We start from the raw sequence: 93,038 nt of genomic DNA on the forward strand, positions 1-93,038 counted from the left end.
GCATCCCGCCCGAGCGGGTGGTGACCGACGTCCTGCTGAAGGACTCGGCACTCAAGCGCCTCGTCGAGCCCGAGGAGGTCGCGGAGGCCGTCGCCTACCTCTGCTCGCCGCCCGCCTCGTTCATCACGGGCACCTCGCTCGTCCTCGACGGCGGCTGGACCGCCCACTGACCGGTCCGCGGTTTTCCACAGGGCTGGTGCGACCCCCCGTACGGCAGGTATCCCTGTGACCATGTCCGAAGAACCGCTCCGCGACCCGGAGCCCAGCGCCGATCCGGCCGCCTACCTGGGCCTTCTCGCGCGCGGGGCGCCCGCCGACGCGTACGACCGGCCCGTGCTGCTCGCCCGCGCGAGCGGTGCCGGACCCGCCGCGCTCACCGGGCTCGAACACGCCAAGCGGCTCGCCCTGCGCGTCCGCGCCGAACTGGAGGGGCGCCGGCGACGCGAGGCGGAGCTGTCCGCGCTCTTCGAGACCGCCCACGACCTCGCCGGGCTGCGGGACCTCGACGCGGTGCTGCGCGCCATCGTGCAGCGCGCGCGTTCCCTGCTGGGCACCGAGGTCGCCTACCTCAGCCTCAACGACCCGGTCGCCGGCGACACCTACATGCGGGTCACCGAGGGCTCCGTCTCGGCGCGCTTCCAGCAGCTCCGCCTGGGCATGGGGGAGGGTCTCGGCGGCCTGGTCGCCCAGACCGCCCGGCCCTACGTGACGGAGAGCTACTTCGACGACGAGCGGTTCCGGCACACCAGGACCATCGACTCCGGCGTCCGCGACGAGGGCCTGGTCGCGATCCTCGGGGTGCCGCTCACCCTCGGCAGCCAGGTGATCGGCGTGCTCTTCGCCGCCGACCGGCGGGCCCGCGTCTTCGAGCGCGAGCAGGTCGCGCTGCTCGGCTCGCTGGCCGCGCACGCCGCCGTCGCCATCGACACCGCCAACCTGCTGGCCGAGACCAGGTCCGCACTGGCCGAACTGGAGCGCGCCAACGGCATCATCCGCGCGCACAGCGGCGTCATCGAGCGGGCGTCGGAGGTGCACGACCGGCTGACCGAGCTGGTGCTGCGGGGCGGCGGCGTCCACGACGTGGCGGCGGCGCTCTCCGAGGTCCTGGACGGTTCGGTCCACTTCACCGAGGGGCCGTTGCCCGCCGAGTGCGCCGACGGGCACGCGACCCGGCGCGGCGACGAGTGGGTCGCGGCCGTGTCGGCCGGCGGCGAGGCGTTGGGCGCCCTGGTGCTGCGCGGCCAGCCGGACCTGGACCCGGTCGACCAGCGGACCCTGGAGCGGGCCGCGATGGTGACGTCCCTGCTGCTCCTGGCCCGCCGCTCCGCCGGGGAGGCCGAACAGCGGGTACGGGGCGAGCTGCTGGACGACCTGCTCGACGCGCCCGAGCGCGACCGGCGGCTGCTCCGGGAGCGGGCCGCCCGCCTCAGGACCGACTTCGACGCCCCGCACGTGGTGCTGGCGGCCCGCATCGACCGCCCCGATCCCCCCGCAGGAGACCGGGACGGGGCCGACCGGCAGCGCCTCTGGTCGGCGGCCTCGCACCTGGCGGCCACCCGCCACGGCCTCGCCTCCGCACGCGACGGCGGCACCGTGCTGCTGCTGCCGCTGGAGCGGGACGACACCGCGGCGGAGATCGCCCGGCAGGCCGCCAAGCACCTCGGCGGCGCCCTGCGCGAACCGGTCACCGTCGGCGCCTCCTCGCCGGTCGACGCGCCCGCCACCCGCCCGGGCGACATAGCCCCCGCGTACGGCGAGGCCCGCCGCTGCCTCGACGCCCTGCGCCTGCTCGGCCGCTCCGGCGAGGGCGCGGCCGCCTCGGACCTGGGTTTCCTCGGCCTGCTGCTCGCCGACGCACGGGACATCGCCGGCTTCGTGCGGCGCACCATCGGCGAGGTCGTCGCCTACGACCGCGCCCGCGGCACGGACCTGGTGCGCACGCTCGACGCGTACTTCGCGAGCGGGATGAGTCCGGTGCGCACGAAGGACGAACTCCACGTCCACGTCAACACGGTGGCGCAGCGCCTGGAGCGCATCGGCCGCCTGCTCGGGCCCGACTGGCAGTCCCCGCCCCGCGCGCTGGAGATCCAGCTCGCGCTGCGGCTGCACGCGATGTCCTCGGCGGTCGCGCGCTGAAAGGCCGGCCGCCCCGGTGGGGCGACCGGCCGTGCGCGCGGGCGGCCGGGCTCAGCGTCCCGCCATGACCCGCTCGTCCTCCACGTCGTCGGCCAGGTCCCGGTTGCGGGTCTCCTTGGCGCACCCGACGGCCACCACGGTGAGCAGTGCCGCGGCGATGACGTACAGGGCGATGGGGGTCGAGCTGCCGTGCTCGGCGAGCAGCGCGGTCGCGATCAGCGGCGCGGGGGCGCCGGCCGCGACGGACGAGAACTGCGCGCCGATGGAGGCGCCCGAGTAGCGCATCCGGGTCGCGAACATCTCGGAGAAGAACGCCGCCTGCGGCGCGTACATCGCGCCGTGCAGCACCAGCCCCACGGTCACGGCGAGCAGCAGGCTGCCGAAGCTCCTGGTGTCGATGAGCGCGAAGAACGGGAACATCCAGGCACCGACGCCGACCGCTCCGATCAGGTAGACGGGCCGGCGTCCGACGCGGTCCGAGAGCGCCCCCCAGGCCGGGATCACCGCGAAGTGCACGGCGGAGGCGAGGAGCACGGCGTTGAGCGCGGTCTGCTTGCTGAGCCCGGTCGACGTCGTGGCGTACACGAGGATGAACGCGGTGATGACGTAGTAGCTGATGTTCTCGGCCATTCGCGCGCCCATGGCGATGAGCACGTCGCGCCAGTGGTGCCGCAACACGGCGACCAGCGGCATCCTCTCCACCTGCGCGCTCTCTGCCTTCCGTGCCTCGGCGCGGGCCAGCGCGGCCTTGAAGACGGGCGACTCGTCGACGGAGAGGCGGATCCACAGCCCGACGACGACCAGCACGCCGGACAGCAGGAACGGGACGCGCCACCCCCATGAGGTGAACGCCGCGTCCGACAGCAGCGCGGTGAGCGCGGACAGCACCCCGGTCGCCAGCAACTGCCCCGCGGGCGCGCCGGTCTGCGGCCACGACGCCCAGAAGCCCCGCCGGCCCGCGTCCCCGTGCTCCGACACCAGCAGCACGGCGCCGCCCCACTCGCCGCCCAGCGCGAACCCCTGCACCAGCCGCAACACGGTGAGCAGCACGGGTGCCGCCGTCCCGATGGTCGCGTGGGTGGGCAGCAGCCCGATGGCGAAGGTCGCCCCGCCCATCAGCAGCAGGCTCAGCACCAGCAGCTTCTTCCGTCCCAGCCGGTCCCCGAAGTGCCCGAACACCAGGGCCCCGAGCGGCCTTGCCGCGAAGCCGACGGCGTACGTCAGGAAGGACAGCAGGGTGCCGACGAGCGGGTCGGAGCCGGGGAAGAACAGCTTGTTGAAGACCAGCGCGGCGGCGGAGCCGTACAGGAAGAAGTCGTACCACTCGATGGTCGTGCCGATGAGGCTCGCGGCGACGATGCGCTTGAGGCTGGACGGGGCTGGTGGAGCGGTCGCGGGGGTGGACATCGGCACCACTTCCTGGGTGTGACGGGGACGTTTGCGTGTCGCCACACCGTAGGAACGCGCAGGTCAGAGGCGTATATGGTGGGACACCATAGTTCCGGCCCCCGGTGTGATGCGCGCGGCCACCCTGGGGGCGCGCGGGCGGTGGCCGGCGCGATGATTGTGGCCCCCGCGGCTGTCGCGGCGCAGAGGGTGGGGAAGGCGTCGGGGCCGGGCCGCTGCCAGGAGGCCGCCGGGCAGGGCGCCGTGAGGCACCGGAGCAGGGCGGAAACGCGCCGCGAGGTAGCTGAACCGAGCGCGAGCGCCACAGCCGGCGCGATGGTGCACATCGCGCTGCCCGCCGCCCCCCTGCCGGCGGCACTGCGACGTCGGGACCTTCCGCGCGACGCCCTGACCTGATCGCCCGCCCACGGGGGCCGGAACCGCGGGCCGGGGGCGTCGGCGGGCGGCGGCCGAAACCCGTCCCGCCCTGGTGGGAGGGGTCGTAGCGTCGTGCCATGGAGCCGACAGCAGCCGGTACACCGAGACGGCCGACCCGTCGCCCGGTGCGACGGTGACGCTCAGCAGCCAGGCCGGGGACCCGTCGGGGGCCCCGGCCCGCTCGTACCACTCCACGCGCGCGTCCAGCAGCCGCTGGCCGTCCGCCCGCAGGGCGGCGTACCACGACCGGAAGGGCGAGGACCGCCACACCGTGAGCGGTACGGCCCGCTCGCCGCCGGTGCGGAGGGAACCGTCGCCCACGGCGCGCAGGGCCGCCTCCGCCGCCCCCGCGAGGGTGCGTTCCACCGGTACCGTGAACGCCTCGGCGAAGTGCAGGAGGTACGCCATGCGCTCGGCCTCCGGCGGCGCGCCGAGCACCGCCCGGCCCGAGTCGTACCAGACACCCCATTTGATGTTCGACACCAGCCCGGGCAGCCGGTCCATCTCCCGGGGGATCCAGAACAGGACGGCGTCCGAGCGGCGCATGGCCTCCTCCTCCCAGGAGATCTGGTCCGCGTACGCCGGGTAGGACCCACCGGCCACGGGCTCGGGCAGGAAGACCGCGAGCCGCCCCGGACCGCCCCAGCCCGCGCGCAGGGCCGCGACGGCGGCCGGCCGCCAGGAGGGCTCCGCCGGATCGGTGGGAGTGGGCCCGCACAGGTACACGGACGCGTCCCAGGACTCGGGCGGCTCCTGGCCCACGTACACCACCTCGACGGAGGCGGCGGTCCCGGCGCGGGACTCCGGGGACCCGGGGATCCCGGGGGACTTGATGGACTCGACGAACTCCGTGGACATGGCGGGCTCAGTGGGCATGGGACGCTCCGGGATCGGTCGTGGGGAGGGCGGGAAGGGTGGCGAGGAAGTCCAGCAGGACGGCGTTGAAGGCGTCGGGCCGTTCCAGGAAGCCGAGGTGGCCGGTGTCCGCCAGTTCCGTGTAACGGGCGCCGGGGACCATCGCCGCCACCTCGCGGCCCAGGTGGGCGGGGGCCAGTACGTCGTCCGCGAAGCCCACCACCAGCACGGGCGTGCGGATCCGGGCGTACGCGGCCGGGCGCCAGGGGGCGGGCGGGCTCGGGCGGTGCCCGGCGGCGGCACCGCCGAGTGCCGCGATCTCGAACAGGTCCAGCCACTCCGCGACCGCGTCCTCGTCCGCCAGGGTCCTGGGGGAGAGGTTCTGCACCAGCCGTACGAACGCCTCGTATTCCGGCGGGAGTCGGCACCCCGCCCCGGCGTACGCCTCCTCCGCGCGAGCCAGCGCGTCGCCGACCGCGTCGGGCCGGCCCCGCGTCGCGGCCAGCACCGCGCCGCTCGCCAGGTGCGGGTCGGTCAGGAGCAGCTCCTGCACCGCCCAGGCCCCCAGGGAGTGGCCGACCAGCGGGCAGGGCGGCAGCCCGAGACCGGTGAGGAGCCGGCGCACCTCACCGGCGAGTTCCCCGGCGGAGGAGACGCCCGCGCCGTGGTCGAAGGTGATCACTCGGTTGCCGGCCGCGGTGAGCGCGGGCACCTGGTGGTGCTCCCAGATCCGGCCGGCTCCTCCCGCGCCGGCGACCAGCACCACCGGCCGCCCCGCACCGTGGACCGTGTACGCCGGGAGGCCGCCGCTCACCGGGCGATCCTCCGCAGCGCGGTGTCCACCCACGCGCGGTTGCCGGTGTCCAGGCCCCGCAGCGCCACATGGACCCAGAGGAAGGACGCCCGGGCCACGATGTGCGCCCGCATGCCCCCGGGAACCGCGCCGCCCGCCGCCCGGTAGGCGTCCAGCAACCGGTCGAGGACGTCCGTGCCGCCGGCGTACAGCATGTCGACGAAGTCGGCCGCCGGATCGCCGACGCCCGCGTTCGCCCAGTCCAGCAGCCCCGTCAGCACCGGTGGACCGGACGGGAGGCGCTCCACCAGGGTGTGGCCCGGGTGGACGTCCCCGTGGACGAGCACCAGGCGGTCCGGCCACAGCCGGTCGTCGTCCAGCCAGTCCTGCCAGCGGCGCACCCGGTCGGCGGGCAGCGCCAGTTCGGCCCGGGCGCGGGCCAGCTTGTCCGCGATCCCGGAGCGCACCGCCCCGGGGCCCGCCGGGTGCGGACCGGGCAGGCCGGGGCTGCCGTCCAGAGGCGTGGCGTGCACCGCGACCAGGCAGCGGGCGAGCGGCTCCAGGTAGCGCTCCGGGTGGGCCAGCGGGTCCATCGTCCAGCCGTAGGTGAGGGTCACCGGGTCCTCGCTGCCCGCCGCCTCGCCGGGGAGACGGGGGTAGGCGACCAGATCCGGGGTGTCCAGCCGCCAGTCGGGCACCGGCACCGGGACCCGGTCGCGCACGGCGCGCAGCACGGCGCTCTCCACGGCCAGTTGGGCGGACGCCTCGGGGCGCCGGGGGCGCCGCAGGATCCAGTGCGTGCCGTCGGTGGCGCGGATGTGGGTGACGTGGAAGTCCCAGCCGCTGTCGTCGCTCCGCGCCGACTCCGGTACGAGGACCACGCCGAGCCCGCGCGAGGCGTACGCGGCGATCTCCGCGATCTCCGCGACCCGCGGGGCTGTCGGGGCCTGCGTGCCGGGGGTCCGCGGGGTGTGTGCGGCCTGCGCGTCCGGGGTCTGCGGGGCCCCCGCCTTCCGGGAGCCCGCGTCCGGGGTCGTGGCGGCGGCGCTCATCGGACGGCCTCCACGGCCCCCAGGTGGCGGTCGCGCGTCGCGTCGCGGTCCACCTTGCCGGTGTGGGTCCGCTCCAGCGCGCCCACGGGCACGATCAGGCTGGGCACCAGGTGCGGCGGCGCCGTCCGCCGCAGGTGGTCGCGGACGCCCGCGACGACCGTGTCCGGGTCGGCGTCCGGCAGCGGGACGAGGAACGCGGCGAGCGTCGAGTGCCCGGCCCGGTCCACCCGGGCGGCGGCGACCGACGACACCCCCGCGCACCGCCCGATCAGCGCCTCGACGTCGAGCAGGTCCACCCGGAAACCCCGGATCTTGACCTGATGGTCCGAGCGCCCCCGGAACACCAGGACCCCGCCGGCCGCCTCGCCGACCAGGTCGCCCGTGCGGTACCAGCGGGTGCCGTCCCGCTCCGGGAAGCGGGCGGCCGTCCCCTCCGGGTCGTCGTGGTAGCCGAGGGCCAGACCGGGCCCGGAGACGGACAACTGGCCCGCCGCGTCGATCCGCTGGCCGACGTGCGGCAGCGGGAGACCGATGGGCAGGTCCCCGCCGGTCTCCGGCAGCGCCGGGGCGCCCGGGCCGGCGAGCTGCACCGCGTGCGTGACGAGCGCGGTCTCCGTGGAGCCGTAGGTGTTGAGCAGCCGGACGTCCTCGGCACCGGCCAGCCGGCGCCAGCGCTCCAGCATGTCGGCGCGCACCGCCTCCCCGCCGATCACCACCGTGCGCAGGGACGCCGGGAGCGGGGCACCCCGGTGCAGAAGGTCGCCCGTCACACCGTCCCAGAAGCCGGTGGGCAGCACCGCGACCGAGACCTGCTGGTCCTCCACCACCCGCGCGAAGTCCTCCCGCGCCGCGTCGTCGATGACGAGAGTGGCACCGCCCGTCAGCGCCGGCAGGATCTCCTCCAGGCTCGTGTCGCCGCCCGCGCCGTGGAAGTGCAGCACGAACGCGCCCTCGCCGGTGCCGTACAGGCCGCGCAACGCCGGCACCACCGCGGCCGGCGCCCGGTGGGGGACCACCACCCCCTTCGGCTCGCCGGTGGAGCCCGAGGTGAACAGGACGTACGCCGGGTCCTCGGGCCGCCCGCCGGGGAGCGGCGCCCCGGTGGCCGCCGGAGCCGCCGGGGGCGCGGGTGCCCAGCGCGGCCGGATCACCGTCCCGACGGGCGGCTGCCAGCCGGTCTCCGCCGTCGCCACCGCCTCCCGGCAGCCGACCCGCGCCAGGACGGCCTCCAGCCTGGCCTCCGGGTGGTGCGCCTCCAGCGGCACGTACGCCCGTCCCGCCGCCAGCACGCCCAGGATCGCCGCCACGTCACGGGCCGAGTGGTGCACGACGATTCCCACGGGCGGCAGGGGCCCCGCCGTGCGCGGCGTCAGGGCGCCCGCCACCTCGCGCACCCAGGCGGCGAAGGTGCCGTAGGTGAGGACGAGCCCGTTGTCGACCACGGCCGGCCGGCCCGGATCGTCGCGCGCCGTCGCGAAGAACGGTTCCAGAAAAGGCACTTCGGAGGACTCCATTGTGAATTCCCGTGTTCTGTTGGAATATTGGCGGGTGCGTATTGTTGTGGATCACGACGTGGAAATACCCATGCGGGACGGCGTGTTATTGCGTGCCGACCTCTACCGCCCGGACACCGCCGAGGCGGTTCCGGTGCTCATCCGGCGGACGCCCTACGGCAGGGCGGGGAGCCCCGGCGGCGCCTCCGTCGACGGCCTGCGGCTGGTCCGCTCCGGCTACGCCCTGCTGGTGCAGGACGTCCGGGGCCGGTTCGCCTCCGGCGGTGCCTTCGAGCCGTACTGGCACGAGGCGGCCGACGGGGCGGACACCGTCGCGTGGGCGGCCGGACAGCCCTGGTGCGACGGCTCGGCGGGCCTGTTCGGCCGGTCGTACGAGGGCATGGCCGCCCTGCTCGCGGCGGGTGAGCGGCCGGCCGGCCTGCGCGCCGTGGCCCCGCACGCGGCCGGCTCCGGCTTCGACGAGGGCTGGACCCGCCAGGGCGGCGCCTTCCAGTTGGGCTTCGTCCTGTACTGGGTGCTGTACGACCTGCTGCTGAGCGGGGCGGGCCTGACGGGACCCGACCTCGCCGAGGTGACCGCCGCCGTGGACCGGATCGACGAGCTGTACGCGGACCCGGACGCCGTCGCGGACCTCCTCGACCGGCTCGCGCCCTATTACCGCGAATGGCTGCGGCATCCCACCGGACACCCCTACTGGAATCGTGCCGCGCCGCGCGACTCCTATCCGTCGATAAACGTCCCGGTGCTCAACCTGACGGGTTGGTACGACATATTCCTCGCCGGTGCCCTGGAGAATTACCGGGGAATTCGCCGACAGGGCGTGGAAACGCGTCTGGTGGTCGGACCGTGGTCCCACTGCGTCACCGGCGGGATCTTCCCCCAGCGCCGTTACGGGCTCGCCGCCGACGAGCGGGAGCTCGATGTCACCGGCCTGCACCTGGACCACTTCGACCGTCATCTGCGCGGCCGGCCGGCCGGCGCGGGGCCGGCCGACCCGGTGCGGCTCTTCCTCACCGGGGCCGACGAGTGGCGCGCGTTCCCCGACTGGCCCGTTCCCGGCACCGAGGAGCACGTGCTCCACCTCGACGGGCGGCGGCTCACCCCCGGCCCCGCGCCGTCGGCCCCCGGAAGCGATGTGATCCGCCACGACCCGGCCGACCCGGTCCCCACCACCGGCGGTGCCACCGCCCTGCCCGGTCAGTTCACCGGCGGTGACTGCGGACCCCTCGACCAACGCGCGGTGGAGGGGCGCGACGACGTCCTGTGCTTCACCGGCGCCCCGCTCACCGCCCCGCTCACGGTGGTCGGCGACACCGTCCTGACGGTGTACGTCACGCCCGACGCGGCGGGCGCCGACGTCACCGGCAAGCTCGTCGACGTCTGGCCGGACGGCCGGGCGGAGCTGCTGTGCGACGGGATCCACCGACTGGCACCGGGAGCGGCACCGGAACCGGAGGCGCCGGGGGCGGGCGGCACGCCCACCCCCGGCCGGCCGGTCGCCGTCACCGTCCGCCTCGGCGCGATCGGCCATGTGTTCCGCACCGGTCACCGCGTCCGCCTCGAGGTCGCGGCCGGCAACACACCGCGCTTCGACGTCCACCCCCGGGTGGTCGCGCACCACACGGTCCACCACGGCGGTGACCACCCCTCACGCCTGCTGCTGCCGCGCCTCGCCGGCGGCTGACGCGGCGGCGGCCGGGCCGGCGGCGCCGGGACGGAAGACCGACAGGTCGGTCACCCTCTCGATCCGCCGGCCCGCCTCCCAGTGCGCCCGCCGCAGCCGCCGCAGCTGGGCCTTGGTCAGGCGGGTGCTGTGCTGGGGGATGGACCGCACCATCCGGGCCCGCTTGGCCGAGGCCGGGTAGCGGTCGCGCACCCGGTAGGGGTCGTTGAGCAGGTGGTGGGCGGTGCCCGTGTGGAAGGCGACCTTCAGCAGCGCGTAGTACGCGGCGGCGCCCGCGCCCTTGTCACGGGCGCAGTGCGCCAGCGTCCTCGTCGCCTCGAACAACCGCCACAGCACCGGTACGGCCGGAGTGGTGAAGACGCCCGTCTCCTGCGCGATGCCCTCGCCGACCCCGTAGCGGAAGTAGCTGCGCATGTTCGCGAAGCCGTGCTGGGCGTCGTGGAAGATCCGGGCCTCCGGCAGGTACACCACCGGGATGCCGGCCAGCTGGAGCCGGAAGTCGAACTCCCGGTCCTCGCACCAGTGGATGAGCTCGTCGAAGTGGTACCCGCCGATGTGGTCGACGATCGCCCGGTTGTAGATCAGTGGCGGGGACAGGGCGCTGACGTAGTCGCCCTCGTCGAACTCCCGCACACGGGCGGTCAGCCTGCTGAGCAGACCGTCCGACTCCCCGTACACCACCTGTCCCTTCACCACCGGGTCGGTCAGCACCGCGCGGACCATGGCCCGCACCACGCCCGGGGCGAAGGTGCAGTCGGAGTCCATCAGCAGCAGGTACTGCCGGTCGGTGGCCGCGGCCCCGGCGTTGTACGCCGCGCCCAGGTTGCCGACGTCGGCGATCTCGGTGACGGTCAGCGGCCGCGGATGATCGGCGATCAGCTTCAGCACCGCGTCGCTGGGCCCGTTGAGCGCCAGGACGATCTCGACGTCCTCGTCGATCGACGCGATGCAGTCGGCGATCCGCAGGTCGTCGCGCAGGGCGATGACCACGGCGGTACGGGCGATCCCCTCGTCGACTGCTGCCTCGTCCACCGGGTCGGTGGCCATCCGGTTCTCCCTCGATTCGTTCGTGTACGTGCGGGTGCGCGCGCCCAGCGGTCCGCGCGCGGTCGTCGCCGGTGTCGTGGTCATCGCGCCGGCTCCTTGAAGCGCAGGGGCAGGGCGCGCAGCGTGCGTTCGGCGATCGCCTCGGCCTCGGCCGGCTCGTCGGCGTACGCGATCACGCCCGCCAGCACGTCGGCCCCGCCCCGGTAGGGCGGCACCACCGTGCCGGGCGCCAGGTCGATGCCCCAGAAGACGTCGTGCACCCCCGCCCGGCGGGCGACGTCCCGGGGGTTGCCGACCCACTCCACCACCCCGCCGTCCGCCGGCAGGAACCGCTGGACCGCCGCCCCGTCGCGGGTCGGGCGCAGCTCGGAGAGCTCCAGCGGCCGGCCCAGCGCCAGGCGCACCACGTTGGGCAGTGGGTCCACCCCGGTCGCCAGCCGCATCACCTCGGTGGCGATCCGCGCGCCGGTGAGCCGGCAGGTGATCTCCAGGAGCACCACCCGGCCGTCACGGGTGCGCAGGATGTCGGTGTTGATCACCGCCGGGTCCAGGCGCAGGGCGCGTGCCCCGCGCCGCACCGTGTCGGTGATCTCCTCGATCCGCTCCGCGTCCAGCCGGCTGGGCAGGGTGTCGCCGCCCTCGAAGAAGTACGGGGCGAACTCCTCCTTGCGCCCGTACTCCCGGTCGGCGAATCCGAACCGGTGCAGCTCGCCGTCGACCATGAAGGCGGCCAGCGTGTGCTCGGTGCCCTCCAGGAACTCCTCGACGACGATCCGGCCGACGGGGCTGAGCCGCAGCGCCTCGGCCGCCCGCTCCCGGACCGCCTCCGTCGAGTCCACCTTGATCACGCCCACCGAACCGGTCTGGTCGCTGGGTTTGATCACGGCCGGCAGACCGACCTCGGCGACCGCCCGCAGCGCCTCCTCCACGCTCTCCGCCGTCGCGAACCGGGGCAGGTCCAGTCCCGCGTCCCGCAGGATCGCCAGCCGCCGGTCCTTGAGCGTGCAGTCGAGCGCCGTCTCCAGGGGCAGCCCCGGGCAGCCGAACCGCCGCGCCAGCACGCTGATCACCGGGGGGTTGTCGGCGCCCAGCGAGAACACACCGTCCAGCCGGTCCACGCCGGCCGCCGACAGCTCGGCGAGGACCGCCGTACTGTCGCACGGGTCGCAGACCAGCAGCAGGTCCGCCGCCGCCCGCGCCAGGTCGGTCGGCGTGCCGGTGACCACCACCAGCTCCCGCCGGGCCGAACGCAGCCCGGCCAGCGAGTGGTCCATCCCCGAGCCCAGCCCGCAGACCAGGAGCCGCTCAGTCACGGCCGCCTCCCGGCCCCTCGCCCGGCGACCCGTCACCGGGTGGCCCCCCGGCCGGGTACGGGGAGCGCAGCGACAGCACCTGGAACACCTCCGCGTGGCCCGAGCCGGCCGACACCGCGCCCCGGTAGCGGGCCAGCCCGCGGATGCCCTCGTCCCAGGCGGCGTGGCGCAGCTGCGAGACGTACGCCCGCATCGCCTCGACCTTGGTCTCGATCTGCCCGCCGATGTCCTCCGCGTACTGGAAGCGGGCCATCGGCGCCCACACCTCGTACCCGAGCACCAGCCGGGGCGCCGGCATCGGCCGCTCGCCCGCCTCCTGGAAGAACTCCGACTGGGCCATCCACAGCGCCTCGATGGTCAGCTGGTGCACCATGCGGTGCTCGACGTCGTCGTCGTTGTCGTGGGGCAGGTACACCACCTGCGGCCGCACCTCCCGCAGCACCCGGACGAGGTCCAGGTGGACCCGGCGGGAGAGCGCGAAGTCCCGCGACGGTTCGTCGAAGCGGACGCAGCGGTGCACGCCCAGCGTCTTGGCGGCGGTCTCCGTCTCGGCGGCGAACTCGGCGTCGGTGACCGCGTCGTCGAGGGCGCTCCGCTCACGCCCGATGACGATCACCACCGTCACCCGGGCGCCGTCCCGGACGTGTTTGGCGATGGACCCGCCGCAGCCGATGACGTCGTCGTCGGGGTGCGGCGCGACCACCAGCACATCGGTGACCCCGGTCACGAGCGGGCCTCCGGCGCCTGCCGGGCCCAGCCCGCCCACTGCCCGGTCAGCCCGACGCCCTCGGCGAAGGGGGTGCGCGCGGTGAAGCCGAGCAGGCGCTCGGCCTTGTCGTAGCGGGCCCGCGCCGTCGAGCGGTACAGCTCCATCTCCCAGTCCGGTACCACGTCCCCGGTGGCCGGCGCCGCCGGCTCACCCAGGCCCCGCAGGGACCGGACCGCGTCGAAGAAGCGGCCCCAGCCGAGCGGTTCGCCGTTGCCGACCAGGAAGCGCTGACCGGCGGCGGCCTCCTTCACGACGGCCAGGAGCACCGCGTCCACCAGGTCGTCGACGTACACGGCGTTGCACACGCCGCTGTCCTCGCCCGTCGGGAGCGCGGCGAAGTCGCCCTCGTCGCGCCGCAGCTGGGCGGTGGTCCACTGGCCGCCCCACGGACCGTAGACCACACCGGGCTGGAGGACGACGGTCTCCAGGTCGGGGCCGTGCGCGTCGAGGACCAGCCGCTCCGCGGCCAGTTTCTGCTGCTCGTACTCGCGGTCCGCGGGGTCCGCCGGGCGGGCCGGGGACTCCTCGGTCAGCTCACCGGTGACCGCCGGGTCGTAGACGTCGACGGTGCTCAGGTGGACCACCCGCCGGACGCCGGCGGCACGGGCGGCGGCCAGGACGCGGGCGGTGCCGTCGACGGAGGCCGCCCAGCGGTCCGCCTCGTCCCCGGCGCTGCCGAAGGCGCAGTGCACCACGGTGTCGCAGCCCTCGAAGGCCGCCCGCAGCCCGTCGGCGTCCAGCAGGTCGGCCTGCCGGAACTCCAGCCGCTCCTGCGGCAGTACGGACAGTCGCGCGGCCCGGCCGAAGCCCCGTACCACGGGGCGGACGCGGGCCTGTCCGCCCAGCACCAGCCGCTCCACGACGCGACCGCCGATGAACCCGCTCGCGCCGGTGACCGCCACGGTGCGGCCCGCGAGGGCGGGATCGTCGTCCACCGGGGCGCCGCGGGTGGTCCAGGGCCGGGCGGCCTCCTCGCGGGCGTCGCCGTAGCACTCCTGGATCAGCTCGACGACGCGCCGGCCGTCCTCGGGACCGGAGTGCGCGGTGGCGGTCCCGCGCACGGCGGCGGCGAAGTTGGCCAGCTGCTCCGTGAACAGCAGCTCCCACTCGCCCTGGGCGGGCGCCACGGCCTCCACGTCACCGCGGTGCAGCTCGACGCCGTCCGAGGTGACGAGGGTGCATTCGCCGGCCGGGAAGTCGGTGCCGATGGTGACCGTCGCCTTGGTACCCGTCACCGTGCAGGAGATGCCGAGGTCACGCAGCCGGCTGAACGCGCAGTGCACATCGACCGCGCCGAAGCGCAGGTGGGCGGTGGCGTCGGTCTCCACCCCGCCCAGCGAGTCGTCCTCGTAGCGGACGATCTCGACGTCGGGGCCGAGCCACCACAGCAGCGTGTCGAAGACGTGCGAGCCGGTGTCGGTGAGCACACCGCCGCCCGCGAGCCGCCGGTCGAACATCGACCAGGTGACCGGCTCCCAGGCGTAGGGGTGGCCCTCCGCCCAGTCGACCCGCACCACGTCGCCCAGGTCGCCGCCCTCGATGAGCCGCTTGACCCAGGCGTACGCGGGGAAGAGCCGCCGCGGATGGGCCATCGCGAGCAGCGGGGCGGAGGTGTCGTCGGACAGGGCGGCCAGGCGCCGGGCGTCCTCCACCGAAGTGGTCATCGGCTTCTCCAGCAGCACGTGCTTCCCGGCCGCCAGCAGTGACTCCACCGTCCGCGCGTGCACGGTGTGCGGGACGACGACCACGGCGGCGTCGAAGGCGTCGGCGGCCTCGGCCGGGTCGGTGGCGATCACCACCTCGTCGGCGCCGGTGCCGCCGAGTTCGCGGTACAGCTCCAGCGCGGCGCGCGCCTGACGCGGGTCCCGGTCGATGAGCGCGGTCAGCTGCACGTCGCCCTTCAGCGGCGGCAGGGCGGGCACGTGGCAGCCGCGGGCGGCGGCACCGCACCCGACGATGGCGAGGCGTACGGGAGGCATGGGTTCTCCAGGGTGTCGTGATGCAGGAGTGTCGTGATGCAGGAGTGTGGTGAAGCAGGGCTCGTGAAGCGGGGTACGAAGGTGAAGCGCGGGTGGGTCCGGGGCGCCCCGCCCGGGCTCAGGGCGTGCCGGCCGGGTGGTGCACCCAGACGTTGGGCTCGGCGTACGTCCCGTGACCGTCGTCGGTGACCCGCAGCGGCACCAGGCCGCCGGGCAGCGGGTGGTCCCCGGGCCCCGGCAGGGCGTGGCCGAGGAACTCCTCCCACCGGGCCACCGGCTGACGGATCACCAGCGACCGGTGGGCGATGCCCAGCCGCCGGGCGCCCAGCTCCAGGTGGGTGCGCAGCCACGGGTCGAAGCAGCGCCCGTCGGGCCGGCGCCAGGCGGCGTACTCCTCGATCGGGATGAGCGGGTACCGCGGCTTGCGCGTGGGCCGGACCGGGATGACGACCCCGCGCGGGCACCGCTCCGCGGCCCTGGCGCGGACCTCGGTCAGCAGCCGCTCGGCGAGACCGGCCGCCCGGTGCGCGGGGTCGACGGACACCGACAGCATGCAGACGGCGTCCGGGTGGTCCGGGGGGCCGTGGTCGACGGCCTCCACCAGGACCTCGTCACTCCCGGAGGGCAGGGACGAGGCGGAGCCGTCCCACCGCACCGGCAGCCCGTTGGCCGCCGCGACCAGCTTCCCGTCACCGTCCACCAGGCAGAGCTGGTGCGCGGGGTGCAGCTCGTACATCTCGTGCCAGCGCCAGTTGCCGGGCGACTCCCAGCTCATGAACGCGGGCATGTTCGCCCCGATCAGGGCGTCCACCTCGGGCAGCAGCCAGGGGTCGCGGGACAGATCGGTGAGGGTGATGTCCACGGGGCGCGCTCAGCCCAGCAGCCGGGTCTCGGCCGTGGCCCGCATCGGCCGGGAGCGCCGCAGGTCGGCGGTGACGCAGACCCGCTTGAGCCAGCGGTCGGTGCCGTCGTAGCGCGCCCGGAACGGCAGGCGGCCGTGCACCGCCCGGTGGTTGTCGATGAACAGCACGTCGCCCTGGTCCGCGACCACCTCCCGCATCCCGGCGTCCACCACCTTGAACAGCGCGTCATAGGCACGCCGGGCGTCGGCGTCGTCCTCCGGTACGGAGGTGAAGTACGGGTCGAGGCGCATGTACGGGTCCTGCCGCGACCCGTACAGCAGCGGGCCGAGCGGCCGTTCGTCGATCATCCGCTGGATGGTGGCGAAGCGGGCGGCCTCCTCGTCGGAGGTGATGGTGTTGTTCTTCGGCAGGTGCGACTCGTCCGGGGCGATGTAGAAGCGGGGCTCGAAGAGGATGTCCACGTCCTCGTCCGACAGCGAGGACAGGTCCAGCTCGCCGACCGTGGTGGGTACGTGGTCGGGGTTGCGCAGCGCGCCCAGGATCAGGTAGTCGCTGCGGTAGGGGTGGAAGGCGTCCTCGGTGTGCCAGGTCAGCAGCTCCTTGCTGCCCATGCCGAGCTGGTCGTTCTCGTGCTGGCGGATCGGGAAGATGTCGTGCACGAGGTGGCCGTCCTGCTGCGTGGCCCACCCGAACGGCTCGCCCAGCAGCGCCGAGTACAGCATCAGCAGCAGCTCCTCGGGGAACTCCGGACCGGGCCGGCCGCGGCCGCGCCAGTGCTCGGGCGTGGGTCCGATGCGGCGCTGGTCGAAGTCGTGCCCCCGGACGACCACATGGCCGTGGCGGTCGCCGAGCTTGAAGTCGCGCAGGAAGTGCTGCACGCCCAGCGGCAGCCGCGCCGCCAGCCGCGGCAGGTCCCGCAGGAGGCCGGGGTCGCCGAAGGACGGGTAGTGGGCGGCCAGTTCGGCGGTGAGTCCCGCGGTGGCGGCGGCCTCGTCGGGGGTGAGGGTGTAGCTGCGTGTGGACTGGTCGGTGAGGTTCGACATTGCCAACTCTCGCTGAGTGGTCGGGGATGGTTACCGCCCGTGGCCGGCCTTGAGCCGGTCCGCGGGCCCTCGGGTGGTGCCGGGTGACGCGGATGGGTTCGTGAGGTCCGCGCCGAGGAGGTACGCGTGACAGGGCGTCCGGGCGGACGAGGCGCGTACGACAGGGCGTCCGGACGCGGGAGGTGCGCGCGGCGGGCCGCGCGGCGGTCGCTCAGGAGCGGCCGACCGGGCGGGGCCGGCCCGCCCCGCCCGCCCCGCTCGCCCCGAGCGACCCGGCCAGCAGCCGGGGCGTCGGACAGCGGAGCAGGGCGCTCGCCCGCAGTCCCGCCGCGGCGGGGAAGGACTCGCGGAGCCGCGCGAGGAGCCGCATGGCGAGCAGGGACTGCCCGCCGTGCTCGAAGAAGTCGTCGTCGGGCCCGAGCCCCGGCGCGCCCAGGACCTCGCGGAAGAGGTCCACGACGGTGGTCAGCGGTTCGTCACGGCCCCCGGGTCCGGCGGCCGGGCCCCCAGGTCCGGCCTGGCCCCCCGGCCCGGCAGCCCGGCCGGCCGTGGTCGCGCCGGACGGACCGGTCGCGCCGACGGAACCGGTGGACCCGGTCGCCGTCGCCGCCCCCGACGCCCAGTCGCTCAGCCGGCGCTTGTCGATCTTGCCGTGCGGGTTCTTCGGCAGGACGGCCACCCGGTACAGCACCCTGGGCACCGCCCAGTCGGGCAGCGCCGCCTCCAGCGGTGCCAGCAGCGCGTCCCTCTCCGCACCGGTCACCCGGACCGCCTCGCCGGGGAGCGGGGCGTGCCGGGGGTCGGCCGGGACGGTGAAACCCCACAGCGCGGTTCCCGTTCCCGGGTCGGGGAACACCACGGCCTGGTCCACGGCCGGGTCCTCGCACAGGGCGCGCTCCACCCGCGCCGGCTCCAGCCGGTGGCCGCGGATCTTCACCTGGTCGTCGAGCCGCCCGAGGAAGACCAGGTTCCCGTCGGGGTCGATCCGCCCCAGGTCGCCCGTCGTGTACACGCGGGCGCCGGGAACGGCGGCCCACGCGTCGGGTACGAACCGGCGGGCGGTGGCCGCCTCGTCACCGAGGAAGCCCCGGGCCAGGAGCGGACCGCCGATGTGGATCTCACCGGACTCGCCCGGCGGCACCGGCCGTCCGTCACGGCGGACGCTGATCTCGACGTCCCGCAGCGGCGTGCCGAGCGGGACCTCCTCGGCGCCGGCCGGGAGCAGCCCGGTGTAGAAGGTGGAGCTGACGGTGCACTCGGTCAGTCCGTAGACGTGGGCCAGCCGGGCCGGCTGGCGGGCCTGCCACTCCCGGTAGGGCCGCGGGTCCATGCGCTCGCCGCCCACCACCACGAGCCGCAGCTCCGCCGGGGTGGTCAGACCGCGCGCGTCGAGCCAGCGGGCGTACTCCAGCCAGTACTGGGTGGACAGTTCCACCACCGTGGTACCGGTGCCGGCCATCGTGGAGTGCAACTCCTCCGCGTCCAGGGCGTACGTGTCGGCCCTGCACACGACCGCCGCGCCCGCCATGAGCGCGGGGAACACCTCCTCGATCAGCACGTCGAAGCCGAGCGAGGCCACCTGCAGCCAGCGGTCCGCGGCGGTGAGCTCCAGCCGCTCGGCGACCGCGACGGCGAACCTGCGCAGCGCGTCCCGCTCGACGACCGTGCCCTTGGGCTGCCCGGTGGACCCGGAGGTGAAGAGGACGTATGCCGTGTCGCCGGGGGCCGCCGTCCGCGCCGGCCGCCGGAGCGCGGAGCCGGGGACGTCCACCGGTCCTGAGCGGGCCCCGGCGCCGGAGTCCGTACCGGTACCGGAGCCGCCACCGGTGGGCTCGGCCGGCACGTACGCGGACGCGGGGGCGTGGGCGCCGTCGCCGAGCCACACCGCCGCCTCCGTGCGCCGCACCAGCGAGGCCCGGGCGGCGGCGGGCAGCCGGTCGTCCAGGACGGTGAACCCCGACCCCGCCTTCAGCGCCGCGATCATGCCGAGCACCGTGCGGCCGGGGTCGGTGAACGCGAGGCCCACCAGCCGTCCGGGGCGCGCGCCGTGCCCGGCCAGGGAAGCGGCCCAGGCGTCGGTCAGCTGGTCCACCGACCGGTACGACAGCACCCGGCGCGGCGTCACCAGCGCGGGCGCGTCGGGATTTTCCCGCACCCGGAGGTCCCACAGGTCGAGCAGGTCGGTGCCGGCGTGGTCCATGGCGGTCACCGGGTGCCGCCCGCGCGGGTGCGGAGGAACTCCGACAGCCCCGCGAGCCCGGCCCGGAAGCCCTCCTCGGGGCCGCCGAAGCCGAGCCGGGCGCCGTGCGGCGCGCCGAAGGCCGTACCCGGCACCAGCAGCGTGCGGTGGCGGGACAGCAGTTCCAGACAGAACCGCTCCACCGCGGCCGGCCCGGCGGCCGTCTCCTCCAGTTCGCGGAAGACGGGCAGCGCGCACACCCCGCCCTCCGGCGGTGTCCAGCGCACCAGGTCCCGGTGCCCGGCCATCCACTCCGTGAGGTACGCGAGGTTGCGCCGTGCCTCGGCGGCCCGGGTGCCGATCAGCGCGTCGGCGTGGCGCATCGCCCGCTCGGCGATCAGCTCCACCAGCGGGGACAAGAAGAGCGTGGTCCGGTCGCGCAGCGGGAAGACGGCCTCGATCAGCTCCGGTGGCGCGATGGCCCAGCCCACCCGGAGCCCGGGCAGGCCGAAGGTCTTGGAGAAGGTGCCGTAGGAGATGGTGTCGCCAGGGGTGGCGGCGGGGTCCGGGAGGACGTCCCAGCGGTGCGCGATCTCCGCGGTGGCGGCGTCCCACACCAGGGTCGCGCCGGCGGCGGCGGTCCGCTCGGTCAGCGCCTTCAGGCCCTGCGGGGACAGCGTGGCCCCGGAGGGGTTGTGCGGGAAGTTGACGATGACGGCCGTGGTCCCCGGTGTGACCAGGCCCTCCAGCACGTCCTCGTCGATCCCGCCCTCGCGCACGGCCGCGGCCGGCAGCTCGGCGAGCTCGCAGCCCGCCGCCCTCGGGTAGTGGCCCAGCGAGTGGTAGATGCCCTCCTGGACGACCACCCGGTCCCCGGTGCCCAGCAGCGTGCCCAGGGTGAGCGCGATGGCCTCGCTGGAGCCGTGGGTGACCAGGACCCGGTCGGCGTCGCCGCCCGCGTACCGGTCGGCGATCGCCTGCCGGATGCCCGCCCCGCCCTGGGAGACGCTGTCGTCCATGACGACGGCGTCCAGCTCCCCGGCCGTGATGCCGCACCGCTCGCGTATCTCGGCGAAGGTGTACGGGTGGACGCCGCTGGAGCTGATGTCGTGGATGTCGGGGCCCAGGTGCCGGCGGTACCACTCCTCCAGCACCGGGGGGTCCTCACGCGGTGGACGCAGACTGCTCATGGTGGTGCGACTGTCCCTTCTACCCTTCACGGGTGGTCTCGGAGGTGCCTCGGTGGGAGTCGCCCCGCTGGGTCTCCCACCACCACCGCTGTCCGGCGAGCGGAAGCGTGTCGATGGGGTCGTAGTAGTGGTACGAACCGCCGCGGGCCTCCGGGTCCGCCGCCTCCAGCGGGGTCAGATAGCTCTTGCTCCAGTGCGAGATGCCGAGCTCGCGGTCGTAGGTGTCGCACTGGTCCACCCAGCGCTTGCCGGCCATCGGCACGTCGCACACGATGCGGGGCGTGGCGAAGCCGGGGAGGTAGCCCATGATCTGACGCTGGATCAGCTGGGCCCGGTGCAGCGGCACCCGCCAGTGCTCGGCGTTGGGGATCATGTCGCACATGTAGAAGTAGTACGGCGTGATGCCCGCGTGGTCGGTGAGCGCGAAGCACAGATCGAGCAGGTCGTGCGCGCTGTCGTTGACCCCGCGCATCAGCACGCCCTGGTTGCGCACGTCGTGCAGCCCCGCGCCCAGCAGGGCCCAGGAGGCCTCCGCCACCGCCGGGGTGATCTGCTGGGCGGCGTTGGCGTGGGTGTGCAGCGCGATCCGCACCCCTTGGGACCTGGCGCGTGCCGCGACCCGTGCGACGCCCTCCAGCACCGGGCCGGAGCGCCAGTGCTGCGGCAGGCCGACCAGTCCCTTGCTCGCCAGCCGGATGTCCCGGATCGACTCGATGTCCAGCAGGCCGCCGATGAACCGCTCCAGGCGCGGCCAGGGCATGTTGGCCAGGTCGCCGCCGGAGACCACCACGTCCCGGATGCCGGGGGAGACGCGCAGGTGTTCCAGGATGCGGTCGGCCCGGTCACCCGGTTTCAGCTGGAGCTTGTTCTTGACCACCTGGGGCGTGGAGTTGCCCACCAGGTCCATCCGTGTGCAGTGCCCGCAGTACTGCGGGCAGGTCGACAGCAACTCCGCCAGCACCTTGGTCGGGTACCGGTGCGTCAGCCCCTCCACCACCCACATGTCCTGCTCGTGCAGGGAGTCGCGGCTGGCCATCGGGTGCGAGGGCCAGCGCGGGTGCCGGTCGGAGAAGACCGGAAGCATGTAGCGGCGTACCGGGTCGTCGTAGAACGCCTTGGTCAGTTCGCCCGGCCGGGAGCCTGCCGCCTCCGGAGCCATGGTGTTGACCATGTGGGGCGGCAGCAGCACCGACATCGTCGCGCGGTGCAGCCGGTCCTGCTCCCAGTCCTCGTAGAAACCCTCGTCCAGCAGGTTGCCCATGACCGCGCGCAGCCCCTTGGCGTCCTTCACGCAGTGGGCGCGTTGCCACTGCGGGTCCGCCCACTCGGCGGCGGTGACGTCGCGCCACCCGGGCAGGCGCCGCCAGTCGGGCTCCACGAGCGGACGGCTGCGGTACTCGTAGACACCTTCCAGTGCTGCTGCTGATTCCGTCTGGCTGCGTGCTGTTTCCACCGACCCGTCACCCAATCCCATCGGTTTCGGCCGTATCGCCTGCCGTCGATCTTGCAGAGCGTGAGGGGTTGTACACGAGGGGAAGTTGTACGGGGCGCAAACCGCGAGTGCCCCTGTACAACTCGGAGCCGTGCGGCGGTAAGCGGAAGGGACGGGCCTGGGTAGGAGGAGGGGAGTGGGCAGCGCCCGCGGCCCGGGTGACCGGCTCGGTGGCTGGCCTGAATTATTAGTTGATGAGTTGATGTGTATGTCTCTGGCATGTACCAATGTCCGCAGATCCGGTGCGCCGGCCTCCTTCTCGGACGCCGGCGGTCTCCGGCTGATCGTGCCGTCGGGACCGGACGCCGCTGACCACGGTTGTCCGGCCCGCGGAGGACCGCGCTTCGTTGAGACAACCGAGTACCAGGGGGAAGTATGCCCAGGCCAGAGCGGTTACTGGACCCGACCGCAGGACCACTGGAGGCGTTCGCCCACGACTTGCGCACCTTACGGAAGCGGGCCGGGAACCCCTCGTACCGCACGATGGCCAAACGGGCGCACTACTCCGTGGCCACCCTCGCCGAGGCCGCGCGGGGACTGCACAAACCGTCGTTGAAGGTGACCCTCGCCTATGTGACCGCGTGCGGCGGTGACGTGGACGTGTGGTCGCGCCGCTGGCACTCCGTCAGCGGCGAACTGGAAGCGCTCGGCGCGCGGAGACCGGGCCGGCCGGGCGGAGCGGAGCGGGAGCCTCCTCGCTCCGCCCGTCCCCGGCCGGCCCACGGCCCCCGGCAATCCGCTCGGGAACGCCAGCACGACCACGACGGCGACCGGGTCGCCGATCCCGGGGACGGCCGCGCACAACGGCCCGGCCGGGCGACAGGACGCGGCCCCGCGCAACGGCCCGGCCGGGCGGAGGGAGCGGATCGCGGCCCCGACCGGACGCCGGATCACGCCCCCGCGCCGGACCGCGACCCCGGGTGGCACCGTGCCCAGGGCGGGGGCCGCGATCCCGGCCACGGCACGGCGGGGCCCGCCGACCCGGCGTCCCGCGCCTCCGCGCGTGACCCCGCGACGGACGAGCTGACCGGCGAGGAGCGGGCCGAACTGCGCAGGCTGCGCGGTGAGGTGGAGGAGCTGCGGCGCGCGAACGAGGTGCTCAAGGCGGCGTCCGCGATCTTCGCCGCGGATCTCCGCACAACGTCGAAGGTCGTGTACAACCCGGCGGATCGACAAGATCGGTCGGCGTGACCGGTGCACCCCGCGCCCACGAGGCGCGGGGTGCACCGGATGATCCCGACCGACCTTTGGGGACTGACCATGCGTGTGCTCGGAGTCAACGGCTGGCCCGGGGCCAGCCACGATGGTGCTGCCTGCCTCGTCGTGGACGGCGAAGTCATCGCCCTGGCCGAGGAGGAACGCTTCACCCGGAACAAGCACGCCTACGGAGAGGCGCCCCTCAACGCCGCCGCCCACTGCCTCGCGGAGGGCGGCCTCACCCTGGACGACATCGACGTCGTCGCCCACGGCTGGGACATGCCCAAGCTCTTCGCGGACCGGGGCCTGGACTGGTTCGCCGACGACGCCGAGACCCTGGAACACCTGCTGCCCAAGGCGCTGTTCCCGCGCACCCGCGACCCGCGGCTGACGTTCGTCGACCACCACGTCGCCCACGCCGCCAGCGCGTACTACCTCTCCGGGCGGGACCGGGGCGCGATCCTCGTCCTGGACGGCCAGGGCGAGGACGTGAGCACCACGCTCGCCGTCGGCATCGACGGCGAGATCAAGACCCTGCGCAGCTTCACGCCCGGCTGGTCGCTGGGCTACTTCTACGCCGCGGTGTGCGAGTACGCCGGCCTCGGGTCCGACGCGGCGGGCAAGATGATGGGCCTCGCCTCGTACGGCACCCCCCAGGACCTCTCCTTCGGCGGCGCCCTCGACTTCACGGACGACGGCTTCACCATCGGCGTCGTCCCGCCCGACCTGCGCTCCACCGGCAGCACCGACGAGGAGACGGCCACCATACGGCTCTGGCTGGAGCACCTCGAGAAGGCGCTGCCGGAGGCCCCCAACCGCTCCACGCGCCGCTTCGACCCCCGCGTGGGCCGCTACACCAGGGTCACCGACCGGGACCCGTTCGAGTACCGCGACATCGCCGCCACGGCCCAGGCGGCCCTGGAGCGCGCGGTCATGACCCTCGTACGCACCCTGCTCAAGGAGAGCGGCGAGACCACGCTCCTGGTCGCCGGCGGCGTCGGCTTCAACGCCACCCTCAACGGCAAGCTCATGCGGATGCCCGAGGTCCGGGACCTCTTCGTCCAGCCCCTCGCCGGCGACCAGGGCGTCTCCCTCGGCGCGGCGGTCCGGGTCGCGGCCGAGGAGGGGGACCGCATCCGGCCCATGCGGGGCTCGGTGGCCTGGGGCCCGCAGTGGACCCCGGACGAGATCCGGCGGGTCCTGGAGGCGTCCGGCACCGCCTACACCGAGCCCGCGGACATCGCCGCCGCGACCGCGGACGTCCTGGCCGGGGGCGGGGTCGCCGGCTGGTTCCAGGGGCGGGCCGAGGGCGGCCCCCGTGCCCTCGGCCACCGCAGCATGGTGGCCGTGCCGAACCCCGAGGGGACCCGCGACCGGGTCAACGTCCGCATCAAGGACCGCGAGGCGTGGCGGCCGTTCGCCCCGAGCATGCAGGAGGAGGCCGCCGAGACGCTGATCGGGACGACCACCCCGCTTCCGTACATGATCGTCACCACTCCGGTCACGGACGCGGGCGCCGCCGCCATGCCCGCCGTGGTCCACAGCGACCGCACCACCCGGCCGCAGACCGTCTCCGCCGAGGTCGACCCCCTCTACCACCGGCTGATCGGGCGGGTCGGCGAGCACACCGGCACCGCCGTGGTCCTGAACACGTCCTTCAACGGCCGTGACGAACCGGTCGTCTGCAGCCCGCGCGACGCCCTCGCCACCTTCCACCGGCTGCCGATGGACGCCCTGGCCCTCGGGCCGTTCCTGGTCCGCCGCCCCGGCGGCGCCGTGGGGGAGGCCGGCGCATGACCGCCCCGCCCCGCCCCCACTCCGCCCCCGGACCGGTCCCCGGTCCGGCCGCCGACGTCGGTACCCCGGCGGACCCGCCGTCCGGCCGGACGGGACACACCGGCCACGCCGGCCCGTCCGGCCGGACCGGCCCCGACGACCGGGCCGCGCGGACCGATCCGGCCGGTCGGACCGAAGCCGCGCACGACGACCGGGACGATCAGGCCGGTCCGGCCGTCGAGGAGGTGCGAGCCCGGCTGGACGTCTGGCTCGCCGACACCGTACTCGCGCCGGAGGCCGACCTGTCGGCCCCGCTGTCCGAACTCGGCGTCGACTCCCTCGACCTCATCCGCACCGCCCGCCGCGTCGAGGCCGCCTTCGGCGTCCGGGTGCAACTGCGTGAGCTGGCCGTCCCCGGGATGACAGCCGCCCGCCTGGCCGCGCTGGTCGCCGACCGGGCCGCCCGGCGCCGTACCGTCGACGCCGCACCGGCCGGCGCCGGCCACGACCCGGTCGTACTCACCCCTCCGCAGGAACAGGCGTGGGAGGAGCAGACCGGGCACCGCGGCCACTGGAACCAGGCGCTGCTGTTCCTCACCCGGCCGGGGATCGACGGCGGGCTGTTCGCCGAGGCCGTACGCCGCCTGGTCGCCGGCCACGCGTCGCTGCGCCTGGCCGTGGAGACGCGCCCGGCACGGCGGCCCCGGCAACTGGTGACGCCGATCTCCCCCGACGGCCCGCCCGACGAGGCCCTCGGCCCGGTGCTCGACACGGTGGACATCTCCGAACTGGCCGACGCCGACCTGTCGGAGGCGGTCACCCTGCGCTGCGCCGTCGAACAGCGCGCCCTCGACCCGCTGACCGGACCCGTCGCCCGGTTCGTCCGCTTCGACGCGGGCCCGGCCCGGCCGGGGCGGCTGCTGATCGTCCTCCACCAGCTCGCCTGCGACATGGTCTCGTGGTCCGTCCTCCTGGAGGACCTGGAGGAGTTGTACACGGCACTCGAGGCCGGCCGCCGCGACCTCTGGTGCGCCGAGGGCACCCCGTACCCCGTGTGGGCCCAGGCGCTCGCCGCCCACGCCCGCACCCCCGAGGCCGAGGCGGAGGCCGAGTGGTGGACGGACGTGGTCCGCACCCCCGCGACCGTCCCGCTGGACCACGCCGTCCCCGACCCGAGGGCCGTGAACACCGCCGCCACGGCCGCGACCCACCACGAGGAGTTCCCCCCGCGGCTCACCGCCCGCCTCCACGCGGCGGCCCGCGCCCACCGCGCCCACCCGGGCGACCTGGTCCTCCACGCCCTGGGCGAGGTGCTGGCCGGGTGGCTCGACGAGCCGGCGGTCCGGGTGGACGTGCTGCGGCACGGGCGCGAGGAGGCCGTCGGCGACTCCCATCTCGCCCGTACCACCGGCTGGTTCACCACCACCGTGCCCGTCCGCCTGGACCTGGCACCGGGCACCGCGGCCGAACGGCTCGCGCGGACCGTCGGGCACCTGGCGGCCCTGCCCGGCGGGGGAGTGGGGTTCGGCGCGCTCGGCCGCCACGGCCGTCCGCGCATCTCGGCCGCCCTGCGCGCCGCCCCGCCGAGCGACATCTCCTTCGACTTCGAGGGCGGCGACGGCGACGCCCTGCCGCTGCGCACCCTCCTGCCGGACGTGGCACCGGAGCCCGTGGGAGACATCACCGCCCCGCACTGGACGCGGCCCCACCTGATCGAGGTGATCGCCACCACCGACGACGAGGTGCTGCGGGCCGAGTGGTGGTACGCCGCGGCCCTGCACGACGAGGCCACCGTACGCGGCCTCGCCGCCCGCCACCGGGCCGCCCTCACCGCACTCCTGGACGCGCTGGGGCCGGACGGACCGCCGGACACCGGGGCCGCGGAGCCCGGCGTGGCCGGGGCACCGAGCAACTGAACACCTCACGGACGGACAGAGAAGACGCCCTGCCATGACCCTGCCCAGCGTGCTCGACCCCTTCTTCGCCGTCGCCCGCTCGCACCCGGAGCGGCCGGCGGTCATCGACAACGGAATGACCGTCGGATACGGCCAACTGGCGGCCTGGGCAGGGGTGGTGGCCGATCTGGTCACCACCCGCACACCGGGGCCGCACCCGCCCGTGGCCGTCGTCGCCCACCACAGCGTCCGCGACATCGCCGCGATCCTCGGCACCCTCGCGGCCGGCCGCGGCTATGTGGTGGTGCCCGGCGAGGCCGGCGACCGCGCGGACGCGGCCCTGCGTGCCCTTGGCTGCCGGGAGCTGATCGTCACCGCCGAGACCGACCGGCTGCCGGCCGTCGACCGCGTCCTGCGCCCCCACTGGGGTCCCTCCCGCGGCCCGGTCAGGGACGGCGGCCGGCCCGTCCGCGCGGGCGATCCCGCCTACGTGCTGTTCACCTCGGGTTCCACCGGCGCCCCCAAGGCCGTGGCGGTCCCGCACGGCGCGCTGCACGCCGTACTGCCCCCGCTGCGCGAGCTGTACGGGGTCGGCCCCGACACCGTGTCGCTGAACTTCACCCGCGTGGACGGCGACACCAGCCTGGAGGAGATCCTGCCACCACTGCTGGCGGGCGGGATGGTCGTCCTCGACGGGGACGCCGAGGCGGACCTGGACCGGGTCCTCACCGAGCACGAGGTCACCCTGGTCAACCTGCCCGTCGACTACTGGCACATCTACACCGGCCACCTGCTGGAGACCGGCCGGAAGCTCCCCGGCGACCTGGAGACCTTCGTCATCGGCGGGGAGGCCGTCCGCGCGGACATGCTGGAGCGCTGGCACCGGCTCGGCGCCGACGGCGTCCGGCTGCTCAACACGTACGGATCGACCGAGACCGCGCTCGTCACCCACAGCGCCGTGCTCGCCGGCCCGGGAGCCGAGGCCGCCGGCGCCGAACCCCCGGGCGCCGGCGGCCTCTTCCCCGAGGGCGTCCCGATCGGCCGGCCGCTGCCCTCGGTACGGCAGGCCGTGGTGCCCCGCCCGGAGGCGCCCGACGGCCCCGGCGAGCTGTTCGTGGCCGGCCCCCAGCTCGCCACCGGGTACCTCGACGACCCCGGGCGCACCGCCGCCCGCTTCGTCGAGGCGGACCTCGGCGGCGGCCCCGCCCGCTGGTACCGCACCGGTGACCTCGTCCACGAGGCCGCCGACGGCACCCTCGTCTTCCACGGCCGCGCCGACCACCAGGTCAAGATCCGCGGCCACCGGGTGGACCTGCTGGACGTCGAGGAGGCCATCGGCCGCCTCCCGGGCGTGACCGCGGTCGCCGCCGCGCCCCACGCCAAGGGCGAGCACACCGCCCTGGTCGCCTTCGTGGTCGTCGCCCCGGCCGGCACCGCCCCGGCGCCCGGCCCCGCCCCGGCGCCCGGCCCCGCCCCTGACGGCGGTGCCGTGGACGGGACGGGCGCGCTGCGGGCACGGTTGCGCGCGACGGTCCCGCCCCACCTCGTCCCCGACCGGATCGTCGCGGTCCCCGAGCTGGTGCACACCCGCACCGGCAAGGTCGACCGCGCCGCCACCCGGGACCGGTACCTGTGACCAACCGGCTCTTCGACCGCTCGGTCGCCCCCGCCGCCCTGCCCGAGGCGGACACCCGCGGCCCCTGGCGCTACCTGTGGTGGCTGGTACGGGTCCGGCCCTGGCCACTGGTCCTCGGCGCCGTGCTCGGCACCGCCTGGATGGTCCCGCTGGCGCTCGTCCCGCTCGTCATCGGACGGGCCATCGACGAGGCCGGCCGGCCCGGCGGCGACCAGGCCGGCCTCCTCCTCTGGTCGCTGCTCGCCCTCGGCCTCGGCGTCCTCCAGGCAGCCGCCGGCGCCGGCCTGATCCAGGCCGCCGTGGGCGCCGAGGCGCACGCCCTGTCGTACACCCACCGCGTCCTGATGCGGCACGTCGTCCGGCTGGGCGCCACCCTGCGCGACAAGGCCCGCTCCGGCGACGTGGCCGCCTCGGCCGCCGCCGACGTCGAGAGCATCGGCAACGCCTTCGAGGTCGTCGGCCGCACCGTCGGCGCGGTGGTCGCCGCCGTACTCGTGGCCGTCGCCCTCACCGCCACCTCGCCCGTCCTCGGACTCGCCGTGCTCATCGGTGTCCCGGCCGCGGTCCTCGGCATCGGGCCGCTGCTGCGGCCGTTGCAGGAACGCGACGAGGCCCAGCGCGAACACATGGGCGTCGCCACCTCCCAGGCGGGCGACATCGTCGCCGGGCTGCGCATCCTGCGCGGCATCGGTGGCGAGGCCGGCTTCGCCGAGCGCTTCCGCCGCACCAGCCAGGACGTGCGTCGCGCCGGCGAGTCGGCCGGCCGGATGGAGGCGTGGCTCCAGGCGGCGGGCGTCCTCCTCCCCGGCCTCGTCACCGTCGGCATCGTCTGGCTCGGCGCCCGCCTCGCCCTCCAGGGCACCATCACCGCCGGTGAACTGATCGCGTTCTACGGCGCGTCCGCCTTCCTCACCCTGCCGGTGAGCACCGCGACCGAGGCCGCGGAGACCCTGAGCCTGGCCAAGGTCGCCGCCGGCCGGGTCTGCGCCCTGCTGCGGCTCACGCCGGACGACACCCAGCCCGCGCACCCCCGGCCGCTGCCCCCGGGACCGCTGTCCCTGGCGGACCCGCACACCGGGGTCACCGCCGAGGCCGGGCGGCTCACCGTGGTCGTCACCCCCGCCGACCGCACCGGGGACCTCGCCGACCGGTTCACCCGCCCCGGCGGCCCCCGCGACGGCACCCCGGCCGTCCTGCTCGGCGGCGTCCCGCTGGACCGGGTCGACCTGGCCGAACTGCGGTCGCGGGTACTGCGGTCCGGGCCGGCCGACACCCTGTTCAGCGGGACGCTGCGGGAGGAGCTGGCCGCGCGCGCCGACCGCTCCCCGCGGGAGCTGGACCGCGCCCTGTTCGCCGCCGACGCCGCCGACGTGGTCGAGGCCCTGCCCGCCGGACTCGACACCCACGTGGACGAGGGCGGCCGGGCCCTGTCGGGCGGCCAGCGCCAGCGGCTCGTCCTCGCCCGGGCCCTGCTCGCGGCCCCCGACGTCCTGGTGCTGGAGGACCCGACCTCCTCCGTCGACGCCCACACCGAGGCCCGGGTGGTCGAACGGGTGGCCGCGTTGCGTGCCGGGCGGACCACCGTCGTGTTCAGCGACAGCCCGCTGTGGCGCGGCGTCGCCGACCGAGAGGCCCGCCCCGGCCCGGACCGCGTCCCCGGCAGCCCCGACCGCTCCGCAGGAGTGCCCTCGTGACGACGACCCCCACCCAGGACTCCACCACCACCGGGGCGGACCCGGCCCCGCCGGCCGCCCCCGCGCCCGGCGGCGCCCCCGGCCGGCCCGGGCGGCTGCCCCTGGCCGACCGGGCCGACGTCCGCGCCTGGACCGGTGCCTTCCTCCGGGGCGAGGCCCCCCGGCTGCTCCTCACGTTCACGCTGTTCGCCGCCGCCCTGGTGGCCGGCCTCGTCGGCCCCCGGCTCCTCGGCCACCTGGTCGAGTCCGTCAAGGCCGGCACCACCACCGGCCGGGTCGACCTGCTCGCCCTGGTCTTCGTCGCGATCCTGCTCGGCCACGCGCTCCTGGCCCGCGCGGCCCGCACCCAGGCCACCCTGCTCGGCGAACGCGTCCTGGCCCGTACCCGGGAGGACTTCGTCCGCCGGGTCCTCCGGCTGCCGCTGTCGGAGGTGGAGAGCGTCGGCACCGGCGACCTCCTCAGCCGCGCCACCACCGACGCCGACCGGCTCAACGAGAGCATCCGGCAGGCCGTCCCCCGCATCGCGCTGGCCGCCGTCACGCTGGTGTTCACCGTCGCGGCGATCCTGCTCACCTCACCCCTGCTCGCGCTCGGGCTGCTGGCCGGCGTACCGTTCGCCGCCCTGTCGACCTGGTGGTACCGGCCGCGCGCCACGCGCGCGTACGAGCGGCTGCTCGCCCAGGAGGCCGACGTCCTGGCCGTCACGCACGAGACGGCGCGCGGCGCCGCCACCGTCGAGGCCCTCGGGCTCGGCCCCCGCCAGGTGGAGCGCCACGGCGCGGCCGTCGACCAGGTCGTCCGCACCCGGCAGCGCACCACATGGCTCCAGACCGTCTGGTTCCCCAGCCTGGACCTCGCCACCATGGTGCCGATGGCGCTGACCCTGCTGATCGGCGGCCTCGCCTACCAGCGCGGGGAGGTGGGACTGGGCGAGCTGACCGCGGTGGTGCTGTACGTGCAGGCGCTCGGCGAACCCCTCAACGACCTGCTGACCTGGACCGACGAACTCCAGATCGGGAACGCCGCGCTGCGCCGGATCCTGGGTGTGGACCGGCTGCCGCGCGAGGAGCCGAGGCCGCCCGCGGCCACCGAGGGCCACGCCATCCGGCTGGAGGGCGTCGGCTTCGGCTACGGCCCCGGCCGCGAGGTCCTGTCCGGCGTCGACCTCGACATCGCCCCCGGCGAACGCCTGGTCGTGGTCGGCGCCTCCGGGGCGGGCAAGTCCACCCTCGGCAAACTGCTGGCCGGCGTGCACCACCCGACGCGGGGGACCGTGCGCATCGGCGGCGCCGAGATCGGCACCCTGCCGGTGGAACAACTGCGGCGCGAGATCGTGCTCGTGACCCAGGAGCAGCACGTGTTCACCGGCACGGTGCGGGACAACCTCACCCTGGCGCGCGACGAGACCCCGCCGGACGAGCGGCTGTGGGAGGCGCTGGACACCGTCCTGCTGACGGGCTGGGCGCGCGCCCTCCCCGACGGCCTCGACAGCGAGATCGGCCCGGGCGCCGCCTCGGTGTCGCCCTCGGAGGCCCAGCAGCTGGCGCTGGCCCGGCTGCTGCTGTCCGATCCGCACGCGCTGGTCCTGGACGAGGCCACGGCGCTGCTCGACTCCACCGCCTCGCGCCGGGTCGAGCGCTCGCTCGCGGCGCTGATCGAGGGCCGTACGGTCATCTCCATCGTCCACCGCCTGGACTCGGTACGGGACGCCGACCGCATCGCCGTCATGGACCGCGGCCGGATCGTCGAGCTCGGCGGCCACGAGGAACTCCTCGGGGCCGACGGCGCGTACGCCTCCCTGTGGCACTCCTGGCAGGCGGCCCGGGACCCGGGGGCGGCCGGGCTCACCGAACGCGGGGGCGGCGACGGAGCCAGGTGACACGCGGCGCTCCCGTGACGCCGGAGGGCGGCACCCCCGGGAACCCGGGGGTGCCGCCCTCCGTCTTGGGAGCGGCACGGTGACCGCCCCGGCGCCGCGTCACGCCCACCGCGCGGGCGGCCGGACGCGGTGCCGTCCGGCCGCCGCCGTCACGCGTAACGGCTGAGGTCGTGGAAGAAGTTGTCGACCGGGGTGGCCAGCCCGCGCCGCAGGGCCTCCTGGTACACCGTGACGCCGACCGCGAGGTCGAGCACTCCGAGACCGAACGGGGAGAAGATCACCGGCCGGTCGGCGGACGGCCGCACCTTGCCGTTCATCACGTCGTACAGCGTGCCGTCGATGAAGTCCCGGTGGCCGCAGAGCTGCTCGGCCAGGTGCGGGGAGGTGTCGGCCTTGAGGCAGTGCTCCACGTCGTCCACGACGTTGGTGGAGTTGAGGATGATCTCCGGCGACAGGTCGCGCAGCGAGACGTGCAGGACCGTCGGGTTGTGGGCGAACCAGTCGAGGTCGTGCACGTGCGGGGTGCCGGCCGTGGTCGCGAAGACGATCAGGTCGGAGGCGCGGACGGCCTCCTCGGCGCCCGGCGCCACCGTGATCCGCCCGGGGCGGCCCAGGCCGGTCAGGTAACCGCGGAAGGACTCGGCGTACTCGGCGCTGGTGTCGTGGATGGTGATCGTGTCGAACTCCCAGCCCGTCGCGGCCAGGTACTTCTCGATGTACCGGGCGATCAGGCCGGTGCCCACGAAGGACACGCTGCGGGGCCGGTCGCGGTCGGTGTGCAGCTGCGCGGCGGCGAACGCGGCGGAGGCGGCGGTCCGCGTGGCGCTGATGATCGAGCTCTCGAGGCAGGCGAAGGGGTAGCCGGTCTCGTGGTCGTTCAGGATCAGCACGGCGGAGGCGCGGGGCAGGCCGCTGGCGATGTTCGCCGGGAAGCTGGAGATCCACTTGATGCCGTCGACCCCGAACTCCCCGCCGAGCGCCGCCGGCAGGGCGATGATCCGGGAGTCGGGGCGGTCGGGGAAGCGCAGGAAGTAGCTGGGCGGGTTGACGGTCTGCTGCTCACCGTGGGTCAGGTAGGCGCGGCGTACGACGTCGACGACCGCCTGCGGGTCGCCGTCGAGGATCTCGTTCACCGTGGCTCCGCCGATGACGGAGAAACGGGGTGCTGCGGACATGGGAACTCCAGAAAAGGGTGATGGGGTGGGTCGGTGGTCCGGTGGTCGGTCGCTCAGCCCGCGCTCCGGTCCGCGAGGCGCCGCAGGAACAGCGCTTCGGCGGTGGCCATGCGGGCGAGCAGAGTGGGGTCGACGCTCTCGTCGACGGAGTGGATGCGCGAGGACGGGTCCTGCACGCCGAGCAGCAGGAACTCGGCGTCCGGATGGAGGTCCGCGAGGGTGACGCAGACGGGGATCGACCCGCCCTGCCCGGTGTACGCGGGCTCCGTCCCGAAGACGTCCCTCATGGCGGTGCGCATGGCGCGGTGGGCCGGCCCGCCGGTGGCCGCCTCGAACGGCTCCCAGGCGCCGAGCCGGTCGACGGTGACCTCCGCGCCGCAGGCGTCCGCCGCCTCCAGGTGGCGGGCCAGCGCCTCCCGGGCGTCGACGGCGGGCGTGCCGGGCGGCACCCGCAGACTCACCAGGGCGCGGGCCCGCGCCTGGACGGTGGAGGTGGCGCCGGACACGCCGGGGCAGTCGATGCCCAGGACGGTCGCGGCGGGCCGCGCCCACACCAGGTCGGCCGGCTCGCCGCCGCCGGTGAGCGGCACCGCCGGGAGCACCTCGGCGTCCTCGCGGAACCGGTCGGCCGGGTAGGGGGCTCCCGCCCACGTCCGGCCGGTGTCCAGACCGTCGACGACCGTGCCGCCGTCCTCGTCGTACAGGCTGTCGAGCACCCGGATCAGCGCGACGAGCGCGTCCGGGGCCGCCCCGCCGAAGCTGCCCGAGTGGACGTTCGCGGCGAGGGTGCGGGTGCGCACCTCCACCGTGACCATGCCGCGCAGCGACGTGGTGAGGGTCGGGGTGCCGACGGCCGTGTTGCCGGTGTCGGCGATCACGACGGCGTCCGCCGCCAGCAGCTCGGGGTGCCGCTCGGCGTAGCGTTCGAGGCCCCCGGTGCCCTGTTCCTCGGATCCCTCGGCGACGAACTTCACGTGCACCGGCGGCATGCCCCCGTGGACCTCCGCCAGCGCCCGCAGCGCCGTGAGGTGCATCAGGACGTTGCCCTTGCAGTCGGCGGCGCCGCGCCCGTACCAGCGTTCCCCGACCTCGGTGAGCCGGAACGGGTCCGTCGCCCAGGCGGCCTCGTCGATCGGCGGCTGTACGTCGTAGTGCGCGTACAGCAGCACGGTCGGCGACCCGGCCGGTGCGGGCAGCTCGCCCCACACGGCCTTGCTGCCGTCCGGGGTCTCCAGCAGGCGGACGCCGGTGAAGTCCAGGGCGGACAGCGCCCGCGCGATCCACCGGGCGGCGGCCTCGCACTCGCTCGCCGGGAAGAGCGAGGCGTCGGCCACCGAGCGGAACGCGACGAGTTCGGCCAGCTCCCGGCGGGCCAGGGGCATCAGGGCCTGTACGGCGTCGGCCAGGGCCCGCGGGCTCATGAGAAGCGGACGGCCGAGGCCGCCAGGGCGCGCAGTTCGGCCTCGTGCTCCGCCGAGTCGGCGGTGAAGATGACGTGTCCCAGGCGGCAGCGCAGGTCGCGGGCCTCCGGCACGGGGTCCCCCGGCCCGAGGTACATGCGCACCTCGGTCACCCGGGGGTGGCGCGCGAGCGCGTCCACCCCGTCGATCCGGCCGAGGGTGGTGAGGCCGGGCGCGGTGAAGAAGTGCACCGCGGCGTACGGCGCGACGGGCCGGGCCCGGGGCCAGACCGCCTCGGGGTCGAGCCCGACGTGCGAGGCGACCATGACGTGACGCAGCGAGACGCCCGTGGCGAGGTGGATCAGCTCGGCGATGCGGTCGCCCGCGAGGCGGGCACCCACCTCGATGAGCACGGGCCCCTCGTCGGTGAGGCGGAGCTCCGCGTGGAAGGGGCCCAGGGCGATGCCCAGGCACGTCACGACGGCCGAGGTGTACTCCTCGATCGCCTCCCGGACCTCCGGTGCGAGGTCGGCCCGCACCACGTGGCCCAGCTCCACGAAATACGGCTCGGCGCCCAGCAGTTTGCGGGTGACCGAGACGATGGTGACCCGGCCCCGGTCCACGTACCCCTCGACGGAGAACTCGGGCCCCACGAGGTACTGCTCCACCAGCGCGCGGCCGTCCTCCGGCTGGTCGAAGACGAAGTCGGCGTGGTCGGCGAGGACGCGGTAGGCGGACTCCAGCCCCGCGCGGTCCTCGACCCGGCTGACCTGGATGGACCCGGATCCGGCCGCCGGCTTCAGGACGCACGGGAAGCCGACGGCGCGGGCGGCGGCGTCGAGGTCGTCGACGCCGGCCACCTCGGCGTACCGGGGCACCCGGAGGCCCGCCTTGGCCAGCACCGCGCGCATCAGGGTCTTGTCCCGGACGGCTTCGGCGGTCTCGACGGGCTGGCCGGGGAGGCCCAGCAGGTGGGCCAGCCGGGCGGCGGCGTCCACGTAGAACTCGGAGCCCGACACCACGCCGTCCAGCGGGGTCCGCGCGTGGACCCCGGCGGCGGCCTCCGCCAGCGCGTCCGGGTCGTTGGTGTCCACGACCACGAAGGTGTCGATCTCGCCCCGGGCGGCGGCGGGCACCACGCGGTCGGCGGCGTCGTGGGAGAAGACCACGGTCTCCAGGCCGAGGTCGCGGGCGGCGCCGAGCAGGGTCAGCCCCGAGGACATGGGCTCGATCACCAGCAGCCGCTGGGGCGCGGCCGGTGGGGTGTGGGGCATGGGTGTCTCCTTGTGCTGGTCACGCATGAGGACGGTGAGCTGCCGGAAGCTCATCGGGTCTCCCGCTCGGGAAGATCCCGGGCGGAAGCACCCCGCGTGGGGGAGGAGGCCGCCAGGGGCGAGAGGCTGATGCCGCCCAGAACGTACTCCACGGCCTGGCCGATGGTGAGTTCGCGCTCCTCCATGCGGCTCTCGTGCCCTTCGTCGATGTGCGCCTGCCGGTGCCAGAACGCGTAGTGCCACGCGTGGTCGGCCGGGACGACGTGGTGCAGGTCGTGCGCCGGCAGGTCCGAGACCAGGACCCCGAACCGGGCGGGCGTCTGGACGCACACCATCCTGGCGAGCCACCGGCCCCACTGCAGCGCGCTCCGGGCGGCCGGCAGCCCGCGGGCGGGCAGCGGCTCCAGACAGAACCGGGCCCAGCAGCGCGCGACGTAGTCGGCGCGGCCGGCCGGGGCCCCGTCGAACGCCATCCACGGATGCTCCGAGATCGTCTGGAACAGGGCGGCCCAGTGGAACAGGACCAGCCACGGCACGAGGAACGCCACCGAGAACTCCACACCGTCCATCAGCAGTCCGAGCAGCACCAGGAAGGCCACCCAGACGGTCGAGGCGACGCGTCTGGTCCAGGTCGCGGTCAGGAAGTTGGTACGGATGCGGAAGGTGACGAAGGGCAGGTGCAGCCGGGGCGAGAACGGTGTGCGGTACAGCGTACGGCGCAACTCGGCCATGGGCCTGCCGGGCCGGAAGCCGAGGTACATCAGGAACCCCGAGTCCGGGTCCTTGATCGTGGTGAAGACCTTGCGGTTGTGGTGGTTGCGGATGTGGTCCTCGAAGATGTCCTCGTAGTTCGAGGTGAGGCTGATGGCGCTGGACACCACCTGGACCACCTTGTCGACGCGCCTGTTCCCCGACACCTCCTTGTGGACGGCGTGGTGGCTCCACGTCACCTGGAGCTTGCGGACGGCGTTGACCGTCACCAGCCAGGTGACCGGCAGGACGGCGGCGGCGTACCAGCCCAGGAGCCGTACGGCGTACACACTGCCGAGGACGGCCGCCACCAGCTGAAAAAGCGTCAGGAACCAGTTGACCAGCGGCGGTGTGATCCAGCCCGGAGCCTTCTGTCCGGGCGCGGCCTTGCCGGAGAAGAGCGTGATCAACTGCTGGGTCCAGTCCGGGAACCGCTCGGCGTACTCCCGTCTCAGCTGTTCCATGGAAGCCGATATGCCGACGGGGGTGGGGGTTTCCTGCGCCACGGATCTCCTCGGGAATCGATGCGTCTCGGGCCCGCGTCCGGCCGTCATGACCCGGCCACCCGCACGGCCAGCAGCCGTCCGGCCTCGTCCAGGCTCTTGAGCACGCTCTCCTGCGCGTCGCCCGCGGCGATCACGTGACCGAGCCGGTCGTAGGCGTTCCGCGGCGCCCGCACCGCACGGCCCGCCGCCGCGGTGATCCGGAGCTGCTCCACGCCGGGCACCCGCCGCGCCTCGTCCACGCCGTCGACCGAGGCGAGGACCCCGTCCCCGTCGGCGGCCAGGAACCGGATGCCGGCGGCGGCGTCCCGGACGGCGTCCAGCTCGGGAGCCAGCCCGCACGCCGCGCGCAACTGCTGCTCCAGCAGCTCCACGCCGGTCGCGAGCCGGATCAGCTCGGGAATCATGCCGCCGGCCAGGCGGGGGTTGACCTCCACGACGAGCGGCCCGCGCGCCGACAGCCGCACCTCGGTGTGGGTGGGACCGGTCTCGATGCCCAGCGCCGCGAGCGCGGCGGCGGTGGTCGCGCGCAGCGCGTCCGCGTCCGCCTCGGCGAGCGGGGCGGGGAAGACGTGCTGCCGCTCGACGAAGTGGGGACCCTCCGAGACCGTCTTGGCGGTGATGCCCACGCACACGTGCACCGCGCCGGTGCTGAACATCTCGACGCTGTACTCGGGGCCCTCGACGTACTCCTCCAGCAGGGCGGTACGCGCGGTCGGCAGGCCCCGGACGTTGACCTCGACGGCCAGGACGCGCTCCACGTGCGCGAGCACCTCGGCGCGGGACCGGCACAGCAGCACGTCGTTGGACCCGGAGTCGTCGGCCGGCTTGACCACGCAGGGCAGTCCGACCCGGTCGACCGCCTCCGCGACCTCGGCGGCGGAGCGGACGACGGCGTACCCGGGCTGTCCCACGCCCGCGGCCTCCAGCAGCCCCCGGGCCGTCGCCTTGTTGCGGGCCGCCGCCGTGGCCCGCGGCGGGTTGCCGGGCAGGCCCAGCCACTCGGCCAGACGGGACACCACCGGGACGTAGAAGTCGCTGGTCGTGGTGATGCCGGCGATCCGGTCGCGGGGGAAGCGCCCGCTGATCGCCTCCCGGAGCGCGCGCTCCGTGGACGTGTCACAGCGCACGATCTCGCACCCGGTCTCCGGCGCGCCCGCGTACCGCTCGGGCGCGTCCGTCAGCAGGACCGGCTCCAGGTCCAGCCGGCGGGCCAGTTCGAGGGCGAGGACCCCGGTGCCGGAGGTGTTGGCCTCCACGAACAGGAGGGTGCGCGGCCGCCGCGCGGCGGGCCGCTGGACGGCGTACGACCAGGTGGCGACCTCCGTGCCGGGGGAGACCTCGGCCGGTTCGGCCGCCGAGGGCAGTGCGGCCAGGGAGCGCTCGGCCCAGTACGCGTCGCTGTAGACGTTGTCGGCGTACCGGTCGCCCCGGTCGGGGAAGATGCCGACGATCCGCGTGCCGGGGGCCGCCCGGCGGGCCACGTCGTGCAGCACCCGGTACACCGAGCCGGAGGTGTTCCCGGCGAAGATCTGCTGTTCGCGGGCGAGGTCCCGGGTGGCCTCGAACGCCTCGCGGTCGTTGAGCCAGTGGATCTCGTCGACGAGGCCCCGGTCGAGGTTGGCCGGGATCAGGCTGTTGCCCAGACCGCCCTGGAGCCGGCCGGGGTTGTCCGGCTGGCCGAAGACCACGCTGCCGACGCAGTCGACGGCGACCACCCGCAGACCCGGCAGGGACCGGCGCAGGGCGCGCGCCGATCCGGACAGCGAACCCCCACTGCCGACGGACCCGACGAGCACGTCCACGGAGCCCAGGTCGGCGAGGATCTCGTCGGCCAGGAAGCGGTAGGCGCCCGGGTTGTCCGGGTTGCTGTACTGGCGGGGCCAGAACGCGCCGGGCAGCTCGCGGATCAGCTCCTCCAGCCGCTCCAGCCGCGCGCTCTGCCAGCCGGCGCCGGTCATGGCCCCGACCACGTGCACCCGGCAGCCCAGCGCCCGCAGTTTGGCGTGCGTGGTGGGGTCGATACGGGGGTCGGTGACGATGTGCACGGGGTGACCCAGGCGGGCGCCGACCAGGGCGACCCCCAGGGCCATCGTGCCCGACGAGCTCTCGATGATGGGAGCGCCCTCGGCGAGTTCGCCGGTCCTGCGGGCCTCCAGGATGGAGTGCCGGGCGACCCGGTCCTTCATCCCGTACAGGTTCTGCAGCTCCAGCTTGGCGTAGACCTCGACCGAGTCGGGGAGGCCGGGGTCCATGACGAGTCTGACCAGCGGGGTGTGGCCGATCGCGTCGACGATGCTCTGGTAGGGCATGTTCACATCCGTTGTGGGGAGGGTCAGGAGGCCGGCTGACGGCAGGAGTGGTAGAGCGTGGCGGCGCCGGCCAGCCGGGCGGCACGGTCACGCGCCTCGGACGCCTTGCGCGTGTACTCGGGGTCGGACCGCGCGATCAGCACCCCGAGGGCGGTGCCGCTGTGGGCGACCGCGACGCCGAGCGCGTCGACGTCGCGGGAGATGGCGATCATCTGCCGCAGCAGCCTCTTGGGCCGCAGCCGCTCGTTCATCACCGCGCTGCGGGTCGCCACCTCGCCCACCGCCCGGAGGTCCCCGCCGCGCACGGCGTGGGTGACGCGGGCGAGGAGGTCCTCGTACTCGAGGCGCTCGGCCCGGGAGAAGTCCTTGGGCCGCCGGTTGAACTCGATGGTGTCGACCACGCCTCCCTCCTCCACCCCGACGATGGTCAGCGGCGGCAGGGTGCCGATGCGCTCCCTCAGCCGCACCTCGCGGTGGTAGTAGGAGACGATCCCGGGATACATCACGCCGTCGGTCGGTTCGATCCGCCGCAGGAAGTGCTCGACGGTCTCGGGGCCGGCCTGGAGGCCCAGCGCGCGCGCCACGGCGCGGGCGGTGGCGGTGAGGTCGGCGGAGGAACTGGCCAGCCCCTTGCCCTCGGGGAGCTCCCCGCGCAGGTGCAGGTGCCCGCCGCCGCCGAACCCGTACTCGCTCAGCATCAGTTCGGCGAGGTGACGGGCCCGGTGCTTGTGCGCGGGGAAGACCGACACGCCGGCGCGTTCGGGGCCGGCGGTGAAGACCGCCGTGGCGCCGCGGTCGATCGGCAGCGTGACCAGGAAGTCGAGCTGTTCGTGGGCGGTGGCCCCCTGGAGCAGTTCGCCGAAGGTTCCCGGAGCGCTGCCGGTGCCGGTCGGGGACGGGCCGGCCTGTGGGCCGGCCTGCCGGGCGATCCGGGGGGCGGCCTGCGGCGCGGTCTGCGGGGCGGTCAGCGGGGCGGTCTGCGGGGCGATCACCCCCGCGCCGTCGGCGGGTCTCATGCGCCGGCCCCCCGTCCGCCGTCGGCACCGCCGTCCAGGCCGAGCAGCGCGTCGATCCGGCCCAGACCGGCTTCGGCGCGCTCCCGGCGTGCGGACCACTCGGCGCGCAGGTCCCGGTATTCGGCGCCCTGCTCGTCGAGCAGTTCGCGCACCCGGTCCGGGTGGGCCGAGCCGGCGGACCGCTTCTCGTACAGCTCGCCGGCGCCCCGGAAGGCGGTGGCGAGCGGGGTCTCCGGGTCCGCCAGGGTGACGCCGTGCTCGGCCGCGGCGGTACGCAGGAGGTCGGGCGCGATCCGGTGCGGCGGCAGGCCCGCGGCGTGGGCGGCGAGGATGTACCGCCCGGCGATGACCTGGGCCGTGCGCCAGGGCACCGACTCGCGCAGGGTCAGCTGGTTGGCGAGGGTGAACCCGCCGAGGAACTCCTGCTCGACGGCGCTCCGCATGCGGTCCTCGTCGAAGCCCAGGTTCTCGACCACCGCGGTGAACAGCCGCATGGTCGTGCCGAGGGTGGTGAACATCGGCAGCAGGTTCGCCCCGGCCTCCTTGGACACCTCCACCATGTTGGTGAAGGGCGTGGCCCGCTGGGCGAGGAGCATGTCGAGGTAGTAGGCGCTCAGGTGCGCCGACTTGCCCCGGATCCGTTCCAGCACCGGGTAGTTCTTCTTCTGCGGCATCGCGGAGGAGATGCCGGACAGCTCGTCGGGCAGGGCGAGGTATCCGTAGGGGCCGCTGCCCCAGGTCATCACGTCGCTGACGAACCGGCTCAGCGAGGAGCCCAGGAGCGACACCTCGGCGGCGATCTCCAGCACCCACGCCCGGGAGGCCACACCGGTGAGGGCGTGCGGCTGGGGGCCGCGGCAGCCCAGGAGCGCGGCCATGGCGTCGCGGTCCCAGGGCAGGTCCTGGCCGGTCATGGCGCCGGACCCCAGCGGGCTGAGGTTGATCCCGTCGTGGGTCGTCAGCAGGCGGCGCAGCGTGTGCGCCATCTGCTGGGAGACGGCCGCGAAGTAGTAGCCGGGGGTGATGGTCTGGGCGGCCTGCAGATGGGTCTGGCCCACCATGGGGAGGTCCGTGGTGAGGGTGGCCAGCCGGTGCGCGGCCAGCCCGAACTCCATGACCGACTCCGCGCCGTCGAGGAGAAGTTGGCGGCCGAAGAGGAGCTGGGCGGTCGACTGCATGTCGTTGCGGCTGCGGTCGACGTGCCAGGCGGCGACGGGCTCGCTCAGACCCCGTTCGACGTACTGCTCCAGCGCGAAGGCGATGTCGGACATGTTGGCCTGTGGATCGGCCGTGATGCCGTCCCGCGCCGCGCCGTGGAGCAGCCGTCCGATCTCCGCCGCCTGTGACGCGGTGATCAGACCCATCCGCCGGTACTCGAGGGCGAAGACCTTCTCGACGGCGGTGTACCACGGCAACAGGTACGCGGCCTCGTAGCGGAACTGGGGTTCCAGGACCTCGTCGTGCAGGAGGCGGCTGGGGGCGCTGCGGATTCTTCCCGTGAGGCGGCCGGCCTCTCCGACCGGCGACCGGTCTGGGGAAGGACTCATTTCTCACTCCGGTTTCTGGGAGGGGGATTTCCGCTCGGGGCGTGCACGGACGGGGACCGATGGGCGGGTACGGCGGAGAGGTGCGGCGGGCCGGTACGGGGACGGGTACGCCGGAGGGGTGCCGCGGGGCCGGGGGCGGGCCGCCGCGGGGCGGGGCGGGCGGCGGCCGGTGCGGCCGCCGCCCGCCGCTGCTCAGCCGGCGGTGTGCGCGGCGCCCAGGTCCTCGCGGACCGCCTCGGCCAGCAGCTCGGGCCGGGTGGTGTTGAGGTAGTGGCCGCCGTGGTCGGTGACCACCACACGGCACCGCGGCACGAACCGCTCCCAGTTGCCCACGCTGGCGGCGTGGTCGGTCATCAGCACGTCGTCGGTGGCGAGGACCACCGTGGCGGGCGTCCGCAGGGCGGCGCGGGCGGTGTCCGACAGCGCCAGGTGGAAGCCGTGCGTGGCCTCGACGGTGTCGTAGCGGAACGACCGCGCGAGGTCCTTGCGCTCGTCGGCGGTCAGCCGGTGCACCTCGTCCAGACCGGTGTTGTCGGCCATCCAGTCCATGATCTCCTGCTCGCTCATGTGCACGACCTCGTTGGCGGCGTGGTCGGCCGGGTCCATGGACTTGAGCAGCTTGGCCACGATCACCAGGCGTCCCACACTCTGCCCGCGCTGCTCCAGGGCGCGGACCACGTGGAGCGCGAGCGACGCCCCGGCGCAGTGACCGAGGACCACCACCCGGCGGCCCGCCGCCTCCCGGGCGACCTCGTCGGACAGCTGCTCCGCCAGGACGTCCACGGCCACCATCGGCCGGTCGTCCCGCAGCGTCCGGCCCGGCAGTTCCGTACCCATGACCCGCACCGCGGCACCCGCGTCCGCCAGCTGCCTCGCCAGCGGGACGTAGCTGACGGCGCTCCCGCCCGCGAAGGGGATGCACACGAGCAGGGTGTCGGGCTCGTCCACCCGCGCCCCGGACGCCGCGGTGAGGTCGACGAGCAGGTCGCGCCGGGCGCCGTCGCGCTCGGCGAAGCTCGCCGCGACGAGCCGCGCGGTCGGCCTGACCAGCAGGTCCCGCAGCATGATGCGGCCCTGCGAGGTGGCCGCGACCTTCATCGCCGCGATCGAGTGGCCGCCGATCTCGAAGAAGTTGTCGGTCACCCCGATCTCGGCGGGCGGCACGTCGAGCACGGCGGCGAACAGGTCGCGCACGAACTCCTCGTCCGGGGTGGCGGGCTGCTCGCGCTCGACGTCGTCGAGGGCTCGCAGGGGGTGGGCCGCGAGCACCTTGCGGTCGGTCTTGCCGTTGGAGTTGAGCGGGAAGGCGTCGAGGCGGACCAGGATCTCCGGGTGCATGTAGTCCGGGATGATCTCGGCGAGCTGCCGCTTGAACTCGTTGCGGTCGGGCTCCGCCGTGCCGGTGTAGAACGTCACCAGCCGCTTCTCGCCCGTCACGTCACGGGCCAGGGTCACCGCGGTCTCCACCCCGGCCAGCCGGTTGACCGCGCCGTCCACCTCCGACAGCTCGATGCGGTACCCGCGGATCTTGACCTGGCCGTCCCGGCGGCCCGCGCAGTCGAGCAGCCCGTCCGGCAGCCAGCGGCCGATGTCACCGGTGCGGTACAGCATCTCGGAGCGGTCGTCGAGGGAGTTGGGGGCGAACGCCGCGCTGGTGCGCTCCTCGTCGTTGATGTAGCCCAGCCCGACACCCGCACCGGTGACGCAGATCTCCCCGTAGCTGCCGATCGGGCGGGGCCGTCCGTCCGTACCGACCACGTGCAGGCTGGTGTTGACGATCGGGCGGCCGATCGGCACCCGGACGCCCTCGTGGGGGACGTCCATGAAGTGGTGCGTCACGTCGTCCGAGCACTCGGTGGGACCGTACGCGTTGATCACCGGGATGGCGGGGTAGGTGGCGAACCACCGGCGGGTCAGGGCCGGGGGCAGCGGCTCACCGTTGATCATGTTGTAGCGGAGGGCCGGCAGCGGTGCCGGACGCTGCTCGACCTCGGTCAGCAGCGCGTCGGTGTAGGAGGGGACCGTCTCCAGGATGGTGATGCCGTCCCGGTCCAGAGCCGCGAGGAAGGCGGGCAGGTCGACGACCGTGTCGTGGTCGTAGATGACGGTGCGCCCGCCGGCCAGCCAGGCCACCAGCAACTGCCAGACGGAGATGTCGAAGCACTGGGTGCTGATCTGGGCGACCCGGTCGTCGGACGTCAGCTTGAGGTCGACCACCTTGGAGAACAGGTGGTTGAGCATGCCCGAGTGGCGGACCGTGGCGCCCTTCGGGTCGCCGGTCGACCCCGAGGTGAAGATGATGTAGGCGGTGTCGGCCGGCCGCGGCCGGGCCGGCAGCTCCACGGGCGCCTGCGCGCCGTCGGCGCCGTCCGCGCCGGTCTCGCGCAGGGTCACCACGGTGAGGTCCGGCACGCGCTCGCGCAGGGCCGCCCCGCACAGCTCCGCGTCCTCCTTCTCGGCCACCAGGTGGCGCGAACCGCTGCGCCGCAGCACGGCCGCGATCCGCTCCACCGGGAAGCCCCGGTCCTGCGGCAGGTAGACCGCGCCGATCTTCAGCAGCGCCAGCATGGTCAGCGACCAGCGGACACCCCGGGGCAGCACCGTGGTCACGACGTCCCCGGCCGTGACGCCCGCCGCGAGCAGCTGCGCCGCGACGCGGTCCGAGGCGAGGTCGAGGGCGGCGTAGTCGAGCCGCTCGTCGCCGTGCTCCAGGGCCACCGCGCCGGGGGTGCGGCGCACCTGCTCGGCGAACAGGTCCAGGAAGGTGGCGTCGGGCAGCGGGTGGTCGGGCCCCGCGGACATCGACCGCAGCAGGTCGCGCTCCTCGTCACCGAGCAGCGGGGTGTCGGCGCGCTTCGCCGCCGGATCGGTGACGAGCGCCCGCAGGGCGGCGAGGTAGTAGCCGCCGACCCGCTCCACCTGGTCCAGCCCGTAGACGGAGTGGTGGAAGTGCAGGCTCAGCATCACCTCGTCGCTGACCGCGTCCTGCGAGAACTCGGCGCGGAACGGGAACTCGCTCTGCACGTTGACGATCGAGCGGATCAGCTCGAAGCCGTCACGGGCGGTGAGGTCCTTGAGGACGTGGAAGTGAGTGAAGTTGAAGACGGTCTCGAAGAGCGTCTCGCGGCTTCCCACGGCCCGCTTGATCTCCGCCATGGGGAACCGCCGGTGCGGCAGCAGGTCCACCTCGGCCCCGTACACGGCGTGCACCAGGTCCTCCCAGCTCTCACCGAGGTCCCGGACCCGGAACGGCAGGGTGTTGAGGAAGAGACCGGCGATGTCCTGCCCGCCCTCGATCTCCGGTCGCCCGGAGTGCTCGTAGCCGGTGATCACGTCCGTGGTGTCCGCCACGTGGGCCAGGGCGCCGACATGGGCGGCCAGCAGCACCGCCTTGACCGGCACCCGCAGCCGCCGGGCGGTCTCCAGGATGGCGGCGGACAGCCCCTCGGGGAAGACCACGTCGTGGATGCCCACGCCGGTGCGCTCCGGGTCGGGCTCGGTGTACGGGGTGATCCGGGTGCTCTCCGCCCCGTCCATCACCTCCAGCCAGTACGCGCGCTGCTCCGGCGAGGCCACGGCCGCCTGCTCCAGCGCCACGAACTGCCGGTGCGACATGACCTGCCGGGACCCGCCGTGCGGCTCGTTCCCGTCCAGGAGGGCGAAGTAGGCCGAGAAGATGTCACGGTGCAGGGTGTTGACGCTCCACCCGTCCAGCGCGGCGTCGTGGTAGCTCAGCGAGTACTGGTACTCCTCGTCGCCCAGCAGGTGCAGGTGGACGCGTACGAGGTCGGTGCTGCCGTAGCGGAAACCGCCGCGCAGCTCCAGCTCGGCGAACCGGCGCAGGTCCTCCTCCTGCTCCTCGGGCGTGCGGCCGCGCAGGTCGAAGATCCGCAGCGGCGAGGGGGCGCTCTCGTGGACCAGCTGGAGCGGCACGCTGAAGCCGTTGAGGTGGAACGACGTCCGCAGCAGCGCGTGCCGGTCCACCACCGAGGCCACCGCGCGCCCGAACAGCCCGGTGTCGACGGCGCTGTGGATGCGGTAGCTGAGGATGTCGTGGTACATGCCCTCGGTGCCGCCCCGCTGGGCCTCGTAGATCAGGCCCACCTGGAGCTGGGACATCGGGTAGGCGTCGGCGATCCCCGGCGGAAGCGCCGCCCGGTCCGCCTCGGTGATCAGCGCGAAGGGCTCGTCCTCGTCGCCGGGGACGTCCCGCTCCTCGGCGACCACGACGTGGGCGGCCAGTTCGGCGATGGTCGGGTGGCCGAACAGGTCCTGGAAGCTGAAGTCCAGGCCGGCGGCCCGGGAGCGGGCCAGCACGGTGATGAACTTTATGGAGTCGCCGCCGAGGGAGAAGAAGTTGTCGTCCACGCCGACGGACTCCAGGCCGAGGACCCCGGCCCAGATGTCGGCGAGCCGGCGCTCGACGGGTGTCCGCGGCTCCCGGTGGGCGGTGCGCGGGGCGGCGTCCTGGAGGGGCAGCGGCAGGGCGGAGACGTCCCGCTTGCCGTTGTGGCTGGTGGGTATCGCGGGCACGTCGATGATGTGCTGCGGCACCATGTACGAGGGGAGTTCGGCTTCGAGCGTGGCCCGCAGTTCCGCCGGGTCGTAGCCGTCCCCGGCCACCACGTAGGCCACCAGAGCGTTGTCGCCGGACTCGGTGGGCCGGGCGACGACGGCGCTCTGGCGGACTCCGGGGCTCCGCTGGGCGACGTGCTCGATCTCGCCGAGTTCGATGCGGTAGCCGCGGATCTTCACCTGGGTGTCCAGGCGGCCCAGGTACTCCACGGTGCCGTCGGGCAGCCAGCGCGCCAGGTCGCCCGTGCGGTAGCGGCGCTCGCCGTCCTCTCCCGTGACGAACCGCTCCTCGGTCAGCTCGGGGGCGTGCAGGTAGCCGCGCGCCAGGCCCGTGCCGGCGATGCACAGTTCACCGGGGGTGCCGATCGGCGCCAGCTCCCCGGAGCGGGTGCGGACGCTCAGCCGGATGTTGTGGATCGGGCGGCCGATCGGCACCGAGCGTGTCGCGTCCAGGCCCGCGCAGGGCTGGTGCGTGACGTCGACCGCGGCCTCGGTGGGGCCGTAGAGGTTGACGAGTTCGCGGCCGTCGCCCAGGAGGGCGTCGAACTGCCGCACCTGGTCGACGGCGAGGGCCTCGCCGCTCGCGAAGACCCGGCGGACGGTGGAGAGCCTGTCCCGCTCACCCGTGGCGTCGACGAAGCCGAGGAAGGCGTGCAGCATCGAGGGGACGAAGTGCAGGGTGGTCGCCCCGCTGTCCTCGATACGGCGGATGATCTTCTCGGGGTCGCGCTCCTCGCCGTTGGGAAGGGTGGCCACCGACGCCCCCGCGAGGGACCACCAGAAGATCTCCCACACCGACACGTCGAAGGTGAAGGGCGTCTTGTGCAGGATCACGTCGCCGGTGTGCAGCGGATAGGCGGCCTGCATCCACCACAGTCGGTTCACGATCGCCCGGTGCTCGACCATCACGCCCTTGGGGCGGCCCGTGGATCCCGAGGTGTAGATGATGTACGCGACGTCCGAGGGCCCGGTCACCGGCTCCAGGTCGCCGTCGGGCCGTGCGGCGACGTCCGGGTCGTCGAGCAGCAGGACACGGCGGTCCCCGGCGATGGCCGCGGTGGCGCCGGTGGCCACCACCGTGCTCGCGCCGCTGTGTTCCAGCAGGTACGTGATGCGGTTGGCGGGCAGCGTCGGGTCGATCGGCAGGTAGGCGCCGCCCGCCTTGAGGACGGCGTAGATGGCCACCAGCAGATCGGTGGAGCGCGGGACGCACACGGCGACCGGGTCGCCCGCGCCCACGCCGGACTCCCTCAGCGCGCGGGCCAGGCGGTTGGCCGCGGCGTTGAGCTCGCCGTAGGTGGTCCCCCCGTCGACGACGGCGACCCGGTCCGGCTCGGCCGCCGCGCGCTCCTCGAGGAAGCCGTGCAGCAGACGCTCCTCGGGGAAGGGCGCGTCGGTGTCGTTGAACGCCGCCAGGGCGGCCAGTTCGTCCCCGGCCGGGGCCAGCAGCGGGCCGACCGGGAGGGACGGGTCGGCGACCAGGCCGCCGAGGATGCGGGCGTAGGCGGTGGCGAGCTGCTGCGCGGTGGCGGGGTCGAACAGCGCCTCGGCGTATCCGAGCTCGAGCCGGGGCTCCGCGCCGTCGGCGAGCCGGAGGTCGAGGAGCAGCGTGCAGCCGGCCGCGCGGGCGTCGTCCTGGGTGAGCCCGCCGTCCAGCGAGAACATCAGGTCGCTGGGCCGGGCGTCCAGCTGGTCGAGCAGGTACCGGACCGGCACGTCGAGGTTGGCCGAGGCGTCCAGGCAGGCGGCGCGCACCGTGGTGAGCAGCTCGCGCCCGGACTCCTGGCCGCCGACCTCGACGGTCAGCGGGACGGCCCGGTCCCGGGCCCGCTCCTCGTCCCCGTTCCGGTCCTCGTCCTGGCCCTGGTCGACGGGCGCGAAGAGGGTGACCGCCGGAAGGTCGGTGCTGCGGACGGCGAGCAGCGCGAGGGCGGTGGTGCCGATGACGGTCCGCAGGAAGGCGTCGCCCCCGGCGATGCGGTCGACGTGCCGCACGGTGTCGGCGTCGAGGGGGACCGTCACGTGTCCGGTCGCGGCGTCCGGGTGGTGGGCGTGGTCGCGTATGAGCACGGTGGGCTCGCTCCACGCGCTCTGCTGTGCGTCCCAGAAGGACGCCTGGGCGGGGTGGGCCGCGCGGGCCTGCTGGAGGTGGAAGATGCTCATCTCGGGATTCCGGTCTGTCGGCGGGAGGGCATGGCGAAGCCGCCCGTCTGCCGCGGAGGGCGAGGTGGGTGGCTCGGTGGTGTGCTGGGCGGGAAGTTCAGGCGGAGGTGGTGGTGCTGTCCGTCCGTTCGTCGTCCTCGGACCGCTCGGTGTCCGGTGGCCGCTCGGCGGCGTTCGCCCTGCTCTCCTGGAACGCCGCGATCGAGGTGCCGACGAGGGTGGCGATGAACAGCCCGCTCTGGTACGGCAGATGGCTGAGGAGCAGGCCGCCCGCCCCGGTGATGAGCCCGATGGCCACGGCACGCCGGGTGGTGAAGGAGGAGACGACCAGCCCGATGTAGGAGGCGTAGACGGCGAAGTCGAGGCCCCAGGAACTGAGGTCGGCGAGCGTCTGGCCGAAGACCCAGCCGCCCAGCGTGCTGAGGTTCCAGGCGAGGTAGATCACGACCGCGTTGCTCAGCACGTACCAGCGCCGGTTGTCCTCCTCGGGCGCGGGCGCGTTGAACCGCTTGGCCGCCAGGGCGTAGACGGCGTCGGTCATCCCGAACGCGATCGCGGCGCGCCAGACGAAGGACATGGGCCGTACGTGGGGGGCGAGGGCGGCCGAGTAGAAGACGTGCCGCAGGTTGACCAGCAGGACCGTCATCACGGTCAGGGGCCAGACCGCCCCCGCTGTGATCATGCCCAGGCCGATCATCTGCGCGGACCCCGAGTTGACCAGCAGACTCAGCAGCATGGTGTTCATCAGGTCCAGGTGCTGCGTCTCGGCCAGCGCGCCGAACAGCAGACCGAAGGGGATCGCGCCGATGATGACGGGGACGGCGGCCAGGGCTCCCTGCAGTGCCTCACCTCCACGACTGTGGCGGAGGAACATCAATACAACCTCGTTCCGGAAGGGGTGGAAACGGCTCACAGCGCGAACTTGGTGAGGATGAAGCCGGCCATGGCGACCGCGAACACCAGGAAGAAGGCGTCCTTCTTGAACGCACCGACCCCGAACCCGCACACGGCACCCACCAGGTAGGGCGCGGCCGCCTTCAGGTCACCGCCCTCGGCCGGCAGCAGCACCGACGGCACGATGATCGCCATCAGGACGGCCGGCATGACGTACGGCAGCGTGCTGCGGATGCGCGTGGGCAGGTGCTCGGGCCCGATCGGCCCGAACAGGGCGTAGCGGACCGCGAACGTCACCACTCCGCACAGGAGGATGGTCAGGGGGATCATGGGTGTCTCGCCTCGGGTCAGAAGGTGAACTCGGCGGCCTGCCGGGCGGCCACCGACCGCTCGACCGGCTTCGGCAGGACCGGGGAGTCCGGGTCGAGCGCCAGCTCACGGAGTGTCGCCGCCACCCCCTCCAGGAGGAAGGCGGCGGAGGAGCGTTCGAACAGCGCTGTCGAGTATTCCAGCTCCAGGGTGAACCGGTCGGGCTTCTGCCACGCCTGCAGATTGAGGTCGAAGCGGCAGGTGCCCGGGTGCCGCATCGTCACCGTCACGTGCCGCCCGTGCTTGCGGAAACTGTGGAAGTCCACGTTCTGGAGTGCGAAGAAGGTGTCGAACAGCGCGTTGCGGCTCAGGTCCCGGGCCAGCCCCAGCCGCTCGACGAGCCGGTTGAACGGGTACTCCTGGTGGTCCAGCGCCGCACTGTGCTCCGCACCCAGGTGCCGCAGCAGATCACCCAGGCCCGCGTCCTCCGGGATCCGGGCCCGCAGCACCACGGTGTTGACGAACATCCCCACCACGGCCTCCAGGTCGGGGTGCGGCCGGCCGCCCATGGGGCTGCCCACCGCGATGTCCCGCTGCCCGCAGAGCCGGGCCAGGGTGGCCGTCCAGGCGGTCAGCAGCACGGTGAACGGTGTCAGGGACTCCCGTGCGGCCACGGCCCACACATGGCCCGTCTCCTCGGGGCCGAGGTCCCGTGCCAGTACGTCGCCCCGCGTGGAGCGCAGCGCGGGCCGCGGCCGGTCCGTCGGCAGTTCCAGGGGCGGTACGGGATCGGCGAAGCGCGCCAGCCAGTACCGCTCGGCCCGCTCCAGCTCAGGACCGGAGCGCCGCGCCTGCGCCCACTCGGCGGCGGCGGCGTAGTCGACCGCCGGGGCGTCGGGGGTGAATCCCGCGTACAGCTCGAACAGCTCGTCGATGAGGATGCGCAGCGAAACGCCGTCGAAGACGATGTGGTGGACGTCCAGGTGGAGGACGTCCTCGCCCGAGGGATGCCGTTCCAGTACGGCCCGGATCAGAGGGAGTTCGGCCAGGTCGAACGGCTGGATCCAGTCGGTCGCGGTGCCGTCCACGACCGTCAGGTCGACCGGGGCGCTCGCTGCCACTTCCCGCCGTACGTCGTCGTCGGTGGTGGTGAAGCGGGTGCGCAGGGCGTCGTGGCGGTCGATCAGGCGGGTGAGGGCGGTGCGCAGCCGGTCAGGGTCGAGCGGCCCGCCGGCCCGCACGGTGACCGGGATGTTGTAGACGAGGCTCTCGGGGTCCAGCTGCCACAGCGCGTACAGCGCCCGCTGCTGCGGATGCGGCACCCCGCTGCCGGTGGCCGCCGGGATGGGGAGCACCCGGGAGGCGGCGGCGCGGCCGACCGCCCGCGCCATGGCGCCGAGGGTCCGCGCCGCGAAGAGGTCGCCGAAGCCCAGCTCGACCCCGGGGTCCCGGGCGAGCCGGCCGATCAGGACGCCGGTCGTGAGGGACGTACCGCCCAGCTCGAAGAAGTCGTCGTCCAGACCGATGCCGTCGGCGTCCAGCCCCAGCACGTCGGCCCACTGGCGGGCGAGCAGCTCCTCCAGGGGCGTCCCGGGAGGCGCCCCGGTGCCGCGCCGGGCGGGCGGCGGGGGCAGCTGCGCCCGGTCCACCTTGCCGTTGGCGTTGAGCGGCAGGCGCTCCACGGGGATCACATGGGCGGGGCACATGTAGGAGGGGAGCCGCTTGCGCAGCAGCTCCAGGACGTCCCCCGCGCGGTGGCCCGGAGCCAGGACCACATGGCTGACCAGCTGCCCACCGCCCGAGTCCCGGCGCACGACGTGGGTGTGGCTGTCGGTGAGTCCGTCGATCTCCAGCAGGGCGTTGTCGACGTCGCCCAGTTCGATCCGGTGTCCGCGGATCTTGACCTGGTTGTCCGTGCGGCCGTGGAAGGACAGGACGCCGTCCGGGTCGCTGCTGACCAGGTCCCCGGTGCGGTAGTGCCGTACCCCGTCGACCAGGACGAACTTCTCGGCCGTCAGCTCGGGGTTGTTCAGGTAGCCGCGGGCCAGGCCCGAGCCCGCCGTGTACAGCTCGCCGATCTCCCCGACCGGCACGGGCGCGCCGTCGGCGTCGAGGACCGCGACGGTGGTCCCGCGGATCGGCCGGCCGATCGGGATGGACGCCTCGTACGGCCGGTCGATGCGGAAGGTGGTGGTGAAGGTGGTGTTCTCGGTGGGGCCGTACCCGTTCAGCACGGTCAGCTGCGGACACGCCTCGCGGACGAGGTTGACGTGGCGGCAGGACAGCACGTCACCGCCGATCAGGAGGGTCCGCAGGCCGGAGAAGAGGGAGACGTCCTCGTCGGCCATCTGGTTGAACAGCGGGGACGTCAGCCACAGGACGGTGATGTCCGCGCCGTGCAGCGCCCGCTTCAGGAGAGCGGGAGTCACCAGCGTCTCCTGGCCGACGATGTGCAGGGTGGCTCCGTTGAGGAGCGCGCCCCAGATCTCGAAGGTGGCGGCGTCGAACTCCAGCGCACCGGTCTGGAGGAAGCGTTCGTCGCCGGAGAAGGAGAAGTAGTCCGCGTCGCGGACGAGCCGTACCACACCGGCGTGTTCGACCATGACGCCCTTGGGCCGGCCGGTGCTGCCGGAGGTGTACATCACGTAGGCGAGGGGCGAGCCGGCGGAGGCGGCCCGCTCCGGCCCGTCGGGGACGGCGAGCCGGTCGCCGTCCAGGGGCGGGCCGGCCGTGCCGGACAGCAGGGCGTTCAGTTCGAGGACGCGTGTGCCGTCCGGCGCGGCGTCCGCGACGAGCGGCGCGACGCCGTCGCCGCACAGCACGAGGGGGGCCCGGGAGTCGCCGAGTATCCGCGCGATGCGTTCCCTCGGGTAGGACGGGCTCACCGGTACGTACGCGGCCTTGGCCAGTACGGTCCCGAGCATGGCCACCACGGCGTCGGCCGAGCGCTCGAAGGCGATGCCGACGAGGGTCTCCTCGCGGGCACCGAGGGCGGTCAGCCTCTCCGCCAACGCCGTCGCCCTAAGGTGCAGTTCGCGGTAGGTCAGCCGCAGGGTGTCGTGGACGAGGGCGGTCGCGTCCGGTGTGCGCCGGGCCTGGGCGGTGAACAGTTCGTCGAGCCGGGCGGCGGGGGACTCGTGGGTCGGCATGGTGGTCGCTTCCCTCATCCCTGGACGTACTCGGCCATGGGCGCGGCCAGTTCCCGCAGCGGGTCGAACCGCCCGATGTCCCCGAAGTGCAGGCGCACCCAGTCCTCGTCGTAGATCGTGTCGAGGTACCGCTCGCCGAAGTCGGGCGACACGGCGACGGCGCGGGCGTCGGGGCGCTCGTCCAGCAGGCGCTTCCACGCGGCGTGCAGCACGGTGCCGGTCGATCCGCCGAAGAGGAAGCCGCGGCGGGCCAGGTACAGGCACATCCGGATGGTGTCGGCCTCCTCGACCATCATCACCTCGTCGACGCCGTTCTGGTCGGAGAAGGCCGGCGGCCGGCTCGATCCGAGTCCGGGGATGAGCCGGCGCCCGGGCGGCCCGCCGAAGGTGACGGATCCGGCGGTGTCGACGGCGACGACCCGGGCCGGGTGGCCGATCTCCTTGAGGTAGCGCGCGCAGCCGAGCAGGGTCCCGGTGGTACCGGCCCCGACGAACAGGTACTCCAGGTCGGGGAAGTTCCGGACGATGGAGGGAGCGGTGGTGCGGTAGTGGGCGCGCCAGTTGTTCTCGTTGGCGTACTGGTTCAGCCAGACGAGTTCGGGGTCCGCGGCGCAGGCGGCCTCCACGTAACGGATGCGGCTGCCCAGGAAACCGCCGTTCTCGTCGGGCTCCGAGATGAGGACCACCTCCGCGCCGAGCGAGCGCATCAGCCTGATGTTGCGCTCGTTGCACCGGACGTCGGTGACGCAGACGAAGCGGTACCCGCGGTCCGCGGCGATCGCGCTGACGGCGATCCCCAGGCTGCCGGACGACGACTCGATGATCGTCGAGCCGGGCTTCAGCCTGCCCGACTCCTCCGCCGCGGAAATCATCGCGACGGCGGCCTTGGCCTTGACCGAACCGAAGAAGTTGAACCCTTCGCATTTCAGCGAGAGGCTGCGTCCCAGAGCCGGTTGGAGGTCGACGAATATCTCATCCAGGATGAGGTCCTGCGGGGCTCTCACAGGAGCCTTCCCCTCATATCTCGAATGGCTTATTTGGGCGTGGGAGACCATTTAGCGATTCCTAAAGATATCCGCCGACAAGAGTCACCGCGCGGCCGACCTGCGGAATTTTGGAAGAACGTTGGTTGAAGCTCTGGCAGTACGGTCGAGGCGTCACCCAGCGGTGCGGTGAGCCACGCCCTCCAGGACGGTAGCCGACGAAAGATCCGAATGCCAAGGGCACTTATCGTGGCTTCATTGTCTTGACACGTGGCCCGTTCTGCGATCACAGCGCGCCGGTAACGGGCACTGATGCACCGCTATGTCCGTATCGAGCCGGGCGGTGAGGTGGGAAGTGTGTCACAAGACGTCGGGCTCGGTACCCGCGGCGGTACCCGCCCGTGGACCGCTAACGGAATGAGGAATTCCTGCAAAAAAAAAGTCGCTCGGCATGTTTGAGGCGAGCGGTATCGTTTGTGATGGCGGTCACTCTACGCGAGTAGTTTTCACGTGGAGAGGTTGCGAAATCAAGACAAAACACATCCTGCGGCCATGAGGGTTGTTGCGGCTGATCGATCAGTCCGCGAGGATCCAGCCAGCGCCGCCACCGGGGACCGACCCACCCTCCTGGCCGGCCGCCCGAATTGCCTGACCGGGCCGTCTTCCCGAACCCCCACCGGGTCCCGCAGAGAATTGGACCGACGTGGCTCAGCCCGTAGTTCTCATCGCCGACCCCCTGGACGCCGCAGCCCTCGAAGGTCTCGGCGCGGACTTCGACGTACGCCACTGCGACGGCTCGGACCGCGGCCGGCTGCTGGCCGCCCTGCCGGCCGCCGACGCCCTGATCATCCGCAGCGCGACCCGGGTCGACCGGGAGGCGCTCGCGGCCGCGCCCCGGCTGAGGATCGTGGCCAGAGCCGGAGTCGGGCTGGACAACGTCGACCTCGCCGCGGCGCGGGAGGCCGGAGTGGAGGTCGTCAACGCTCCGGACTCCAACACCACCAGCGTCGCCGAGCTGACGGTGGGACTGATCCTCGCCCTGCTGCGGCACATCCCGGCGGCCGGCGCCTCGGTGCGGGCCGGGGAGTGGAACCGTTCCGCCTTCCAGGGCGAGGAGTTGAGCGGCAAGACGGTCGGCATCCTCGGCTTCGGCAGGATCGGGCGGCTCGTCGCCCGCCGGCTGGCGGCCTTCGACGCGCGTCTGCTGGCCCACGATCCCCATGTGCCCGACGGTGTGGCGGAGGAACTGGGCGTCGAACCGGTGCGGTTCGACGCGCTCATGCGGCGGTCGGACGTCCTGACCGTCCACCTGCCGCGCACACCGGCGACGACCGGCATCATCGGCACCGCCGCGCTGGCGATGGCCAAGCCCACCCTCCGCCTCGTCAACACCTCACGCGGCGGCATCGTCGACGAGTCCGCCCTGGAAACCGCCCTCAAGGACAAGCGCGTCGCCGGCGCCGCCCTCGACGTCTTCGCCGTGGAGCCGGCCACCCACAACGGCCTGCTGGCCTACGACAACGTGCTCCCCACCCCGCACATCGGGGCCGGCACCCGTGACGCGCAGTACCGCGCGGGCCGCGACGCCGTATCGGCCGTCCGCCGCGCCCTCCTGCCGGAGGGCGGCCCGGCCCGGCCCTGATTCCCCGGCCAACAGCCCATATCGCGCAGGGAAGTTCGGCGACCGGCCGTCATTCGCCGACCGCGGGGGAAAGGGGAATACCCGTCCCTTTCCACGAAGGAATAGCGAGCCGGGGGCTTGCGGCAAAACCCGGGCGATGGCGCGCGATCACCTGCCCGAGGCGGACGCGCGACGTTCCGGACCCACTCCCGGCCGGGACCGGGAACAATCGGGAGCGGCGAATGCGTGTCGTGTCGTCCGTGTACGGGGTGTACGGGGCGCGCGGAAGTGCGGAACCGATGGTGGCGCTCGCGGTGCGGCTGCGCCGACTCGGCGCCGAGGTGACGCTGTGCGTGCCGCCGGGCGCGGAATGCACCGGACTGCGGGCCGCCGCCGGAGGCGGTACCCGTCGGCGGGCCGGTGCGCCCGCACCGGCCGCCGCCCGCGCGGTGCGGGCGCCCGCTGCCGCCGGGGGTGACCGACGACCCGGCACCTGTGGGAGATCGACGCCCGGAACGCCGACGACATGTTCGGGGAACCGCTCGACACGCCTACGCCCCGGGGCCGGGCATCCCGCCGGGTCGGGTGCCGGATCAGTGACGCCCCCGGAGGCCCCTGGCGACCAGCCAGGCGGCACCGAGGCTCGCGCCCGCCGCCGCGAACGCCGTCCCCGGCCGCATGCGGGTACCGATCCGTGCCGGATCAGTGACGCCCCCGGAGGCCCCTGGCGACCAGCCAGGCGGCACCGAGGCTCGCGCCCGCCGCCGCGAACGCCGTCCCCGGCCGCATGCGGGTACCGATCGGCAGGGCGTCCCTGAGCCGGTCGACGGCGCTCAGCGGTACGCCGAGGAGGGCGTTGGCGGGCGGCCTGCGGGGCACCGCGGGATGAGGACGCGTGGGGGCCGTACGGCGCACGATCTCCCACGCCGACCCCAGCCGCCGCAGGCGCGCGGTGTCGAGGGCCTCCTGGAGCCGGGGCAGCAGCAGGTCCTCCTCGTCGCGGATGTCCTGCCGGATCAGCGCGAACACCTCCGCGACGAGTTCGTCGTGGCGCGGATCGGCCGGACCGATCCTCTCCAGCTCGACCACGAGGTCGTTGATCCGCTGATGCTCGCCCTCGACCCTCGACGTCAGGTCCTCACCGTCGGGGACCTCGCCGGAGGCGGCCAGACGGCGCAGCGCGGGCCACAGGACGGTCTCCTCGGCGAACGCGTGGCTGAAGGTGAGCTGCACGATGTCGCGGAGGATGCGCTGTCGCTCGTCCGGCACCGGATCCGCCGCCGCCGCCGGCACCGGATCCGCCGCCGCCGCCGCCGCCGGCACCGGCACCGGCGACGCCCGGCCCGCCTCGTACGACGCCATGAGACGGTCGAGCTCCGCGTGGTCCCGGCGCTGCCTGGCCAGGATGCTGGCGTGACCGCCGAGCTCCTCGACGCTTTGTTCCGCGATGGACGGGGTCATGATCGCCCTCCCTGGTCGGCGTGTGGCAGGCAGCATGACGCCGACTACCCCGCACCGGCACCCACAGGCACCACATGCCCCGGTTTTCGCCCGACCGGAGCGGCTACTCGTGTCGCATGGATGCTTCTTTCACGAGTCGTCGTACGGCGCGTCGTCGTACGTCCGGAGCGCTGCGGCGGCTGCTGCCGTCGCCGGAGGGGCCCGGGCGGGTCCTGCGGGCGGTGGACCGGCTGGAGCGGTGGCCGGGTGCCGACCGGCTGATCGACGCCGTGCGGGCGGCCGTGCGGGCGGCGCCCCTGGGGGACGCGCGGGACGCGCTGCACGGGCGATGGCTCGGCCATCCGGTGCACCCCCTGATGGTGCAGGTGCCGATCGGGACCTGGCTGTCGGCCGCGGTGCTCGACGCGCTGCCCGGGCAGCGCCGGGGCGCGCGGGCGCTGGTCGGGGTCGGTCTGGCCGCCGCGGGGCCGGCGGCGGTCGCCGGGTGGACGGACTGGGCCGAGCTGCCCAAGGAGCAGCAGCGCGTCGGCCTGGTGCACGCGGCCGGCAACGTCACCGCCGTCGCGCTGTACGCCGCGTCCTTCGCCGCCAGGTGCCGGGGCCGCGAGGCGCGGGGCAAGGCCCTCGGGCTGGCCGGACTGGCCGCGGTGTCCCTGGGCGGGGCGCTGGGCGGCCACCTCGCCTACCGCCAGGCGTCCGGGGCGAACCACGCCGAGCAGGTGCCGCACCTGGTCGAACCCGGCTGGCACGAGGTGGGCGACCTCGCCGGTCTGCCCGTGGGCAGGGCGGTGCGGCGCCAGGTGGGCGAGGTGGCGGTCATGGTGGTCCGGGAACAGGACGACACCGTCCACGTCCTGGCCGACCGTTGCAGCCACATGGCCGGCCCGCTGTCGGAGGGCGAGATCGCCGACGGGTGCGTGCGCTGCCCCTGGCACGGCAGTGTGTTCCGGCTGGAGGACGGCTGGAACGTCCGGGGCCCCGCGACGGCGCCCCAGCCGGCCTTCGACACCCGGGTCTCCCAAGGCCGCCTGGAGGTACGCCTGCGGCACCTCGGCGGCACCACGGACGCCTCGGACGCGGCGTAACCCCGGGGCGGCGTCGTATCCCCGCCCCGCCGCCCCGCATCGCTCCGGCCCGTCGCGCCTGCCCGATCCGGCGTACCCCTCGCGTGTTACTTGCCGGTACGCCATGATGGCGGCGACCATCCACACGGCCGGGCGAGGTAGCGGTGACCACTTTCGAGGAACGGACCACGGTGCACGCCTTCCGGGACGACGCCCTGGGGGAACACGACGCCGTGGGGCTCGCCCGGGCGATCCGGCGGGGCGAGGTCGGCGCCGCCGAGGCCGCCCGGGCCGCGGCAGAGCGGGTGCGGGCGGTCGAGGACCGGCTCCACGCGGTCCAGGTGCGCGTGGACGCCCCGGCGCCCGCGGCCGGGACGGGCGGGGCCTTCGCCGGAGTGCCGACCTTCGTGAAGGACAACACCGACTACCTGGGACTGCCCACCGGCCACGGCAGCGCCGCCTTCACACCGAGGGCCGCGCGGCGGCACGCGCCGTTCGCCCGGCAGTTCCTGAGCAGCGGCGTCACGGTGCTGGGCAAGTCCCGGCTGCCCGAGTTCGGGTTCAGCCCCACCACGGAGTACGAGGGCGCCGACCCCGTCCGCAACCCCTGGGACACGGATCGGTCCGCGGGCGGTTCGTCGGGCGGCAGCGCGGCGCTCGTCGCCGCCGGGGTGGTGCCGATCGCCCACGCGAACGACGGTGCCGGGTCGATCCGTATCCCCGCCGCCTGCTGCGGACTGGTCGGCCTCAAACCGACCCGCGGCCGGGTCGTGCCCAACGCGCAGAGCCGTCAGCTGCCCATCGACATCGTCTCCGACGGCGTGGTGAGCCGGTCCGTGCGCGACACCGCCGCCTTCCTCGCCGCCGCCGAGACGTACTGGCGCAACCCCAAGCTGCCGCCCGTCGGCCTCGTCGAGGGGCCCTCGGAGCGGCGGCTGCGCGTCGGGTTCCTGCTCGACTCGCCGAACGGTGTCCGATCCGACAGCCCGACGCGGGCGGCCGTCATGGAGACGGCGGCCACCCTCGAACGGCTCGGCCACACCGTGGAGCCGGTGGACCTGGCGCTGGACCCCCGCTTCACCGACGACTTCCTCACCTACTGGGGGCTGCTGTCGTTCCTCCTCGGCGTCACGGGCCGGACCCTCGGCGCGGACTTCGACCGGCGCCGCATGGACGGCCTCAGCCGGGGACTGCGCGAGTCCTACCTCGGCAACTGGCGGCGCACCCCCGGGGTGCTGAAGAGGCTGAAGCGCACCAGGGTGGCCTACGCGGCGGCGTTCCGCGGGCTCGACCTGGTGCTGTCCCCCGTGCTCGCCAGGACCACGCCGCCCATCGGCCACCTCAGCCCGGCCGTCCCCTACGAGGAACTGATGGAACGGATCCTCGCGCACGTCGCCTTCACCCCGCTCAACAACGTGGTCGGCACCCCGTCGATCTCGGTGCCCGCCGCGCGTACGACGGAGGACGGGCTGCCGATCGGCGTCATGTTCTCCGGCCGTCCCGGCAGCGAACGGACGCTCCTCGACGTCGCGTTCGCCCTGGAGGCGGACCGCCCCTTCCGGCGCGTCCAGGACGTCTGACCGGCCGGGCGTCGCGGCGCGCCGGCGGGTCAGGCCGGGCAGATGCGGGGCGGCAGCCCCTGGTACACGCCCCGGCGTTCGTCCTCGTCCAGGTCGCGGCCCATGACCTCGCACACGTGCCGCTTCCACAGCGCGGGGTCGAGGCGCAGCGTGTCCACCCGCCCGTCGCGCCCCGACCGGAGCAGCGTCCTGCCGCCCCTGGCCGCGGCGAGGAAGTACTGCTCCTCGGCGAAGTCGTACGACTCGCTGCGCTTGAGGTCCGCCAGCCTCAGGAAGCGCACGGACGTCCCGGCGGCCAGGAAGAAGTCGGAGCTCTCCCCCACGAAGCCCGCCTGGTACAGATCGGACTTCAGCGGCCCGATCGGCCCGACGACGCGCTCCGGCTTCCCCTTCCCGGACGGCGGCACCGACCACAGCTCCAGCATCTCGCCCTTCGTCTTGGCCGCCGCGTACCGCCCGCTCGTGTCGAGCACGGCGTTGACCACGTCCGGGCCGAGCCTCAGGCGCCGCTCCCGGTTCTCGCGTCCGGTCCGGAGGCCGACGGCGTAGAGCGTCGGATCCCCGTCGATCATGATGCGGACGTGGCCCGGTTCGGGGTGCCCGTCCAGGAAGAACCGCGGGGACTTCTTCCCGCTGAGCCCGAGGTCGTTCACGTCGAAGGGCTTCGACCGGCGCTCGCCGGTGCGGGCGTCCCAGTGCTCGATGCGCGTACCGGAGACCGTCACCAGCTCGCCGTCGGCGGGGAACATGAACTCCACCGCCTGCGGCTCGCCCTCGCCGTCGAGGGGCGGCATGGCCGTGGTGACCTCCGCGACCAGGCGGAGGGACGGGAGCTCCCGGACGGCGACCCGGTCGCGGGCGACGAGGTCGGCGACGAGCGTCTCGGCACGGTTGACGATGAGGTCCCGGCTCTTCTCAGGCGCCGTGGCCATGTCCCTCTTCACGGACGCGAGGATCCTCAGGCCCCCGGTCCGGTCGTCGTCCACGCTCTCGCTCGAGTCGACGACGGCCAGCCGCTCGCCGCGCTCGCCGAGGTGGGCCAGCATGCGGGTGCCGCGGGCGAGCAGCACCGGAGGACTGGCGACCTCGTCGCGGCCGAGGGTCAGCGGATACCCGGTCACCGCGGTCTCGTCCCAGGCGGCCATGGTCGGCGCGCGGGGGTCCCCGATGAGGGGCAGGTCGGTCATGAGCGTGGTCCTCGGTCCGAAGAAGGGCTTCACCCCGCGCCCCGGCCGCCTGTCGATCAGGTGCCAGCCCCCCAGCTCGCGCACGGCGTACTGCTCACCCGTCACGCCGATCGCAATGCTGTTGCAGCTCGTTTCCACGTCGTAGCGGTGCAGTTCACGCCCGTCCGCCACGCGGACGAGACGGTAGCTGCTGTCACTCGCGGTCGACCCGCGCAGGCACACGGCGAGCGTGGTCCCGTCGCCGGACAAGCCCAACTGGGCGACGGAGGAACTCCGGTACACCCCGTCCGCGAGGGTACGCGTCCGGCCCGTGCGGGTGTCGACAGCGACCATCCAGGACCCGGGATCCCGGACCGTCCGTCTGCGCTGGACCACGACCGTGTCCCCGTCCGGGCCGTACCACACCCTCTCGACGACCGGCCCGGTCACCGGGACTTCCCGCCGTTCCCGCTTCACCAGGTCCCACACCCACAACCGCTTGTCGGGCCCTTCCTCGTCCTCCCTGACGACGTGGACCGCGGCCACCCGGGTGCCGTCGGGGGAGAGGGCCGCGATGCCGCCCGGGTCGGTCATGGCCGTACCGGGGGAGTTCAGGGCGGGTCCCCGGATCGTCTCCGCCCGGCCCAGCGCGTCCTCGGCGTTCTTCGCCCCGCGACGCACGTCCCGCCAGGTCAGCCGGCCGTCCGCCAGATAGGCGATCCGCCGGCCGTCCGCGCTGACCATCGGGGCACTGGCCTCCGCAGGGAGCCGCAGGGACACCCGCAGCACCGTGCCCCCGCCGCGGAGGAAGAGCGTCGCCCGCCCTTGCTCGGTCGTCACCAGCGTCACCGTGCCGTCCGCGCTCATGGCGACCGCGTCGATCTCCCCCTCGGTGCCGGTCAGCACCCACTCCGCGTCCTTGAACCGGTCGTATCTGCGCAGCAGGGCGCTGCGGGCCTCCTGGGTGGGCGCGATGTCGTACGCCGCCACCGCGGCCAGCGCGGCCTGCCCCGGGTCCCTGGTGGCCATCTCCTCGGAGAGGCCGGCCAGTGCCCGTGACCGCGACTCCGCCTCCCGCTGCTCGTTGACCTCCGCCTGCTGGACGAGGAAGGTGCCGAGCCCCGCGATGAGCGCGAACACCCCGGCCACCGCCGTCCACGCGGCCCGCAGCCGTGCCCGGCGCGTACGGTGCCGCCGGCGCGCGAGAGCGAGGAAGCCCCGTTCGTCCTCGGTCAGCTCCTCCTCGCGCCCGGCCGTCCACCGCTCGATCGCCGCGAGCTGCGACCGGCCGGGCAGCAGGTCGGGGGACCGTCCCCCGCGCTCCCACCGCTCGCGGTCGTGCCCCAGTTCGCCCCGGCCGGCCAGGAACGCGCCGTCGGACCGCACCTGTCGCGCGAGCGCGGGCCAGGCGGTGATCAGTGCCTCGTGGGCCAGTTCGGCGGTCTCCGGCTCGTTCTCACCGCCGTGCAGGACGAGCAGGCGCCGCTCGGCGAACGACCGGGCGATCCTCCACCGGGTCTCGCCGGCCTCGGCACGGGTGAGGCGGCGGCGCAACGGCTTCTCGCTGCCGGGGTGCATCCGGACGAGCCCGGTGAGCAACCGCAGCGCTTCGGCCTCCGGGGCGTCCGGTCCGCCGACGCAGTCCTCCCAGACGCGCTCCGCGTGCAGCTCCAGCGCTCCGGAGACGCCCTTCAGGTCCTCGTACGTCGTCGCCCGCAGCCGCCCGTCCGCCCGCTGTTCCCACAACTGCTCCAGGACGAACCCCAGCAGCGGCAGGACCCCCGGCGCGCCCCCCGCGTCGTCCAGGATGCGCCGCTCCAGACCGGCGTCGTACACCACGCCCGGAACCCGTTCCAGGGGCCGCGCGACCACCTGCGCGAGCTGGTCCCGGGCCATGGGCGTCAGCGGGAGCTGCCGGCCCCCGCCCATGGTGGACCCGAGCCGGGGATGGCGCAGGACCGCGTCGACGAAGTCCGCCCGGAGCGTGGCCAGCACCCGCACGCCGTCCGGCAGGCGGTCGGGGAAAAGCAGGTCGATGGCCCGGGCGACCTCGGCGTCGGTGCGGTCCAGGAGCGCTTCGGCCTGGTCGAGGACGACCAGGAGCCTGGCGGAGGTCGAGCGGCGCAGCCGGTGGAAGGTGTCCGTGAGGCCCTTCGCCGTCAGCCACCTCTCGACGGTGTCGGCGTCCGGCGCCTGCGGCGGCAGCCCGTACCGTCCCGTCCGGGCGGCCTCGTACAGCTCGGTGGCGAGCGCGGAGAGCGGGGACGAGACCTGCCCGGCGTTCACCACCAGGACGTCGTACCCCGCCTGCCGCATCCGGGGCACCACTCCGGCCAGCGCCAGCGACGACTTGCCCGAGCCGGACGGCCCGTACAGGGTGACGGCCCTGCGTGCGTCGCGCAGCACACCGGCCACCCGCTCGATCTCCTCGTCCCGGCCGAAGAAGACGTCCGCGTCGCCCTCCTGGAAGGTGGCCAGTCCCCGGAAGGGGGACGCCGGGAGGAGGATCCGTTCGAGCTGCGCCAGCTCCGCGGCCATGGTGCCGGTGCGGAGGACGAAGGCCTGCTGGCCCTCCCGCTCGGGCTGGGCCGCCACCACCAGGCCGACGGCCGCCCCGATGTCGTTGTCCCAGACGGGGCTGCCGCTGAACCCCGGCCTGATGTGCGCGCTCTGCCCGTCGGCGCGGGACAGCTGGACCCAGCCCTCGCCGGTGCTCCCGCTCAGCTTGCCGCGGAACCAGATCTCACCCGGCTCGCCGCCGGTGAAGCCCACGACCCGCGCCCCGTGGTCCCAGACGCTGGCGGGGTCGGCCATGGGCAGCGGACGCACACCGGGCACGGGTTCCCGCAGCCGCAGGACGGCCATGTCACCGGTGCGGTCCGGCCGGGTGGGCACCCAGTGCTCGACCTCCCCGGTCCGGCGCAGTGGCCCCGCCCGGCCGGCCGGGCGGGCGGCCAGCGGGAACTCGACCGTGACGCCGGTCCCCTCCGGCACCGGTTCGTGCCGGGGCCGGCCCAGGGCGTCGGACACCACATGGGCGCAGGTCAGCACCAGGTCGGGGGCGATGAGCGCACCCGCGCCGGCGACCTCGCCGTCCGGTCCCGCGATCCGGGCGACCGTCGAGGCCAGGATCCCGTCCGCGCTGCGCTGTTCCGCCCCCGTCACCGGCGACCTCCGCGTTCCGTCGTCGGGCCGCCCGGTCACGCCCCCTGCGGATTATCGCCAGCCACGTCGCGTGCGTCACTCCTGTTCCAGGTCAGACTGACCGTGAAATTGGCCGACGTCGCGGTGCTGGCGATGACGACGTCCGCCTGGGCGGACAGGGACACGCCGAACTCCAGCGTGATCTCGTCCGGCGCGTTCGCCATGCCGCCGAACCGGTTGACGAAGCTCTCCGCCACCGGCCGTACGGTGTCCAGCATCTGGCCGAAGGTCCGCTCGGCACGCGCCACGGCACGGTCGCCGCGACCCACCCGGACGAGGTCGTCCTCCTGCTCCCGTACCTGGACGCGGATCGTTTCGTCGCTGCCGTCGCCCAGCGGCACGTCGATGTGGACAAGGCGTTCACTCATGTCTTCCTCCAGCGGCCGGGGGCTGGCGATCATAACGAACCGACGCACCTTTGCCGCAAGGGGAGTTGGGACGGGTCCCGCGCCGCCGCCGGGAACCCGGTCCCTCGCCGGACCCGGCCGGCGGCGCCGGCGGCCGGTAGAGTCGGGACGACATGAAGGTCCTGCTCAGGCGGAGGGGGTGGCACGTGAAGCGTCCGACGATGGCGGACATCGCGCGTCGCGCGGGCGTCTCCAAGGTCGCCGTCTCGTACGCCCTCAACGACCAGCCCGGTGTGTCCGAGGGGACCAGGGCGTCCATCAAGGCCATCGCCGAGGAACTCGGGTGGCGGCCCAACAGCGCCGCCCGTGCCCTCAGCGGGGCGAGGGCGCAGGCGGTCGGGCTGGTCGTGCGCCGGCCGGCGCGGACGCTGGGCGTCGAGCAGTTCTTCATGGAGTTCGTCAGCGGCATCGAGGGCGTGCTCTCCGGACGGTCGTACGCGCTGATGCTGCAGATGGTGGAGACCCACCAGCAGGAGACCGCGGTCCACCGGCGCTGGTGGGGCGAGGGCCGGGTGGACGGGGTGTTCCTGGTGGACCTGCACTCGGCGGACACGCGCGTCCACGCCGTCGAGGAACTGGGGCTGCCGGCCGTGGTCGTCGGCCCGCCCGGGACCTCGGGGTCCCTGCCCTCGGTGTGGTCCGACGACGGCGAGAGCGTGCGCGAGATCGTGCGCTACCTGGCCGCCCTCGGCCACCGGCGCGTCGCCCGGGTGGCCGGCCCCGTCGAGCTGGCCCACACCGCCGAGCGGGACGCCGCGATGCTCGACGTCTGCCGGGAGGCGGGCCTGCCCGAACCGGCCGTCGTCCACACCGACTACACGGGAGACGAAGGGGCACGGGCGGCACGCCGTCTGCTCATCGGACCGGACCGCCCCACCGCGATGGTCTTCGACAACGACATCATGGCGGTGGCGGCCCTGTCGGTGGCCCAGGAGCTGCGCCTCGACGTCCCGGCCGACCTGTCCATCGTCGCCTGGGACGAGTCGCCGCTCACCCGGGTCGTCCGCCCCGCGCTCTCCGCGGTGTCCCGGGACATCCCGGCCTACGGCGCCCGCGCGGCCGAGGCGTTGCTCGCCTCCGTCGCCGGCGAGCGCGTCGCCGACGTCCGCGAGGGGCCCGCCCGGCTCGTACCGCGGGGGAGCACCTCCCCGCCGCGTACCGGCACCGGCTGAACCGCCCGGACCCGCGGGCCGCCGCCGGCCTACTTGGTGGCGCCCTGCGCGAACCCGTTGTAGATCCACCGCTGGAGGAGCAGGAAGACGACCAGGGTCGGGACGATCACCAGGATCGCGCCCGCCGAGATGGCCTCCCAGTGCGCCCCGAAGGGGCCCTTGAAGCGGAAGAGGGCGGTGGAGATGGTGCCGAGGTCCTCCGAGTGCAGGTACAGGAACGGGATGTAGAAGTCGTTGTACGTGGTGATCCCCTTGATGATGACCACGGTCGCGACGGCGGGCTTCAGCAGCGGGAAAATGATCTTGCGGTAGATGGTGAAGGTGTTGGCGCCGTCGAGCCGGGCCGCCTCGTCCAGTGACACCGGGATGCCCCGGATGAACTGCAGGAAGATGTAGACGGAGACGATGTCGGTGCCCATGTAGAGCAGGATGGGTGCCCAGCGGGTGTCGACCAGTTCGAAACCGTTGATCAGCTGGAAGGTCGCCACCTGCGTCGTCACGCCCGGCACCAGGGTCGCGACCAGGAACAGCGCCATCACGAGCTTCTTGGCGCGGAACTCGAAGCGGTCGATCGCGTAGGCCGTCATCGATCCGATGACCACGGTGCCGCCGATCGAGAAGAACAGGATGAACGCGGTGTTGCCGAAGGCGGTCAGCATGTGGCCGTCGGTGAAGGCGGTGGCGTAGTTCTCCAGGTTCAGCCAGTCGCCGGGGAGGGAGAGCGCGCCTCCCTCGGAGACCTCCTCGGACGTCTTGAGGGACGTGAGGAGGACGACGGCCAGCGGCAGCAGCACCACCACGGTCGCCACCAGCAGCGACAGATAGGTCAGAGCCGTCCCCACGGGGAGGCGGCGCCGGGTGGCCGGGGCGCCCGGCGCCGGGCCGGCCGAAGCCGCCGGGGCGGTGGGGGCGGCCGGGGTGGCAGGGGTGGCGGTCGGGTCCGGGGTCATACGAGGTCCACCTTGTCGTCGGGCACGAGGCGGCGCTGGATCCAGGTGATCAGCAGGATGATCGCCAGCAGCACCACGGCGGCGGCCGAGGCCAGGCCGGTCTTGTTGAACTGGAAGGCGAGCTTGACCGTCTGGATGACGAAGGTCGACGTGCCGGTCGCGCCGCCGGTCATGATGTAGGGGATCTCGAACACCGACAGGGAGCCGGAGATCGCCAGGATGATGCTCAGGCTGAGCACCGGTTTGATGCTCGGGGCGATGATGTGCCGGAACCGCTGCCACTTCCCGGCGCCGTCCAGCTCGGCCGCTTCGTAGAGCTCGCCCGGGATGGACTGGATCGCGCCGAGGAAGAGCACGAAGTTCAGCCCGGTGAAGCGCCACACGGACACACCCGCCAGCGAGACGTTGGCCGACGTGGGGTCACCGAGCCACGCGTGGTCGGTCCGCACGCCCAGCCAGGACAGCACCGAGTCGAGCGTGCCGCCGTCCTGGAAGAAGTACAGGAAGACGAAGCCGATCGCGACACCGTTGATGAGGTACGGGAAGAAGAGGACGCCCTTGAAGAAGTTGCGGAACCTGAGGTTGAAGCTGAGGACCGTCGCGAAGTAGAGGGCGACGCCGATCTGGAGGACGGAGGCGGCCAGGTAGTAGCCGCTGACGAAGAAGACCCGGAAGAGTTCGGGACGGGTGAAGATCTGTACGTAGTTGTCGGCGCCGGTGAGGTTCCGTTCGGGGCTGACGCCGTCCCAGTCGGTGAAGCTGTAGGCGACCATGCTCGCCACCGGGACGTAGGTGAACGTGATCAGCAGGGCCAGCGGCGCCGCCAGGAACAGCCAGGGGGTGATCCGCTGGAGCGGGGAGTGGCGCCAGGAGCGGCCCTGGGGCGTCCGGCGGCCCGGGTGCCGCGTCGCCCCGCGCCCCGCCCGGCGGACGGTGCGGGGCGAACGCCGCGAGCCCGCGAGGGGAGCCCGGGGTGCGGTGTCGGTCGTCTCGGTCATGTCGGCCTTTCGTGTCCGCGGGTGCGGGAGGACGTGGGCCCCGGCCGGGTGGGTGCGCGGCCGGGGCCCGTGGCCGCCGGGTCAGGAGCCGGCGGTCTTCGCTGCCTCGTCCCACTTCTTGTCGAGCTCGGAGAAGTAGCCCTGGAGGCTGCCCTTCTGCGCCCCGCGGGCGATGTCGATCAGCTTCTGCCGGTAGTCGGGCTTGTTGAGGCCGAGTTCGGCGGCGTTGTCGATCGCGTTGACCGGCCCGGTCTGCGCCTCGGACCGCTCCACCAGGGTGACATCGTTGTCAACAAAGTCCTTGAGCGTGGCCGGCAGAGGCGCGGACTTCAGGGCCGGGACCGCTCCCTCGGTCTCCGAGTAGCCGGACTTCCCGGTGAACCAGTCGATCCACGCGCGGGCCGCGGACTTGTGCTCGGAGTGGATGCTCACGGCCTGCTGGTAGTCGGAGACGAGCGTGGCGCAGAACTTCCCGTCCTTCTGGGCGGGGAAGGGCAGGAAGCCGATGTCGGCGGGAGAGCCGCCGGCGTCCTTCGCCGCCGCCTGCATCTGGGTGATCGCCCAGGAGCCCAGCATCATGGAGCCGACCTCGCCCTTGCCGAGGAGTCCCTTGGAGTTCTCCCAGTTGGTGGTCGACGGGTCCTTCTCCGACAGACCGCGCTTGACGATGTCGTGCAGCAGGGAGTCGATCGTGTGCAGTTCGCCGCCCTCCTTCCAGGGCGAGACGGCACCGGCGAGCTTGTCGGTGGCCTTCGGGTCGCAGGTCACCGAGCCGATGTTGGCGGTCCACTGGACCAGGGGCCAGCCGTCCTTGAAGTTGGTGTAGTAGGGGGTCGCCCCGGTCTTCTTCCCGATGGCCTCCAGGGCGGCGGTGAACTCCCCGGGGGTCCTGGGCCACTGGGTGACGCCGGCCTTCTTCCACAGCGCCTTGTTGTAGACGAAGCCGTTGGCCGTGCCGAACTGGGCTATGCCGTAGACCTTCCCGCCGACCTCGGTCTTGTCGGTGAAGCGGTAGGTGCGCGACAACTCGGGCGTGGACCCGAGGGGGGCGAAGAACTTCGGGTAGTCGTTCTTGGCGACCGCCGCGGGGATCATCAGCACGTCGCCGTACGCCTTGGTGTTCATACGGATCTTGACCTCCCCCTCGTAGTCGGTGATGCCCTCGAAGGTCACCTTCACCTTGGGGTAGATCTTGTTGAACTCGGCGGCGTAACGCTTCATCACCCCGTTCTGCACGAGGTCGGTGCGGTGCGTCAGAACCTTGATCTCGCCCGAGACGGCCCCCGGGTCGGCAGGGGCGGCCGCCGTCTCGCCGGAAGTGCCGCCTCCACCGCCGCATCCGGTCACGGTCAGCATCGCGACGGTGAGAAGCGCGCCCGCGAGCGTCTTCGTCTTCCCCATGTGCCCAACTCCTTCAGGGTTACGGCTCAGGTCTACGGGTGGGATGTCGGCACTATGTCAGCCAGAGGTGAACCGGTAAAGTGCTGGTTTCCGGCGCGATGCCCAATCGTTACCGAGAACCCCTCCCAGGCCCTTGCCGACTGCCCGGTCGGCGGTTGTGCGCACACGGCGTGTCACTGAACCGAGCTTTACCGGTTCATGGACATGGCGGGGTGATCCGGTTAGGTTGACCCGCGTCGCACCCGCACCCCGCCCCGTCAGGCGATTGGAGCCGCACACCATGAAGGACGTCACCCAGCTGCACGACGGCTGGAGCCTGCGCCACGACGAACGACTGCTCCCGGCGCGCGTGCCCGGCTGCGTGCACACCGACCTGATGGCGGCCGGGGTCATACCCGACCCGTACATCGGGCGGAACGAGACCGAGGTCGCATGGGTGGGCCGGCGGGCCTGGTCGTACCTCACCGACCTGGCCCACGACAGCGCGCACGAGCGGACCGACCTGGTCTTCGACGGCCTGGACACCGCCGCGACGATCACCCTCGCCGGCGAGACGCTGGGCACGACCCGCAACATGCACCGGCGCCACCGCTTCGACGTCACCGGACGCACCGGCGCCCTGGAAGTGCGGTTCGCCTCCGCGTACGACGAGGCCGCCGGCGTCCGGGCCCTGACCGGGGAGCGGCCGAACGTCTACCCCGAGCCGTTCCAGTACATCCGCAAGATGGCCTGCGGCTTCGGATGGGACTGGGGCCCGACCGTCGTGACCGCCGGCATGTGGCGTCCGGTGCGGCTCGAACACTGGTCGACGGCGCGGATCGACGACGTCCGCCCGCTGGTCACCGTCGACGACGGGACGGGGCACGTGGAGGTGAGACTGCGGGTGCGGCGCTCGGAGCGCGGCGGCGGACGCCCGCTCACCGCCCGCGCCACCGTGCGGGGGCACACGGCCGAGGCCACCTTCACCGGCGACGAGGCCGTCCTGCGCCTGCGGGTCCCCGAGCCCCGGCTGTGGTGGCCGCGCGGCTACGGCGACCAGCCGCTGTACGACCTCGACGTCACGCTGCTCGACGACGGGGACGCGCTCGACACCTGGCACCGGCGGATCGGCTTCCGGACGGTGGTCGTCGACCGGTCCGCCGACGCGCACGGCACCGGGTTCACCTTCGTCGTCAACGGTGTGCGGATCTTCGCCCGGGGCGTCAACTGGATCCCCGACGACGTCCTGCCGTCCCGCGTCACCCCCGAGCGGTACCGGGCGCGGCTGCTCCAGGCCGCGCGGGCCAACGTCGACCTGGTACGCGTGTGGGGCGGCGGCATCTACGAGGACGACTCCTTCTACGACGCCTGCGACGAGCTCGGCCTGATGGTCTGGCAGGACTTCCTCTTCGCCTGCGCCGCCTACCCGGAGGAGCAGCCGCTGCGCGGCGAGGTCGAGGCCGAGGCCCGCGACAACGTTGTCCGGCTGATGCCCCACCCCAGCCTGGTGCTGTGGAACGGCAACAACGAGAACCTGTGGGGCTTCCGCGACTGGGGCTGGGAGCCGGGCCTCGCGGGTGACTCCTGGGGCGAGGGCTACTACCTCGGGCTCCTCCCGCGGATCGTCGCCGAACTCGACCCGACCCGCCCCTACACGGCGGGCAGCCCCTGGTCGGGCTCCTGGGACCACCACCCCAACGACCCCCGGCACGGCACCCACCACTCGTGGGAGGTGTGGAACCGACAGGACTACGCCGAGTACCGGGCGAGCGTCCCCCGCTTCGTCGCGGAGTTCGGCTGGCAGGCGCCGCCCGCCCTGGCGACGCTGCGGCGCGCCCTGCCCGGGGAGGCCCTCGCCCCGGACTCGCCGGGCATGCTGCACCACCAGAAGGCCGAGGACGGCAACGGGAAGCTGAACCGGGGCATCGCCCGCCACTTCGTCCTCCCCGAGGACGACTTCGACCGCTGGCACTACCTGGCCCAGGTGGTGCAGGCGCGCGCCGTCGCGGCGGGCATCGAGCACTGGCGGGCGCACTGGCCGGTGTGCGCGGGCACGGTCGTCTGGCAGCTCAACGACTGCTGGCCGGTCAGCTCGTGGGCCGCCGTCGACGGCGACGGCCGGCTCAAGCCGCTCCACCACGAACTGCGCCGGGTGTACGCCGACCGCCTGCTGACCCTCCTGCCGGGCGAGGACGGCCCGGTGCTCGCCGTCGACAACCAGTCCGCCGAGCCCTGGCGCGCGGCCGTGACCCTGCGCCTGCTCGACGCGGACGGCGGCGTGGTCCGGGAGACCGTGGCCGAGGTGGCCGCCGGGCCCCGGTCGGTGGCGAGGACGGTGATCCCGGCCGGACTCCGCCCCGCCCCCGGGTCGTCCAAGGAGTTCCTGGTGGCCGACGCGGACGGCCTGCGTGCGGTCCACTTCCCCGTACCGGACAAGGAGTTCGCCCATCCCTCGCCCCGCTACGACGTCCGCACCGAGGCCGTGCCCGGGCAGGCCGGCGACGCGGTGGACGTGGTGGTCACGGCGCACACCCTGGTGCGGGACCTCCTGCTCCAGGCCGACCGGCTCGCCCCCGGGGCGGTCGCGGACCGGGGGCTGCTGACCCTGCTGCCCGGCGAGGAGGCCCGCATCAGGGTGACCGGCTGCGGCGACGTGGAGGCAACGGCCGCCCGGGCCGCGCTGTTCAGCGTGGACCCGGCGTGAATCCGGCGTCCCCGCGCATCACCATCAACGACGTCGCCGCCCGCGCCGGCGTCTCCAAGGGTGCCGTCTCCATGGCGTTCAACAACCGGCCCGGGGTCTCCCAGGCCACCCGCCAGCGGATCTTCGACGTCGCCCGCGAACTCGGCTGGACCCCGCACCAGACCGCGCGCAGCCTCTCCAGCCGGCGCGTCGACATCGTCGGACTGGCGATCTGCCGCCCGGCGAGACTGCTCGGCCTCGAACCGTTCTACATGGAGTTCATCTCCGGCATAGAGAGCGTCCTGGCCGAGCGCTCCTGCTCGCTGCTGCTCCGGCTGGTGCGCGACCTGCGCGAGGAGATCACCCTGTACGAGGGGTGGTGGCGCGGCAAGATGATCGGCGGCGCCATCCTGGTCGACTTCCACGACGACGACCCCCGGGTGCCGGCGCTCAGGGCCATGGGGCTGCCCGCGGTCGCGGTGGGCCACCCGTCGCTGACGGGTGGTTTCCCCTCCGTGTGGACGGACGACGCGACCGCCGTGGCCGAGGCGGTGCGCTACCTGGCCGCGCTGGGCCACCGGCGCATCGCCCGCGTCGGCGGCCCGGCCGGTCTGGGGCACAGCGGCATCCGGGGGGCGGCGTTCGGGACGGCGATGGCCGAACTGGGCCTGGACGGCCGCCGCCAGGTGGCCACCGGCTTCGCCGGCGAGGACGGCGCCCGGGCGACCCGTGGCCTGCTGCTGACACCGGACCGGCCGACGGCGATCGTGTACGACAACGACATCATGGCCGTCGCGGGCGCGGCGGTGGCCGCCGAGATGGGGCTGACCGTGCCCGACGACGTGTCGCTCCTCGCCTGGGACGACTCCCAGCTGTGCCGGCTCACGCATCCGCCGCTGTCGGCGATGAGCCACGACGTGCACCACTTCGGCGGGGAGGTCGCCCGCGCCCTGTTCGGGGTGATCGACGGTTCGGGTGGCGAGTCGCTCCAGGTGCCGACGCCGTCGCTGACGCCGCGGGGGTCCACCGGGCCGCCGCGGCGGTAGCGGGCCGGCGGGCCGGGGCCGTACCTCCTCACCGGGAGGTACGGCCCCGCGTCACACCGGCCGGGGTGCGCAGGGCGCCAGATTCCGCTCGCCCAGCCAGCGCAGGTGCTCGGCGGCGGTGGCGCCGCGCCCCCCGCCGTGGTCGCCGAAGGGCCATTCCCTGAGGGTCTTGTCCCCGGCGTAGCGCTCGTAGGCGGCGAGGACGGTGGACGGCGGGCAGACGGGGTCCATCAGCCCGGCGCTGAAGAGCGCGGGGGCCGTGGCTCGGCGGGCGAAGTGCACGCCGTCGAAGTAGCCGAGCGTGGCGAAGACCCGGTCGGGGTCCTGCCGGGACCGGTGGCGCAGGTGGGCCACGAGCTCGGTGTACGGACCCTCCGTCGCCGTCTCCGCGCCGCGCCGCATGTGGCAGAGGAAGGGGACGTCGGACAGCACCGCCGCGACGGCCCGGCCGGCGAGACCCGCGACGGCCAGGGCGAGCCCGCCGCCCTGGCTCGCGCCCTGGACGACGATCCGGGCGGCGTCCACGTGCGGCAGGAGGCGGGCCGCGTCCACCGCGCGGACGCAGTCGGTGATCAGGCGGCGGTAGTAGTGGTCGTGGGGGTCCTCGATGCCCCGGGTCATGAAGCCGTGGACCCACTGGGTGCCGGTGCCCTCGTACACGTCGGGAGTGTCGTCGCCCTGCCCGCGGCTGTCGACGACGAGATGGGCGTAACCGGCCGACGCGTACAGCAGGTGGTCGGTGGGCAGCCCGCGCCCCCCGCCGTAGCCGATGTACGTGACGACCGTCGGCGAGGGCCCTTCGGCATCCGAGGGCACGACGAGCCACCCGGCGACCGGCCGGCCGTCCCAGCCAGGGAAGCGGACGTCGTACACGTCGACGGTGACCAGCCGCGTGTCGGTGACCGGTGTCAGGACCGGTTCCCCGCCGAAGGCCCTGGACCGCCGCAGGGTCCCGGCCCAGAAGGCGTCGAAGTCGACGGGCTCCGGAGGGAGTTGTGCGCCACGGGCGGCCGGGTGGCCCACGGGCAGGTCGGTGTACGGCATGGTTCCGGTTCCTTCGTGCGGGTGGTTCGGGCCCCGCCCCCGCCGGGATCGGACACCGGCGGGGGCGGGGTGCGCGGGGTGGGGCGCCGGGGTGCGGCGCCCCGGGGTGGTGCGGCGGTCAGCTCCTGGCGCAGGAGGCGCCGTTGAGGGTGAAGGCGGCGGGGACGCCGTTGCCGCCACCGGACTTGCCGCTGATGCCGAAGCTCACCGTTCCGCCCGCCGGGATCGTGCCGGTCCACGGTTCGGGGGTCGCGCGGACCTGGCTGCCCTGCTGGACGACCTTGGCGTTCCACGCGGAGTTGAGGGTCTGCCCACCGGGGAAGGCGAAGTCGAGCTGCCAGCCCGTGATGTCACGGGTGCCGGTGTTGCGGATGGTCACGTCGGCGTTGAAGCCGCCGGTCCACTCCTGGAGCCGGTAGGCGACGGCGCAGGCTCCGGCGGTGGGCCCGCCGGTGGTGGTGACGGTGACCGTGGCGGAGCGGGGCGAGCGGTTGCCGGCGGCGTCCCGGGCGTAGACGGCGAAGGTGTGGGCGGTGGCCGGGGCGAGGCCGGTCACCAGGGCGCCGGTGGTGGCGGTGGAGGTGACGCGGGTCTCCCGGGTGCCGTCGACGCGTATCACGTCATAGGCGGTGACACCGGTGTCGTCCGTGGAGGCCGCCCACGACAGCCGGGCTCCGGTGGAGGTCACGTCGGAGGCGGTGGGTGCGCCGGGAGCGGTGGGGGGCCGGGTGTCGCCGCTGTCGCCGGTGGCGTACACGCTCGCCTCGCGCGAGGTCTGCTTGATGCCGTCGGGGCCTTCGAAGAGGCGCCTGCCCCAGGCGGTCAGCCGGCTCGCGTCGAAGCCGGTCGCCAGGTCGAGGTACTCGACGCCGCCGCCGTTCCCGCTCCAGGACCAGCCCAGGTAGCCGAGGTTCAGCCCGCGGGAGGCCGCCATGATGGCGTCCTCGTCGGGGTTGCCGTCCGAGTGGTCGTCGCCGAACTCGCCCACCACGACGGGCAGCCGGCGGGCGACGAACCGGTCGAGGTAGTCCCGCACCTCCGCGGCGGTGTCGAACACGCCGTACATGTGGACGGAGAAGACGGTGTTGCGCTGCGGGTCGGCGGCGAAGACGGCCGGGGCGTTGTCCCGCATGGTGAAGGACCAGTCCTGGCCCCAGTTGGGGGCGTCCGCCATGAGGGTGTGTGTGAACCCGGCGGCCCGCATACGCGTGATCGCGTTGGTGGTGTCCGCGGTCCAGGCGGAGTGACCGACGTTTCCGTGCGGCTCGTTGCCGAGGTTCAGGATGACGTACTTCTCCTGCCCCTCGAGGGCGCTCCGGACCTCGATCCAGTAGTCGACCGCCCTGGACAGCGGGACCGCTCCGCTCTGCTCCCCGTACCCGGTGGTGTCATGGGCCTCCAGGACGCACACGAGGCGGTTGGCCCTGCACTGGCCGACGACCTTCGCGACGTCGGCGGAGTCGTTCTTGGTCCAGCGGTCCCCGGTACTGAGGACGATCCGCGCCGAGTTGGCCCCGAGCGCCTTGGTGTCGGCGAGCGCCTGCCCCGTCCTGGCGGCGTACCAGGCGTGGGCGTGGTTGACGCCCCGCATGACGAAGTCGTTGCCGTTCGCGTCGAGGAGGCGGCCGTCGCGTACGTGGAAGCCGGTGCCCGGCTCGGCGGCCTGTGCAGCGGGTGGGCCGGTGAACATGGTGGTGGCGAGGGCCAACAGCGCTCCCGCCGCGGTGGCCAGTTTCCTGCTCATGGGGTGCTCCCGGTTCGGTGGCGCGCACACCGCGGCTGAAGCGAGTTCGCGGCGTACGGCTGTCCTGATGTGGAGGATGCGGTGCGGTCGGCCCGGCGGAGTTCCCCGGCGGCGTGGAGGGGTTTTCCCGGCAGCCGTCGGGGAGGGGATCGCTTACCGGCGTCGGAGCCGACCGGTGTCCCGCTGCCGGTGCGGTCGTGCGGCTCTCACCGGGCAGCGGGATCAATGGCGCCGGGCCGGTCGCGCCTTTTCGCACGACCCGGTGTTCACAGCGGCCGATTCAACGGCCGCTCGGCGACTGGGGAAGAGGCTAGGGCTATGCGGCGGCCGAAACAAGAGAAAGTGCGGAACCGGTTAAGTTCAGTGGCCGGTGTCGTTCGGCCGGTCGCCGGGCACCGCGACCGTGGCGCGGAAGACGGTCCCCCGGCCCGATACGGCGACGCGTTCCCACGCGGGTACGTAGACGGCGCGGCCGGGCCCGATGGTCAAGGAGGCGCCGGCGGAGGCGACGTGGGCCTCGCCCTGGGTGCACAGGAGGATCTGCGGCGCGCCCGGGGCGAGCGGCCGGGGGCGGAGCGGGGTGGTGAGCACGAGCCGGGAGAGGCGGAAGTCGTCGACGGGCGCGGGGTAGACCTGCTCGTCGCCCTCCGCCCGGGGGACCAGGACAGGGGTGGGCAGCGCGCTGAAGCGGACCACCTTCAGCAGCTCGTCGGGGTCGACGTGCTTGCTCGTCAGGCCGCACCGCAGGACGTTGTCGGAGCTCGCCATGATCTCCACGCCGAGACCGGAGAGGTACGCGTGCGGGACGCCCGCGCCGAGGTGGAGGGCCTCACCCGGGGCGAGCCGCACGTACCGCAGCATCAGGGCGCCGAGAAGCCCGGGATCGCCGGGGTGGGCGCGCGCGATCGCCAGGTAGGCGCCGAGGTCCGCCCGGTGGGGGCCCTCGCGGGCCGCTTCGCGCGCGACCGCGCCGGTGACCTCGCCGACCAGGCCGGCGGGCGGCGAGAGGAACGCGGTGAACACCTCCCGCAGCGCGGCCTCGTCGTCGCCGTCGCGCAGCGCCGCGCCGAAGGGTCGCAAGCCCGGTACGTCCAGCCGGTCCAGCAGATCGGCGCACCCGCGCGGCGCCCGGAATCCGCAGAGGCCGTCGAACGGGGTGAGAGCGACGATCATCTCCGGCTTGTGGTGCCCGTCGCGGTAGTTGCGGTGCGGCGCGTCCACGGGCACGCCCAGGGCGTTCTCCACCGCGAAGCCCGCCGCGGCCTGGGCGAGGTCGGGGTGGACCTGGAGGGAGAGCGGGGCGTCGGCGGCGAGCAGCTTCAGCAGGAAGGGCAGCCGGGGTCCGAACCGGCGCAGGCCGGCCGACCCCAGCTCACGCGCGGGATCGGCGGCGATGACCCGGTCGAGCGGCAGCGTGTGGCCGTCGCGCTCGACGCGGGACGGCGCCGCGGGGTGGGCGCCCATCCACAGCTCGGCCTGGGGCTCCCCGGTGGGCGGCGTTCCCATGAGTTCGGGCAGCGCGGTGGTGGAGCCCCAGGCGTAGGGCTGGACGGTGTTGGTGAGGAGGTCCATGAGGTGTGCGTCCTGGCGTAGGGGGCGGGGGCTGTCGTGCGGACAGCCCCTGGGGCCTGTCTTCCGGATCTTGCGGGGCTCGCGCGATGTGCCCCGGCACGCGCGTCTGCCGTGTCGTAGTCGGTCGCCCGTGCTGGTCAGTGGCTCCCTCCTCCGCCTTGCGTCCGCACGCACCGGACCCGCTCCCGCATCCGGCGCGATCCGGCCCGATCCGAAAAGACAGGGCCCTAGGGGCGGCCGGCCGGCAGCCCGGGCGCGCCGCGGCCCGCCCCCGGCAGGCCGGTGGCAGCGGCGGCCGCCGCGCCGATCAGGCCGGCGTCCAGGGCGAGCCGCGCCGGGACGACCGGCACGCCGCGGGCGAAGTCGAGGACCGCGTAGCCGTCGAGGTGGCGGCGGAGCGGGCCGAACAGCGTCTCGCCGGCCTGGGCGACGCCCCCGCCGATCACCACCAGGTCGAGCTCCACCAGGGCGATCGTCGCGGCGATCCCCGCCGCCAGCGCCCTCGCGGCACGGTCGTAGGCGGCCAGCGCCCTGGTGTCGCCCTCGCGGGCCGCGGCGGCGACGGCCGCGGCCGTGGGGGCCGCGCCCGCCGGGGGCACCCACCCCGACTCCAGCGCGTGGGCGGCGATGGCCGTACCGCTGGCGAAGCGCTCCACGCAGCCGCGCGCCCCGCACGGGCACAGCGGGCCGTTCTGCTCCACGCTGATGTGGCCGATGTGCCCGGCGTTGCCGGAACCGCCCGCGTGCAGCGAACCGTTGAGGACCAGGCCGCCGCCCACCCCGGTGGAGACCACCATGCACAGGGCGTTGTCCACGCCTCGGGCGGCGCCCGTCCAGTGTTCGGCCGCCGCCATCGCGACCGCGTCCCCCACCAGCACGGGCCGGATGCCGTCGGGCACGCGCGCGTGGGCGCGGACCCGGTCCACGAGCGGGAACCCCCGCCAGGAGGGGATGTTCACCGGAGCGACCGTCCCGGCCGCGGTGTCCACGGGGCCCGCGCAGCCGACGCCCAGACAGGAGAGGCCGGCCCACTCCGGGCTCGCCGCCAGGTCGTCCAGCACGGCGTCGACCGCCGCCATCAGCTCCTCCGCCGAGCCCTGCGCCGGGGTGGCGCACTGGCTGCGGGCCACCAGGCGGCCGCCGGAGTCGATGAGCGCGCCGGCGATCTTCGTACCGCCGATGTCGAGTGCTCCGTAGACCATCGTGTCGGACCTTTCCTCACAGTGGGGCTCAGCGTGCGCCCGCCACTGTGCCTGCCTCTGACAACGTTGTCTAGTAAACCGGTTCAGTTAAGTCGGGGTTTAGTAAAACCCTTGCCGTATCGCCGGCCCCGGCTGGACCACGGGCCCTCCGCGCCCTCACGATCGGGCCACTCCTCCGATCCGTCCCCCAGTAAAAGGCAGCCGCTCCATGAGCCGATTCCCCACCTTCCCGCCGGAATTCGAATTCGGCGCGGCGACTTCCGCCTACCAGATCGAGGGAGCCGTGTCGGAGGACGGCCGAGGGCCGTCGATCTGGGACACCTTCTGCCGTCGTCCCGGCGCCGTCCTCGACGGCGGCGACGGTGACACGGCGTGCGGCCACTACCACCGCCACCGGGAGGACGTCTCGCTCCTCGCGGACCTCGGGGTGCGTTCGTACCGGTTCTCCGTGGCCTGGCCGCGCGTCCAGCCCACCGGCGCGGGACCGGCGAACCCCAAGGGCATCGACTTCTACTCCCGGCTCGTGGACGACCTGCTGCACGCCGGCATCACCCCGGCCGTCACGCTGTACCACTGGGATCTTCCGCAGGTCCTGGAGGACGCGGGCGGCTGGCGCTGCCGGGACACGGCCGCGCGCTTCGCCGAGTACACCGCCCTGGTCGCCGACGCACTGGGCGACCGCGTCCCGCGCTGGATCACGCTCAACGAACCCTGGTGCAGCGCCTTCCTGGGATACGCCGACGGGGAGCACGCGCCGGGCGCGCGAGAGGGAACCCCCGCCCTGGCGGCGGCCCACCACCTGCTGGTGGCCCACGGCCTGTCCCTGCGTGCCCTGCGGGCGGCCGGGGTGCGCGAGGCGGGCATCGCCCTCAATCTCACGCATGTGTCACCGGCCGGGACGCGCCCCGAGGACCGGGAGGCGGCCGTCCGCGCCGAGACCCAGCGCAATCTGATGTGGACCGAGCCGCTGCTGGCCGGCCGCTACCCCGCCACCGAAACCGACACCTGGGAGGAACTGATCGAGCGCCAGGACTTCCGCCGCGCCGGCGACCTCGACCTGATCTCCGCGCCGATGGACTTCCTCGGCATCAACTACTACACGCCGTCCACCGTCCGGGCGGCCCCCTACCGGGAGCCCGACCCGGGCCGCCGGCACGCGAGGGACAACCGCTTCGAGGAGGTTCCCGTCCCCGGGGCCCGGCGGACGGCGATGGGCTGGCCCGTCGTCCCCGGGACCCTCCGCTCGCTCCTGACGTCCCTGCGCGAGCGGTACGGCCCCGCCCTCCCGCCGGTCCACATCACGGAGAACGGCTCCGCCGAGCACGACACCCCGGCGGCGGACGGCACGGTGCACGACACCGACCGGATCGCCTACCTCCGGGCGCACCTCGGTGCGGTCGCGGACGCGATGGCCGACGGCGTGGACGTACGGGGTTACTACGTGTGGTCCCTGCTGGACAACTTCGAATGGTCCTACGGCTACAGCCGCCGGTTCGGCATCGTCCACGTGGACTACGCGACCCAGCGGCGCACCCCCAAGGCCAGTTACGCCTGGTACCGGGAGCTGATCGCGACGGCGGGGGCACGCGCGGGGCGGACCCGGTGAGGACGCCGGGCCATCTCGCGGCCGCGGCCGCTCACAGCCATCCGTTGCGCTGGGCGTGCAGGGCCATCTGGAAGCGGTTGGCGGCGCCGAGCCGGGCCATCAGGACCTGAAGGCGGCGGTAGAGCGTGCGGCGGCTGACGCCCAGTTCACGGGCGATGACGTCGTCGCCCGCACCGCCCGCGAGGAGCCACAGCAGACGGCGGTCGGCCGGTGGCAGTCCGCCGGGGCGGGTGGTGCGGCCGTGGAAGGGGAGGGCGTTCTGCCAGGACTGCTCGAACAGTGCGACGAGCGCGGAGAGCAGGCCGCACGGCTGCACCACGAGCATGGTGTTGTGCACGTCGGCCTCTTTGATCGACAACGACACCAGGGCGTACGCCTCGTCGATGACGACCAGCTTGACGGGCACCGACGGCAGCACCCTGGCCTGCTCGCCGGCGGCGACGCACGGCTCGATGACGTCCTTCAGGTGGCCCGGGTGCTCCAGCGACTCCCGCGAGTACACGACCCGCTGCGTCACGCCGCGGGCGAGGGTGGCCAGCGCGTCGTCCGTGGCGCCGGGCATGGGGAAGTACGGCGGGGACTCGAACTGCCGGATCTGCTCCCGCGCGCTCGCCCACGCGTGACGTATCCGGGGGCCGATGGCCTCGCCGGTGACGACCTCCACGACATCGCCGTTGTAGGCGGCGAGCCGCTGCCGCCGGAACGACTCGAACGCGCCCCCGACGGCGACGCGCGACTCCTCGATCTCGGTCGCCCGGTGCCGGGCGAGGATCTCCAGACCGGCGGCGGGCGGGACCGGGGCCACCACGTCCCCGTTCTCCTCGGCGGCGCTGGCCAGACCGGCGTCGACGAGGGTCGCGTACGCGGCGGTCAGTTCGGCGTCGCCCAGACCGGTCGCGGCGGCGATCGCGCGCAGTGGTGCGGGGGCCAGGTCGAGCAGCGCCAGGTACACCCGGGCGGCCGTGGCGCCGATGCCCAGCAACCGCAGGGCGTCGCCCAGTCTCGCGTTCGTCATACGCCGCATTATGGGCGGCCCGGCCGGGCCGCCCGGCGCCGCGGTGGCCGATCCGTGCCAGTGGCACGGCCCCGCACCGGGCGGGCGCGGCGCGGGATACCGTGCGCGAGCCGCCGACGACCGGCGGCACCGGGAAGACCCATCGAAAGACCTACCGGGAAGAAGGTGCACGCCGTGGCGAAAGGCCGCAAGAACGGGCTCTACTCGGGCATCTCCGAGGAACTCTCCGCCCTGATGCGGACGGGGTGGGCCGACACCGAGCGGCACGACCTGCGGCTCGGTGACCAGGCCCCGTACGCGGCCCGTCGCCGCGCCGCGCTCTCCGCGCGGTTCCCGGGCGAACGCCTGGTGATCCCCTCGGGCAACCTCAAGACCCGCTCGAACGACGATACGTACCCGTTCCGCCCCCACTCCGCCTACGTGCACATGACCGGGGACCGGGCCAGGGACGGCGCGCTCGTCCTGGAGCCCCGCGCGGACGGCGGCCACGACGCCTACTGCTACCAGTTGCCCAGGGACGGCAGGGACACCGACGAGTTCTGGACCGGCGCCACGTCCGAGCTGTGGATGGGCAGGCGCCGTTCCCTCGCCGAGTCGGAACTCGTGCTCGGACTGCCCTGCCGGGACGTCCGCACGGCCGCCGCCGACCTGGCCGCCGCCTCCCCGGCCCCGACCCGGATCGTGCGCGGGGTCGACCCCGCGCTGGAGGCCGCGGTCACCACGGACGAGGAGCGCGACGACGAACTGGAGGAGGCGCTCGGCGACCTCCGACTCGTCAAGGACGAGTGGGAGATCGCCGAACTCCGCAAGGCCGTGGACTCCACGGTGCGCGGGTTCACCGACGTGATCGGCGAGCTGTCCACGGCGGTCGCGACGTCCGAGCGGTGGATCGAGGGAACGTTCTTCCGCCGCGCCCGCCTCGAAGGCAACTCCGTCGGCTACGGCTCGATCTGCGCGGCCGGCGAGCACGCCACGATCATGCACTGGACCGACAACGACGGCCCGGTGCGCCCGGGGGACCTGCTCCTGCTCGACGCCGGCGTGGAGACGCACACCCTCTACACCGCCGACGTCACGCGCACGCTGCCGGTCAGCGGCACCTTCACACCCCTCCAGCGCACGGTCTACGACGCGGTGTACGACGCCCAGGAGGCGGGCATGGCGGCCGTCAAGCCGGGTGCCGCGTACCGGGACTTCCACGAGGCGTCCCAGCGTCACCTGGCGGCCCGGCTGGTCGAGTGGGGCTTCATCGCGGGCCCGGCGGAGCGGGCGTACGAGCTGGGTCTCCAGCGCCGCTTCACCATGGCGGGCACCGGCCACATGCTCGGGCTGGACGTCCACGACTGCGCGCACGCGCGCAACGAGGAGTACGTCGACGGCGTGCTGGCACCGGGCATGGTGCTCACCGTCGAGCCCGGCCTGTACTTCCAGCCGGACGACCTCACCGTGCCCGAGGAGTGGCGCGGCATCGGGGTCCGGATCGAGGACGACCTGCTCGTGACCGAGGACGGCCACGAGAACCTGTCGGCGGGCCTGCCGCGGTCGTCGGGCGACGTCGAGGAGTGGATGGCCCGGCTCGCGGGCTGAGCCCGCCGGGGGACCGGCGCCCGGCGCGGCTCCACCGGCCGGAGGGGCCGGGCCGGGACGCGGCGCGTGGTGTGCTCGCGGGTCCACCCCGCCGCACGGAGGGCGCGGTGGGCGGAGGCGCCGCGCGCGCCGCGACGCGGGCGACGCCCCCGGGCCCGGAGCCCGTCCGAGGCGCGGTCCCGTCCTCAGCGGGAGGTGTCGAGCACCAGCTTGCCGGTGGTCCTGCGGGCGCGGAGGTCCTCGTGCGCCCGGGCCGCCTCGCCCAGCGGGTAGACACCGCCGACCCGCGGCGCCAGCCGTCCGTCGCCGACCATCGCCAGCAGCTCGGCCATCGGCTCCCGGTACATGCCGGGACGCCCGATGGCGTGCATCAGCCAGAAGCCCACGACCGCCCGGGAGCGCCCCATCAGCTGCGCGGCGTGCACGGGCTGCGGGGCCTGGCGGCCCGCCATGCCGTACGTGACGAGCCGGCCGAACGGCGCGAGCGCGGCGAGGGACTCCTCGAAGACCGGACCGCCCGTCATCTCCAGGACGACGTCCACCTTCCGGCCCCCGTTGGCCTCCGTCAGCCGGTCCTTCAACCCGTCCGGGGCGGAGTCGACGGCGACGTCCGCGCCGAGGGAGAGGGCGAGTTGGCGTTTCTCCGGTGTGGAGGCGGTGGCGATCACGCGCCCGGCCCCGAACGCCTTCGCCAGCTGCACGGCGATCGAGCCGGTGCCGCCCGCGGCGGCGTGCACGACGAGCGACTCGCCCTCGGCCACGCGCCCCGAGGTGCGCAGCAGGTGCCAGGCGGTGAGGCCCTGCACGATCAGCGCCAGGGCCTCCCCGTCGCCCACCGCGTCGGGGACGTCGATCGCCAGGTCCTCCCGGACCGACGCCTTCTCGGCGTAGCCGCCGTAGTTGTCCGCGAGGGCGACGATCCGCCGCCCGTCCTCCGTGCGGCCGACCACCTCGCCGCCCGGGATCATGGGCAGGGCGGAACGGGACAGGTACGAGTCCTCGACCGCGTGCGTGTCGGCGTAGTTGACGCCGGCCGCCGAGACGTCGATCAGCAGGCGGCCGGGCTCGGGTACCGGGTCGGGCACCTCCACCAGCCGCAGCACTTCCGGTCCGCCGAACTCGGTGACGTGTACCGCTCGCACAGTCGCTCCTCACTTCCCTGGCATGTCCGCGCGGGGGCGCCCCGCGGAGCCCCCGGCGCCACGTTCCCATCAGGTGAGAGGGATTACCAACTGCTCAGTATGTGAACTGTGCCACTCATCTGCGCGTACGGTGCCGCCGCTCACGCGCCCCGGCGCCGCCCCGGTGTCCCGCCCCGCCCGGCCGCCCCATCCGGCCGCCGCGTGGTGGGGGGCCCGTCGCCGGAGGGCGTGCCGTCGCCGGCGACCGGCCCGGCACGCCGGCCGGCGACCGGCCCGACGTCCCCGCCCACCCGCCGCCCGTGGGCGGCGCGCACGCCCCGGGCACCCGGCCCGAGCAGCCGGCCGGGACGGGACCCGCTCTCCGCCGGCCGCGCCGCCCCCGCCGGCCGGGCCGCACCCGCGCCGCCGGGCGCCCGGCCCCGGACCCCGCCCCGCGCCCGGCCCGCCCGGTCCGGACACGGGCGCCGGGGCGGCGACAGCAGCGCGTGCGCCATGACGAGCAGCACACCCGCGCCGTTGGCCAGCCCGCCGACCACGTCGCTCGGATGGTGCATGCCCCGGTACAGGCGGGACACCGCCACGGCCGGCGGCACGGCCAGCAGCAGACCGGCCGCGGCGTACCGCCACGGCCCCCGCAGCCGGTTGACCACGAGCACGGCCAGCCCGCCGTACAGCGCGAGGGACGCCCCCGCGTGCCCGGACGGGAAGCTCGACGTCGGCGGGGCGGCGTCCAGGCGCGGCACATCGGGGCGCGGCCGGTCCACGCACGCCGTGACCAGCAGGAAGAGCGCCGACTGCGCGGCGACCGACCCCACCAGGAACAGCGCCTCCGCCCAGCGCGGGGCACGGGGCAGCACGATCAGCGCGACGACGCACACGAGCGTGACACCGATGACGCTCTCGGTGGAGGCGAGGAACGTCAGCCACTCCGTGACGGCCGACGCCGTACCACCGCGCCGCCCGGCGAACCAGGTACTGACACCGTCCTCCGCCGACAGGGGCCACCACGCCGCCGCCGGGCCGGTGACGAGCAGACCCGCGCCCACCAACAGCAACCCCTGGAACGGCAACCACACCAGCGAGCCCATCCGTCCGGCGGCCGCACCGCTTCCCGTCGTCATGGCCGTCTTGTTGCCCGAGGCGCCCGGGCGAACCGTGACGACGCTGGGACTCACGCGGCCGGGGAACAAGGATCGGGCCTCTCCGGCCGCCCGTCCCGCACCAGTTCCGCGTTGAACTGCGCGCCGGCCAGCAACACCACGTGGGACACCCACAGCCACACCAGGAACGCCACCACTCCCGCCAGTGAGCCGTAGAGGCGGTCGTACGTGGCGATGTGTGCGGCGTAGAACGCGAAGCCCATCGACGCGAGCAGCCACAGCAGCACCGCCAGCGTCCCGCCCGCCACCGTCTGCCGCACACCGCGCGACTCGGGAGGGCCCGACCGGAACAGCAGCAGGACCAGGGCGACGACCACCGCCAGCAGCAGCGGCCACCGCAAACCGGCCCAGACGAACGCCGCCTGATGGTCCGTCCCCGTCCCCCGGCCGATGGCCCTGGCGATCCGCTCGGCGGCGGTCAGCGTCAGCACGCCGCTGACCAGCAGGGCCAGCACGGTCACCGCCCTGAGCAGGATGGCGGGGAACGTCCGCCACGCCGGACGGCAGTCGGGAACGCCGTACATCGCGTGCAGCGCGCGCCGGAACACGGCCAGGTAGCTGGACGCGGACCACAGGGCGGCGCCGCCGGTGAGCACGACCAGCATCCAGCGGACCGACGCCTGCTCCTGCGAACCGCCCAGGGCCTGCGCCAGTACCGGGCGGGCCGCCTTCGGCACGAAGGCCCCCAGCTGCGTGACGACCTCCTGGGGCGAACCCGTCCCGAGCAGCGCGAGGGAGAAGACGATGACCAGAAGCGCCGGGAAGACCGCCAGGACCGCGTAGTACGTCAGCGCCGCCGCCCAGTCGGTGAGGTCGTCCTCCCAGACGGCGACCGGCGTACGGGCCAGGGCCCTGGTGTACGCGCCGGGTTCGCGCCGGCCCGGCGCCGAGCCGTTCGCGGGGACACCGATCGTCATGAAACCACCGCTCCGTTCAGGCCTGGCCGCGACCCGGCCGCCGCCTCCCGGCAGGAGACCGGCGGCGTCCCCTTCCTGCTGCCCCGCGCCGGCGGTGTCACGCCACGCCACGGCGTCGACGCCGTGGCACCGGACGAGCGCGCCCGCCCGCCCGGACCGGCGAGCGTCCGCCGGGATTCCCGGCCGTCCGAGCGGTGATGAGGAGAACATGACGACACCGGAGACGCGCACCAGGCTGCAGCAGCTCGAGGACCGGCTCGCCGAGCGGACACCGCCGCCGCTCGACGGCCAGACCCGCATCCCGCTGCCCCCGCCCACCACGGCGGACGCCGGGAACGAGGGGAGCGGGGGGAACCAGGGGAGCGAGGCGACCGGCAGGGGCGACGGGAACGACGCGGACGGCGGGAACGACGCGGACGGCGGGAACGACGCGGACGACGGCACCGCGGCGCCCTGACCGGCCCCGCTGTCGCCGGAACGGCGGCGCGCCCCCAACCCCGACGGAGCGGGGGCGCCGGCCCTCCTCGGCCTTCGGTCCTACGACCCGGGCCGCATGACAGGCGGCGCCGGGAGATCGACAATGCCCCTATGAGCACCGTCCCCGTCACGACCCAGGCCTATCTCGACCGCATAGGGGCCGCACGTCCGTCCCGCCCCGACACCCGCGCCCTGCGCGACCTGCACCTGCGGCACCTGCTGACGGTGCCGTTCGAGAACCTCTCGATCCACCTCGGCGAGGACATCGTCCTGGAGGAGAAGGCGCTGCTCGACAAGGTCGTCCACGCCCGGCGCGGCGGATTCTGCTACGAGTTGGGCGGCTCGTTCGCCGCGCTGCTGCGCGACCTCGGCTTCCGGGTCGACTTCCTCCAGGCGCGGACCTTCGGCCGCGAGGGCGGGCCCGGTATCCCGTACGACCACCTGGCGCTGCGCGTCGGGACGGACGACGGCACCGGGCCCTGGCTCGTGGACGTCGGCTTCGGAGACCACAGCCACTACCCCCTCGCTCTGGAGGAGCGCGGGGACCAGGAGGACCCGGGCGGGGTGTTCCGCGTCGTCGAGACCGCCGAGGGCGACCTGGACGTCCTGCGGAACGGGGAGGCGCGGTACCGTCTCGAGCGGCGGTCGCGGTCGCTGTCCGACTTCGCGGCCGGCGCCTGGTACCACCGCACGTCCCCGGAGTCGCACTTCACCCGGTCCCCCGTCTGCTCGCTGCTCACCGAGGACGGCCGCGTCACCCTCAGCGGCCGGAAGCTGGTCACCACCGTGGACGGGCGGCGCGCGGAACGGAACCTGGAGGGTGACGCCGAGACGCTGGCCGTCTACCGCGACCTCTTCGGCATCGTCCTGGACCGGCTGCCGGCCGTGCCGGGCGCCCCCGCCGCCGGGCGGGACGGGGGACCCGGCGCCGTTCAGAGCCCGGCGACCCTGGAGTTCGCGGAGAGCTCGTAGACCAGCGTGACCGTGCGGCGGCCGTCGGGCGGGAGCGCGAGGTTCCACCGGGCGATGCCCTCGGCGTCGATCGCGTCGGGCGCCGGCGAGCAGGCCGCCTCGCGCAGCCGTACGTCCACCGCCGACGTCTCGGAGACCGGGATCCGCTCGCGCAGGGCGATCACCCGCTCCCCGGCCTCCCCGGGGGCGGAGAACCGCGACAGGTGCACCCGGACCGTGCGGGTCACCACCGTCCGCTGCGTGAGCCCGGCCGAGTCGCGGGACTCCTCGGTCTCCCGCACCACCCGGTGGTCGTCGCAGCTGCCGAAGGCCAGCTCGAAGGGCGCGCCGGGAACGGTGAAGTCCAGCGTGCCGCGCCCGGCGAACCCGCTGCCGCGCACCAGGTCCACCGGCCCGGCGAGCAGCGCGTGACCGGACAGGTTGTCGCCCCGCACCACCTGGGTGACCAGCGGGGACAGCTCGGGCGAGCAGGCATACTCGCTGCTCGCGGCCGTGGTGAAGGCGGACAGCGGCACCCGGTGCGCCCGGCCGTCCGCCGGAACGGAGACGGGCGCGGGGGAGTGCAGTACCCGTGCCTCGCCGCCGTCGTCGACCCCCGGCAGACCGAGCACCGGGGCGGGGCCCAGTTCCCCGATCTCCTCCTCGCGCACCTCGACGTCGACGGTACGCCGCTCCGCCGTCGAACGGTCCTTGAGCGTCAGCCGGTCCTCGCCGAGCCGCGGGGGTTCGCCGGCCAGGGCCGACCGGGCCGTGGACAGCGTCAGCCGTACGCCGGACCAGTCCTCGCCGGTGCGCTGCCAGACCATCGCGTCGGTCTCCAGCGTCAGGGAGCCCCCGTCGAGCACGGCCCGGTACGCGGGCCGCCACAGCGCGCACGGGGTGAGGTGGCTCAGGCGCAGCCGTACCGGCCCGGCGACCGCGGCCTCCACGGTCAGCTCGACGTGGCCGACCAGCTCGGTGGGCTCTCCCTCGGCCAGGTCCATGGCCCGCTGGGTCTCCCCGAGTTCCGCGGCGAGGCCGGCCAGCCGGGCCTCCGCGGCGCGCAGCGACTCGCCGCAGGAGTCGCGCTCCGCGTCCACCCGGTCCAGTTCCCGCGCCCAGCGGGACGCCGCGGTCTCCCCGGCGCCGGCGCCTTCGCCGATCTCCCGGAGCAGGTCGGTGGCGAGGCCGCCGAGGAGGCCGAGGCGGGCGCGCAGCCGGTCGCGGCGCTGCTCCAGGGCGAGCCGCTCCTCCTCCAGGGTGCGGACGCGCAGGCGCAGGGCTGAGTCGTCGTCGGCGGACGGCCCCGGCCCGCGCGGCGCCCAGGTCCGGACGATCCGCGCGTCCAGCACGGTCGCGGCGTGGCCGGCGGTCAACTCGGCGTGGAGGGTGCGGTCGACCGCCAGGGCACCGACCGGCCCGAGGCGCAACCGCTGGACGCCGGCCTCCAGGTCGAGAACGGCGGTGCGCTCGACGTGGGCGCGGTCCTCCAGACAGGTGACGGCGGTGACGGGGAGGGGGATCGGCGTCAAGTCCGTGGTCATGGCGTGTGTCAGCTCCTGCGGTTGCCGCCGACCAGGGCCTTGCCGGCCGGAATGCGGATCTCGTAGCCGCCGTCGAGGGCGGCGGTGCCGCCGGCGGGCAGGTCCACCCGCCGGACGCGGGTGCCGGGGGCGTGGTGCTCGGGGCCCGCGCCGGGCTCGGGAACCGTCCAGCCCGGTCGCTCCTCGATGCGGACGTCCGGTTCGGAGGTGACGGGCACCCGCTCGCGGACCTCGACCGTGACGGGCCTCGCGAGCCGGTTGGCCAGCTCCACGTGGACCCGGTGGTCGAGCACGGTGATGTTGTTGCGCAGGCCCGACGTGGACTCGTGCACGTTCGCGCGGCGGGTGACCCGGACGCCCTCGGCCGGTCCGAGGCCCACCCGGCGGACGGCTCCGGGGGCGAGCGTGGGCAGCGCGGCGGTCAGCAGGAACTCGTCGTCGACCGTCACCTCCACCGGTCCGGCCAGCAGGGCCTGGTCGGTGGCGTTGGAGAGCACCAGCGTCGCGTACACGGCCTGCTCGACCGACGGCACGCACAGGTACTCGGTGCGCAGGCCGACCGGGATCTCCCCGACGGTGACGGTGTGCCAGGTGCCGTCCGACGGGACGTCGGCACGGGCGGCGGCGTCGAAGCGGTGGTCGAAGGAGCCCGCCGACTCGCGGGGCCGTACGGCGTGTCCGGGCAGCGGCAGCGCGGCCACCGCGTCGGCGCGGCGGCGGTACTCGGCCGCCACCGCGTCGAAGGGGGCGTCGGGGAACAGCCTGCCCCGGCGGTCGGCCCGTTCGTCCGGGCCGCGCAGGACGAGGGAGGCGTAGTCGAGTTCGGCGCCGCTCGGCCGCGGCGGGCCGGCCTCCGGTGCCGCCGGCCCGGGCGGTGCCACCGGTGCCGGAGGGGGAGGCCCGCCGGGGGCGCCGGGCGCCAGGGGGGCGGGGGCCGGGAGCGACCTGCCGCCGACGCGTGACCTGCCGGCCGGGCGTGCCCCGGCCGGCCGCGCGGGAGCGGGCATCGCGCCGCCGAAGGTCTCCGCCGAGGCGCCGGCCGCGCCGCCGGGCATCGGGAAGGCGGCGGTCGGCGGCCCACCGTAGGCCTGCGGCGCGGGCGGTGGCGGGGGCGGAACGGGACCGGTCACGGAGCCGGTCGCGCCGGCCACGGGTACGGCGCCGGCCGCGACGGGCGGAGACACCGGGCCGCCGCCCGGCCGGGGGCCGGCCGCGTCGTACCCGGCGAACAGGTCGCCGAGCCCCGCGGGCGGTTCGCGCCAGCCGGAAGGGGCGGGAGGGGGCTGCCGGCGGCCGATCCGCAGGGAGCGGAGTCGGGGCAGGTCGGTGCGGCGCCGCAGGTCGGCGGTGGCCAGGGCGATGCGTACGCCGGTCCAGTCCTCGCCGGTGCGCTGCGCGACCGAGGCGCGCAGCACCAGGCGCCCGGTGCCGTCGCCCTGGCGGTGACCGAGACGGTAGGTGGGCACCCAGACGGCGCCGGGCACCCCGTACTCCAGCTCCAGCCCCACCTCCCCGCCTCCGGCGTCGGGGCCGGTGCCGTCGAGGGTCACCACCGCGCAGACCGTCGTCTCCACGTGCGCCGACGGCGCGTCGGTGGAGGCGCGGGCGAGCCTGTCGCTCGCGACGGACAGCTCGTGCGCGACGCGGCGCAGTGCCTCCTCCAGCTCGGCGAGGCGCGCGTGCAGCCCTGCCAGCCGCTCGTCGACGAAGTCGGCGAGCTCCAGCCACGCGTCGACCGGGGTCAGGCGGTGCGGGTCCTCCCGCCTGCGCGGCGGCGGGACCGGGCGAAGCGCCCTGACCTCCTCGACGAGCCCCAGCTGCCGGTCCCGACGGGCCTGCGCGGCCGCGTACTCCTCGTGCAGCCGCTCGACCTCCCGCCGCAACTCGTCGGGCGTGCCGGTGCCGGTGCCGTGCGGCTCGGCCTCGATCTCCACGCGAGCCCCGGTGACGCGCACCCCGGGTGCGCCGAGCACCCGGGCCCGCAGCGAACCGGGGTCCACGGAGCGGGGCAGTCCCGTCACCCGCACACGGCCGTCCGGCGGCACGCAGCCCCGGGCCAGGCGGTGACAGACCGCGCCCCGCGCGTACACCACGACCGAATCCAGGGTCGACGCCCACCGAGGTGCTGTCCCAGCCGTCATGTTCTCCGCCCCCACCGCGTCCTTGGCTGAGCGAAGCCTACGCCGGAGGGTTCCACGCCCACGCGCCGATCCCGGGTTCCGGCCCGCCGGCCGCGCGCGTGGCAGGAGCCCAGCCCCGGGCGACGCCGGGCTGTGGGGCGGAGCGCGGGGCGGGGCCGGGCGCGGGCCTACGACGTGACGGAGGCGCCCGTGGGCGCGTGATCGGCCTCCGGCTCCTGCGGCGGCTCACCGAGCTGCTCGCGCAGGTAGTTCCAGACCACCGCGATCAGCGCGGCCACGGGCACCGCGAGGAGGCTGCCCACGACTCCGGCCAGGCTGCCGCCCAGCGTCACCGCGAGCAGGATCACGGCCGCGTGCAGGCCGAGGCCACGGCTCTGGATCATCGGCTGGAACACATTGCCCTCGAGCTGCTGCACCACGATGATGATCGCCAGCACGAGCAGCGCGTCGGTCGGACCGTTCGACACCAGCGCGATGAGTACGGCGACGAACCCCGCGAACAGCGCGCCCACGATGGGGACGAACGCGGACACGAAGGTCAGCACCGCCAGCGGGAGGACCAGCGGAACTCCCAGGATCCACAGGCCGAGACCGATGAAGACGGCGTCGAGCAGACCGACCAGCGCCTGGGACCGCACGAACGCGCCCAGCGTCTCCCAGCACCGCGCGGCCACGACCGGGACGTCGGTGGCGAGCCGGCCCGGGAGCTGACGGGTCAGCCAGGGCAGGAACTTCGGGCCGTCCTTGAGGAAGAAGAACATCAGGAACAGTGCCAGGACCGTGGTGACCACACCGCTGAACACGGTGCTCATCCCGGTGACCAGGGCGGTGACCATGCTGCCGACGCTCTTCTGCACACGGGCGACACCGGCGTCGAAAGCGCCGGCTATCTGCTCGTCGCCGATGTTCAGCGGCGGCCCGGCGGCCCACTCGCGCAACCTCTGCACGCCCTCGCCCACCCCCTTGGCCAGCTCGCCGGACTGCGACGCGACCGGCACCGCGATGAGCGCCACGACCCCTGCCACCACCAGGAGGAACAACACCGTCACCGTCGCCGCGGCCGGCGCCGGGCGCCACCCGTGCCGCCGCAGGAATCGCGTCAGGGGCCAGGTCAGCGTGGTGAGCAGGAGCCCCACGACGAGCGGCCACACGATCGGCCACATCCGACCCAGGAACCACACGGCCACCGCAGCCATGACAAGGACCAACAACAACTCGGCGGAGACGCGCGCCGATGTGCGCAGCGCGGCGGCGGCTTTCGTGGCATTCAACGTGGCAGACATGGGCGTCAGCCTACTGACACCGTTCTCCCGGGCCGTCGGACGAGGGAACGGGCGACGGCGACGGCACCCCGGCTCGCACCCGGTAACCGGGGCGGCACGGCGATCACGACGGCCCGCTCGGCGCGCCCCTGCGCACGCCCCGGATCTCGGCGGCCGTCACCGGGGCGAGGCGTGACCGCCGGCCGGGTCGCGGCAACACGACCCGCGCGGCGGGCCGTTCGCCCACGCGCGCCCGGTGCGACAGCGCCGGACACCCCGAAGGCGGATACCCCGACGCCGGGTACCCCGAAGGGGCCGCCCGTGCGGAAGGTGATCCGTCGGGACGGCGCGAGGAGTGAGCGGGGCGCTCCTGGGCACCCGGACGCCATGCAGGGACTCCGCGCGCTCGTCATGCCCGTCGCGTCACCTCCGCCGGCGCACCTCGCACGGCGGCGTGCCCGCCACCGCCGCCCGAGCCGGCCGGGGAACAGGTGGCACCGTCTCGTCGTCGCCTACCGGGACATCGACTTCCTGGCCGGACCGAACCCCCAGGACGACGACGGCGGCGTGCAGGACCTGCTGCTGGTGCACGTCCGGAAGGTGGTCGGGCGCGTGACGTACCGGATCTGCGCCGCCTGCGCCACGGGAACCATCACCGCCGTGGAGGTGGACGACCCGTTGGTGAACTCCGGGCTGCCCACCAGGGCGGTGGCGCACTTGCGCAGCCGGTATCCGGACCTCGCCTGGACCACGACGCTCCAGCGGCGTCTCACGCGGGACCTGTTCCGGCGCATGCGCGTGCTGACCACCGCCGACAGCCGCTGCCCGCACGGCTGACCGCCGCCCGGCCTCGGTGGTGGGCGGCCCCCGGAGCGGGACGCTCGAGGGGGAGATCCGGGCCCGGCTCCTGGGAGCCGCCGTCGCGGGCCCGGCGCCGCAGCGCCGGCCTCCCTAGGGGGCCGCGCGCCCCCGGAGCGCGGCCTGCCACGCGGGCGCCGGCTCCTCGGCGTCAGGCCGCCCGCGGTGGCCGCCTCGGGCGAAGAAGTCGGTGAGGGGGAGGATGGCCGCGCCGACGGTCACG

General features: G+C 74.1%; 63 protein-coding genes (1 of these 63 running past the window's edge). 20 read left to right on the plus strand and 43 right to left on the minus strand.

The genetic code is table 11. The annotated features are described in order from the left end of the window. Window positions 1-170 carry the final stretch of a 3-hydroxybutyrate dehydrogenase gene (locus IE109_RS19005; RefSeq protein ID WP_189552105.1) on the plus strand. 616 nt of this gene lie to the left of the window's left edge, so 170 of the gene's 786 nt are visible here — the last part of the coding sequence; its start codon lies beyond the left edge, outside the window; its stop codon occupies window positions 168-170. Window positions 171-231: 61 nt separating this feature from the next. Continuing rightward, complete coding sequence (locus IE109_RS19010) at window positions 232-2,136, plus strand: helix-turn-helix domain-containing protein (protein WP_189552106.1); 1,905 nt, start codon at window positions 232-234, stop codon at window positions 2,134-2,136. A 51-nt stretch (window positions 2,137-2,187) separates the two neighbouring features. On the opposite strand, the gene IE109_RS19015 is transcribed toward IE109_RS19010, so the two are convergent. The 5 genes from IE109_RS19015 to IE109_RS19035 all read right to left on the minus strand — a co-directional run bounded on the left by IE109_RS19015 (window position 2,188) and on the right by IE109_RS19035 (window position 8,159). Then, the gene (locus IE109_RS19015; RefSeq protein WP_189552107.1) at window positions 2,188-3,543 is read right to left on the minus strand and encodes an MFS transporter; all 1,356 of its coding nucleotides are present in this window, start codon (window positions 3,541-3,543) and stop codon (window positions 2,188-2,190) included. A 63-nt stretch (window positions 3,544-3,606) separates the two neighbouring features. After that, window positions 3,607-4,836 carry a nucleoside 2-deoxyribosyltransferase domain-containing protein gene (locus IE109_RS33210; RefSeq protein WP_229891232.1) on the minus strand — a complete coding sequence of 410 codons (1,230 nt, stop codon included), beginning with the start codon at window positions 4,834-4,836 and terminating at the stop codon, window positions 3,607-3,609. Next, the gene (locus IE109_RS19025) at window positions 4,826-5,629 is read right to left on the minus strand and encodes an alpha/beta fold hydrolase (RefSeq protein WP_189552108.1); all 804 of its coding nucleotides are present in this window, start codon (window positions 5,627-5,629) and stop codon (window positions 4,826-4,828) included. The genes IE109_RS33210 and IE109_RS19025 overlap by 11 nt, the downstream gene beginning before the upstream one ends. Further along, window positions 5,626-6,660: a macrolide 2'-phosphotransferase gene (locus IE109_RS19030; RefSeq protein ID WP_189552109.1), complete on the minus strand. Its 1,035-nt coding sequence runs from the start codon at window positions 6,658-6,660 to the stop codon at window positions 5,626-5,628. The genes IE109_RS19025 and IE109_RS19030 overlap by 4 nt, the downstream gene beginning before the upstream one ends. Next, window positions 6,657-8,159: an AMP-binding protein gene (locus tag IE109_RS19035; protein ID WP_229891234.1), complete on the minus strand. Its 1,503-nt coding sequence runs from the start codon at window positions 8,157-8,159 to the stop codon at window positions 6,657-6,659. Before IE109_RS19035 ends, IE109_RS19030 begins: the two co-directional genes overlap by 4 nt. A gap of 73 nt (window positions 8,160-8,232) precedes the next feature. Between IE109_RS19035 and IE109_RS19040 the strand changes: the two genes are divergently transcribed. Next, entirely contained in the window at window positions 8,233-9,858 is a 1,626-nt protein-coding gene (locus tag IE109_RS19040) for a CocE/NonD family hydrolase (protein WP_229891236.1), read from the plus strand. On the opposite strand, the gene IE109_RS19045 is transcribed toward IE109_RS19040, so the two are convergent. The 9 genes from IE109_RS19045 to IE109_RS19085 form a co-directional block, all read right to left on the minus strand. Then, a complete protein-coding gene (locus tag IE109_RS19045) occupies window positions 9,823-10,989 on the minus strand; it encodes a glycosyltransferase family 2 protein (RefSeq protein WP_229891238.1) in 1,167 nt (388 codons plus the stop codon). The two genes, IE109_RS19040 and IE109_RS19045, sit on opposite strands and share 36 nt — an antisense overlap. Further along, complete coding sequence (locus IE109_RS19050; protein ID WP_189552112.1) at window positions 10,986-12,218, minus strand: ATP-grasp domain-containing protein; 1,233 nt, start codon at window positions 12,216-12,218, stop codon at window positions 10,986-10,988. Before IE109_RS19050 ends, IE109_RS19045 begins: the two co-directional genes overlap by 4 nt. Continuing rightward, window positions 12,211-12,945: a PIG-L deacetylase family protein gene (locus IE109_RS19055; protein WP_229891240.1), complete on the minus strand. Its 735-nt coding sequence runs from the start codon at window positions 12,943-12,945 to the stop codon at window positions 12,211-12,213. The genes IE109_RS19050 and IE109_RS19055 overlap by 8 nt, the downstream gene beginning before the upstream one ends. Further along, a complete protein-coding gene (locus IE109_RS19060; RefSeq protein ID WP_189552114.1) occupies window positions 12,942-14,966 on the minus strand; it encodes an NAD-dependent epimerase/dehydratase family protein in 2,025 nt (674 codons plus the stop codon). Before IE109_RS19060 ends, IE109_RS19055 begins: the two co-directional genes overlap by 4 nt. A gap of 118 nt (window positions 14,967-15,084) precedes the next feature. Beyond that, entirely contained in the window at window positions 15,085-15,828 is a 744-nt protein-coding gene (locus tag IE109_RS19065; protein ID WP_189552115.1) for a GNAT family N-acetyltransferase, read from the minus strand. Window positions 15,829-15,837: 9 nt separating this feature from the next. Continuing rightward, window positions 15,838-16,872: an arginine beta-hydroxylase, Fe(II)/alpha-ketoglutarate-dependent gene (vioC, locus tag IE109_RS19070; protein ID WP_189552116.1), complete on the minus strand. Its 1,035-nt coding sequence runs from the start codon at window positions 16,870-16,872 to the stop codon at window positions 15,838-15,840. Window positions 16,873-17,083: 211 nt separating this feature from the next. After that, window positions 17,084-19,072: an amino acid adenylation domain-containing protein gene (locus IE109_RS19075; RefSeq protein ID WP_229891242.1), complete on the minus strand. Its 1,989-nt coding sequence runs from the start codon at window positions 19,070-19,072 to the stop codon at window positions 17,084-17,086. 5 nt (window positions 19,073-19,077) lie between these two features. Then, window positions 19,078-20,241: a capreomycidine synthase gene (vioD, locus tag IE109_RS19080; RefSeq protein WP_229891244.1), complete on the minus strand. Its 1,164-nt coding sequence runs from the start codon at window positions 20,239-20,241 to the stop codon at window positions 19,078-19,080. A 19-nt stretch (window positions 20,242-20,260) separates the two neighbouring features. After that, entirely contained in the window at window positions 20,261-21,694 is a 1,434-nt protein-coding gene (locus tag IE109_RS19085) for a KamA family radical SAM protein (RefSeq protein WP_189552118.1), read from the minus strand. A gap of 477 nt (window positions 21,695-22,171) precedes the next feature. On the opposite strand from IE109_RS19085, the gene IE109_RS34045 reads away from it, so the two are divergent. From IE109_RS34045 to IE109_RS19115, 6 genes are all read left to right on the plus strand, one after another. After that, window positions 22,172-22,924: an XRE family transcriptional regulator gene (locus tag IE109_RS34045; protein WP_373297731.1), complete on the plus strand. Its 753-nt coding sequence runs from the start codon at window positions 22,172-22,174 to the stop codon at window positions 22,922-22,924. 69 nt (window positions 22,925-22,993) lie between these two features. Next, a complete protein-coding gene (locus IE109_RS19095) occupies window positions 22,994-24,727 on the plus strand; it encodes a carbamoyltransferase family protein (RefSeq protein WP_189552119.1) in 1,734 nt (577 codons plus the stop codon). After that, window positions 24,724-26,622 (plus strand): condensation domain-containing protein, encoded by a 1,899-nt coding sequence (locus IE109_RS19100; protein WP_229891246.1) that lies wholly within the window; start codon window positions 24,724-24,726, stop codon window positions 26,620-26,622. Before IE109_RS19095 ends, IE109_RS19100 begins: the two co-directional genes overlap by 4 nt. 34 nt (window positions 26,623-26,656) lie before the next feature. After that, entirely contained in the window at window positions 26,657-28,237 is a 1,581-nt protein-coding gene (locus IE109_RS19105; protein ID WP_189552120.1) for an AMP-binding protein, read from the plus strand. Further along, on the plus strand, window positions 28,234-29,931 hold the full coding sequence (locus IE109_RS19110; RefSeq protein ID WP_189552121.1) for an ABC transporter transmembrane domain-containing protein: 1,698 nt from the start codon (window positions 28,234-28,236) through the stop codon (window positions 29,929-29,931). The genes IE109_RS19105 and IE109_RS19110 overlap by 4 nt, the downstream gene beginning before the upstream one ends. Next, a complete protein-coding gene (locus tag IE109_RS19115) occupies window positions 29,928-31,811 on the plus strand; it encodes an ABC transporter ATP-binding protein (RefSeq protein WP_189552122.1) in 1,884 nt (627 codons plus the stop codon). Before IE109_RS19110 ends, IE109_RS19115 begins: the two co-directional genes overlap by 4 nt. A 149-nt stretch (window positions 31,812-31,960) precedes the next feature. Here the strand turns inward: IE109_RS19115 and sbnB are convergent, their stop codons facing one another. The 12 genes from sbnB to sbnA form a co-directional block, all read right to left on the minus strand. Continuing rightward, window positions 31,961-32,986 carry a 2,3-diaminopropionate biosynthesis protein SbnB gene (sbnB, locus tag IE109_RS19120; protein ID WP_189552123.1) on the minus strand — a complete coding sequence of 342 codons (1,026 nt, stop codon included), beginning with the start codon at window positions 32,984-32,986 and terminating at the stop codon, window positions 31,961-31,963. A gap of 53 nt (window positions 32,987-33,039) precedes the next feature. Next, a complete protein-coding gene (locus tag IE109_RS19125; RefSeq protein ID WP_189552124.1) occupies window positions 33,040-34,407 on the minus strand; it encodes a dipeptidase in 1,368 nt (455 codons plus the stop codon). Continuing rightward, window positions 34,404-35,714 carry an ATP-grasp domain-containing protein gene (locus IE109_RS19130; protein ID WP_189552125.1) on the minus strand — a complete coding sequence of 437 codons (1,311 nt, stop codon included), beginning with the start codon at window positions 35,712-35,714 and terminating at the stop codon, window positions 34,404-34,406. Before IE109_RS19130 ends, IE109_RS19125 begins: the two co-directional genes overlap by 4 nt. Then, on the minus strand, window positions 35,711-36,874 hold the full coding sequence (locus tag IE109_RS19135; protein ID WP_189552126.1) for a hypothetical protein: 1,164 nt from the start codon (window positions 36,872-36,874) through the stop codon (window positions 35,711-35,713). The genes IE109_RS19130 and IE109_RS19135 overlap by 4 nt, the downstream gene beginning before the upstream one ends. Window positions 36,875-36,960: 86 nt before the next feature. Beyond that, entirely contained in the window at window positions 36,961-39,225 is a 2,265-nt protein-coding gene (locus tag IE109_RS19140) for a pyridoxal-phosphate dependent enzyme (protein WP_189552127.1), read from the minus strand. 23 nt (window positions 39,226-39,248) lie between these two features. Further along, a complete protein-coding gene (locus tag IE109_RS19145) occupies window positions 39,249-40,241 on the minus strand; it encodes a GHMP family kinase ATP-binding protein (RefSeq protein ID WP_189552128.1) in 993 nt (330 codons plus the stop codon). After that, the gene (locus tag IE109_RS19150) at window positions 40,238-41,788 is read right to left on the minus strand and encodes an argininosuccinate lyase (RefSeq protein ID WP_189552129.1); all 1,551 of its coding nucleotides are present in this window, start codon (window positions 41,786-41,788) and stop codon (window positions 40,238-40,240) included. The genes IE109_RS19145 and IE109_RS19150 overlap by 4 nt, the downstream gene beginning before the upstream one ends. A 192-nt stretch (window positions 41,789-41,980) precedes the next feature. Then, complete coding sequence (locus tag IE109_RS19155; RefSeq protein ID WP_189552130.1) at window positions 41,981-48,526, minus strand: non-ribosomal peptide synthetase; 6,546 nt, start codon at window positions 48,524-48,526, stop codon at window positions 41,981-41,983. Between the two features lie 97 nt (window positions 48,527-48,623). Beyond that, entirely contained in the window at window positions 48,624-49,400 is a 777-nt protein-coding gene (locus IE109_RS19160) for an AzlC family ABC transporter permease (protein ID WP_189552131.1), read from the minus strand. 35 nt (window positions 49,401-49,435) lie between these two features. Next, window positions 49,436-49,750 carry an AzlD domain-containing protein gene (locus IE109_RS19165; protein WP_189552132.1) on the minus strand — a complete coding sequence of 105 codons (315 nt, stop codon included), beginning with the start codon at window positions 49,748-49,750 and terminating at the stop codon, window positions 49,436-49,438. Window positions 49,751-49,767: 17 nt separating this feature from the next. After that, entirely contained in the window at window positions 49,768-52,878 is a 3,111-nt protein-coding gene (locus IE109_RS19170; protein WP_189552133.1) for a non-ribosomal peptide synthetase, read from the minus strand. Between the two features lie 14 nt (window positions 52,879-52,892). Further along, window positions 52,893-53,882, minus strand: a complete 990-nt coding sequence (gene sbnA, locus IE109_RS19175; protein WP_229891248.1) for a 2,3-diaminopropionate biosynthesis protein SbnA — start codon at window positions 53,880-53,882, stop codon at window positions 52,893-52,895. A gap of 682 nt (window positions 53,883-54,564) precedes the next feature. Between sbnA and IE109_RS19180 the strand changes: the two genes are divergently transcribed. Beyond that, a complete protein-coding gene (locus IE109_RS19180; RefSeq protein WP_189552135.1) occupies window positions 54,565-55,503 on the plus strand; it encodes a hydroxyacid dehydrogenase in 939 nt (312 codons plus the stop codon). 681 nt (window positions 55,504-56,184) lie between these two features. On the opposite strand, the gene IE109_RS19185 is transcribed toward IE109_RS19180, so the two are convergent. Continuing rightward, window positions 56,185-56,943, minus strand: coding sequence for a hemerythrin domain-containing protein (locus IE109_RS19185; RefSeq protein WP_189552136.1), 759 nt, complete (start codon window positions 56,941-56,943; stop codon window positions 56,185-56,187). Window positions 56,944-57,059: 116 nt separating this feature from the next. Between IE109_RS19185 and IE109_RS19190 the strand changes: the two genes are divergently transcribed. Together IE109_RS19190 and IE109_RS19195 are read left to right on the plus strand one after the other, a co-directional pair. Further along, the gene (locus IE109_RS19190; RefSeq protein WP_189552137.1) at window positions 57,060-58,028 is read left to right on the plus strand and encodes a Rieske (2Fe-2S) protein; all 969 of its coding nucleotides are present in this window, start codon (window positions 57,060-57,062) and stop codon (window positions 58,026-58,028) included. 143 nt (window positions 58,029-58,171) lie between these two features. Further along, window positions 58,172-59,587: an amidase gene (locus tag IE109_RS19195; RefSeq protein WP_189552138.1), complete on the plus strand. Its 1,416-nt coding sequence runs from the start codon at window positions 58,172-58,174 to the stop codon at window positions 59,585-59,587. Between the two features lie 29 nt (window positions 59,588-59,616). Here IE109_RS19195 and IE109_RS19200 read toward each other — a convergent pair whose 3' ends face one another. Together IE109_RS19200 and IE109_RS19205 are read right to left on the minus strand one after the other, a co-directional pair. After that, window positions 59,617-63,918 (minus strand): nSTAND1 domain-containing NTPase, encoded by a 4,302-nt coding sequence (locus IE109_RS19200; RefSeq protein WP_189552139.1) that lies wholly within the window; start codon window positions 63,916-63,918, stop codon window positions 59,617-59,619. 35 nt (window positions 63,919-63,953) lie between these two features. Continuing rightward, on the minus strand, window positions 63,954-64,358 hold the full coding sequence (locus IE109_RS19205; RefSeq protein WP_308431372.1) for a CU044_2847 family protein: 405 nt from the start codon (window positions 64,356-64,358) through the stop codon (window positions 63,954-63,956). Window positions 64,359-64,510: 152 nt separating this feature from the next. Between IE109_RS19205 and IE109_RS19210 the strand changes: the two genes are divergently transcribed. Further along, on the plus strand, window positions 64,511-65,536 hold the full coding sequence (locus IE109_RS19210) for a LacI family DNA-binding transcriptional regulator (RefSeq protein WP_189552140.1): 1,026 nt from the start codon (window positions 64,511-64,513) through the stop codon (window positions 65,534-65,536). Between the two features lie 29 nt (window positions 65,537-65,565). Here the strand turns inward: IE109_RS19210 and IE109_RS19215 are convergent, their stop codons facing one another. The 3 genes from IE109_RS19215 to IE109_RS19225 form a co-directional block, all read right to left on the minus strand. Further along, complete coding sequence (locus tag IE109_RS19215) at window positions 65,566-66,486, minus strand: carbohydrate ABC transporter permease (RefSeq protein ID WP_189552141.1); 921 nt, start codon at window positions 66,484-66,486, stop codon at window positions 65,566-65,568. Next, a complete protein-coding gene (locus IE109_RS19220) occupies window positions 66,483-67,484 on the minus strand; it encodes a carbohydrate ABC transporter permease (RefSeq protein WP_189552142.1) in 1,002 nt (333 codons plus the stop codon). Before IE109_RS19220 ends, IE109_RS19215 begins: the two co-directional genes overlap by 4 nt. An 81-nt stretch (window positions 67,485-67,565) precedes the next feature. Further along, window positions 67,566-68,885 carry an ABC transporter substrate-binding protein gene (locus tag IE109_RS19225; RefSeq protein WP_189552143.1) on the minus strand — a complete coding sequence of 440 codons (1,320 nt, stop codon included), beginning with the start codon at window positions 68,883-68,885 and terminating at the stop codon, window positions 67,566-67,568. A gap of 280 nt (window positions 68,886-69,165) precedes the next feature. Between IE109_RS19225 and IE109_RS19230 the strand changes: the two genes are divergently transcribed. After that, on the plus strand, window positions 69,166-71,568 hold the full coding sequence (locus IE109_RS19230; RefSeq protein WP_189552144.1) for a glycoside hydrolase family 2 protein: 2,403 nt from the start codon (window positions 69,166-69,168) through the stop codon (window positions 71,566-71,568). Next, the gene (locus IE109_RS19235; RefSeq protein ID WP_189552145.1) at window positions 71,565-72,593 is read left to right on the plus strand and encodes a LacI family DNA-binding transcriptional regulator; all 1,029 of its coding nucleotides are present in this window, start codon (window positions 71,565-71,567) and stop codon (window positions 72,591-72,593) included. The genes IE109_RS19230 and IE109_RS19235 overlap by 4 nt, the downstream gene beginning before the upstream one ends. A 51-nt stretch (window positions 72,594-72,644) precedes the next feature. Here the strand turns inward: IE109_RS19235 and IE109_RS19240 are convergent, their stop codons facing one another. From IE109_RS19240 to IE109_RS19255, 4 genes are all read right to left on the minus strand, one after another. Continuing rightward, entirely contained in the window at window positions 72,645-73,637 is a 993-nt protein-coding gene (locus IE109_RS19240; RefSeq protein WP_189552146.1) for an acetylxylan esterase, read from the minus strand. 118 nt (window positions 73,638-73,755) lie between these two features. Continuing rightward, the gene (locus IE109_RS19245; RefSeq protein WP_189552147.1) at window positions 73,756-75,381 is read right to left on the minus strand and encodes a cellulase family glycosylhydrolase; all 1,626 of its coding nucleotides are present in this window, start codon (window positions 75,379-75,381) and stop codon (window positions 73,756-73,758) included. A 360-nt stretch (window positions 75,382-75,741) separates the two neighbouring features. Next, the gene (manA, locus tag IE109_RS19250; protein WP_189552148.1) at window positions 75,742-76,953 is read right to left on the minus strand and encodes a mannose-6-phosphate isomerase, class I; all 1,212 of its coding nucleotides are present in this window, start codon (window positions 76,951-76,953) and stop codon (window positions 75,742-75,744) included. Window positions 76,954-77,180: 227 nt separating this feature from the next. Continuing rightward, on the minus strand, window positions 77,181-78,155 hold the full coding sequence (locus tag IE109_RS19255; protein ID WP_189552149.1) for an ROK family protein: 975 nt from the start codon (window positions 78,153-78,155) through the stop codon (window positions 77,181-77,183). Between the two features lie 208 nt (window positions 78,156-78,363). Between IE109_RS19255 and IE109_RS19260 the strand changes: the two genes are divergently transcribed. Further along, on the plus strand, window positions 78,364-79,761 hold the full coding sequence (locus tag IE109_RS19260) for a GH1 family beta-glucosidase (protein ID WP_189552150.1): 1,398 nt from the start codon (window positions 78,364-78,366) through the stop codon (window positions 79,759-79,761). 31 nt (window positions 79,762-79,792) lie between these two features. Here the strand turns inward: IE109_RS19260 and IE109_RS19265 are convergent, their stop codons facing one another. Continuing rightward, a complete protein-coding gene (locus IE109_RS19265; protein ID WP_189552151.1) occupies window positions 79,793-80,776 on the minus strand; it encodes a helix-turn-helix domain-containing protein in 984 nt (327 codons plus the stop codon). A gap of 174 nt (window positions 80,777-80,950) precedes the next feature. Here IE109_RS19265 and IE109_RS19270 point away from each other — a divergent pair, with 174 nt between their 5' ends. Then, window positions 80,951-82,363: an aminopeptidase P family protein gene (locus IE109_RS19270; protein WP_189552152.1), complete on the plus strand. Its 1,413-nt coding sequence runs from the start codon at window positions 80,951-80,953 to the stop codon at window positions 82,361-82,363. Window positions 82,364-82,548: 185 nt separating this feature from the next. On the opposite strand, the gene IE109_RS19275 is transcribed toward IE109_RS19270, so the two are convergent. The 3 genes from IE109_RS19275 to IE109_RS19285 all read right to left on the minus strand — a co-directional run bounded on the left by IE109_RS19275 (window position 82,549) and on the right by IE109_RS19285 (window position 85,582). Then, on the minus strand, window positions 82,549-83,505 hold the full coding sequence (locus tag IE109_RS19275; protein ID WP_189552153.1) for a quinone oxidoreductase family protein: 957 nt from the start codon (window positions 83,503-83,505) through the stop codon (window positions 82,549-82,551). A gap of 140 nt (window positions 83,506-83,645) precedes the next feature. Further along, on the minus strand, window positions 83,646-84,626 hold the full coding sequence (locus tag IE109_RS19280; protein WP_189552154.1) for a phosphatase PAP2 family protein: 981 nt from the start codon (window positions 84,624-84,626) through the stop codon (window positions 83,646-83,648). A gap of 50 nt (window positions 84,627-84,676) precedes the next feature. After that, window positions 84,677-85,582 carry a YihY/virulence factor BrkB family protein gene (locus tag IE109_RS19285; protein WP_189552155.1) on the minus strand — a complete coding sequence of 302 codons (906 nt, stop codon included), beginning with the start codon at window positions 85,580-85,582 and terminating at the stop codon, window positions 84,677-84,679. A 208-nt stretch (window positions 85,583-85,790) separates the two neighbouring features. Here IE109_RS19285 and IE109_RS19290 point away from each other — a divergent pair, with 208 nt between their 5' ends. After that, the gene (locus IE109_RS19290) at window positions 85,791-86,039 is read left to right on the plus strand and encodes a hypothetical protein (RefSeq protein WP_189552156.1); all 249 of its coding nucleotides are present in this window, start codon (window positions 85,791-85,793) and stop codon (window positions 86,037-86,039) included. A gap of 131 nt (window positions 86,040-86,170) precedes the next feature. Beyond that, a complete protein-coding gene (locus tag IE109_RS19295; protein WP_189552157.1) occupies window positions 86,171-87,031 on the plus strand; it encodes an arylamine N-acetyltransferase family protein in 861 nt (286 codons plus the stop codon). Here the strand turns inward: IE109_RS19295 and IE109_RS19300 are convergent. The 3 genes from IE109_RS19300 to IE109_RS19310 form a co-directional block, all read right to left on the minus strand. Continuing rightward, the gene (locus IE109_RS19300) at window positions 86,992-88,554 is read right to left on the minus strand and encodes a mucoidy inhibitor MuiA family protein (protein WP_189552158.1); all 1,563 of its coding nucleotides are present in this window, start codon (window positions 88,552-88,554) and stop codon (window positions 86,992-86,994) included. The genes IE109_RS19295 and IE109_RS19300 overlap by 40 nt on opposite strands. Window positions 88,555-88,562: 8 nt before the next feature. Further along, entirely contained in the window at window positions 88,563-90,695 is a 2,133-nt protein-coding gene (locus IE109_RS19305) for a DUF4139 domain-containing protein (protein WP_189552159.1), read from the minus strand. Between the two features lie 167 nt (window positions 90,696-90,862). Next, window positions 90,863-91,978 (minus strand): AI-2E family transporter, encoded by a 1,116-nt coding sequence (locus IE109_RS19310; protein WP_189552160.1) that lies wholly within the window; start codon window positions 91,976-91,978, stop codon window positions 90,863-90,865. 366 nt (window positions 91,979-92,344) lie between these two features. On the opposite strand from IE109_RS19310, the gene IE109_RS19315 reads away from it, so the two are divergent. After that, window positions 92,345-92,794: a hypothetical protein gene (locus IE109_RS19315; RefSeq protein ID WP_229891251.1), complete on the plus strand. Its 450-nt coding sequence runs from the start codon at window positions 92,345-92,347 to the stop codon at window positions 92,792-92,794. The last annotated feature ends 244 nt before the right edge of the window (window positions 92,795-93,038 follow it).

The sequence above is a fragment of the Streptomyces lavendofoliae genome (genome assembly GCF_014649735.1).
Lineage (GTDB): Bacteria > Actinomycetota > Actinomycetes > Streptomycetales > Streptomycetaceae > Streptomyces > Streptomyces lavendofoliae.

Bases quoted from the DNA above. Each gene is read 5' to 3' on its own strand.
- IE109_RS19010 (WP_189552106.1), top strand. From the start codon at position 232: ATGTCCGAAGAACCGCTCCGCGACCCGGAGCCCAGCGCCGATCCGGCC.
- IE109_RS19015 (WP_189552107.1), bottom strand. From the start codon at position 3,543: ATGTCCACCCCCGCGACCGCTCCACCAGCCCCGTCCAGCCTCAAGCGC.
- IE109_RS33210 (WP_229891232.1), bottom strand. From the start codon at position 4,836: ATGCCCACTGAGCCCGCCATGTCCACGGAGTTCGTCGAGTCCATCAAG.
- IE109_RS19030 (WP_189552109.1), bottom strand. From the start codon at position 6,660: ATGAGCGCCGCCGCCACGACCCCGGACGCGGGCTCCCGGAAGGCGGGG.
- IE109_RS19045 (WP_229891238.1), bottom strand. From the start codon at position 10,989: ATGACCACGACACCGGCGACGACCGCGCGCGGACCGCTGGGCGCGCGC.
- IE109_RS19060 (WP_189552114.1), bottom strand. From the start codon at position 14,966: ATGCCTCCCGTACGCCTCGCCATCGTCGGGTGCGGTGCCGCCGCCCGC.
- vioC (WP_189552116.1), bottom strand. From the start codon at position 16,872: ATGTCGAACCTCACCGACCAGTCCACACGCAGCTACACCCTCACCCCC.
- IE109_RS19075 (WP_229891242.1), bottom strand. From the start codon at position 19,072: ATGGACCACGCCGGCACCGACCTGCTCGACCTGTGGGACCTCCGGGTG.
- vioD (WP_229891244.1), bottom strand. From the start codon at position 20,241: ATGAGCAGTCTGCGTCCACCGCGTGAGGACCCCCCGGTGCTGGAGGAG.
- IE109_RS19095 (WP_189552119.1), top strand. From the start codon at position 22,994: ATGCGTGTGCTCGGAGTCAACGGCTGGCCCGGGGCCAGCCACGATGGT.
- IE109_RS19100 (WP_229891246.1), top strand. From the start codon at position 24,724: ATGACCGCCCCGCCCCGCCCCCACTCCGCCCCCGGACCGGTCCCCGGT.
- IE109_RS19105 (WP_189552120.1), top strand. From the start codon at position 26,657: ATGACCCTGCCCAGCGTGCTCGACCCCTTCTTCGCCGTCGCCCGCTCG.
- sbnB (WP_189552123.1), bottom strand. From the start codon at position 32,986: ATGTCCGCAGCACCCCGTTTCTCCGTCATCGGCGGAGCCACGGTGAAC.
- IE109_RS19125 (WP_189552124.1), bottom strand. From the start codon at position 34,407: ATGAGCCCGCGGGCCCTGGCCGACGCCGTACAGGCCCTGATGCCCCTG.
- IE109_RS19130 (WP_189552125.1), bottom strand. From the start codon at position 35,714: ATGAGCTTCCGGCAGCTCACCGTCCTCATGCGTGACCAGCACAAGGAG.
- IE109_RS19135 (WP_189552126.1), bottom strand. From the start codon at position 36,874: ATGGAACAGCTGAGACGGGAGTACGCCGAGCGGTTCCCGGACTGGACC.
- IE109_RS19140 (WP_189552127.1), bottom strand. From the start codon at position 39,225: ATGCCCTACCAGAGCATCGTCGACGCGATCGGCCACACCCCGCTGGTC.
- IE109_RS19145 (WP_189552128.1), bottom strand. From the start codon at position 40,241: ATGAGACCCGCCGACGGCGCGGGGGTGATCGCCCCGCAGACCGCCCCG.
- IE109_RS19150 (WP_189552129.1), bottom strand. From the start codon at position 41,788: ATGAGTCCTTCCCCAGACCGGTCGCCGGTCGGAGAGGCCGGCCGCCTC.
- IE109_RS19155 (WP_189552130.1), bottom strand. From the start codon at position 48,526: ATGAGCATCTTCCACCTCCAGCAGGCCCGCGCGGCCCACCCCGCCCAG.
- IE109_RS19160 (WP_189552131.1), bottom strand. From the start codon at position 49,400: ATGTTCCTCCGCCACAGTCGTGGAGGTGAGGCACTGCAGGGAGCCCTG.
- IE109_RS19165 (WP_189552132.1), bottom strand. From the start codon at position 49,750: ATGATCCCCCTGACCATCCTCCTGTGCGGAGTGGTGACGTTCGCGGTC.
- IE109_RS19170 (WP_189552133.1), bottom strand. From the start codon at position 52,878: ATGCCGACCCACGAGTCCCCCGCCGCCCGGCTCGACGAACTGTTCACC.
- IE109_RS19185 (WP_189552136.1), bottom strand. From the start codon at position 56,943: ATGACCCCGTCCATCGCGGAACAAAGCGTCGAGGAGCTCGGCGGTCAC.
- IE109_RS19190 (WP_189552137.1), top strand. From the start codon at position 57,060: ATGGATGCTTCTTTCACGAGTCGTCGTACGGCGCGTCGTCGTACGTCC.
- IE109_RS19205 (WP_308431372.1), bottom strand. From the start codon at position 64,358: ATGATCGCCAGCCCCCGGCCGCTGGAGGAAGACATGAGTGAACGCCTT.
- IE109_RS19215 (WP_189552141.1), bottom strand. From the start codon at position 66,486: ATGACCCCGGACCCGACCGCCACCCCTGCCACCCCGGCCGCCCCCACC.
- IE109_RS19220 (WP_189552142.1), bottom strand. From the start codon at position 67,484: ATGACCGAGACGACCGACACCGCACCCCGGGCTCCCCTCGCGGGCTCG.
- IE109_RS19225 (WP_189552143.1), bottom strand. From the start codon at position 68,885: ATGGGGAAGACGAAGACGCTCGCGGGCGCGCTTCTCACCGTCGCGATG.
- IE109_RS19230 (WP_189552144.1), top strand. From the start codon at position 69,166: ATGAAGGACGTCACCCAGCTGCACGACGGCTGGAGCCTGCGCCACGAC.
- IE109_RS19240 (WP_189552146.1), bottom strand. From the start codon at position 73,637: ATGCCGTACACCGACCTGCCCGTGGGCCACCCGGCCGCCCGTGGCGCA.
- IE109_RS19245 (WP_189552147.1), bottom strand. From the start codon at position 75,381: ATGAGCAGGAAACTGGCCACCGCGGCGGGAGCGCTGTTGGCCCTCGCC.
- manA (WP_189552148.1), bottom strand. From the start codon at position 76,953: ATGGACCTCCTCACCAACACCGTCCAGCCCTACGCCTGGGGCTCCACC.
- IE109_RS19255 (WP_189552149.1), bottom strand. From the start codon at position 78,155: ATGGTCTACGGAGCACTCGACATCGGCGGTACGAAGATCGCCGGCGCG.
- IE109_RS19260 (WP_189552150.1), top strand. From the start codon at position 78,364: ATGAGCCGATTCCCCACCTTCCCGCCGGAATTCGAATTCGGCGCGGCG.
- IE109_RS19265 (WP_189552151.1), bottom strand. From the start codon at position 80,776: ATGACGAACGCGAGACTGGGCGACGCCCTGCGGTTGCTGGGCATCGGC.
- IE109_RS19280 (WP_189552154.1), bottom strand. From the start codon at position 84,626: ATGACGACGGGAAGCGGTGCGGCCGCCGGACGGATGGGCTCGCTGGTG.
- IE109_RS19285 (WP_189552155.1), bottom strand. From the start codon at position 85,582: ATGACGATCGGTGTCCCCGCGAACGGCTCGGCGCCGGGCCGGCGCGAA.
- IE109_RS19290 (WP_189552156.1), top strand. From the start codon at position 85,791: ATGACGACACCGGAGACGCGCACCAGGCTGCAGCAGCTCGAGGACCGG.
- IE109_RS19295 (WP_189552157.1), top strand. From the start codon at position 86,171: ATGAGCACCGTCCCCGTCACGACCCAGGCCTATCTCGACCGCATAGGG.
- IE109_RS19300 (WP_189552158.1), bottom strand. From the start codon at position 88,554: ATGACCACGGACTTGACGCCGATCCCCCTCCCCGTCACCGCCGTCACC.
- IE109_RS19305 (WP_189552159.1), bottom strand. From the start codon at position 90,695: ATGACGGCTGGGACAGCACCTCGGTGGGCGTCGACCCTGGATTCGGTC.
- IE109_RS19310 (WP_189552160.1), bottom strand. From the start codon at position 91,978: ATGTCTGCCACGTTGAATGCCACGAAAGCCGCCGCCGCGCTGCGCACA.
- IE109_RS19315 (WP_229891251.1), top strand. From the start codon at position 92,345: ATGCAGGGACTCCGCGCGCTCGTCATGCCCGTCGCGTCACCTCCGCCG.